At 48.7% G+C, this 115,343-nt stretch carries 82 protein-coding genes, 1 tRNA gene and 1 pseudogene (2 of these 84 only partly in view); 46 read left to right on the plus strand and 38 right to left on the minus strand.

What is annotated here, in order from left to right; translation table 11 throughout:
* The 3 genes from ligA to NG795_RS03630 form a co-directional block, all read right to left on the minus strand.
* Window positions 1-1,508, minus strand: partial view of an NAD-dependent DNA ligase LigA gene (gene ligA / locus NG795_RS03620; RefSeq protein WP_367287307.1) — the 5' portion only. 535 nt of this gene lie to the left of the window's left edge; 1,508 of the gene's 2,043 nt are visible here — the first part of the coding sequence; it begins with the start codon at window positions 1,506-1,508; its stop codon lies beyond the left edge, outside the window.
* A 242-nt stretch (window positions 1,509-1,750) separates the two neighbouring features.
* Window positions 1,751-2,449, minus strand: coding sequence for an ABC transporter ATP-binding protein (locus tag NG795_RS03625; protein ID WP_367287308.1), 699 nt, complete (start codon window positions 2,447-2,449; stop codon window positions 1,751-1,753).
* A 2-nt stretch (window positions 2,450-2,451) separates the two neighbouring features.
* Window positions 2,452-3,552: an ABC transporter permease gene (locus NG795_RS03630; RefSeq protein WP_367287309.1), complete on the minus strand. Its 1,101-nt coding sequence runs from the start codon at window positions 3,550-3,552 to the stop codon at window positions 2,452-2,454.
* 338 nt (window positions 3,553-3,890) lie between these two features.
* On the opposite strand from NG795_RS03630, the gene ribBA reads away from it, so the two are divergent.
* The 4 genes from ribBA to NG795_RS03650 all read left to right on the plus strand — a co-directional run bounded on the left by ribBA (window position 3,891) and on the right by NG795_RS03650 (window position 13,040).
* Window positions 3,891-5,582, plus strand: coding sequence for a bifunctional 3,4-dihydroxy-2-butanone-4-phosphate synthase/GTP cyclohydrolase II (gene ribBA / locus NG795_RS03635; protein WP_436836031.1), 1,692 nt, complete (start codon window positions 3,891-3,893; stop codon window positions 5,580-5,582).
* A gap of 335 nt (window positions 5,583-5,917) precedes the next feature.
* A complete protein-coding gene (locus NG795_RS03640) occupies window positions 5,918-9,358 on the plus strand; it encodes a PAS domain S-box protein (RefSeq protein WP_367287311.1) in 3,441 nt (1,146 codons plus the stop codon).
* Between the two features lie 501 nt (window positions 9,359-9,859).
* On the plus strand, window positions 9,860-10,318 hold the full coding sequence (locus tag NG795_RS03645) for a response regulator (protein ID WP_367287312.1): 459 nt from the start codon (window positions 9,860-9,862) through the stop codon (window positions 10,316-10,318).
* Window positions 10,319-10,352: 34 nt separating this feature from the next.
* On the plus strand, window positions 10,353-13,040 hold the full coding sequence (locus NG795_RS03650; protein WP_367287313.1) for a response regulator: 2,688 nt from the start codon (window positions 10,353-10,355) through the stop codon (window positions 13,038-13,040).
* On the opposite strand, the gene NG795_RS03655 is transcribed toward NG795_RS03650, so the two are convergent.
* The 4 genes from NG795_RS03655 to NG795_RS03670 form a co-directional block, all read right to left on the minus strand.
* A complete protein-coding gene (locus tag NG795_RS03655; RefSeq protein ID WP_367287314.1) occupies window positions 13,037-13,240 on the minus strand; it encodes a hypothetical protein in 204 nt (67 codons plus the stop codon). The genes NG795_RS03650 and NG795_RS03655 overlap by 4 nt on opposite strands.
* Window positions 13,241-13,263: 23 nt before the next feature.
* Window positions 13,264-14,994, minus strand: coding sequence for a class I SAM-dependent methyltransferase (locus NG795_RS03660; RefSeq protein WP_367287315.1), 1,731 nt, complete (start codon window positions 14,992-14,994; stop codon window positions 13,264-13,266).
* Between the two features lie 213 nt (window positions 14,995-15,207).
* A complete protein-coding gene (locus tag NG795_RS03665) occupies window positions 15,208-16,374 on the minus strand; it encodes a pyridoxal phosphate-dependent aminotransferase (protein ID WP_367287316.1) in 1,167 nt (388 codons plus the stop codon).
* An 83-nt stretch (window positions 16,375-16,457) separates the two neighbouring features.
* Window positions 16,458-17,543: a class I fructose-bisphosphate aldolase gene (locus NG795_RS03670; RefSeq protein WP_367287317.1), complete on the minus strand. Its 1,086-nt coding sequence runs from the start codon at window positions 17,541-17,543 to the stop codon at window positions 16,458-16,460.
* A 308-nt stretch (window positions 17,544-17,851) separates the two neighbouring features.
* On the opposite strand from NG795_RS03670, the gene NG795_RS03675 reads away from it, so the two are divergent.
* From NG795_RS03675 to NG795_RS03705, 7 genes are all read left to right on the plus strand, one after another.
* Window positions 17,852-18,472, plus strand: a complete 621-nt coding sequence (locus NG795_RS03675; protein WP_367287318.1) for an HPF/RaiA family ribosome-associated protein — start codon at window positions 17,852-17,854, stop codon at window positions 18,470-18,472.
* A gap of 165 nt (window positions 18,473-18,637) precedes the next feature.
* The gene (locus NG795_RS03680; RefSeq protein ID WP_367287319.1) at window positions 18,638-19,186 is read left to right on the plus strand and encodes a general stress protein; all 549 of its coding nucleotides are present in this window, start codon (window positions 18,638-18,640) and stop codon (window positions 19,184-19,186) included.
* A 230-nt stretch (window positions 19,187-19,416) separates the two neighbouring features.
* Window positions 19,417-20,040, plus strand: a complete 624-nt coding sequence (locus NG795_RS03685) for an SH3 domain-containing protein (RefSeq protein WP_367287320.1) — start codon at window positions 19,417-19,419, stop codon at window positions 20,038-20,040.
* A gap of 54 nt (window positions 20,041-20,094) precedes the next feature.
* Window positions 20,095-20,466 (plus strand): hypothetical protein, encoded by a 372-nt coding sequence (locus NG795_RS03690; RefSeq protein WP_367287321.1) that lies wholly within the window; start codon window positions 20,095-20,097, stop codon window positions 20,464-20,466.
* A 316-nt stretch (window positions 20,467-20,782) separates the two neighbouring features.
* Window positions 20,783-21,709, plus strand: coding sequence for a thylakoid membrane protein ThyD (gene thyD / locus NG795_RS03695; RefSeq protein ID WP_367287322.1), 927 nt, complete (start codon window positions 20,783-20,785; stop codon window positions 21,707-21,709).
* Between the two features lie 505 nt (window positions 21,710-22,214).
* Window positions 22,215-23,162, plus strand: coding sequence for a glycosyltransferase (locus tag NG795_RS03700; RefSeq protein WP_367287323.1), 948 nt, complete (start codon window positions 22,215-22,217; stop codon window positions 23,160-23,162).
* A gap of 175 nt (window positions 23,163-23,337) precedes the next feature.
* Complete coding sequence (locus tag NG795_RS03705; protein WP_367287324.1) at window positions 23,338-23,949, plus strand: acyltransferase; 612 nt, start codon at window positions 23,338-23,340, stop codon at window positions 23,947-23,949.
* A 204-nt stretch (window positions 23,950-24,153) separates the two neighbouring features.
* Here NG795_RS03705 and NG795_RS03710 read toward each other — a convergent pair whose 3' ends face one another.
* A complete protein-coding gene (locus NG795_RS03710) occupies window positions 24,154-24,345 on the minus strand; it encodes a hypothetical protein (RefSeq protein ID WP_015147765.1) in 192 nt (63 codons plus the stop codon).
* A gap of 541 nt (window positions 24,346-24,886) precedes the next feature.
* On the opposite strand from NG795_RS03710, the gene NG795_RS03715 reads away from it, so the two are divergent.
* From NG795_RS03715 to NG795_RS03740, 6 genes are all read left to right on the plus strand, one after another.
* The gene (locus NG795_RS03715) at window positions 24,887-25,537 is read left to right on the plus strand and encodes a COP23 domain-containing protein (RefSeq protein ID WP_367287325.1); all 651 of its coding nucleotides are present in this window, start codon (window positions 24,887-24,889) and stop codon (window positions 25,535-25,537) included.
* Window positions 25,538-25,554: 17 nt separating this feature from the next.
* Window positions 25,555-27,216, plus strand: coding sequence for a WD40 domain-containing protein (locus tag NG795_RS03720; RefSeq protein ID WP_367287326.1), 1,662 nt, complete (start codon window positions 25,555-25,557; stop codon window positions 27,214-27,216).
* Between the two features lie 312 nt (window positions 27,217-27,528).
* A complete protein-coding gene (locus NG795_RS03725; protein ID WP_367287327.1) occupies window positions 27,529-30,009 on the plus strand; it encodes a trypsin-like peptidase domain-containing protein in 2,481 nt (826 codons plus the stop codon).
* A gap of 145 nt (window positions 30,010-30,154) precedes the next feature.
* Window positions 30,155-30,925 carry a pentapeptide repeat-containing protein gene (locus NG795_RS03730; RefSeq protein ID WP_367287328.1) on the plus strand — a complete coding sequence of 257 codons (771 nt, stop codon included), beginning with the start codon at window positions 30,155-30,157 and terminating at the stop codon, window positions 30,923-30,925.
* A gap of 145 nt (window positions 30,926-31,070) precedes the next feature.
* On the plus strand, window positions 31,071-34,280 hold the full coding sequence (locus tag NG795_RS03735) for a CHAT domain-containing protein (RefSeq protein ID WP_367287329.1): 3,210 nt from the start codon (window positions 31,071-31,073) through the stop codon (window positions 34,278-34,280).
* Between the two features lie 464 nt (window positions 34,281-34,744).
* The gene (locus NG795_RS03740; RefSeq protein ID WP_367287330.1) at window positions 34,745-35,623 is read left to right on the plus strand and encodes an alpha/beta fold hydrolase; all 879 of its coding nucleotides are present in this window, start codon (window positions 34,745-34,747) and stop codon (window positions 35,621-35,623) included.
* A gap of 108 nt (window positions 35,624-35,731) precedes the next feature.
* Here the strand turns inward: NG795_RS03740 and NG795_RS03745 are convergent, their stop codons facing one another.
* A complete protein-coding gene (locus tag NG795_RS03745; protein WP_367287331.1) occupies window positions 35,732-37,372 on the minus strand; it encodes a DUF6930 domain-containing protein in 1,641 nt (546 codons plus the stop codon).
* Window positions 37,373-38,120: 748 nt separating this feature from the next.
* On the opposite strand from NG795_RS03745, the gene NG795_RS03750 reads away from it, so the two are divergent.
* Window positions 38,121-38,483: a HesB/IscA family protein gene (locus NG795_RS03750; protein WP_367287332.1), complete on the plus strand. Its 363-nt coding sequence runs from the start codon at window positions 38,121-38,123 to the stop codon at window positions 38,481-38,483.
* A 97-nt stretch (window positions 38,484-38,580) separates the two neighbouring features.
* Here the strand turns inward: NG795_RS03750 and NG795_RS03755 are convergent, their stop codons facing one another.
* Window positions 38,581-38,769: a hypothetical protein gene (locus NG795_RS03755; RefSeq protein ID WP_367287333.1), complete on the minus strand. Its 189-nt coding sequence runs from the start codon at window positions 38,767-38,769 to the stop codon at window positions 38,581-38,583.
* A 28-nt stretch (window positions 38,770-38,797) separates the two neighbouring features.
* Here NG795_RS03755 and NG795_RS03760 point away from each other — a divergent pair, with 28 nt between their 5' ends.
* Window positions 38,798-39,217: a tetratricopeptide repeat protein gene (locus NG795_RS03760; protein WP_261198352.1), complete on the plus strand. Its 420-nt coding sequence runs from the start codon at window positions 38,798-38,800 to the stop codon at window positions 39,215-39,217.
* Between the two features lie 624 nt (window positions 39,218-39,841).
* On the plus strand, window positions 39,842-41,878 hold the full coding sequence (locus NG795_RS03765) for an alpha/beta hydrolase (RefSeq protein ID WP_367287334.1): 2,037 nt from the start codon (window positions 39,842-39,844) through the stop codon (window positions 41,876-41,878).
* Between the two features lie 66 nt (window positions 41,879-41,944).
* Here NG795_RS03765 and ispD read toward each other — a convergent pair whose 3' ends face one another.
* The gene (gene ispD, locus NG795_RS03770; protein ID WP_367287335.1) at window positions 41,945-42,640 is read right to left on the minus strand and encodes a 2-C-methyl-D-erythritol 4-phosphate cytidylyltransferase; all 696 of its coding nucleotides are present in this window, start codon (window positions 42,638-42,640) and stop codon (window positions 41,945-41,947) included.
* A 192-nt stretch (window positions 42,641-42,832) separates the two neighbouring features.
* Here ispD and NG795_RS03775 point away from each other — a divergent pair, with 192 nt between their 5' ends.
* Window positions 42,833-43,804 (plus strand): glycosyltransferase family 9 protein, encoded by a 972-nt coding sequence (locus tag NG795_RS03775; protein WP_367287336.1) that lies wholly within the window; start codon window positions 42,833-42,835, stop codon window positions 43,802-43,804.
* A 190-nt stretch (window positions 43,805-43,994) separates the two neighbouring features.
* Window positions 43,995-44,591 carry a D-glycero-alpha-D-manno-heptose-1,7-bisphosphate 7-phosphatase gene (locus NG795_RS03780; RefSeq protein ID WP_367287337.1) on the plus strand — a complete coding sequence of 199 codons (597 nt, stop codon included), beginning with the start codon at window positions 43,995-43,997 and terminating at the stop codon, window positions 44,589-44,591.
* 28 nt (window positions 44,592-44,619) lie between these two features.
* Here NG795_RS03780 and NG795_RS03785 read toward each other — a convergent pair whose 3' ends face one another.
* The 4 genes from NG795_RS03785 to NG795_RS03800 all read right to left on the minus strand — a co-directional run bounded on the left by NG795_RS03785 (window position 44,620) and on the right by NG795_RS03800 (window position 49,135).
* Complete coding sequence (locus tag NG795_RS03785; RefSeq protein WP_367287338.1) at window positions 44,620-46,047, minus strand: sugar transferase; 1,428 nt, start codon at window positions 46,045-46,047, stop codon at window positions 44,620-44,622.
* An 832-nt stretch (window positions 46,048-46,879) separates the two neighbouring features.
* Window positions 46,880-47,515 carry a thylakoid membrane photosystem I accumulation factor gene (locus tag NG795_RS03790; RefSeq protein ID WP_367287339.1) on the minus strand — a complete coding sequence of 212 codons (636 nt, stop codon included), beginning with the start codon at window positions 47,513-47,515 and terminating at the stop codon, window positions 46,880-46,882.
* A gap of 152 nt (window positions 47,516-47,667) precedes the next feature.
* Window positions 47,668-48,747, minus strand: coding sequence for a glycerate kinase (locus NG795_RS03795; protein ID WP_367287340.1), 1,080 nt, complete (start codon window positions 48,745-48,747; stop codon window positions 47,668-47,670).
* A 55-nt stretch (window positions 48,748-48,802) separates the two neighbouring features.
* Window positions 48,803-49,135, minus strand: coding sequence for a DUF565 domain-containing protein (locus tag NG795_RS03800; protein ID WP_367287341.1), 333 nt, complete (start codon window positions 49,133-49,135; stop codon window positions 48,803-48,805).
* Window positions 49,136-49,457: 322 nt separating this feature from the next.
* Here NG795_RS03800 and NG795_RS03805 point away from each other — a divergent pair, with 322 nt between their 5' ends.
* Complete coding sequence (locus NG795_RS03805) at window positions 49,458-51,368, plus strand: ArnT family glycosyltransferase (protein WP_367287342.1); 1,911 nt, start codon at window positions 49,458-49,460, stop codon at window positions 51,366-51,368.
* A gap of 144 nt (window positions 51,369-51,512) precedes the next feature.
* On the opposite strand, the gene NG795_RS03810 is transcribed toward NG795_RS03805, so the two are convergent.
* Window positions 51,513-54,722 carry a hybrid sensor histidine kinase/response regulator gene (locus NG795_RS03810; protein ID WP_367287343.1) on the minus strand — a complete coding sequence of 1,070 codons (3,210 nt, stop codon included), beginning with the start codon at window positions 54,720-54,722 and terminating at the stop codon, window positions 51,513-51,515.
* 633 nt (window positions 54,723-55,355) lie between these two features.
* Here NG795_RS03810 and NG795_RS03815 point away from each other — a divergent pair.
* The 3 genes from NG795_RS03815 to kaiC all read left to right on the plus strand — a co-directional run bounded on the left by NG795_RS03815 (window position 55,356) and on the right by kaiC (window position 58,332).
* Window positions 55,356-56,294 carry a circadian clock protein KaiA gene (locus NG795_RS03815; RefSeq protein WP_367287344.1) on the plus strand — a complete coding sequence of 313 codons (939 nt, stop codon included), beginning with the start codon at window positions 55,356-55,358 and terminating at the stop codon, window positions 56,292-56,294.
* A gap of 59 nt (window positions 56,295-56,353) precedes the next feature.
* A complete protein-coding gene (gene kaiB / locus NG795_RS03820) occupies window positions 56,354-56,668 on the plus strand; it encodes a circadian clock protein KaiB (protein ID WP_015147792.1) in 315 nt (104 codons plus the stop codon).
* A 101-nt stretch (window positions 56,669-56,769) separates the two neighbouring features.
* A complete protein-coding gene (kaiC, locus tag NG795_RS03825) occupies window positions 56,770-58,332 on the plus strand; it encodes a circadian clock protein KaiC (RefSeq protein ID WP_367287345.1) in 1,563 nt (520 codons plus the stop codon).
* A 67-nt stretch (window positions 58,333-58,399) separates the two neighbouring features.
* Here the strand turns inward: kaiC and NG795_RS03830 are convergent.
* Window positions 58,400-58,472: transfer RNA gene (locus NG795_RS03830), tRNA-Arg, on the minus strand.
* Window positions 58,473-58,893: 421 nt separating this feature from the next.
* Between NG795_RS03830 and NG795_RS03835 the strand changes: the two genes are divergently transcribed.
* The gene (locus NG795_RS03835; protein ID WP_367287346.1) at window positions 58,894-60,015 is read left to right on the plus strand and encodes a hypothetical protein; all 1,122 of its coding nucleotides are present in this window, start codon (window positions 58,894-58,896) and stop codon (window positions 60,013-60,015) included.
* 184 nt (window positions 60,016-60,199) lie between these two features.
* The gene (locus NG795_RS03840) at window positions 60,200-60,712 is read left to right on the plus strand and encodes a peptidoglycan-binding domain-containing protein (protein ID WP_367287347.1); all 513 of its coding nucleotides are present in this window, start codon (window positions 60,200-60,202) and stop codon (window positions 60,710-60,712) included.
* Between the two features lie 241 nt (window positions 60,713-60,953).
* On the opposite strand, the gene NG795_RS03845 is transcribed toward NG795_RS03840, so the two are convergent.
* Complete coding sequence (locus NG795_RS03845; RefSeq protein WP_367287348.1) at window positions 60,954-61,601, minus strand: DUF938 domain-containing protein; 648 nt, start codon at window positions 61,599-61,601, stop codon at window positions 60,954-60,956.
* A gap of 95 nt (window positions 61,602-61,696) precedes the next feature.
* On the opposite strand from NG795_RS03845, the gene NG795_RS03850 reads away from it, so the two are divergent.
* Together NG795_RS03850 and NG795_RS03855 are read left to right on the plus strand one after the other, a co-directional pair.
* Window positions 61,697-63,109 carry an aromatic ring-hydroxylating dioxygenase subunit alpha gene (locus NG795_RS03850; RefSeq protein WP_367287349.1) on the plus strand — a complete coding sequence of 471 codons (1,413 nt, stop codon included), beginning with the start codon at window positions 61,697-61,699 and terminating at the stop codon, window positions 63,107-63,109.
* Between the two features lie 480 nt (window positions 63,110-63,589).
* Window positions 63,590-67,891, plus strand: a complete 4,302-nt coding sequence (locus NG795_RS03855; protein ID WP_367287350.1) for an NB-ARC domain-containing protein — start codon at window positions 63,590-63,592, stop codon at window positions 67,889-67,891.
* A 278-nt stretch (window positions 67,892-68,169) separates the two neighbouring features.
* On the opposite strand, the gene NG795_RS03860 is transcribed toward NG795_RS03855, so the two are convergent.
* From NG795_RS03860 to NG795_RS03875, 4 genes and pseudogenes are all read right to left on the minus strand, one after another.
* Window positions 68,170-68,391: a DUF2283 domain-containing protein gene (locus NG795_RS03860; protein WP_367287351.1), complete on the minus strand. Its 222-nt coding sequence runs from the start codon at window positions 68,389-68,391 to the stop codon at window positions 68,170-68,172.
* Window positions 68,382-68,690, minus strand: a complete 309-nt coding sequence (locus NG795_RS03865) for a hypothetical protein (protein ID WP_367287352.1) — start codon at window positions 68,688-68,690, stop codon at window positions 68,382-68,384. The genes NG795_RS03860 and NG795_RS03865 overlap by 10 nt, the downstream gene beginning before the upstream one ends.
* A gap of 162 nt (window positions 68,691-68,852) precedes the next feature.
* Window positions 68,853-69,011: pseudogene (locus NG795_RS03870) on the minus strand (UPF0175 family protein); the annotation flags it as partial.
* Between the two features lie 440 nt (window positions 69,012-69,451).
* Window positions 69,452-74,104, minus strand: coding sequence for a PAS domain S-box protein (locus tag NG795_RS03875; protein WP_367287353.1), 4,653 nt, complete (start codon window positions 74,102-74,104; stop codon window positions 69,452-69,454).
* 381 nt (window positions 74,105-74,485) lie between these two features.
* Here NG795_RS03875 and NG795_RS03880 point away from each other — a divergent pair, with 381 nt between their 5' ends.
* The gene (locus NG795_RS03880; protein WP_367287354.1) at window positions 74,486-76,408 is read left to right on the plus strand and encodes a hypothetical protein; all 1,923 of its coding nucleotides are present in this window, start codon (window positions 74,486-74,488) and stop codon (window positions 76,406-76,408) included.
* Window positions 76,409-76,482: 74 nt separating this feature from the next.
* Here NG795_RS03880 and NG795_RS03885 read toward each other — a convergent pair whose 3' ends face one another.
* From NG795_RS03885 to NG795_RS03910, 6 genes are all read right to left on the minus strand, one after another.
* On the minus strand, window positions 76,483-76,869 hold the full coding sequence (locus NG795_RS03885; protein WP_367287355.1) for a hypothetical protein: 387 nt from the start codon (window positions 76,867-76,869) through the stop codon (window positions 76,483-76,485).
* 37 nt (window positions 76,870-76,906) lie between these two features.
* Window positions 76,907-78,037, minus strand: a complete 1,131-nt coding sequence (locus NG795_RS03890; RefSeq protein ID WP_367287356.1) for a glycosyltransferase — start codon at window positions 78,035-78,037, stop codon at window positions 76,907-76,909.
* Window positions 78,038-78,085: 48 nt separating this feature from the next.
* Complete coding sequence (locus NG795_RS03895; RefSeq protein ID WP_367287357.1) at window positions 78,086-79,348, minus strand: BaiN/RdsA family NAD(P)/FAD-dependent oxidoreductase; 1,263 nt, start codon at window positions 79,346-79,348, stop codon at window positions 78,086-78,088.
* Between the two features lie 140 nt (window positions 79,349-79,488).
* The gene (locus NG795_RS03900; RefSeq protein WP_367287358.1) at window positions 79,489-80,364 is read right to left on the minus strand and encodes an SDR family oxidoreductase; all 876 of its coding nucleotides are present in this window, start codon (window positions 80,362-80,364) and stop codon (window positions 79,489-79,491) included.
* 30 nt (window positions 80,365-80,394) lie between these two features.
* Window positions 80,395-80,553, minus strand: a complete 159-nt coding sequence (rd, locus tag NG795_RS03905) for a rubredoxin (RefSeq protein ID WP_367287359.1) — start codon at window positions 80,551-80,553, stop codon at window positions 80,395-80,397.
* 208 nt (window positions 80,554-80,761) lie between these two features.
* Window positions 80,762-81,529: a ChaB family protein gene (locus tag NG795_RS03910; protein WP_367287360.1), complete on the minus strand. Its 768-nt coding sequence runs from the start codon at window positions 81,527-81,529 to the stop codon at window positions 80,762-80,764.
* A 95-nt stretch (window positions 81,530-81,624) separates the two neighbouring features.
* Between NG795_RS03910 and NG795_RS03915 the strand changes: the two genes are divergently transcribed.
* The 8 genes from NG795_RS03915 (at window position 81,625) to psbM (ending at window position 89,935) form a co-directional block, all read left to right on the plus strand.
* Window positions 81,625-82,311, plus strand: a complete 687-nt coding sequence (locus NG795_RS03915) for a DUF4112 domain-containing protein (RefSeq protein ID WP_367287361.1) — start codon at window positions 81,625-81,627, stop codon at window positions 82,309-82,311.
* Between the two features lie 289 nt (window positions 82,312-82,600).
* Window positions 82,601-83,665 carry a vWA domain-containing protein gene (locus NG795_RS03920; protein ID WP_367287362.1) on the plus strand — a complete coding sequence of 355 codons (1,065 nt, stop codon included), beginning with the start codon at window positions 82,601-82,603 and terminating at the stop codon, window positions 83,663-83,665.
* A 330-nt stretch (window positions 83,666-83,995) separates the two neighbouring features.
* Window positions 83,996-86,254: a heavy metal translocating P-type ATPase gene (locus NG795_RS03925; RefSeq protein WP_367287591.1), complete on the plus strand. Its 2,259-nt coding sequence runs from the start codon at window positions 83,996-83,998 to the stop codon at window positions 86,252-86,254.
* Between the two features lie 53 nt (window positions 86,255-86,307).
* Entirely contained in the window at window positions 86,308-86,574 is a 267-nt protein-coding gene (locus NG795_RS03930; protein WP_367287363.1) for a hypothetical protein, read from the plus strand.
* A gap of 335 nt (window positions 86,575-86,909) precedes the next feature.
* Window positions 86,910-87,197: a PepSY domain-containing protein gene (locus tag NG795_RS03935; protein ID WP_367287364.1), complete on the plus strand. Its 288-nt coding sequence runs from the start codon at window positions 86,910-86,912 to the stop codon at window positions 87,195-87,197.
* A gap of 422 nt (window positions 87,198-87,619) precedes the next feature.
* Window positions 87,620-89,179 carry a TolC family protein gene (locus NG795_RS03940; RefSeq protein ID WP_367287365.1) on the plus strand — a complete coding sequence of 520 codons (1,560 nt, stop codon included), beginning with the start codon at window positions 87,620-87,622 and terminating at the stop codon, window positions 89,177-89,179.
* Between the two features lie 212 nt (window positions 89,180-89,391).
* Window positions 89,392-89,688 (plus strand): 2Fe-2S iron-sulfur cluster-binding protein, encoded by a 297-nt coding sequence (locus NG795_RS03945; protein ID WP_367287366.1) that lies wholly within the window; start codon window positions 89,392-89,394, stop codon window positions 89,686-89,688.
* Between the two features lie 136 nt (window positions 89,689-89,824).
* Window positions 89,825-89,935: a photosystem II reaction center protein PsbM gene (psbM, locus tag NG795_RS03950; RefSeq protein ID WP_015147816.1), complete on the plus strand. Its 111-nt coding sequence runs from the start codon at window positions 89,825-89,827 to the stop codon at window positions 89,933-89,935.
* Window positions 89,936-90,113: 178 nt separating this feature from the next.
* Here the strand turns inward: psbM and NG795_RS03955 are convergent, their stop codons facing one another.
* Window positions 90,114-90,941 (minus strand): universal stress protein, encoded by an 828-nt coding sequence (locus NG795_RS03955; RefSeq protein ID WP_367287367.1) that lies wholly within the window; start codon window positions 90,939-90,941, stop codon window positions 90,114-90,116.
* 194 nt (window positions 90,942-91,135) lie between these two features.
* On the opposite strand from NG795_RS03955, the gene NG795_RS03960 reads away from it, so the two are divergent.
* The 3 genes from NG795_RS03960 (at window position 91,136) to NG795_RS03970 (ending at window position 97,400) form a co-directional block, all read left to right on the plus strand.
* Window positions 91,136-91,624 carry an acyl-CoA thioesterase gene (locus tag NG795_RS03960; protein ID WP_367287368.1) on the plus strand — a complete coding sequence of 163 codons (489 nt, stop codon included), beginning with the start codon at window positions 91,136-91,138 and terminating at the stop codon, window positions 91,622-91,624.
* A 248-nt stretch (window positions 91,625-91,872) separates the two neighbouring features.
* A complete protein-coding gene (locus tag NG795_RS03965) occupies window positions 91,873-92,445 on the plus strand; it encodes a hypothetical protein (protein ID WP_367287369.1) in 573 nt (190 codons plus the stop codon).
* A gap of 674 nt (window positions 92,446-93,119) precedes the next feature.
* Window positions 93,120-97,400: a choice-of-anchor D domain-containing protein gene (locus NG795_RS03970; RefSeq protein WP_367287370.1), complete on the plus strand. Its 4,281-nt coding sequence runs from the start codon at window positions 93,120-93,122 to the stop codon at window positions 97,398-97,400.
* Between the two features lie 87 nt (window positions 97,401-97,487).
* Here NG795_RS03970 and truB read toward each other — a convergent pair whose 3' ends face one another.
* The 3 genes from truB to NG795_RS03985 form a co-directional block, all read right to left on the minus strand.
* On the minus strand, window positions 97,488-98,384 hold the full coding sequence (gene truB, locus NG795_RS03975; RefSeq protein WP_367287371.1) for a tRNA pseudouridine(55) synthase TruB: 897 nt from the start codon (window positions 98,382-98,384) through the stop codon (window positions 97,488-97,490).
* 65 nt (window positions 98,385-98,449) lie between these two features.
* Window positions 98,450-101,671 carry an efflux RND transporter permease subunit gene (locus tag NG795_RS03980; RefSeq protein ID WP_367287372.1) on the minus strand — a complete coding sequence of 1,074 codons (3,222 nt, stop codon included), beginning with the start codon at window positions 101,669-101,671 and terminating at the stop codon, window positions 98,450-98,452.
* A gap of 112 nt (window positions 101,672-101,783) precedes the next feature.
* A complete protein-coding gene (locus NG795_RS03985; protein WP_367287373.1) occupies window positions 101,784-103,742 on the minus strand; it encodes an HlyD family efflux transporter periplasmic adaptor subunit in 1,959 nt (652 codons plus the stop codon).
* A 478-nt stretch (window positions 103,743-104,220) separates the two neighbouring features.
* On the opposite strand from NG795_RS03985, the gene NG795_RS03990 reads away from it, so the two are divergent.
* On the plus strand, window positions 104,221-104,907 hold the full coding sequence (locus tag NG795_RS03990) for a TetR/AcrR family transcriptional regulator (RefSeq protein ID WP_367287374.1): 687 nt from the start codon (window positions 104,221-104,223) through the stop codon (window positions 104,905-104,907).
* 327 nt (window positions 104,908-105,234) lie between these two features.
* On the plus strand, window positions 105,235-105,843 hold the full coding sequence (locus NG795_RS03995; protein WP_367287375.1) for a peptidoglycan-binding domain-containing protein: 609 nt from the start codon (window positions 105,235-105,237) through the stop codon (window positions 105,841-105,843).
* Window positions 105,844-106,059: 216 nt separating this feature from the next.
* Here NG795_RS03995 and NG795_RS04000 read toward each other — a convergent pair whose 3' ends face one another.
* Window positions 106,060-107,568, minus strand: coding sequence for a HEAT repeat domain-containing protein (locus tag NG795_RS04000; RefSeq protein ID WP_367287376.1), 1,509 nt, complete (start codon window positions 107,566-107,568; stop codon window positions 106,060-106,062).
* Between the two features lie 408 nt (window positions 107,569-107,976).
* Here NG795_RS04000 and surE point away from each other — a divergent pair, with 408 nt between their 5' ends.
* Together surE and NG795_RS04010 are read left to right on the plus strand one after the other, a co-directional pair.
* Window positions 107,977-108,657: a 5'/3'-nucleotidase SurE gene (surE, locus tag NG795_RS04005; protein WP_367287592.1), complete on the plus strand. Its 681-nt coding sequence runs from the start codon at window positions 107,977-107,979 to the stop codon at window positions 108,655-108,657.
* A 74-nt stretch (window positions 108,658-108,731) separates the two neighbouring features.
* Window positions 108,732-109,664 (plus strand): NAD-dependent epimerase/dehydratase family protein, encoded by a 933-nt coding sequence (locus NG795_RS04010; RefSeq protein ID WP_367287377.1) that lies wholly within the window; start codon window positions 108,732-108,734, stop codon window positions 109,662-109,664.
* A 337-nt stretch (window positions 109,665-110,001) separates the two neighbouring features.
* On the opposite strand, the gene NG795_RS04015 is transcribed toward NG795_RS04010, so the two are convergent.
* The 5 genes from NG795_RS04015 to NG795_RS04035 all read right to left on the minus strand — a co-directional run.
* Window positions 110,002-110,523, minus strand: coding sequence for a DUF4168 domain-containing protein (locus NG795_RS04015; RefSeq protein WP_367287378.1), 522 nt, complete (start codon window positions 110,521-110,523; stop codon window positions 110,002-110,004).
* Between the two features lie 770 nt (window positions 110,524-111,293).
* Entirely contained in the window at window positions 111,294-111,821 is a 528-nt protein-coding gene (gene pgsA / locus NG795_RS04020) for a CDP-diacylglycerol--glycerol-3-phosphate 3-phosphatidyltransferase (protein ID WP_367287379.1), read from the minus strand.
* Window positions 111,822-111,930: 109 nt separating this feature from the next.
* On the minus strand, window positions 111,931-112,644 hold the full coding sequence (locus tag NG795_RS04025; protein ID WP_367287380.1) for a sugar transferase: 714 nt from the start codon (window positions 112,642-112,644) through the stop codon (window positions 111,931-111,933).
* Window positions 112,645-112,998: 354 nt separating this feature from the next.
* The gene (locus tag NG795_RS04030; protein ID WP_367287381.1) at window positions 112,999-114,984 is read right to left on the minus strand and encodes a hypothetical protein; all 1,986 of its coding nucleotides are present in this window, start codon (window positions 114,982-114,984) and stop codon (window positions 112,999-113,001) included.
* 99 nt (window positions 114,985-115,083) lie between these two features.
* Window positions 115,084-115,343 carry the 3' portion of a hypothetical protein gene (locus NG795_RS04035; RefSeq protein ID WP_367287382.1) on the minus strand. It continues 2,587 nt past the right edge of the window, so only the last 260 of its 2,847 coding nucleotides appear in the window; the start codon falls outside the window, past its right edge; it ends in the stop codon at window positions 115,084-115,086.

A 115,343-nucleotide genomic window follows, 5' to 3' on the forward strand; every position in this document is an offset into this window, starting at 1 on the left:
GCCTCGACTAATTTCTGGGCGGATTTTTTGCCAAATCGTTCTAATTGAGCTAAGGTTTCTACATCCAGTTTGTAGAGTTCTGCCACAGAATTAACCAATTGGCGATCGACGAACTGCTGGACTAGCTTTTCTCCCAATCCGTTAATATCTAAAGCATCCCGACTCCCCCAATGAATTAGAGCACCGCGCAAAATTGCGGGACAAGACAAATTGATACAGCGGGTAACCGCTTCCGAGGCGGGTTTAACCACAGGTTGTCCGCATTCGGGACAGTGGGTGGGCATTTGGAAGCGTTGAGCACCTTGTAGGCGTAATTCTGGCAGAATCCGGACCACTTCCGGGATGATTTCTCCGGCTTTTCTAACGATCGCCGTATCGCCGATATGCAAATCTAATTCAGCGAGGCGATCGCTATTATGTAAAGAAGCGCGAGAGACGGTAGTTCCTGCTAATTGCACTGGGGTTAATTCCGCAACAGGAGTTAAAGCCCCTGTCCGTCCGACTTGCACAGTAACGGCTTCAATTTGCGTCGGGGCTTCTTCTGCGGGATACTTGAGTGCGATCGCCCATCGGGGGAATTTTTGAGTAAATCCCAGTTGTTTTTGCAGGGGGATAGGATTAATTTTCACTACCACCCCATCGGTCATATAAGGCAATTCTTTCCGTTTGATATCCCATTCATTATAATAGGATTCAACTGCCTCCAAAGATTGACATAAGGTGCGGTTGGGATTGACTTTAAACCCCATTTCTTGTAAGAGTTCCAAGGATTGCCATTGGGTATGGGCAACATCATCATCATCGATTCCTGGAATCTGCAAGGTATAAGCAAAAAAGTCTAATCGCCGTTGGGCAACAATCCGGGAATCCAACTGTCGCAAAGTCCCGGCTGCCGCATTTCGGGGATTAGCAAATTCGGCTTCCCCCAATTGCACTCTTTCTTGATTGATTTTAGCAAAGACATCTAATCCTAAAAAGGCTTCGCCGCGTACTTCGACTAAGGGGGGCGGGTTTTCTAGGTTTAATCGCAAGGGAATCGCCCGAATAGTTTTAACATTTTGGGTAATTTCTTCCCCTTCTATGCCGTCGCCTCGGGTTGCACCTCGGACTAATAAGCCATCTTTGTAGGTTAAGGCTAAGGCTGAACCATCAATTTTTAATTCGGCCACATATTCAAAATTAGGGGTGGGAACGCTGCGTTGCCAGCGATCCTGCCAGTGGGAAAATTCCTGGAGATTAAAGGCGTTTTCTAAGCTGTACAGGGGGATGTTATGGCGGACGGTTTGAAATTGGGTGGCGGGTTTTTCGCCTACGCGCTGGGTGGGACTATCTGGGGTGATGAATTGGGGATTTTCTTGTTCGAGTTGTTGCAATTCTCGATAGAGGCGATCGTAAACGCTATCCTCCATGATGGGATTATCTAGGACATAGTAGGCATAGCTGGCTTTTTGGATTTGTTGGCGGAGTTGTTCGATTCTCTGTTGCAGTTCTAGGGTGGGTTCTGGCATGGGTTTTGTAGGAGTTATTTGTTTTGAGCAACAATCGGCGGGGGTTCAAACCCCCGCCGGTGTTGATAATGGTGCAAGATGTCGGTTTCAACGGACTGAAAGTCGTATGCGGTCATGTTTTCAGTCGGTTTTAACCGACTTTAGCTATTAGGCGGGGGTTTGAACCCCCGCCGGTTGTTGCTAAGAAAGAGAACGACTGAAGTCGTTACTACGAACATGGATAATAACGACTGAAGTCGTTACTACGAACCATTGGTTTTTGGGGTTAGATGTCCATCTTCCATTTTAAGGATGCGATCGGCATAGTGTTCGATGCGGGGGTCGTGGGTGACGACTGCCACCGCTTTTTGATGGGTTTTGGCAACGTTGCTTAATAGCTGGATCACCGATTGTCCCGTTTGATAGTCTAGGCTGCCGGTGGGTTCGTCGGCTAAGAGTAGCGGGGGGTCATTGGCGAGGGCACGGGCGATCGCAACCCGTTGTTTTTCCCCGCCACTTAAGGCGGGGGGAAAGAAATTGGCGCGATGGTCGATGTTTAACTCCTCTAATAAAAATTTAGCCCGTTGATGGGCGGATATTCCCGATTTCCCGGCTAAATTTAAAATCAGTTTGACATTTTCTAGGACGGTTAGAAAATTGAGGAGGCGGAAGGTTTGAAAGATAAATCCAATGTTTTTTAATCTAAAGTCTGTAAGTTCGGTTTGCTTCAAACAAGTGACTTCGCAATCCAGAATTTTTATCGTGCCTTCTGTGGGTTTTCCCATACAGCCTAACAAGGAGAGGAGAGTGGTTTTGCCACTGCCATTGGGTCCGCTAATCATGACAAGTTCCCCGGCTTTTAAGTCTAGGCTAACATTGTCAACCGCTTGCACTAGATTCAGATTTTTTTGTCCATACATTTTGTACAGATGTTCGGCTTTTAAGATAGAATAATTAGGCATAATTAAGCTCTAAATACTTCAGCAGGATAGATATTTTTCAAGGTTCTAATCGGGGCTAAGGTGCCAATTGCTCCCAGGATTAAGCAGGCGATTAATACTCCAGCCGCATCCTGCCAGGTAAAAACCACTAATAAGGAAGGAATAACTTCAGCGAGTAAGGGAGCAAAGGTAATATCTACAATTAATCCCAGGGAAAAGCCCAATAATGCGGCTAACATAGATTGTTTTAAAACAAGAATTCCTAGAAATTTTTGGGATGCACCGACGGCTTTTAACATGGCATAGTCTTCCCGTTTTTCCAGAACCGAAGTGTACATCATTAGGACAATCACGGTTCCGCCGGTAATGGCTCCAAATAAGACAATAGTCCAGAGAATAGGCAGAACGCCAATTTCCATTTCTTCAACATTATTGGCTGCAAATTCCGCTTGAGGAATAAAGACTAAATCCGGGAATTGTTCTTCTAATCGGGAGATGATTTCTGGTGAATCAGAGTCCAGATTGAGCAGGAAAAAGCTGCGGACATTTCGCAATCCGAGTAAGCGAGGAACATCATCCAGGCGAGTAAAGGCAAATTGACCGACAATTAAGTTCGTGCCTCGGCTAATTCCAACTATTTTAAAGGGATAGCCTTGCAGCGAAAGAGAATCACCCAGTTTTAGATTATGGGTAGCAGTAAAAGCGCGGTCTAAAATAATTTCTTGGGGTTGAAGATTGGAGGTTCCGGAACTGATTTCCGGTGCGCCGATTTGACTTTCTGTGTCAAATCCAAAAATATATAAGGTAACCGTTTTATCGGGGAATTCGGCGGGGGCAATGGTGCGGAGGAGACTATCGACGCTTTTGACTCCCTCTACTTGAAGCAGGGAATTACCGAGGGTTTCGGGTAAAAATGAAGAGGTTTTAATTAAGTTTCGGGTATTGCGTTGACTGACCCAAACTGATGCTTGGGTATGTAAAACATAACTTTTTGACCCAAATTTTACCCCTTGGTAAACCCCGAGTAAAAAGAGCATGAGCATGACGCTAAAGGCAATCCCCAGAACGGCGATCGCAAAGCGTCCTTTCGCTTCCCAAATCATTCGCAGGGCAACGGGAACCATAAGCTAGTATCCTATCCAATCGATGAAGTATTCATAACTCACCCGTGAAGGCTATCATAACGCGATCGCCCCGAAAAACCGACTCCCTCCCCCTTCAACCTCCCCTGCCCTCATTTCAACCCAGGAGAGTCAGTCTGATCCGACCCTAACTCTGTGCGATCGCCTCGAAATTGAGGGATTGACAGAACTCCAAAATCATGCTCTGACCAGAAATCGGCCCAAACCATTCCGGTCTAATCCAAATCCGTGCAAAATTTCCGGTCGGGAAACGGGCTACAATAAACTTAGCTTGCCTAAATCAAAACATTACATTTACGCGAAAGATTTTATCTGTGGAATTGCCAGAAAACGCCGCAAAACAATCGTTTGAGTTTGACTCGATAGAGGAGGCCCTCGCTGAAATTGCAGCAGGCCGGTCCATTGTTGTGGTCGATGATGAAAACCGGGAAAATGAAGGGGATCTGATCTGTGCGGCTCAGTTTGTAACACCGGAAATCGTCAATTTCATGGCGGTGCATGGTCGTGGGTTGATTTGTCTGGCGATGACCGGCGATCGCCTCGATCAGCTCGACCTCCCCTTAATGGTAACCACCAACACCGACACCAACCAAACCGCCTTCACCGTCAGTATCGATGCCTCTCCGCAGCAAGGAGTCACTACAGGCATTTCTGCCGAGGACCGCGCCCGCACCATTCAAATTGCCATTAATCCCAACACCAAACCCAAGGATTTGCGCCGTCCCGGTCATATTTTTCCCCTGCGGGCCACAGCTGGGGGGGTCCTGAAACGGGCGGGCCATACGGAAGCGGCAGTGGACTTGAGTCAACTCGCTGGACTCTATCCTGCCGGGGTGATCTGCGAAATTCAGAATCCCGATGGCTCAATGGCGCGATTGCCGGAATTGATTGAATATGCGACCAAATATAACCTAAAAATGATCAGCATCGCTGATTTAATCGCCTATCGCCTCCAACATGAGCGATTTGTGATTCGGGAAACCGTGGCGGCATTACCCACGGAATTCGGCCAGTTCCAAATCTACGGCTATCGCAATACCCTGGACAACAAAGACCATGTGGCGATCGTCAAGGGAGACCCGGCCAATTTTACCGATAAAGCGGTGATGGTGCGGGTCCATTCCGAATGCTTGACCGGGGATGCCCTCGGGTCCCTGCGCTGTGACTGCCGAATGCAACTCCAAGCCGCCCTGAAAATGATTGAAAATGCTGGGGAGGGTGTGGTGGTGTATCTGCGCCAAGAAGGGCGGGGAATTGGCCTAATTAATAAACTCAAAGCCTATTCTCTGCAAGATATGGGACTGGACACCGTAGAAGCCAATGAGCGCTTAGGCTTTCCTGCGGACTTGCGAAACTATGGTGTAGGGGCGCAAATTCTCAATGATTTGGGGGTGAGCAAAATCCGCCTAATTACCAATAATCCGCGTAAAATCGCGGGATTAAAGGGATATGGCTTAGAAATGGTCGATCGCGTTCCCCTGCTGATTGAGTCCAATCCGTTTAACTGCATCTATTTGGCAACCAAGGCGGAAAAATTAGGGCATATGCTCTTACAAACCTATTTGGTCACCGTGGCAATCCACTGGCAAGAACCGGACCTGGAGGAGGGACCTCCGGCCCAGGTCCAAGCCTGGTATGAGCATTTAGAAAAAATCCGCGAACTCGCCGATGAACATCATCTGGTGCTCCAAGAGGAAAAACGCCCCGTCACCGTGGCCTTATTTGGTAAACCCCAGTTAACCTTTCACCTGGGATTTGACCAAGCGCATTTAGCGACAACAGATTGGTTTACCCATGCGGAACATCCATACATCCAGGCGACCTTTCGGATTCTCGATCGCCTGATTCTGTGGGCCGATATTGAGCAACTCCAGTTCCTGGTTTCCACCGGCGTCGATCCTCTGACCAATCTCGGGGTGCAACTTCAACGCCAGTCTTTCCCCTTGAGCAAAATGCCTTCGCAACTGTGCGATAGCTTACATTCCCAAGTGATCTATTGCTTTAAGGGATAAGCGCAAAAGGATTCGGAATTACCGCCGAGAAATGGAGTCGGAAATGATCAGGGTTTCATCTCTCAAATTGAGCCGGGAAATCAAAGGGAGCGGATCTCGGGTAGCCGTCGCTACAATTAGGGGAATAATTCTTCCCGAATTTTTGGGGTTGATTAAACTCGGTTCAAAATTCTCATCCTCTCCCATCATCGGGAGAGTCGGAGAATGTCTGGAGATTTCAGCCAGCAGCCGATTAAGGATTGGGAAAGATTTGGGTAAAAATGCAGGCTTTTCTTGTTACTTTAAAACTATAAGTTTGTGAGCAAGCTTCCTTTATCCAAATGTAAAGAGTCTCAATGGTGCGACCTATACCCCGATCGCCGGTTTTCTCCTATAGCGCGGCTGTCTTAACGGTTGTCATTGCCTTACTCCTGACCCTCGCCTTCAAACCCCTCCTGGCTTCAACCCTGTTTCTGTTCTTTTTTGTAGCGGTAACGGGGATGACTTGGTATGGGGGAGTTGGTCCAGGACTGGTGACAACGGTCCTGTCTGTTTTAGCCCTCGACTATTTTTTACTCGTTCCCACCCAGAGCTTAACGGTGTTCAGTGGCAGCAACCTGTTACGAACGGGGTTGTTTATCTTAGTTACCCTGGCGATCGCCAAGCTGAACGCTAAACTCCATCAGACAAAACGGCAGTTAGAAATCAGCTTGACTCAGCTACAAGAGAGTGAGGAACGCTATCGGCGGATTGTCGAAACTGCTTCAGAAGGCATCTGGATTTTGGATGAGGCAGGGCGAACCCGCTATGTGAATCAGCGGATGGCTCAAATGTTGGGCTGTTCTCCTGAGTCAATGCTCGATCGCTCCTTTTTTGAGTGGTTTGACCAAGGAGACCGCCCGGAGGGATACCAGACCCTGACCCAACCCTATCCTGGATATCCCGAACAATGGGATGGGCGATTTCGCCGTGGCGATCAGTCCCTGCTTTGGGCGATCGTCTCCATGAATTCCATTTTTGATGACCAAGGTCAGTTTCAGGGGACCCATCTGATGCTCACCGATGCCAGCGATCGCCAACAAACCCAGGAACGCCTGCAACTCTCTTTAGAAGCAGGACGCATGGGATTTTGGGATTGGAATCTGAGCACCAACGAGGTTATTCGATCGGACAATCTTGCGGAAATTTACGGGGTGAGTCCGGGTCAATTAGAGGGGACATTTGAGAGTTCTTTAAGCCTGATTCATCCCGAGGACCGAGAACGAATCAAGGAGGCGATCGCCCAGGCGGTGTCCGAAAATACCCCCTACAGCTTAGAATTTCGCATTCAGCCCTCACCGGAGGAGATTCGCTGGATATTAGGCAAAGGACGAGTCTTTAAAGATGCTCAAGGCAAAGCAGTCCGGATGATTGGAATTGCGATGGACATCAGCGATCGCAAACAAACTGAAGAGTCCCTAATGCAGACTCAGCAGCGATTCGAGACCTTTATGAACTATAGTCCCGTTGCCGCTTATTTTAAAGACGAAGCCGGACGCTATCTATACGTTAATCCCATGATAGAACGGCTATGGCAACGCTCCCAGGAGGAATGGTTGGGTCGAACCGACGCGGACCTCTTTCCCGAGGCGATCGCCCAGGAACTACAAGCTCATGACCGGGCCGTATTAGAAACTGACCAGGCCCTAGAATTTTTAGAAACTGCTGAACACCCTGACGGGAAGCATTATTGGATTTCCTGGAAATTCCCCATGGGCGAACCCTCCGGAAGACGGTTGATAGCGGGAATCTCCCTAGATATCACCGATCGCAAGCGCAGTCAAGAAGAACGGGATCTGCTGCTGGCGGACCTCGAATCCCAACAACAACTCCTGAGTGCCGTGTTGCAACAAATGCCTGCCGGGGCGATCGTCGCTGAGGCCCCCTCCGGACAGCTAGTCTTGATGAATCAGCAAGTCCGAGAAATTTTAGGCATTGCCGTCACTCCCCTAATCACCATCCCGGATTATCTCCATACCTCCTATCAAATTTTTCACCCCGACGGTCAACCCTACAACCCCGAAGCATTACCCTTAACCCGATCCATCTCCCTCGGAGAGGTGATAGTCGAAGAAGAACTGGAAATCCGACGCGCCGATGGAACCCGGGTCACCGTCCTCGCTAATTCTGGACCCATTCGCAATGCCGAAGGGGAAATTGTCGCCGCAGTGGTGACCTTTTATGACATCACCGCACAAAAACTTGCTCAATCTGAAATCAAACGCTATGCCGATGTTGTCAAAAATATTCAAGTAGGCTTAACAGTCTGGCAACTCACCGAAGCAGAAGAACCCCCTTCATTTGAGCTGATTAGTGCCAATCCGGCGGCAAGTCAACTCGCCGCCAGAGATTTAGATCGGGCTGTGGGGATGAGAATTGAGACCTTATTTCCCCATCTGGTGAAAACCTCACGAATTGCCGAGTTGGTCGAGGTTTTGCAGAGCTCATCGGCGCGGGATTTTTCTGAAATCATCTATAGCGATTCCGGAGAGGAACGCTATTGTTCCCTAAAAGCCTTTCCCCTGCCTAATCGCTGTCTCGGGTTAGCCTATGAAGATATCACCGATCGCAAACAGGCTCAATTTGCCTTACTCGAAAGCGAACAACGGTTTCGGACAATGGCCGATGCGGCCCCGGTTTATATTTGGTTATCGGGAATCGATCAGCAGTGTTATTACTTTAATCAACCTTGGTTGGACTTTACCGGCAGGACTTTAGCCGAAGAAATCGGCAATGGTTGGGTGGAGGGAGTACATCCCGATGACCGGCAATTTTGCCTTGATACTTATTATCAATCTTTTGACCTGCGCCAACCCTTTGAGATGGAATATCGCCTACGCCGGTATGATGGGGAATACCGTTGGGTGTTAGATCGCGCTGTGCCTCGGTTTTCCCCCGATGGCCGATTTGAGGGGTATGTCGGGTCTTGTATTGATATTAGCGATCGCAAACTTTACGAGAGTGAAATTAAGCATCTCAATGCCACTCTAGAACGACGGGTGACCGAACGAACCGCCCAACTTGAATCCGCCAATCAGGAACTCGAATCCTTTGCTTATTCAGTGTCCCACGATTTGCGGGCCCCTCTGCGACATATTAGTGGATTTGTCAATTTGCTCCGCAAACGGATTGAACCCTCTCTGGATGAGAATAGTCAGCGCTATCTCGATATTATTGTCGCCAGTACCCAACAAGCGGAAGAGTTAATTGATAATTTGTTAGCCTTTTCGCGCATGGCCCGTTCTCAGATGCGATTCATCAAAATTGATATGAATCAACTGGTGAACGAGGTGCGGCAGAGTTTGGAGATTCATAGAAGCGAGCAAAAAATCATCTGGGAGATTGCCTCATTACCCACAGTGAAAGGGGAACCCACCATGTTACGATTGGTGTTCCAAAATCTTCTGGATAATGCAATTAAGTACAGCCAACGACGGGAAAAGGCTGAAATAACCGTGGGGTTTAATGAAAACAACCTCGAATTTATCTTTTTTGTGCGAGATAATGGCATTGGATTTGATATGCGCTATGCTCACAAACTCTTTGGGGTTTTTCAACGCTTACATAGCAATCCCGATTTTGTGGGCACCGGCATCGGACTCGCCAATGTTCGCCGAATTATCCATCGTCATGGAGGCCGCACTTGGGCAGAAGGTGAGGTAGATGTGGGGGCGACTTTCTATTTCTCTCTCCCTAAACAACAGGAAGGGGATCAACGGGAAGCGAATCCTCATGCTCTCGGGTCAACCTCATTTTAGTCCGGTTATATCATGTTCATTGAAACCGTTCCTCTAGCCAGAGAAACCGGGGTTTTTTCATTACACCTCTGGCATAAATCTCTTAAGCCCCCCAGTAATTCAACATTTATTCTTCTGGATTCCCCCTTAAGAAGGGGGACGGGAGGGGGATCCAAGGGGGGGAAAGGGGGATCAATCCGGAATTTTGCAAGAGGTCTAATCATTGGGGTGAGGGGTCAAAAGTTATTGTAGAAACCCGCTTTCTGGTCCCAACAGCCCGAGACCCTGGGTTTCAAAGGAGAAAAATCTGGAACTCAAAGCCGAGTAAAGTTGAGGGAAGAGTGCTTACCGATCGCATAAAACCCTTGGCAATAGCCCGATCGGACTCAGTGAAGGGATGGAGGTACAGTCTTCCATTTTATATAATAAAACAGAATCATTGATTATTGTCATCCGGGCAAAATGAGATAAAATTCGAGCGTAATGTACCGCTTAACCCCCATGAACCAGGGAGAAAAAAGGATGGATATCAAACGCATTCTACTGGTAGAAGATAATGCCAATGATATAGAGCTAATTTTAACGGGGCTGGCGGAAAATAATCTAGCCAATGAAGTTATCGTTGTGCGGGACGGGGAAGAAGCGTTAGATTATCTCTTTCGGCGGGGTATCTTTAGATTGAGGCGAGAAGGACATCCCATCCTGGTCATGCTTGACCTCAAACTGCCCAAAATCGATGGACTGGAAGTGCTGGCACAAATGAAGTCTAAAACCGATTTGCGGCAGATTCCCGTCGTGATTTTGACCGCTTCTCGGGAAGAATCGGACCTCATTAGCAGCTACAATCTAGGGGTGAATGGCTATGTCATCAAGCCCTTAGACTTCCACGAGTTTGTGGATGCCATCAAAAGCCTAGGACTATTCTGGGCCGTAGTCAATCAACCGCCTCCAGGCTCTTTGCCTGCGGTAGTGCGAGAATGAGTCACCCACCTAAACATAAAGATGGACGGTTAAAGTGCTGCATATCCTACTGCTAGAAGACAGTCTGCTGGATGCAGAGCTAATTGAGGCCCACTTGCTAGAGAGTGGTCTCAACGTGGCCTTGAAGCGGGTAGACACCTGCGAAGCCTTCCAAGATGCCCTGGAAAGCGGGTCATTTGACGTGATTTTGGCGGACTATTCCCTCCCCTCCTTTGATGGATTTTCCGCCCTGAAAATGGCAAAACTGAGATGTCCGGACCTACCTTTTATCTTTGTGTCGGCGACGTTGGGGGAGGAAGTGGCCCTGGAGACCCTGAAAAGTGGGGCGACGGATTATGTCCTCAAGCAGCGGTTAGAACGACTGGTTCCCTCGATGCAGCGAGCGATTCGAGAGGCGAAAGAACATCGCGATCGCCTGAAGGCTGAAGCGGCCCTCCAAGAGAGCGATCGCCGGTTTAGAATGGCTCTGAAACATTCATTTATCTGCATTTTTCAACAAGACCGGGACCTGAAATACCAATGGATTCACAATCCCCAGGGACCCCAAACCGCAGAGGAAATTGTCGGGGAAACGGACTACTTTTTATTTACCGCAGCAGATGCGGACTACCTCAGCGCCCTCAAGCGAGAGGTGATTGCCACGGGAACTCCGACTCGGGTCGAAATCTCGGTGACTTTGTTGGGAGAGCTCCGGGACTACGACATGATTTTAGAACCTGTATTCGACGACCCGCAGCATCAGGACAATCCCCCGGTGGTGGCGCTGATGGGTACCGCTTTAAATATTACCGAACGCAAGCGATCGGAACGAGAACTGTACCGTCGGGAACAACAATTTCGAGCCTTAGCAGAAAATGCACCGGATATTATCGCCCGCTTTGATCGACAACTACGCCACATTTACATCAACCCGGCGATTGAAAAAGCCACCGGCATCCCTCCGGAGGAGTTTATCGGCAAAACTAATGCAGATTTAGGATTTCCCGAAGAAATTTACTTACAGTGGTCCCGACATTTACAAGAGATTTTTGTCAGCGGAGAACCGGGTTTTCTGGAATTTAATTTTCCGTCCTCAACAGGAAATCGGACTTATCAATCCCAGGCGGTTCCCGAATTTGACTTGGAGGGCAATGTTGAATCTTTACTGTGCATTAGTCGGGATATCACGGAAAGCAAAAAAGCTGAACAGGTGCTGCGAGAGAGTGAGGCCCGGTTCCGACGCTTGATGGATTCCAATACTATTGGCATGGGATTCTGGCATGGGAATTGCATTACGGTTGCCAATGATGCCTTTTTGGAAATGATGGGATATTCCCAGGAGGACTTGCAACGGGAACCGTTGAATTGGCGCAAGATTACCCCGGAGGAATATTTTCATCTGGATGAGAGCGCCAATGAGCAAGCGCGTCAAACCGGCTATACCGAGCCCTTTGAAAAGGAACTTTTTCACAAAAATGGCACCCGGATTCCGGTGATTTTGGGAGGGGCGATTTTTGACAATAATGCGGATGCGGGGGTCTTTTTTACCCTGGATTTGACCGATCGCAAACGGATGGAAGAGGCGCTACAGCAACAGGCGGAGGCGTTAGAACGGGCGAATCAGGTCAAGGATCAGTTTTTAGCGGTGCTCTCCCATGAGTTGCGATCGCCCCTGAATGCGATTCTCGGATGGTCCCAGTTACTGCTGACTCGCAAATTTGACGAAGCTACGACTCGCCGTGCGTTGGAGACAATCGAGCGCAATGCGCGATTTCAAACCCAACTGATTGAGGATTTGCTGGATGTCTCCCGCATCCTGCGCGGCAAGCTGACTCTGAAAGTGACGCGAGTGAATTTAGCCACCCCGATCAGCGCGGCGATCGAAAGTTTGCGTCTGGCGATCGAAGCCAAATCCCTGCAACTGGACTATTCCCCATCGGTTGGAGTCTCCCCGGTAATGGGAGACTCCAACCGCTTGCAGCAAGTGGTGTGGAATCTCCTGTCTAATGCGGTGAAATTTACTGAACCTGGGGGTCAAGTCACCTTGAACCTGATACAACAGGATCAATGGGTGATTCTGCAAGTCCAGGATACGGGAGTCGGCATTCTCCCTGAATTTGTCCCCCATTTATTTGAATATTTCCGCCAAGCGGATGCCTCTAGTACCCGCAATCATGGGGGACTGGGGATTGGATTAGGACTGGTGCGCCATCTGGTGGAACTGCATGGGGGAACTGTGAGTGCAGAAAGTCCGGGAGTAGGACAGGGGGCGACTTTCACGGTGAAACTCCCGGCGATCGCCCTCAAAACCGACACCGCAACCCCCTTGCCGCAGTCCTCTCCCCAGGGGGAACTTGCTGGAGTGCGGGTCCTCGTTGTGGATGACGATGACGACTCCTTGGAGTTTATGCAGTTTGTCCTAGAACAGTCGGGGTGCCAAGTCCGCGCGATCGCCTCTACTATTGAAGCCCTCGCGGTATTTTCTGACTGGCAACCGGATCTGCTAATTAGCGATATTGCCATGCCAGAGGAGGATGGGTATAGTTTTATCCGCAAAATTCGCGCAATGGAGAGAAACGCCGGAGGACAAATTCCTGCGGTTGCTCTAACAGCTTATGCCCGAGAAGAAGACCGCCATGCAGCATTTTTAGCCGGATTTCAAGAGCATTTAAGTAAACCCATCGACCCCAAAGCACTAATGGCGGCGATCGAATTATTAACCCGACCTGTTAAGGGATTTTAGAACAGTATCGGCAGATGAGCAAAACGTTTGTAGTAACGACTTGCTGTCGTTACCGCGTTACTGGGCGATCGCCCAGTAACGCCCCAATGGAGGCGATCGCACCAGTCCCCAAACAGGCGGATGCTTAATCCGCCAATTGTGCCTGTGATGGCGGATGCCATAACAGGAGAGCAACGACAGCAAGTCGTTACTACGAACATGAACCTCATCTGCCGAGACTCTCCTAATGAGAGAGTTTCTCTAGGAAAATCTGGCGATCGTCGCGGTAAATAACTTTGAGTTTTTCCTGGAAAACACTCATGAAGGCATCAATCCCTCGCCCGGTATTACAATGGGGGCGATCGGGAAATTCAAAGTGGTAGTCATCAAAAATAATCATGCCACCTTCTTTGATGAGTCCCCAACTTAATACCGCATCTTGGAGGACATCAATGGCAAAATGAGAGCCATCAATATAGACGATATGATAAGAATTTAAGGGGAGCGATCGCAACACTTCTTGCGACAATCCCACCCGTTTATCAACTTTATGTTTGGATCCACTTTTTTCGATGTTTCCGTCAAATCTCTCTTCTACGGATTTCTGCACAGTCGGGTCATTCTTTTTACTCTCCACCACCCCTTCAAAATTATCAATACAGGTAATCCGGGCGGTTTCATGGGTCAGAATATTATCCAGCAACCAACAACTCGCCATGCCTTCAAAACAGCCCACTTCGAGCACTCTCAAATTCGGCATATTCGCATAGTTGCGGAAATTCTGTTGCCAGATTGGCATGACTCCAGTAAAACAGTCTGCGCTGACGTTATAGCCTTTTTTAGCAAATTGGAGGGTATAGGGAATTGTGGAGAGTTTTTTATGGAGAATTTCGTTATTGGGCTTAAATTCTAGGGCTTTCTTTAAGGCAATTTCGGCTTGATAAACTTTTTCTACGTTACTGGTAAATAAGCCTTGATAGTACAGGGACATCCCGAGGTTATAATGAGCCTGACTAGACCCGGGATCAAGTTCTACCATTTTCTGGGCGGCATTGGCGGCTTGAGGGTATTTGCAATTCGCCCAACTTTTTTCAATGACGCGCTGGTAAATGGTTCGCAATACTTCTTGAGATTGGGGGGTATAAATGGCTGATAAAATATAACGAGCAGAACCATATTCTGGATTGTTGGGGGGAATTTGGCTTAAGAGTTCGGCGGCTTCACTCAATTTACCTTGGGCCAAAAATGCCATTCCTAGGGGGTAGGTGATGGAAATTTCAGGAACGAGGTCTTGGGCTTTCCAGAAGCAGAGAACTGCTTCTTGGAATTCTCCATAATCGCAATGTTTTATGGCTTTATTGCGATAATAATTACCATAAGTTTGTTTGAGGCTGATGTTCTGGTTCCAGTGGGGATGGTTTAACAAGTTTTGGGTTAAAGCGGCCTCTAATAGGTCGAGAGATTTAACATGAAATATTTGGCTTTCGGCGAGTTGGCGTAAGACTTCAATCAGCAGGGGTTGGTTGAGGTTAGAAGAGTTAGAGGAGGCGAGTAATTCGGCAGTGGTGATTAACCGTTCGGTGAGGGTTGAGTCCAGGATGCCGAGGTGCAGGTAAAGTTGCAGACGGGCGAGATGGTTATTGATATCATTGGGGGCGATCGCACTGATGCGATCGCGCAAGACTAAGGCGCTTTGCCAGTCCCTCGCGGATTCCCTCTGGGTGGCGATCGCCCCTAAAAGCTCATAAAGCTGCTGTCCCCACTGTTGAACTTGAGGCGGTGTTCCCTGGGACAAAACTGCATTCCAACACTGTTGCGCTTCGGTTTGCTTTCCTTGCAGCAACAAGGCGACTCCTAAATACCAGTAATTGACAATTACCTGGGGCTGCGCTTGAATGTTTTGTCGGGATAGGGCAACTGCACCCTCATAGTCCTGCTTTGCTAAATATTCCGTAACCATCGGTTGGACTTGCATGATTTTTATTCCTATCTGTTCTTAATTAACCCAGGGATTTTTTTGAGGTCCTTTTAAGTTGAACGGTGTTCTAGCCTATTCAGCAAACACCCTCCTCAGAAAAATGGCCTCGGTGAATTCTGGGCAATTCTCTAGGATACAAAAAAATCTCAAAGAATACAAAAAAACCGGGTTTGGCAAAAAACCCGGCGGATTGAAACCCTGGATCAGCCCTTACAAATATTGCTGCAAAAATTTTTCCAATCTATCCAACCCCTTCTCAATGGTGGGTAAATCGGTGGCATAAGATAAGCGGATGCAGTCATCATCCCCAAAGGCAATTCCTGGAATGGCAGCAACCTGGTGAGATTCCAGTAAGGCATTACAGAATTTCAGAGATTTCATCCCGGTTTTAGTGATATTCAGAAACACATAAAAAGCACCTTCGGGTTCGGGGCAACTGATGCAGGACATCCCCCGAATTCGTTCCAAAACCGCTACCCGGCGTAGGGCAAAGGCTGCGAGCATTTCTTGGACACAATCTTGGTCGGATTCCAAGGCGGCGATCGCCCCATATTGGGCAAAGGTACAGACATTGGAGGTACTGTGACTTTGAATGGTACTCGCGGCCTGGATCAGTTCCTCATTCCCCGCCAGATATCCAATCCGCCACCCGGTCATTGAGTATGCCTTGGCAAACCCATTACTGATAATCGTGCGTTTGAAGACTTCTTCGGAAACCGCGCCGATACTCAAATGTTGAGCGTTGTTGTAGAGGATTTTCTCATAAATTTCATCGGAAACCACTAAAATATCCTGCTCAACCACCACAGCAGCTAAGGCGCGAATCTCGTCGGGGGAATACACCATTCCCGTGGGATTAGAAGGGGAATTAAGAATAAACAGCTTGGTTTTCGGCGTACAAGCGCTTCGCAGTTGGTCGGGGGTAATTTTATACCCACTTTCGGCAGTGGTGGAGATAATCACCGGGATCCCCCCGGCTAAGGTGACCATTTCTGGATAACTCAACCAGAAGGGGGCTGGGATAATTACCTCGTCACCGGGGTCGAGGAGGGCCAGCATGAGGTTAAAAAGAGAATGCTTACCGCCATTGGTGACGATGACATTTTTCGCGGAATAGTCGAGATGATTATCGGTTTTGAGCTTCTGGGCGATCGCTTCTCGTAACTGGGGTTCACCGGCGGCGGGTCCATATTTGGTTTTCCCCGCCTTTAAGGCGTTTTCTGCCGCTATTTTGATATGGTTGGGCGTATCAAAATCCGGTTCCCCTGCACTAAAACTACAAACATCTATCCCATCGGCTTTCATCGCCTTAGCTTTGGCGGCGATGGCCAAGGTCAGGGATGGTGTTACCTGTCCAACTCTTGCTGCCAGCTTCATTTGCCTACTTCAACTGAGAATAAATTTAAGGATATGCTTCAAAGCACAGAATATCCTACTCTACCCTCTCTGAGGCAGGGATGTCAGGCGATCGTGACATCGGAGGACCGATAAACCTCTTGGATGGCATGAAACAATTTGACTCCTTCCTCGAAGGGTCGTTGGAAGGCTTTGCGTCCGGAAATTAACCCACAGCCCCCAGCCCGCTTGTTAATCACTGCGGTTCGCACCGCTTGGGCGAAGTCGTTATCCCCAGCAGAACTGCCTCCGGAATTAATCAATCCGGCCCGTCCAGCATAGCAGTTCAGCAGTTGGTACCGGGTCATGTCAATGGGATGGTTTGAGCTTAACTCAGTCTCAACTCGTTTATCGGTGCGTCCGTATTTTTCGCCCAAGGCTTGGGAAACTGCCCCATATCCCCCATTGCATTCCGGTTGTTTCTGTTTGATGATATCCGCTTGGATGGTGACGCCGAGGTGATTGGCTTGCCCGGTAAGGTCAGCGGCGAGATGATAGTCTTGGTCTTGTTTAAAGGCGCTATTTCGCAGGTAACACCAGAGGATGGTTGCCATGCCATATTCATGCGCTTGAGCAAAGGCGGCGCTGACTTCCTGGATCTGCCGGGTGGATTCTGGGGACCCAAAGTAAATGGTTGCGCCGACGGCAACGGCCCCTAAGTTCCACGCTTGTTCGACGCTGGCAAACATGATTTGGTCATATTGGTTGGGAACGGTGAGCAGTTCGTTGTGGTTGAGTTTGAGGATAAAGGGGATTTTGTGGGCGTATTTGCGGGAGACGCTGCCGAGGACGCCTAGGGTGGTGGCTACGGCGTTACAACCTCCGGCGATCGCGAGTTTAATAATGTTTTCGGGATCAAAGTAGATCGGGTTGGGGGCAAAGGAGGCGGCGGCCGAATGTTCGATGCCCTGATCGACCGGCAGAATGGATAAATAGCCGGTGTTGGCGAGATTTCCGTGGGAATAGAGTTGCTGGAGCGATCGCAATACGGGCACTGAGCGATCGCTATTGGCTGCCACTCGGTCAATCCAATCCGGTCCCGGCAACTGAAACATTTCTTTGGGAAGTTTGGCCTGATATGTGAGCAAATCTTCGGCTTCATTTCCCAGGATCGAGGCGATCGATGAAGGGGTTGATCGGGTTGTTGTCATGGTGTTTTACCTCACAATTTTCTAAACTCCACGGTTTCATCATATCGTTTTCTTCGGGAGGCTGTTGTCCCCTATCCTGATTTAATGCAATTTTTAGTCGATGAAAAGTTCCTATTTTTTTGCTGCAACTGTAGCAACTCATCCCCGGTTTTTCTCAGAAAATTCAAGGGGTCTGATTTATGTCATTAGATAGAACACAATCCCTCACTCAATCCGCTAACATTAACCCTATTCCCCAGGGCAAACCAGCACAATTTTAAAAGATTTGGCTCTGGGTGCAAGTCAAGAAAGGAAGGTTAAGAGGACTTATGCAAGTACCTGTAGAAATCACTTATCGAAATCTTGAAAAAACTGAGGCTATAGATAATTTAGTTCGGGAAAAAGTGGCTAAACTTGAACAATTTTGTGACCATATCACAAGCTGCCGAGTAGCGGTCGAAAAAAACAACGATCGCCCCAGTAGTGGCTCTCCCTATCGGGTTCGCTTTGATATTACCATTCCCCCATCCCATGAAATCGCCGCCGTTTGTAATCCCGGTGAGGGGGATCAGTATAACGAACTCCCCACGGTGATTCGCAATGCGTATGAGGCGGCCCGTCGTCAAGTGGTGGAACTGACCGAACGACAAAATAATAAGGTTAAAGATCATCCGGCTCAAGCAATGGGAGCAGTCGTCTCTAAGCTATTCCCAGAAGATGGTTATGGCTTTATCAAAACCTTGGACAGTGGACGGGAAATCTATTTTCACCGTAACCGTGTTTTAGGCGATCGCTTTGATGAATTGAAAGAAGGGGCGGGGGTACATTTTTCCGAAACCCAAGGAGAACTGGGACCCCAAGCAACCACCGTTCATGGGATTAATAAATTGGGTCCAAATGAGGCGACGGAGCAACAGTCTAACATCGAACCACCCCTGGGTTGGAAATAATTATAGAGTTCCAGCACTCCTGGGTTACAGATGCTATTAGTGCGAGCATCTTGCTCGTTAATGTAAAAGCGATTTGCGAATCGTCTCTACATTTAGGGCTTAATGTTACAGATTGCGTAAGTCCCATCCGATAAAAAAAAGTAAGCAATAAATTAGGAGAAGACAATGGCTTTAGTAGTACAAAAACGGGCGATTGGTGTATTTGAAGATAGCCAAACCACAGAAAATGCTTTGAATGCCCTCCGAGAGGCAGGATTCTCAATGGACAACATTTTAGTTGCTACCCAAGATAATATCCCCGATGAAATGGAGAGTCCCGATAGTGAATTTTTGGAGAATCGCACCGTTGAAGGCTTGTCCAAGGGGGTCCTGAATGGAACGGTTTTCGGGGCGATCGCCGGTTTATTTAGTGGCCTGACTACCTTATTTCTCCCGGGACTCGGCCCGATCGCTGTCGTCGGTCCCGTCGCCACTATCGCCGGTTTGACCGCCGCAGGCAGCTTTTATGGGGCCCTAGGGGGTGCGATCATCGGGACAGTTGCTGGAGACAAATTTACTGAAGGTCAGGCCAATATTTATCATCAACATTTGACCCAAGGACATTATTTAGTTCGCCTAGAAGGGACCGAAGAACAAATCGCCCAAGCCGAATCTATTTTAAGCTCTCACGGCATTCAAGAATGGCAACTGTATCAAAATACAGAGAATTACTAAGCCATCCCTACCTTCACCAGGCAATGAAATAGGCGCTTTTAATCGCCTTTTTCATTGCCACGGCAAAAAATAGGCAACTTAAAACTTATTTATAAATCATCCGAAGCCTAACATTCCTGTCAAAAGGAAGAGAACCTATTTTTACAATATACCTCACATGATAGAGGCTAAAAACCCAAAAATATCCCACAATAAAGATAATTGAAGATAGCTCAAGAGGAGGATATCCAATGAGCGGAATGATAAATAACTTAAAAAAACTTTTGGGAGTAAGCGCCGCAGTATCTTTGGGCGCAATCATGATTCCCGCCACTTCTATGGCCACCCCAAAAGATGCATCTTTTGAGATGGCACAAGCCCAAATTGCCCAAGCGCCGACCTGCCGCGAAGTCGAGGCAGAACCAGGTTTAAACATTCGCAGCCAGCCCTGGGGAGAGGTGATCGGAAGTGTGCGAACTAACGAATATGTCTATCTGGAAAACCCTTCCCCTCAAGGTCAGGATTGGGTACAAATTCAATCCCCAATGAATGGCTATGTGGCGGCTAGTTATCTGAGCTACTGTACAGAAGCAGCTGCTCAACAGCAACCTGTGGCTAGGTATGACCAGCCCCTAATGACGACGGAACCCGGACTGATGAACCAACCAGTCGCCGAATCTACAAGCTGTCGGGAAATTAGCTCCCCTACAGGGTTGAGCGTGCGATCGCTACCTCAGACAGATAGTGAGATCATGGTAGTCTTGCCGGATAATACCCAGGTCGAAATTGAAAGCGTCGGCGAGGATGGATGGGTATCCATTTCTGACCCCGTTCAGGGTTATGTTGATGCAGAAGAACTAGCGATGTGCAGTTAATCTGTTAATCTGAAGTGATTGAAGAGAGCTTAAAATTCATCAGGAGAATCTCTAATGAGCAGCACCACACTAAATAAGATGAAGACAATCTTCGGATTGGGTGCTGCCGTATCTTTAAGCGCAGCGCTACTTCCGGCGACTTCGATCGCCGCTGCCGCACAGGGTATGTCAGCAGCAGCTCAACAGCAAGCCCTAACTGGAGTTGACCCACAAGGACCGATTAGTCACCAATCGGGACAAACTCAACCGGGTCAGATGATGCAACCGGGTCAGATGATGCAACCGGGTCAGATGATGCACCACTGTCCCATGATGCAACCGGGTCAGATGATGCAACCGCGTCAAATGCAGCCGGGTCAGATGATGCAACCGGGTCAAATGCAGCCGGGTCAGATGAGGCAACCGGGTCAGAGGGAAGGTGAATAAATATAACTCACCTCGGGGGAAGAACGGGTATAAATCCCAAATGTTATTTCATCCTTTCCCCTCTATACCTCTATAAGGGTATGGCGATGCCGTACCCTTCTGGTTGATCGGTCCTCTTGCGATCACCTCCAAGCAAAAAGCCCCTTTCTGTTTCCAGAAAGGGGCTTTTTGCCGTCATTGCAGAGGGCTTTCAAGAAAGGGTCCAAAACCCCGTTTCTTGCCCCTAAACCCTAAAACAATCCTCGCATCCTAGTCCAGAAGGAGCAAACCGCCTACTATAGTTAAGAACCATTCAGCAAATCTGAACCTAAACCTTATGAAAATTGCGATCGCCGGTGCAACAGGATTCGTTGGCAGTCGATTAGTGGAGAGACTCCAACAAGCGGGTGATCAAGTCTTGATATTAACCCGCAATCCTGCCAAAGCCAAGCGCGTCTTTCCCGATGCCGCCTTCCCCAATGTAGAAATCGTTGCCTATACCCCCACCGAATCCGGTCCCTGGCAACAAGCACTCAGCGGATGTGATGGGGTGGTGAATCTCGCCGGTGCTCCCATCGCCGACGAACGCTGGACTCCGGAACGCAAACAGGAGATTCTCAACAGTCGCAAACTGGGAACTCGCAAAATTGTCGAGGCGATCGCCACCGCGAATCCCAAACCCTCCGTCCTCGTCAATTCTTCCGCCATTGGATACTACGGTAGCAGCGAAACCGCCACCTTTGACGAAACCAGCGCATCCGGTAAGGATTTTCTCGCCCAAGTCTGTCAGGAGTGGGAAAACGAGGCACAACAGGTGAAGCAATCCGGGACAAGGTTGGTGATTATTCGGACCGGCATCGTCGTCGGCAACGGAGGGGCGATCGCCAAAATGCTCACACCCTTCCGACTCCTCGCCGGAGGCCCTCTAGGCAGCGGCCATCAATGGTTTTCCTGGATTCATCGCGAAGACCTTGTGAACCTGATTGTCTTAACCTTACAACGGTCCGACATTCAAGGCATCCTCAACGGTACCGCCCCCAACCCCGTCCGGATGAACGAATTATGTCACATTCTCGGACAAGTCCTCCATCGTCCCTCCTGGTTACCCGTCCCCGATTTTGCCCTCCACCTTCTCCTCGGTGAAGCGGCACAAGTCGTCCTAGAAGGACAGCAAGTGCTACCCAAACGCCCCCTAGAATACGGCTTCGAGTACCGCTATCCCACAGTAAAACCCGCCCTAGAAGAAGTGGTATCTCACGGTTAACCGCAAGGACAAGAATAAAAGCTAAAATTCCTCCCCTGTTCAACGTCCCGACTTCAGTCGTTATACCCTGTTCGTTGGATAGATCAGGACTGACGCATCTTCTCTAAACCCACCCTAAATGTAGGAACATTCAACCCAATTCACTCTAAAGATATAGAGGGAATGCGTAAGTCCTGTTTATTGGCGGCGATCAACTCTAAAACCTTTCATGGCCCGGATTAACAGCCCGTTCATAAAACTTGACAATTTGGAACTCGTATCACCCCAATTCCCCTGGTAAAGTAGTACAATAACTCCGAGCATTGGGGTAAAAATCATCAGATTGCCGATGTCAGGACACCACGGAATCGCTCGGATTCAATGGGGTAATCCTCGGGTATTTAAGAACCCGGGACCTCTCAACTAGAGCCTCCGAGTTCTAGGATAACTGTCAGGTTCAGATGGCATTCGGTCTCGTTGAGTCTATTTCTCAGTTGTCGCGTATTCAATGAGGGTTAATGCAATCATGTCTAAAGAAAAACCGATTCTCTCCATTGTTACCCCGACCCGGGGCAATTTTTCGGACTACTGGTTAGAACAGTTACTCAACGTCAAAGGCGATCGCATTCAATTTATCCTGAGTTATTATCCAGGAGTTCCCATTCGTCCGATTGACGATCCCCGCGTGCAAACTATCGTCAGTCCCTATAAAGGTGAAATGATGCAACGCTTTGTGGGCTTATTGAATGCGACAGGAGAATACATTGTAGCCTTAGATGATGATGATTTTATCCATCCCGAAATTTTACAACTTACGGTGCAATATTTTCAGAAATTTCCCGATAGCTGGGTTATGCGACCTTATATTTCCAAAATTGATTACCAAAATCAAGCCGAACTCAGAAAATCCTGGGGAGAAATTCCCGACATTGAGGCACTCACATCACCGCCAATCGACCCCTCGAACCCTCCAGAGCAACTCCTCAAAGAGGTCCCCATTATTCCCCTAAATATTCCCATTAACTGGGGTACGATATTCTTCCCATATTTATTCTCCCGAACCGATGATAAAGGCCCGCATATTGAAAATTTTAACAATAAAGTGTGGCAAAATAGTCGGGTGCAAGCCATCCTCCCACAAATCGCCCAGTCCACCCAATTCGGCATTCTGACTTGGATTCCTAGGTCAGCCTTCGATCGCTTAGTAGGGGTTTTTTTACAAGCCTATTATTATCAACCGGATATCCAGATTGGGCACCGCCTTCCTGAAGGGACTGAACAGATTCGCTTTGCAGATAAAGACCCCACCTTAAAACCGCCACGTTTTCATGCCGCCTCGGATTTTCTATTGTTCAAAACCTTTCCCCAATACGGATATATCTGGAATTTGTTTTTTGCCAAACTGTATGGGGTTCCTAGGGCCTTTGCAAAATTGGCCAAAAACAAGATACAACGAACAAAAATCCGGTATTGAGTCTGCACCCCCCTCCCGATTTAACCGCCTTTCTCAACCTACCGTAGAATCGAAAACCCATCTCTTGTCCTATTGATTGAAGAGGTTAACGATGCCCCAGATTGTCCATCCCCTTTTCTAAGATTGTGTCAGGAAACCCAGTTATCTTCGTTGTCATATAAAGATTTCCCAGAATATGCAACAAATCATTAAACAAACAATCTGGCAATGTATTTCTGCGGTCCAACGTCTTTTTTTAGGCTCCCTAGGCCAAAACTCTAAGGTGAATATTCAGGCCAAAATTCATGGATTTACTCATAATATTTATATAGGCGATTCGGTCAATGTTGGTCAATATGCCACTATCTTTTGCGACCAAGCAAAAAAATCTATTCGCATCGGCAATGAGACCAATATTGGGATGTTTACCATTATTAAATGTTATGGCGGGAACATAGAAATAGGAGATTATTGTAGCATTAATCCTTTTTGTGTGATTTATGGACAAGGGGGATTAAAAATTGGAGATTATGTCCGCATTGCACCCCATGTTGTGATCGTTCCTTCTAACCATCGGTTTGAGGACCCAAATATTCCAATTGTGAAACAGGGATTAACGACAAAAGGGATTGTGATTGAAGATGATGTTTGGATTGGAGCCGGTGCAACTATTTTAGATGGTTGTACCATTGGCCGGGGCTCGGTGATTGGTGCAGGAACCGTTTTGACAAAAAGTGTAGAGCCCTATTCAATTGTGGTCGGTGTACCCGGAAAAGTTATGGGGAAAAGGGGCGAAAAAACACAGTGAATCGCATCGGCGAGGAGAAGGCTTTTCAATCATGTGGACTGAGACTGCTCAGGCTCTGCACTGGGGAACAGTCTTCAGAACAGGGGTCCGCCTGATTGATATGAGGACCGAGTTGTGAACCCCAAAAAAATGTGGCTGTACCTGAATTCAGGACAGCCGCCCAAGCTTATTCTGGGTAGAATGTGAAGTTTTCTTAACTTCAAACTAATCGAGGGCGTCCCCTAATTCGGGGTCCGCTTCCAAATTGTCCGGATCGACATAGTGACAGGAATTTTCGACGCAAATCAGCGCCCAGCCAGAATCTTCAATCCCCATCAGTTTATAAGAGGCTTCTTGAACGAAAAATCCTTTATGATTACGGGTTTCGGGTTTGACAGTAACGTTATCCATAGTCATTTCTACTCAACTCCTTGTTTAAAATGCAGATTTGCGATTAACCTGTTTCTAAAGGTTTATCGCTAAGTTCATCAAATCTTATCATTAAAATAACCCGTTTTTTATTAAGTTTTTCAAAAAAATATGAACAAATATAAATACTTAGTCTGTTCTGGGTGGTAAGACTTGAGGTAGTTTACCCCAACCCCAGGATATAGAACAAAAATGGGCGATTGAAGTGACATTTCCGTTCCAATCTGGGCCGATCGCCAGGGCTTCTGGGAAATCTTAAAACTTTGTTAAAAATTGACTGAGAATTGTCCAGGGGCTGCACCCACCAGGGGTTGTCACCCTTTCTTGGGATCACGGGTTCCCGGGGAGTGCTCCTCAATTTGTCCTGAGAAAATGGCGGTGGGAATGAGTCCGGAGGCGGTGGAGTCGGGAACGCTCCAAAGTGGGAACTATTGGAGTGACATCCGTGATCACGGACTTGAGTCACAAGACTATCATTTCATGTTAAACCTAAAATTAATATCGTGCAGGAGAGGGGATGCCGTAACTGATGAAGAGCCCATTATTAACAGCAGTAATCCGAGGGAATAAAGTCGGGGCGATCGCACCCGGGCAAACCCTGACCACTCAAGTCTTAATACCTGTCATCCGAGGGAGTAAGGTTGGGGCGATCGCCCTCTTGCAGACCCTGACTGCGACCCTGACCCTCGCACAACCTCAACCCCCGATAGAAACTACCAGCTTTTTCTGTGGGACCGTTGAGGGAATTCCCGCCACAATGGCGCGTACCCCTAACGGGGAAATGCCGATGGTGATTTGGGATAAAAATGCCATCAAAGACCCGGAGATTAACGCTCAACAACAGTGTGAGGAAGTCTCCAGGCGCTTTCAAACCTACTATGACAACGGGACCCTCAACTATATTACCAGTGGGATTATGAACGGCCAACTGGTCGCCTGTGTTGCCCCAGGAGAAAATGAACCCTGTAGCGGGATATTGTTTCCCCTCAGTGGTGGCAGCAATCCCCGAGGAATGTTGCAACGGATGTTCCGAATTCGGGTGGCATCCGCAGGACCGATCGCCGAAACGACCGATCGCCTGTACATTAGCTTTGACAAGTATTTAAACGGGGAATATCCCCAACTCCCAGCCTTGGGAAGTCGGACTCCCCCAGTCCCTCGTCGAGACGTTCCCCAATAACCGGGAGGCAAAACAGTATGAAATGGTCTAAGGCGGGTTTATCAGCGGCGATCCTGGGGGTAGGGGCCGTAATTTTAGTAGCACAGGCCCCCATTTCCCTACCCCAAACTCAGGGAATTGAAGAACAGGCGATCGCGGCAATGGGTCGCGATGTTTCCGTCGTGATTAATGGCCAAAATCCCGGTTCTGGGGTGATTATTGCCCGCAATGGCAATACTTACACCGTACTGACGGCCAAACACGCGATCGCCACCCCAGATGAGTATGCCATTCTCACCAGCGATGCTCAAACCCATCCGGTCGATTATCGCACAGTCACAAAACTGCCCGGAGTCGATTTAGCCGTGGTGGAATTTACCAGTTCCAACCCCTACCGAGTCGCTCATTTCGGCAATTCTGATGACGCAATGGAAGGGGCGACAATTTATGTATCCGGTTGGCCCCATCCAGGACGAGTGATTACGGAACGGATTTATCAAGTTGCCAAAGGAACCATTTCCGGTCGTCCTCTCACAGCCTTAGAGGATGGGTATGGGTTGATTTATACTAATATCACCCGTTCGGGAATGAGTGGGGGTCCGGTATTTGATAATCAGGGCCGGTTAATTGGCATTCACGGACGTGCCGAAGGGGAACCGATTTACAATCCGGATACCGGAGATACGGTGGATGTCAAATCCGGGTTTAATGTAGGGATGCCGATTAATACCTTTGTGAGTCTGGCCGGGGAAGCGGGGATAAATTCACCTCGCTTAGGGGATAATTTTGCTGCTGCCAGTCTGACTCTCCCGGCACATTCGGCCTTGGTGTTAGCGGTGGCAGTCGCCCCGGACAATCAGACGATCGCCAGTGGGAGTCGAGATGGCATTATCAAACTGGCCAATGGGAATACCGGCCAAGAAATCCGCACCCTCACCGGCCATACCAATGCAGTAACAGCTCTCACGTTTAGTCCCGATGGGCAAATTTTAGTCAGTGGGAGTGAGGATGGGACGGTCAAACTATGGAACCGGCAGTCTGGGGAACTGGTGAGAAGTTTCCAAGGCGATCGCTCCTTTGTGAGGGCAGTGGCCTTTAGTCCCGATGGCACTCTCTTGGCCTCCGGCAGTGCGGAAGATACAGATATTAAACTCTGGAATCCCCAAACCGGAGACTTAACTCGCACCCTCACCGGACATTGGGACTATGTGAATACCGTGGCCTTTACTAGGGATGGCCAACTCCTGGTGAGTGGCAGTACGGATAAAACCATCAAACTCTGGAATCCCGATTCTGGAGAAACTATCCAGACCCTCACCGGAAATGCTAACCGGATTACATCCGTTGCCACTGCGCCTTATGGCAACCTCGTCGCTGCCGCCAGTGCAGAAGATGGACTGGTGAAAGTCTGGAATCTTCGCACCGGGGAATTGCTGCATACCTTAACGGGTCATAGGGGAACCGTTTATAGTATTGCCATTGACCCCTACGGCCATATTCTCGCCAGTAGTGGAATGGATGGGACGATCCAAATTTGGAACCTTTATACCGGGAATCGGGTGCGAACTCTGGAGGTGAAAAATTTAGGGAATAGCTATCAAAGTCCAGTGTTTTCCCTCGCCTTTTCCAGGGATGGTCAAACCCTGGTCAGCGGAGCCGATAATGGCCTGGTTCAATTGTGGCAAATTCCCCAACGTTAACTGTATTTTAGAGTTAATTTAATCTCATGTTTCAGAAGTTGTATTTTGGCCTTTCTACGGTTTTATTAAGCGCTCCAATTGGAGCGTTTTATACGGAATTCGGTTGTGATAGATCTTTAAAAACGAGTTAAAAAGGAGTAGGCCCTTCGACAAGCTCAGGAGGCATTGCCCACCTGCACAGAAAGGTGGGCAGTGCCCACCCTACTACTTTTGTGACCGGGAGTTATGAGAAAGGGGGTTCAGGTGCGGGGAGTCAATTTTTGAAGGGTTGGCGATCGCATCCTTAAATTTAACTAACTTACAAAGGAAAACATGAGTCGCACTTTTAGTTTCAATTTTTATCAAACCACAGCAGCAATTGTCATTCCTGCTATCATGAGCGGTGTCATGCCGATCGCCCAGATTCAAATTACTCAAGCTGATATTGCCACCCTGACGCAGCAAGTTACGGTGGTAATCAACGGCCAAAATCCCGGTTCAGGAGTGATTATCGGCAAGCAAGGTAACACTTATACGGTGTTAAGCGCCCATCATGTGGTTGCCAGTCCTGATGAGTATCAAATTGTCACAGCAGATGGCGTACAACATCCGCTCAATTATACCACAGTTCGGAGATTGCCGAATTTAGATTTAGCTTTGGTTCAGTTTACCAGTAACCAAACTTATGCGATCGCCCAGATAGGAGATTCCGATATCGCCCAACCGGGAACCTTGGTATATATCGCGGGATGGCCCCATCCGGGACTTGCGATTACGGAACGGATCTTTCAAATGACACAGGGTCAAATTTCCGGGCGAGCGCAGTCAGGAACCGAGTCCGGATATGAGCTAGTTTATACTAATATCACGCGATCGGGAATGAGTGGCGGTCCCGTTTTAGATAGCTTGGGTCGTCTAATCGGCATTCATGGACGCGCTGAGGGACAAGCAATTTATAATCCCGATACCGGAGATACGGTGGATATCAAATCCGGGTTTAATTTAGGCATTCCCCTGGATAGGTTTATAGAATCCATTGAAGCGCTGGACCCAACGATTTTATCCAGCAATCCTTCTTTTGCTTATTCCCTTTCCAAACAAGGCGATCGCCAGTTAATTGATAACCAAATTCAACCCGCCATCGCCCAATATCAACGAGCTTTAGCCCTGGACCCGAATTATCTCCCGGCAGTATTTGGGCTGGGACAAGCGCAGTATGAAGCGGGAGAAACCACAGGAGCAATTGCCCAATTTCGCAAGGCGCTTGATTTATCTACCCAAGGAATCATCCAAATTCAAACTGTTTCCTCCACCCCCCAACAGCAACTCATCTTAGCCGAACTCAACGAACTCCACGGAAATGTCCAAGTTGCCCTCGCCAGTGCTTTATATGCCAAGGGTGAAACCAAAACAGCCCTTTCCCTCATCTTTGAACTCTTTAATAAACCCGAAAATTGGCAGGGGAAATTAATCTTGTTAGAACCCAAATTTTCTTCTCCTCGGCTCCAATCTGCTGCCCAAACTATTGTGTCTGTAGGGCAAGAGATTGTCACCCAAGGGGTAGAGTATTTGCCCCTGGAATTAAACCTGGCTCAAGCGCTTTATGAGCGGGGTTTAGTGCAAGAGGCAATTCCTTATTTAGAAACTTTATTTGATAAAAATCCGCAGGATGCGCCTCTAAAAATTGCTTTAGCAGCAGCCTTGAATGCCACCGGAAATCGGGAAGGGGCAAGCCGTTTAGTTTCCGAGTTGCAGTCGGAATATGTGGGTCAATTTCGAGATGAAGACTTCGAGTTTTTGTTGAGGGGACTGTGGAGTAGTCGCTTACGGGAAGATGTCACGGAAATTTTAGCTTACTATCGCCCCAGTGGCATCCGCACAACGTCGCCGGAATTTTCTAACAGTACCCTATTACATTCTGCCGAAGATAGCGATCGCGCTGATATCGAGTTCTTATCCCTCTCTGGCGATGGTAAAATCCTCGTCAGTACCAATGGCGAAGGGACAATTAAAGTCTGGGACATTGAAAAAGGAACCGTTCGTCATACCTTCTCTTGGACAGGTAACTTCCGGGATGCGATCGCCCTCAGTCCCGATGGACAGTTGCTCGCTGTAGGCATCTGGGACGATACCGATAATACCGCCAAAGTCCAACTGTGGGATACTCACACCGGCGAAGCCGTGCGAACTCTCACTCACATCAGTGATGGAATTACCGCAGTTGCCTTCAGTCCCAACAGTCAAACCCTTGCTAGTAGTGCCAAAAATATTATACTCTGGAATGTGAATACCGGCCAAGTGCTAAACACCTTGCCGGGAAACTCACCTTACTCTAGTTATTCCCTCGCCTTCAGTCCCGATGGCAACCGTCTCGCCAGCAGCAGTGTGGAACTGATCCAACTCTGGAATTCCAGCAGTGGCGAACAGCTGAACCGCATCGAACTCTCCGGGGAACATATCGTCAATGGACTGATATTTAGTCCCCAGGGTAATCTCCTCCTTAGTCGAACCGATCAGGGTATTCAGTTTTGGAATCCCAGCAACGGGACTGCCGTCAGTCGCCTTCTTGAGGGTCAAAAATACGCCTTGAGTCCCGATGGACAAACATTGGCCCTTTGTGCGGGAAGCCAAATTTCCCTCATCAATGTTGCCTCAACCCAAGTGGTTCGGACTCTGCCGGTTCCCTCAAGTTGTTACCAACTGGTGTTTTTACCCGACGGCAAAACCCTCGTCAGTGGGGGAGATGGCGGTAAAATTGAACTATGGGATATCAATACCCCTACAAGCTGGAACCCCTCCTTGGGCCTTTCCTAAGAGGAGAGGGAGGTATAAGGAACACATATTTTTGCTCAGAGGGAGAATGAGGAACTTTTTTAAGGGCGGGAGTGGACCGAAAACATATATGTTCATTAACATCTTAAATGGATCTGAGGTATAGGAATTAGTGATGAGAGGAGAAGTGAAACCACAATTATTTGCGTTGACAATTCTGTTTTTATCACTGGGGTGGATGGAACTGACTCGCGCCGAAAATGCGACTCACCTCCAGCAATTGCGGCAAACCAATCAATGTCCGAATTGTGATTTGCGCGGAGTCAATTTGTCTCGGGTTCAACTGAGGGGGGTGAATCTCACGGGAAGCAATCTCACCGGGGCGGATTTTAGCTATGCTGACTTGGAAAATAGTGACTTGCGCGGGGCGAATCTCACCGGGGTGAATTTTAAGGGGACTATTCTCTCCGGTGCTCGCCTCGATAGCACAACCCAAATTGATCGCAAATGGCGAATGGTTTGGGAACTGGTGTCCCAAGGGGCGCGGGGACGAGATATTTCCGGGGCTGACTTATCTCATGCCTATCTACATAATGTGAATTTCAGTGGCGCAAATCTGGCGGGGTCCAACTTAACTCAGGCTGAATTAAATGGTTGTAACTTAAATAGTGCGGATTTAACCGAGGTTAACCTCACAAATTCTAATTTAAGCCGTGCTAATCTCACGAATGCCAACTTAAAAGGGGCAAATTTACGGGAGGCTAATTTGCAGGGGGCGGATCTAAGTGCGACAGACTTGAGCGATGCCGACTTGCGGGGGGCGGATTTAACTCGCGCCGACTTGCGAATGGATTCGGTTTGGGGATATACTCGGTTACGCGGGGCCAATCTGGATGGGGTGAATGTCTGTGATGCGGTGATGGATGAGGGGTTAAAAGTGGAGTTGAATTGTCGGTGAGGTCATTGAGGGGCGATCGACGCTATAACAGAATAACAGAAATAGAATCCCCAAGCACCCGAGAAAGGGCCAAAAAGCCGCTTTCTTGTCCCTGGGCCCTCATACTATCCCGATGCTCTAGTCATGTTAACCCCAAGGTAGTCTCATGCAGTTCCCTTTCAGTCGTCTTACGTTCATTCCGGCGATCGCCTTGCTGTCGGTCCCTGCATTTGGATTCTCTGCGCCTCTGTTGCCGCAAATCCCCCCGGTGAATAAGTCCGAACCCTCCAGTGAACTCTTCCATGATACCCCTCCCCTCCTGGAACAGGGAATCGAGCAATTTCGCCAAGGAGACTTTCAAACCGCCTTGCAAACCTATCAGCAAGTCTTACAGCGACATTCCCTCGAAGGCGATCGCCTCCAGATGGCGGCTGCCATGACTCAGATTGGGGAAGTTTATACTGCCCTGAGTGATTATACCAAAGCTCTCGAACAATTAGAATCGGCCCTAGCCATTCGTGAGGAATTGAACGATCGCCCAGGAGTGGGAGAAACCCTCAATCATATCGGGTTTGTCTACAGTCGCTTAGGAGACTATCCCCAAGCGCTACAAATCCATGAACAAGCGTTAGAAATTGCCCGAACCTTGAACCATCGCCCCATTGAAGGGGAAGCCTTACATCACATTGCCGCCGTCTATGCGGCGACGGGAGAGTATCAAAAAGCGGTGCAATTGTATCAAGAAGCCCTCGTTATTCGTCGGTTCGTTGGAGATAAACGCGATGAAGGACGGACCTTGAATAATCTTGGGGGCCTGTATTACAATCTGGGAGAAGCCCAACGCGCTTTAGATTTGTATGAACAAGCGCTGAAATTGCGAGAAGAAATTGGCGATCGCGCCGGAGTGGCGCGGTTATTAAGTAATATCGGGTTGTTATATCGCCAATTCGGCCAAGGCGATCGGGCATTGTCATACTATGAACAAGCCTTACCTATTTTAACAGAAATTGGAGACAAATCCAGCTTAGGCAATACTTTAAATGGATTAGGGGTACTCTATGAAGAACGAGGCGAGTATCAACAAGCCTTGTCCGTTTACAATCAATCCTTAGCCATTGCCGAAGAAATCGGCGATCGCCCCGGCATGAGTAAAACCCTGGACAATGTAGGGGGAATTTATTATAGCCTGGGTCAATATCCCCAAGCCCTGACCTTTTATGAACGGTCTTTAAGCCTCCGCCAAAGCCTTGGCGATCGTCCCGGCATGGGAACCATTTTGAATAATTTAGGCGGGCTTTATTACCGTTTGGGCGAGTATCCCGAAGCCCTAGAATTGTTACAACAAGCCTTAACCATTCGCCAAGAAATTGGGGATAAATCCGGAGAAAGTCGTAACCTAGATGCCATTGCGATCGTCTATGAAAAGCTCGGTCAATATACCGAAGCCTTAGACCATTATCAACAAGCCTTAGAAATTGCCAACGCCATTGGCGACCCCACCGCCCAAGGCAATGCTCTCGAACATATTGGCGGCGTTTATCTCAGTTTAGGACAAACCGCCCAATCCTTAGAATTTTTGCAACAAGCCCTACAAACCTTTCAACGCATTGGCGATCGCGTTGGCATCGGACGGACCCTCAATAGTATTGCTTCCGTCTATTATCGCCTGAAACAATATCCCCAATCCTTGGAATTTCTCCAACAAAGTCTCCAAATTTTAAGAGAAACCGGAGACAAAGCCGGAGAAGCGATCGCCCTGGCTAATTTAGGCAGAATTTTCCAAGAACAAGAAGATATTGTCTTAGCCACTGCCTTTTATAAAAAAGCGGTCAACCTTCATGAATCCATCCGTAAAGACATCAGAGTGCTGTCAATGGAACGGCAACAATCCTTTACCGACACCGTAGCCGATACCTATCGTCATTTATCCGATTTATTGCTCCGGCAAGACCGCATTTTAGAAGCCCAACAAGTCCTAGACTTATTAAAAATCCAAGAACTGGATGAATACCTGCAAAATGTTCGCGGCAACGAACAAACCGCATCCGGAGTGCAATTTTTACCGGAAGAAGAAAAACTCGCCGAGGAATATTTGACCCTTCAAGGACAGGCGATCGAACTGGGGCAAGAATTAAGCCAATTACAAAGCATTTCAGAACCCGAACGAACCCCAGAACAGCAAGCACGGATTGCCGAACTGGACCGCACGTTGCAAACCCTGCGCCAAAAATTTGACCGTTTTCTCGAAAGTCCCGAAATCATCGAAATTGCCGCTGAAATTTCCCGCAAAACCAGTGGAGAAAACCTGGATTTAACCAATCTAGCGCAATTGCAAGCCTCATTGCAACAGTTAAATCAAAATGCCGTTTTGCTCTATCCCCTCATTTTAGAAGACCGCATCGAATTGATTTTAATTACGCCTGATAGTCCTCCCCTTCATCGGTCAGTTGCGGTAAATAAAGCCAATTTAAGCCGAGGCATTACAGAGTTTAGAACTGCCCTCACCGTCCCCTCCAAACGAGCCAATACTGATATTCCTAAAGTGGCAGCCAAGCAGTTATATAATTGGCTAATTGAACCTTTTCAAAGTGAACTGGACCGTTTAGAGGTAGAAACCATTATTTATGCTCCTGATGGGCTGTTACGTTATATTCCCTTAGCCGCCTTGTATGATGGAGAAAAATGGTTGGCCCAGCGATATCAAATTAATAATATTACGGCTGCTTCATTAACTAACTTTAAGGTTACTCCCCCAAAAGACCTGAAAATATTAGCGGGTGCATTTACTCAAGGAACTTATAGTGTTGAAGTGGGAACGCGACAATTAGCGTTTTCTGGGTTACCTTTTGCCGGAAAAGAAGTAGAAAATTTGGCGGCAACTATCCCTGGAACCATGAAACTCATTGATTTGGACTTTAATCGAAGTGCCACCACTTCGGGAATGAGCGATCGCAATGTGATTCATTTAGCCACTCACGCCGCTTTTGTCAACGGTCAACCGGAAGATTCATTTATCATGTTAGGCGATGGCGATCGCATCACCTTACGCGACTTAGAAGACTGGTCCTTACCCAACGTCGATTTAATCGTCCTCAGCGCCTGTCAAACCGCAATGGGGGGACAAATGGGGGACGGAACAGAAATCCTGGGATTTGGCTATCAAATGCAAAAAGTCGGTGCAAAAGCCGCAGTCGCCTCTTTATGGTCCGTAGATGATGGCGGAACCCAAGCCCTGATGACCGCTTTTTATAATAGTTTAAAAACTGGCCAAAACAAAAGTGCCGCACTTCAAACCGCTCAACTGGCCTTACTAGAAAGCGATTATAATCATCCCTATTATTGGGCTTCTTTTATCCTAATTGGCAATGGCTTTTAATGACAGTCCCTCATCACCCTCATGGGTCTCAATGATTCAACCGATAAAATGCTAAAATAAACGAGTGGGAGCATCTTGATTCCGGTTGGTAAAAGTAGTTAAAAGTAGGGTGGGCAATGCCCACCTTTCTGTGCAGGTGGGCATTGCCCACCCTACTCGTTTTTAAAGACCTATCACAACCGAATTCCGTATGATACCTAATACTTTTAGGGAGCCAAATGCTCCCACTCTTTTAAAAAATTATCCAATCTTCTCTCCATCCTGGCGCGGGAACTTTCTCCCTGTAGCCGTACCCTTAAAGGTGTCGGCTTTTACAGAAAGTATGAATAGAGTATTGGGTATAATGAGCTGGAAATCAGCATTAAAACCCGGTTTTTTTGTGCTAAAAATTGATAACGGGTCCAATGCTTTGGACCCAATGTAGATTATAGGGACTGAATCAGACTTTAAACCGAGATAAATATATGACAACTGCCCTAGAAACTTGGACTCACAACACGATCGCCGTGAATGGAATCACCCTGCATTATGTCACCCAAGGGGAAGGACCCTTGATGCTAATGCTCCACGGCTTTCCCGAATTTTGGTATTCCTGGCGACATCAAATACCCGAATTTGCTCAAGATTATAAAGTCGTTGCCGTGGATATGCGCGGGTACAACGACAGCGATAAACCTCAAGATTTATCAGCCTATCATATCCAAGAATTAATCAAAGATATTGAGGGAATCATTACCGGATTGGGGTATGAAAGCTGTGTCTTAGTCGGTCATGATTGGGGAGGGGCGATCGCCTGGTATTTTACCTACAGTTATCCCCAGTTAGTCGAAAAACTCATCGTCCTCAATATTCCCCATCCCGCCAAATTTGCCGAAGGACTCCGCAGCAACCCCCAGCAAATCCTTAAAAGTTCTTATGCCTTTTTCTTTCAGATTCCCCTTGTCCCCGAGTTCCTCTTTCAATTCAATGATTATCAGGCCATTGAAACGGCATTTCAAACCCAGGCTGTGGATAAAGACGCCTTTTCCCCGGCTGATATTAACGCCTATAAAAATGCGGCCGCCAAACGGGGTGCCCTGACTGCCATGCTCAACTATTACCGGAAAACCTTATGGGAATTAGTTTTTGACAAAGAGTGGAACCTCTTAGAAGTCCCCACCCTGATGATTTGGGGAGAAAATGATACCGCCCTGGGGAAAGAATTAACCTACGGAACTGAATCCTACGTTCGGAATTTACAGATTCGTTATATTCCCAATTGTAGCCATTGGGTACAACAAGAACAACCGGAACGGGTGAATCAGTATATGCGGGAATTTTTATCAGAAAGCGGGGAAAAATAATAGGTTTCACAACTCAATTATTTTGGGGGCTAAAGCCGACCAACAACAGATATCACCCAGGGGGGAGGGGAAGTACAGGGACTGCCCCTCCCCCGTTGTAAGACGGACTTAAAAAGGCATTGGCATCAATTGGAGGGTGCCGAGATTGATATCTTTGGGGGAGAGCGATCGCACCTCAAACAAAGCCAACATATCCTTCTTTTGAGGATTCCCACGGCTTGCTCCCGTCAACCCCATTGCAATCACCAAACCACAATATCCCTTGGTTTTCTTACAGCGGCCATCCCACTTTTTACGCGCCGCAACGTGAACCGGGTCATCTTCCATAAACTCCCCAAACAGAAAGAGTTCACCATTTTCTGCTTTTAAAATGCCCAAATCAAAGCGATTACCGCCCAGGGGGTCTTCACCGGGATTAAAACCAATTCCGGTTACTCCCCCAACTTCTTTTAAGGTTTCAATCATCGCTTTCGCCTTGGGTCGAGAGGTTTGAATTAAGATAATGGGCAACCCATCGCCGCTGGCATGAACTTGAGCGGATTGAAAATGAGAAGCTGAACCCTCTAGTTCTTTCAAAATTTCCCAAGGAACGACCCCGAGACTGAGGAACGAGTTCGGTGGCACCAAATCATCGCGTAACAAGGGTTCATCATCATCCTCGTCCTCATCATCCTCATCTTCCGTGGCACTCATACTCATTTCAAACAGTTTGGCAGCCAGTTCCGGCATCGTGCTTACCGTCACCGCCACATTCTCGGGACCCTGGCGATCGCCCCCTGGGGGAACCGGAATTTGATAGCGTTGGCTCAACTTCGGGAACTTGCCGCCAGTCAGCTTGCGGCGCACAGTGCGGAAAAAGCGCGCAAACCCATCCAGGGCCAAAATTGTCAGCAGGGCCTCCTCATCATAGAGAATAGCCCGCATTCCTTCTAAGGGGTGGAGATTGCCAAAAGTGGGATGGATCTCGCTAGGAGGAAGATCCGAGAGGTCGATATCGTCATCTTCCTCAGCCCCTTCAAACGTAATAAACAGGCAATCTTGGGATAAAAAGGCTTCTTCTAACCGTTCCGGCGATTCATTGGCAATCACCCGCTTTCTAAACTGAGTTAGGGATTCCAGGGACCGATATAACAGAATCCCATAATCCAATCCCAGCATCCCCATGACACAGGCATACAGGGTTCCCATATCCAACCCTTCCAGCTCAATCGAGATAATTTGATGATCCGCCAGACATTGCCAGGGACCTGCCTGCCAGACTTCATAAGCTTTGGCTTCTAAACTCTCCACATACTGCGGGGGTAACAGAGGCGTTTTGCGATCGACCACATCCTGAAACCCGCGAAACAGTTCATCAATCAGGGGGAGGTCCGGCACATACTCGATGGAAATGCCCAGGTCCTGAAGGACGCCTCGGAGAAAAAACTGGATTTCCCGGTCCTTGACCACGATTTTCTGGGGTCGCCCAGGAAGAGCTGGACTGTGAGGGTGTTCCATAGCCCTGAGCAAGGTGCGAACCACCGCTTCGGGACCCGTATCTGGGGAGACCACATCCATCGACCGGACGATTCCTTGGGACCCATCCACCCACATAATGCAGTCCCCGCCGTTTTCTGAATCATAATCCGCTAAAGCCGAGGAGCCTATAGGCAGCGGTTCGGACATCGGACGGCGATCGCCTTCCCAAACCGAGGGAATTTGTTGCAGTTGTTGTAAGCGACGAAACGTAGAGCGGTTTAAACCTGCCATAAACAATTCATTATAAGGTGTACGCACAGATGATTAAAATAGCCAGTTAACAGGTCAATCAGTGAACCTAAATCAATTTAAAACTAGCTCGAATTCCCCCATTTTCTCCCCCAGGGCTGCGGTGGAATCTTCAATAAATCGGACAAGAAACCCTCTGACTCTATCTAATTTTTTGCTCAATGGTACAGAGGAGAAACCCCAAACCCGGTTTGTCTTCCCTCTCCTGTATCGATATCATCAAGTAGGGTAAGCCTGAACCCTTCCTCCCTCCTAGTCAAGATATTTATTCCTTATTTCCATCCTTTGTAAGGGATAGGTAGGGGAGAGGAGGGGCATGGGGTTAGGGGTCCGAGGTCCATTTATGGTTAATTTTATTCACCGACTGACTCTGATTCAAAACCATTGAAAACAACAATAAAATCTCCCAGAATGTCTCAATACTCTACAGAAATTGGGTCGGAGTTGTGGAGGAAGTCAGGACTAGGCATCCATTATGAATTCACACCACCTTGATAACAGTTCCACCCTTGTGAGGAACCGGCTGATTTGGTCTTCTTTATCCTTGCTGATTTCTCAGGTGTGTCATCGGATGGTTACCCTCTCCCTAGGTTTCCCTACTGCCGTGCTGCATTCCTCGCTACAATGAACGTAGAAGAGACTAAAGCCCTCTCAGTATAGAACAGCAACACAGACAACAGCATAGCTAGAACAGCTCAGTTAGAACCGGAATAAGGAGACCAGTAAACGAATGACACAAGCAACAGAGCCTCAACAACGCGGAATTATCGTCACCGATTCTGCCATGAACCATATTAAGTCCCTGCGGAGCCAACAAGGGGGGGAAGACCTTTGTCTAAGAGTTGGTGTGCGCGGGGGTGGCTGCTCCGGGATGTCCTACACGATGGATTTTGAACAGATCCAGAATATTCAACCCAACGATGAAGTCTTCGAGTATGAAGAAGGCTTCAAAGTGGTTTGCGATCCTAAGAGCTTGCTTTATATCTATGGCATGGCCCTTGACTACAGCAATGCCCTGATCGGCGGTGGTTTCCAATTCACCAACCCCAACGCCACTCAAACCTGTGGCTGTGGCAAGTCATTTTCTGCCTAACTGGCACCTCCCATTTTAACCTCTTTTGCAATCGCCACCGTCCCTCCTGATTCTCATAGACTCTAAGCACCCAGGTCAGCTTTCTGACCTGGGTTTACTATTTTGGGGCTTCTGTCGTCTCCTTGTCAAAGGCAGAATCAACCCAGAACCCAGAAACGACTAAAGTCGTGACTACAAACATCTCCCCATTTCCCAATTCTTCCCCATCCCCCCCATCTCCCAATTCTCGATGGCGGTCCCCCCAATCTCCCCGGAAGTGAAAAACCGGGCGGCCTTTTGGATACAATCGAACAACTGCATGAAAAGAACCGCTTATGACTGAAACCGTTGAATCTCAATTTACCAGTGGCGTGGAACGCTATAAAGCTGGTGAAGGCCCAGACACCCTGATTCCGGTGTTCCGGGATATCTGCGATCGCGCCCCAAAAAATAGTCCCGCTTGGACTTGTTTGGCGTGGCTGTATTTATTGGCCGATAAACCCACTCCCGCCTATAAAGCAGCTCAAAAAGCGGTCAAACTCAATCCCCAAGATGCTCAAGCTCAGGTTAACCTGGCGGTAGCAATGCTTGATAGCGGTCAAAAAGGCGTCCGCACTCACATCGAAATCGTCCAACAACTGATGATGGTTGCGGCAGAATTGCGGGATGAGGTGAAGGACAATATCGAGGAGGGATTGAACCGAAAACCGGATTGGAAGAGTTTACAACGGGTCAAAAACTGGCTGTTTGAATAAGCTTCCCCTTTGGACTGAAGTGCCAGAGGCGATCGCACTTTCCTAGACCTTTCATTTAATTTTTAACCTTCAATGCCTGCATGAGAGCCCTCTCCAATCTTCATGCAGGCTTATTTATTTTTACCTCTCTCATCCCCTAGGAGACGACGGAGTGCGTCACTACGAACGAAAGAAGTCGTTTCTTCCCCTCTTATGTTTGTAGTAACGAAAGAAGTCGTTTCTTCCCCTCTTACGTTTGTAGTCACGACTTTAGTCGTTTGTTAACCGTTGTTTGTAGAACTCACGCCAGGGTGATGATGCCTCACTCCGGTGCAAAATCTACCCTCCCCAACATCCTCCTCAAGGGACCTAGGCTATTTTCCCTTTTTAGCACCTAAAAAACTGTCCACTATCAAGGATCTTACCCGGATAATTTTTTTTTCCAGAGTAGATCATTATTAACCCTCAACAAACTCTGACTTTTTGGGTAAATCATCCCATGAACTGATTTGTTAAATCAGTTTTTACCCTCATGGATTAACCTCATGGAGTTTGTAAACTTTTCTTGAATTTTAAACCCGTTCAAGAAAAGTTTACCCGGCCTCATTTCTTTACCACTTCATCAGCATTTACCCCTTTTATTTTATGAGTATTTCTCGCCCCTATAAAGATTTGCCTTGGAGTTGGGATACCAAATCCCCAGAAACCTTACAAAATGACTGCCAATGGCTTGAATCCCTAGTTAAAAATTCGGCTCCCTTTTCCGATGGATGGGTGAAAGCCCGAATCGTGCAGCTTGCCTATAAGTGCCCCAACTCTCCGGATTTTCCCCAATCGAAAAACCGGGGAAAATCTGCCAACCGAAAGCCCATGAGCACAGCCCAGCTTTTGGCCTACGGCGGCAAGCTTTCGGAAAAAGAAATTGTTGAGGCGTTACAGTGGGAATGTGGGCAATACTGCCAAACTCACCCCGTCGCCGACTTTTCTTATTTTCACAAAATGGTGGATGAAAAGTATGTGATGGCGACGCTGAATAGTTGGTGCGATCGCCATTTTTCGGAAAAGTCTGCGCGTAATTTTGAGATCTACCAAGACCTAGTTTATCCTAATGTATTTTTAGTCATTAGCACCGCCCCCATTTCCCTCTATGTAGACCGTCAATTGCCTCCCCAGGACCGATTCCGGGCTTTATTTAATGTGGATGAATTCGCCGAAATTGTCGGGGAGGGATTTTGCGATCGCATGACCCTCCGCACCCACGGCTATGCAACCTCTGCCGCCACGTTTTATGATTTATTCAGGAACGAGGCTAAAGCCTTAAATCGCCAAGAGTCTTCCCCGGATAGCGGGTTAAAAGACAATCATTTTTATATTGGATATCATTGGCCGAGTGAACAACCCTTTACCAGTCCGGGATTATGGAAGGATTTCTCCAATAATTGGGGCGTTATTTTCAAATTCTCCTTTGTGCTTTCCGGATTTGCGGGCATTATTGGCACCGGATTGTATGGGATGGTCAAATTGCTCGGACTTCCCCTGTTCAAAGGGTTAGAATTCCTGCCTCTCATCGGTCCCATTTGGAAGGGGATCCAGTTGAGTGCGGTGGGTCTGCAATGGTATTGGGTGGTCCCACCCTTGTTTATCCTGTGGGTCCTGTTGATGCAGTGTTTGCGGGTGTTGGTTTATCAGCGCGATCGCTACCGGGCGATTCACTATGGTGCACCGGATTTAGCCGAATTCTTTTGGCGCTTAGACCGCGCTCTGAATCCCCAGGCAGTTAAAACAAACCAAGATAAAAAAACAGCACCTTTAACGCCGGTCTTAGGCTCGATTGAAGCGGAAAATCAGGGTTCTGTGTCCCTGGCAAATCATGCCGTTTCTGGGTCTAAGGCTGAGATTGGGGTGAACTTGGTCGGTCATAGTATGGGAGGACTGCTGCTGGTCAATACTCTGCGAATTTTGTCCGATCGCTTTGGCAAGGATGAGGAGGACATTGAGGATCCAGATGGGGGAGAGTTCAGCAAGATTGGCGATCGCCTGCGACTGGATAAATTAATTTTGGCCTCCCCGGATATCCCCCTGGAGTTCCTCCGGGAGGGTCGCAACAATTACGTTCGGTCCGCCATGCGTCGTTGCCGTCAAATTTACCTGATGTCAAGCGATCGCGATATTATCCTGCGCTATATGCCAACCCTCGGCAACTGGTTTAGTGAACCCAGCATCGAAATGTCCGCCTATCGTCTAGGAAATGTCTACCTCCAACCCTTAGACGATCGCTACCCCGATACCAATTACCGCCCTTACATTCGCAATGTCTTGGTCTCCCAAGCAGCGGCCAATCCCACGTCCGCTTATGACCTGTTTGAGCGCTTTAACTATATCGACTGTTCCGAGACGATTGGCGTGAATGGCATCTTTTGGCCCCTGAAGTCTCATCGAGGATTGGCGATCGACTTGATCAATACCCTGATGTTTCTCCTGAGTCTGACCTATAGTCGAGTCTTCGGCCAACTGGATTTACATGGGGGCTACTTTTTAACCCACACTGCCACCTTCAAGATTTTGAAACTGCTGATCAGTCTCAATCAGTCCGAATCTGAAATCAACGAAGGGATTCAAAAGTTGATTCCAGGCACAAAGATCCGGTTTTTACCCCGTCAACCCTTTTTGACGAAGGATTAATACGGAATCAATCCGGTTGTGATCGGTCTATAAAAACCCGCACCCTTGAGGGTGCGGGTTTCTGTGTTATTTGAGTTCAGGGCGTTGTTGACAGAGGATAAACTCAGCGATCGCCAAATCCATTGGGGTGGTCACTTTCAAATTAGTCTCTTCCCCGGGGACAATTTGCACCGGCAAGTCACATTTTTCAAATAATGCCGCATCATCAGTAACCTCCCATCCCTGGGATTTTCCGCGATCGTGGCACTGTTTCAATAAGGCAACTTCAAATCCCTGGGGGGTTTGGGCGGCCCAGAGTTGCTGGCGATCAGGGGTTTGTTCAATGGTTTGGGAGTCCCGGGCGACAATTTTAATGGTGTCTTTGACCGGAATCGCGGCAATTAATCCGGGACAATGGCGGAGGGCCTCGGCACAGCGATCGAACAGGTCCGGGGTTGCCAGACACCGGGCCCCATCATGAATGAGCACATGGGTCGCTTCTGGCGGAAGTCCCTGTAATCCGTTGTAAACCGATTCTTGGCGGGTGCTGCCGCCTTGGATGAATTGGACAGGTTTGTTGGGAGGATTGGCGGCTAAAATCGCTTCAAAGTCGGGCCAGTCTTCCGGTTGACCGATTAACCCAATCCAACGAATTTCGCGGGAGGCATCCGCCGCCTCTAGGGTCCAGGCAATCAAGGGGCGATCGAGCAATGACAGGAGGAGTTTATTGCGGTTGCTGCCCATTCGTCGCCCCATGCCAGCGGCGGGTATCAATAAATGCACGGTAGTTCCTCTAAAGCGTTTGGTTACAACAATGACGAGTGAATAATAATAACTAGAGTAGAGGCCCAGGGGCGATCGCAACGGTTTTTAGCGAATTTCTGGCCGGTGGTGGGGTTGAGTCAGAAGATTGCGGATCCGATTAGGTCTCTCATCGCTTAGAATGAGTCTGTTTAGTAAGCTCCATCAATTGAGATGCGAATACTGGCCCTTGTCCCAGGCGGAATCGGCGACCAAATTTTATTTTTCCCGACGTTGGATAGCCTAAAACGGTTATATCCCAACGCTTACATAGATGTTGTTGTGGAGCCTCGGTCGAAAGGTGCTTACCGGGTATCCAAGTTTTTTCATGACAAGTCCCTCCAGGTGCTGCCGTTTGATTTTAAGGATCGCAACGGGTTGGCGGATTGGGGGAATTTGCTGGGGATCATGCGCGATCGCGAATATGATGCGGTGATTTCCCTTGGACAGCGTTGGGTGGTGGGATTATTGCTCTGGTTAACAGGCATCCCCATCCGAATTAGCTACTCGGATTTGGGCAACTCCTGGTTGCTCACCAACCCAGTCCCGCTGAAAACTGAGCAGTATGCCGCCGGTATGTACCACGACTTGTTGCAGGGTTTTGGGGTCTCCATGCCTTGTCCGGAGCTCTGTGTGACCCTGCTCAAGGAGGATTTACGCTGGTCCGATGACGAACAGCAAAGATTGGGCGTCAAAGACAGCGGTTATATTCTGATTCATGGGGGGGCCAGCCAACTCTCCCAAATCAAAGGATTGGATAAAATTTATCCCGTTGAAAAATGGCAGCAGATTATCCAGGACCTGCAAACCCGTCAGCCCCTGCCGGTGGTCTTGATCCAAGGGCCAGAGGATAAACCCTTATGCGACAAGTTGGTTAGGTCCTGTCCCGGTATTAAGGTGACTTCACCCCCGGATGTGGGTAAGTTGGCGGCAACGATCGCCGCTGCGAATTTGATGCTCTGTACGGACAGTGCGCCGATGCATCTGGCGGTGGCGGTCCAAACCTATACCATTGCCTTGTTTGGCCCGACAGACCCCGCTAAATTGCTCCCTGCGGGCGATCGTTATATCGGCATTCAATCTTCTACGGGCAGAATTGCCGATATTTCACCAGAGAAGGTCCTAGAAAAAGTTTGGGGAGGCTAAACCGAAGATATTGGGAATTAAGAATTAATCATCTTTCATAACCAGGTCTGACCCATAACCGCAGAGGGTAGGGGCAGTTCATGTACTGCCTCTACCCTCTGCGGTTACATCCTCCTGTTCAAGCCTCAGTCCTGATAAAATTCGGACTGATTAATTTTTAATGATTGTTGACTCTCCTTAAAAATCCCTGATGAAACCCGCAGTATTCCTGGATCGAGATGGCGTTTTAAATCAAGAAGTTGGATATATTCACCGCCTTGAAGACCTGAATTTGATTCCCGGTGTGGCCGCAGCGGTCCGCCACTTAAATGACCGAAATCTCTTCTGTTGTCTGGTTTCCAACCAATCGGGTCCGGCGCGAGGATATTACCCCGCTTCTCATGTTGAAGCGCTGCACGATCGCCTGTGTTACTTATTGGACCAGGAAGCGGGGGCCCGCTTGGATGCGCTTTATTATTGTCCCTATCTAAGTCCTCCAGAAGGGGGGACGGAACCCGAGTTTACCCGGTGGACCACTTGGCGTAAACCCAATACGGGAATGTTAGTCGCGGCAGCGTGGGAACATGATTTAGACCTGAGTCAGAGTTTTATGGTGGGAGATAAGGCAACCGACGTGGATATGGCCCATAATGCGGGTTGTACGGGGATTTTGGTGAAAACGGGCTATGGCGATCGCGTGTTGGGGGGTCAATACCAACACCACACCCATCCGGATTTCATCGCCTCAGATTTAGCAGAGGCGGTGCATTGGATTACTCAGCAGGGGTCCAAATCGGGGAGGATTTAGGGGCGATCGGCCCTGATTTATCCCGTTCCTAATAGGCCCCCTCTTTGGCAAACACCACCTTCACCGTCTGGAATAAAATCTGGAAATCCAGAGACACAGACCAATTTTGAATGTAGGTCATATCCAGGCGGAAGACTTCCTCAAAATCCACAATATCCGATCGCCCAGAAACCTGCCATAATCCCGTAATTCCTGGCAGGACTTCATGGCGCATAAAGTGATGTTCTGAAAAGCGTTCCACATCTCGCAAGGGGAACGGACGAGGACCAACTAAACTCATCTCCCCATTTAAAACATTGATAATTTGTGGCAGTTCGTCCAAACTATACCGTCGGATAAACTTGCCAACTCGTGTGATCCGGGGATCATCCTTCATTTTGAACATAATTCCCCCGGCCATTTCATTCTTCGCTTCCAAATCTTTTTGTAACTGTTCGGCATTCGTCACCATTGTCCGAAACTTCCAAACTTGGAAATGACGGCCTTTTAATCCCATTCGCACTTGTTTGTAAAAAATGGGACCGGGGGAATCCACCTTAATCAGTATTGCTAACAACAGCAACCCCGGACTAATTAAAAAGATAATGATGCCCGCAGCGACTAAATCAAATCCCCGTTTGATCCAGTAATCCCCCCCAATAATCGGCGGCGATCTAAATCTCATACTCGGGATGCCATTGACCATCTTAATCTCTGACCACTGAATCGGCAGTTCCAGTCCCAAGGGGAGAATTCTCAGGTGAATCCCGGCGCGTTTCAACTCCCAATACAGGTAAATTTGGTCTCGGACTGAGAGTTCCGAACAGACAAACACTTCGCTGACGGCTTTTTCCCTCAGTCGTTGAATCATCTCCGACCAATCGTGGCTTTTTTCTCGGATCGAGAGGTCTTCTACATCACAAATTTTGTATTGTTTACTTTTAACAATAAATCGTTTAGCAGTTTCAATATCTTTGGGTTTACAAACTAAGCCAATGCGCTGACGGATTGCACCTCTGTGCCGCAAATAAACAATGGTTAAATGCAGGATTAACCGCTCACTCAGCACAAAAGCGATCGCAAAGATCCAAGATAGCAAGAAGGTTGAACGAGAAATGACCGCTTCGGGTTCGTAGAGGTAGCCAATAAATAATAAAACACACTGGGCAAAGCTCAAGGATTTGATGAGATTAAAAAAATCTCGTCGCCGATCATCGGTGCCATAAAGTCCCGCTGACGCGACAATCCCCAAGGTAATCACCAGAATCGGAATTAAAAATCCGGGATTGTCATTCTGAGTGGCTATCAAGCTAAAGGCTCCAACGGGAGTGCCGAACTTGTCCGCGAGTAGCCACGCATAGCTCAACATCACACTATCGAGGACAATTAACAGGATAATCCGGAGTGAGCCAATGCCCGTCCCGCGACTGAGCTTGGCAATGAGTGGAGCGCGTATATCAAGTTTTCTTTTATCCATTGTCTTGTCGGATGCACCGAACCGAGGTTAATACTCTTGGTTGTAGGATGTCTATTCTTGACCCGATGTTCTTTAGAGTAGATGCCCCCCTCGACGACGCAAGTTTTGGATTTGCCATCGCTAAGACTAAAATAAATAGAGCGGTTAGTCTGTAGTATGCACCGACTTCATTCCTGGCTTAATTAACATAAATTGACACCCTTTATTTTTGAACGCGATGAGCAAAAGCCGGGGGAATATTCCAGGGAATTCATGGACTCTATTATAATGATCTCGGGAGTGGTCCATACTAAACTTGACAAAAGAGTTCAGATTGTCATTCTGTTGCTGGTTTGAACGATACCCTAAGTGGCAATTTAGGGAGAGGTTGAGAACTGAACCTTGGAGGGTGGAAGAGGGGGTTAGATGCTCCCATCCTTGTCTGATGAACGGTGTCCGGTGATTGGGGTATTGTTTGCTATTGAAACGTGATTTAGGCCGATCGCCACAGCGGCCTGCCGATGACTTGAGTGAAATATGAACCTATCCCCTTGATTATCTCAGAGGTTATTCACGCCGAACATGGGCAACTAGACTCAATTTATAAAAAGTATTTATAGTTCAGCTCGTCAATGTTAAAAAAAAGGTGCAAAAGCAGAGCCTACATATCCTAACTCGCTCCTGTTGTCAACCCTCAAATGGCAGAGGTGAATGATCCCTGGATTCCGGTCTGGGCGGTTTTGCGCCGGTTCAAACCTGGAGGGGCCAACCTAGGTGGCCCCAGGGTTACGGGGAGCAAAACCAGCAGATGGGGTGGTCACTCCCCGGGTCCCTATTGTTCACGGTTGCGGGATTACCGAGAGAGTTCGACACTCACCTCATTGGGAGCACGCCGTTTAAGATCAATCGATTCCGATCGCGGCAGCAAGTCATACACTTGACGCAACACATCATCAATGGACTCGTAAGAAACTTGTCCCTTGCCGTCATAAACGACTTTACCCTCTAAATCCAGGACAACGGTTTGAGGAACAACCCCAGAATAATAGTACCCAGGTTCCGTGGGTGCATATTCATCCTTGACGGGAATGGCATCCACATTCAGGGGTAAAATATCAGCGGCCCTTCCGTAGAATGCCTGAATCTGCGAAACAACGGCGGTGTATTCCTTGCAATCACTGCTGTCATCGAGGAAAAACACTAACACCGTGGCGCGATCGTCCCGGGAGAGAGACTGTTCTAGGGAGACTCTCGGTGGGACTAAGGAACCATTGCCACCATAGAGGGCGTAAATATTGCCATCAAAGTTATCATCGTTGAGACCGGCGATCGCCCCTGGGGTGAGCATCAACCACAGACAACTCACCATTGCGATCGCCACCACCAGTCGTTTCGCCATCACTCGACATAAGTCAACGGCTAAATTTAGAGATTTCTTGCCACGGATGCTACCAGTACGCAACCCAGAATAAAACATAGAATACAACATCAACTCTCGGGGAGACTCCTGCAATTGACTCTATCAAGTTTTGCCAGTTCTTGACGCACTTGCTTCAATCTCATCTTAGCCATTGGCAATACTCAACTCGGCAATCCTCTGGCGACTCATCCGGCGACAACGGGATGGGGGATGAAACAAAATCAAGGCATTCCTGAGTTTCCCCCAATCTGCCGGGGACTGTAAACCTTGATAATCCGGCGATCGCTTCCCATCTCGATCGCCAAGTCCACCTCGGAACCCGGACTCAATAGGGGCCTGACAAACAACTCCGGATGCAACGCCTTCCAAAAATATTCTACAAATTCCCCGATTTCCCCATCACTCATTCCCCCCTTACCCTGGGCCTTCATTTCCCATTCCGCCTGCATCCGCCATTGCAAACTGAGGCGATAATCCTGGGGATACAACACCATCAACCCATCTAATCGGTCCCACAACGGCAAATAATCCCGCAATCGCTGATTCATATCTCGGGCAAAACTGCGGTCTGCTTGCGTCATAATCGGCCAAGGGGGATTGTCAAACACTGCCGGATCCACGGGACGCACTCCCACAAACCACCCTTCCAATAACAGGATATCTACACCCTCAACCAGGGAGGGTTCTGTGCTGCGATCGCCTTGTCCCTCCCACAATGATTTATCAAATCGGGGAACGGCAATGGTTTGTCTATCGGGATTCCGCAAGCGATCCAAGAGGTTAATTCCTAATTCCACATCGTGAGTCCCCGGAGGTCCTCGCCAAATCAGACGCGGGTCCTCCTGCCGCAACTGCTGCCGTTCTGAATAGGTTTTATAAAGGTCATCGATAGAAAGGGCCAAGGTAGAATAGCCCAGATGACTCAAAATCCAGGTTAAAATTTTCCCCAGGGTGGTTTTCCCCGTTCCCTGTCCTCCTAAAATCCCTTGCATCCAGGGTCGTCCTAATTTCTGGTGAGAGGCGATCAGTTTCATCGCCAAGGGTAACCACAATTGCCATAAGGGTTCGAGTATTTTGTCTCCCGGGAAGGGAAATTGCTCCAGGTGGGGTAGAATCACCGCTAATGCCTGCGATCGGGCCTTGAGTTGGGACTCCACCGTTTCCGGGGAAATCCCATACCCCTGAGCAAGAAGGGGGTCGGCGAGTTCTTGTTGGATTAATGCTTCCCAAGTGGATCCGGTGGGTCGAACTCCCTGCTGCCACTCCTCCAGAATCGAGGCGATCGCCCACTTTTTTTCCATGAATCAATCTCCCTTGAATTCGGTGAAAATGGCGTTTAATCCGATTAACCATCCATTAAGAACCGAGGGTAAAGGCAAGGACGAATAGACTGTAAATCATGCCAATTTTAAAAGAATTGATTCCCTGGGCCAATAGCGATCGCTTCATTTGCTCGTGAATCCGATAGAAAAAATAACTATAGACTTCGGTTAATACAATTAAAACAGCCGCTACCATCACATCTAAGTTGGCATTTTGTCCGGCGATCGTACTAATTGCCGTTCCCAGAAAATTACCCATTAAAAAGCTAATCAGCAGTACGGAGATCCGTCGCCACGGATTGCGTAAGGATTGCCTCAGTTCAGAAACGGCACCATCAAACAGACTGTTCAGACGGGTATTCTGCATAGCTTATATCATTTTCAATCAAACATTGATCTCGAACCCTGACCCGTTCAGTCACAGACCCGATATCTGACCTAGGCGATCGCGCGGCACGATGGCGACCCTAAAGATGTCATCTCCCTCCCGCATTTCCATCCAGGAAGCAGTATCCCCCGGTTTGTTAGATACAATAGCATATTCCAGCCCTCTGGCTCATCTACCCCATATCCCCCACCTCCCCCATCCCGATAGCGGTCAACCAAGGACCAAGGACTAATGACCAAGGACCAAGGACCAATGACCAATGACTGTAAACCATAACGGACCCTAGAAACACAAACAACTGATGAAACTTCACATAAATCGCTTTTGGGATAATGAGAGTCAAATAAGCGTACCGACTAAGTTCGCTTTACTATTATCGATTTTGGGGCTATTAGGGATTGGATGGATTGCCTTTTTATGGAAATTAGGCAGTGTTGGGTTAGTGGATGAAACGGAACCTTTGTTTGCAGAAGCAGCCCGACAAATGGTAGTCACGGGGGATTGGATTACGCCTTATTTTAATCAAGAAACGCGATTTGATAAACCTCCGTTGATTTATTGGTTGATGGCGATCGCCTACCAAATTTTTGGGGTCAATGAATGGGCGGTCCGTCTACCTTCCGCATTAGCGGCCATTTTTTTGATGGGTTTCGTCTTCTTTACCCTGCTTTATTTTACCGTTCCCCACTCCTCCATTGCCTTAGAAGCTAAAGGACCGGAACAGACCCAGAATATCCCTCGAAAAGCCTGGTTTTGTGCCGGACTCGGGGGGGCGATCGCCGCTTTGAATTTTCAAACCATTGCTTGGGGAAGAATCGGCGTTTCTGATATGTTATTGAGTGCTTGCATGGGAAGCGCCCTCCTTGCATTTTTTTGGGGATATGCCAATTCCAATGTTTTCCAACATCCTGAAAATCAACTGGAACCCCCTCTGCACTCAACGGTCTTAACTCCCCATGCCTGGTATGTAATTTTTTACATTTTTATCGCCTTAGCCATTCTCGCTAAAGGACCTGTGGGAATTGTTTTACCCGGATTAATTATTGGATCTTTTGCAATTTATCTGGGAAAAGTCAAAGAATTATGGCGGGAAATTAAACCCACACGCGGTATTTTAATCATCACAATTATCGCTTTACCTTGGTATATTTTAGTCACCTTAGCCAATGGTGAAACCTATATCCAGACATTTTTTGGATATCATAATTTTGAACGCTTTACTCAGGTGGTTAACAATCATAGTGAAGCCTGGTATTTTTACTTTTTAGTCCTGTTAGCGGGATTTTCTCCTTGGTCGATTTATTTACCCATTGCCATCACCCGCTTACGCTTTTGGAAACGCAGTCGCTGGCAGAATCAACCCCGGGCTAATCATCTGGGTTTATTGGCTGTATTTTGGTTAGGTGGTATCTTTATCTTCTTTACCATTGCCGTTACTAAACTCCCTAGTTATATTCTTCCCGCCCTCCCTGCTGCTGCCATATTAGTGGCGTTGTTTTGGAGTGAAGAGAGTTTTAAAACAGAGGGCGATCGTCAACCCAATCGCTTCAGTCTATTTGCGGGAGTTTCCGTCATCGGTAACTTAATCTTATTCTTACTCATGGCAACTGCTATGCTCTATGTTCCCCGACTCTTAGACCCAGATCCAGCCATGCCAGAATTCCCCCGAATATTGACCAATTCTGGTTTAATTGAACGAAGCGCTTTAATTTTAATGGCAACTGCCTTAGTGGGGGTAATTTTGGTCTTAAAACGCCAGTGGCGATGGATGATGGCTGTTAATATGGCTGGATTTGTGGCGTTTTTCATGTTGGCAGTTATGCCGGTTTATTTTATCTTTGATAGCGAACGGCAATTGCCGGTCCGCCAATTAGCTGAAATTATTGAACAGATGAAACAACCGGAACAGCAGGTGGTGATGGTTGCCTTTGAAAAACCTAGTTTAGTCTTTTACAGTCATCAACCGATTAAATTTTTTAGAAGGTCCACTCAGGCGCGAGCATATTTGCAAGAATTAGCGGTAAAAAATTCCAATCTACTGCCGTTTTTAGTGGTGGGATATCCGGATAAGATTCAGGGGTTGGAAGTTGCTAATCCTGAAGAGTATCAACTGATTGCTGAACGGGGGAATTATTTGCTACTGGAAATGCCGCAACAGTTGTTTTTACCCGAGGGAATAGGAAACAAGGAGGAGGGGGAAGGGAACGACTGAAGTCGGGAGGTTGAACGGGGGGAAGAGAACGACTGAAGTCGGGACGTTGAACTTGGATAAGAGAACGACTGAAGTCGTTACTACGAACATCGGATAACGCCTGAATGCGTTACTACGAACTTCCCCATCTTCCCCATCTCTGATTCAAATTTTCAACGATTGGTTAATGGAATCGAGTAACTCCTCCATTGATAGAGAAGGGGGTAAGAGTTGGGTGGCGATCGCCTTTAAACTGGACCGGAATTCTCCGTTGGTGGCTGCTTCGGGGGTTTCTAAGGAGCGATCGACGATTAAAATGGCGGGGCGATCGGGAAGTTGTTCCAACACTTTCAGCGCCTCCATTGGGAACTGAGGGGGGAGAGAATCCGGAACATAAATTAACAGCAAATCCACACTTTGATGTTGCAATTGCTGCCAAACTTCTGACCAAGAACGACCCATCCAACATCTAAAACCAGCGGTTTGAATATATTGAATCGAAGCTTGTAACCACTCGTGTTTGGTCGAGGTAGAATCGACGGGGAAACGGCCCGATTCCGCAGTTCCCGACCGTTTCGATACTCCCGGGGTGACGGCTTCGTATCGGTCCGAAAACTGGCACAAAATCGAGAGATCAATGGCTAAAATTGCCGGTTTAGAACTCATTCCCACGGCGACTTCCACCGCCTGGAATAACGCTGTGACATTGGGCCATTGAGCCTCATCCGTCTTATCGCTGCCATGAACGGGGTTGAGATAGGGAAACACCGTCAACCCGGGTACTTGAGAGGCGGATAGAGCAATTTGGCGATCGAGGGTCACCAGGGGGACCGCAGCGAGGGCGGGATATTGGCTGAATTGTTGGATAAACAGACTGGGGTTGGGGAGGTGATGGGCGGGATCCAGCAAGATGGCGTCCAGATGCCAGACTCGGGCCAATAATTCAGCTTGTTCAAGATCATCGGCCTCTAAAACCCGATAATGATAGGACGCTGAGGGATTTAACCCCGAGGCGAGTAGTCCGTTGAGTTGATCGCTCAACCCATTGCTGTACTCCTCGGGCGATCGCTCGTCGAGGTCCCGATATTCCGGGTCAAATGGACTCAATCGCAACACCGTCAGGGTGGTTTGTGGGGTTGCCAAACTCTCCTCGAACGGGTCCTGCTGCATTAACCCCTCTAAAGTTTTTTCCAGGGAATTTCCCTTCACAGGCAGGGTTAAAAACCCATTACACTGCGCCCGAATCGCCCGTTCCTTGTCCACCTCCGTTGCCATGACGATCGCCGGGATATGTCGGGTTTGGGGGTCAGATTTGAGCAGGGTCAGCACGTCCCAACCGGAGAGCATCGGCAAGAATAAATTCAAAAAAATAGCCCGAGGTTGTAAGCGTCGAGCCTTTTCCACCGCCTCAGTCCCTGCACGGGCGATCGCGACGTGATAACCCAACTCATTGAACCGTTCGGTCAAATCATCAATATATCGAGGGACCGCTTCCACAATTAAAATTAAGCGGTTCTTTGTGGGGGCTGTGCGTTCCGTGAGGGTCGTGGTCTGTTGCGGGGGACAAGGGGGTAACAGCAGGGTAAATTCACTCCCCACCCCTTCTTTGGAAATAAAAGTCACATCCCCCCCATGAGCACGCGCAAGGCGCTGAGTTAACGCCAATCCCAAACCCGTTCCCTCAAACTGCCTGGTCATCGGGTTTTCCAATTGTTGGAATTTTTGAAAAATCAAGTGCTGTTTTTGGGCAGGAATGCCAATCCCCGTATCCCAGACGGTGAATGCCAGCCAGCCTTCCCAGCGATTCACTCTCAGGCCAATTTCTCCGCCATTGGCGGTGAATTTAATGGCGTTAGAGATGAGATTGTACAGCATTTGGCGCAGGCGCAATTCATCCGCCACCGGGCTCGGTAAACCGGGTTCCAGTTCCAGGGTAAAGGGGATTTCGAGTTCGGTAATGGCGGCATTGCTGCTGCTGCCATGAACTGGGGCATCGGAGGGATGATGGGCCTGTTTGGCTTGGTCAAAGGCGCGATCGCAGACATCCGGGATGCTCACGGGTTCGAGAATCAGTTCCATCTGTCCACTCTCGATCCGGGTGAGATCCAGGATATCGTTGACCACATTCATCAAATGTCGCCCACTGGTGTAGATCATTTGAGCATAGCGAGCTTGGCGATCGGTCAGGGGGCCGAGGGTCCGTTCTTTGAGCAAACTGGATAATCCCAGAACAGCGGTGAGGGGGGTTTTGAGTTCGTGACTGATACAGGCCAGAAATTCATCTTTGAGCCGGTTCATTTGCATCAAATCGGCATTTTTGGCCGCCAGCTCTTTGGCGACTTGCTGCTGAACCGTGACATCTTGAGCGAGAACCAACCAGAGGGATTCTGTCTGGGACCCATCCGAGGGGATGGAGGCCGAAACTGGGGGGTGATTCCCGGTGGAGTGGGGGTCCGCAAATTCTGGCCCTTGTGAAGGGTCCAAGGGGGAATCCTGCCCGGACATATTGGGCGATCGCTCTGAGAAAGCAAGACCGATCGGGATTTTCACAAACTGCCACACGCGGTCCGACCCTTTCGGTAAGGGACATAAACCCCTGCTCAGAGGGTCTGAGTCTGGGTGTTCTAAGTGGTCTGGTTCCCGATTCGAGGTCGGTTGGAATGGGGTGCGGACTTCACCGGAGGGGTCAGTCTCCGGTTCTGAGAAGGAGTCAAAGTAGGTCCGCCATGCTTGGTTGTAAATGGCCACTTTCCCCCCTGAAGTTTGCAATTTCATGGGCAAGGGAATTTCTTCTAGGAGTTCCCCCAGGGGACGAACCGCCCCAAACGGCCAAGCTTTGATCCCACTGAGGGCCTCGGGACCTCCGGACGGTTGCTCAGGGGTTCCTGGGTTCTGAGGAACGAATCTGGTATTTTGGGCGATCGCCGCGATCGCCCGGGGAAAATCCAACAACCCTAAGCATTTGCCCTCGGCATCCACCACCACCCACGCCGGTTGCCTAGGTCGGTCCGGGTCTTGGGTTTGGAGTCTCTCCCAGAACTGAGTTAAGCTCATCCTAGCCTCCACCCTCTCCACCGAGGCGACTGCTCGGGGACTCAATCCGGCCACTGCTTGCTGCCAAATGTCTAAATCATGGGCAGTCGGTGCATCGGGAACCCCTTCCCCATTCTGGCTGCCATTCCCCACGACCGAACAGAAGCGGGCTATCAAGGTGCCTAAATCCGTGTGAGGCAGGCTATTTCTCTCCTCGCTTAACCCCCAATCCGGATTCGTAGTTTCCCCTTGTAATAAATCCAGGAGCAAACAGCCCACATCGAGGACCCCTACCGGAGCTTCCGCTTCATCGAGGAGGATGAGGTGCCCAAATGCAGACATCCGCCCCGCGCTGATGCTCAAGCGATGCCACAACTCTGCTATACTTACCGTTTGCGGGCATACAGGGGTAGGGAGTGTAAATTCTTCTAAGAGTAGGGGGGTCTTTAACATAGGGAACTGGGGATGAAGATCTTGCAAAATTCAGAATGGAGTGTTCAGCTAACGGTAACACCCAGCAGTGGGGGGTTGGCCTCACAGGATGCCTTTCCATCGGGCTTTTACTCTAACGCCTACAGCATCCGGGTAGCGCTCAGATCAATCGGACAAGAAAGCGGGTTTCCTAACCACCTTGGTCCTAGTTACTAGAGATTTTGTGAAAAAATCCGGTTTGTCTTCCCTCTACTGCACCAACTTCCTAGTATGTCCTGCTTTGTTGTCTAAGTCATTTGGGATAACCGATACAGAATCACCCGGGAATCAGATGGTTGGCGTTTGGAGACAACCGCTCATGACTCCAGGTACAGATCAATTATGGATCTCAATGGGGTGTGACCCCGGGCAACCCATTACAATTTAGGTAGAGTGTTTGTTGAATGTTTAACACAACCTTGAGCCACCAGTCATGGAGGCGGGGCAATTGAACGTTGCGGCTGCACGATTCGTCAATTGGAACATCGATTTTCTAATAACGTTTTGCAAAACAAACTGTCTATTTGTACTTTCGGGCCGTCGGATATCCTGGCGCAATCGCTCACCCAGTTTTTGGAGAGCGATCGCTATGCGCTCACTTATTTTCAGGGGGCTGATGAGTTTCTCGCCTTTGTCGAACGAGAAAAGCAACAGCTTGACTGTTTAATTTTACAAGCTCATCCCAACTTAAAGGGCCTCACCCGTCAACTCCATCGACAATCCACGCTCTTGCCTGCAGTGATTGTACATCTGGGTTCCCATCAAGCCAGTGAATCAGCCGAAGCTCCAGCTTCTGACCTTAACGACATCCTACTCACTGCCGTCAAATCCCCGGAAAATGGGGAGTTTGTCTCCTCCAAAGTGGTCTATCATACCGCTGAAAGCCACATTTCGGTACCTCAACTCCCCGAGATCGGTCGTGCTGTCGAAAAAGCGATCACCCAGTTTATTAACTTCTCCCCAGTCTCCTGGGAAAGCGATCGCACTCAACCCACCCCCAATTCATCTCCAGACACCTCCACTCAAAACTTTCTCGGCCCTCAGCAACGAATGCTCGCCGAAAAATTGAGGGAGCGATTAGGATACCTTGGTGTGTACTACAAACGCAATCCCAAACGCTTTCTGCGGAACCTCCCTCCCGCAGAACGACAACATTTTTTAGATGAACTCCAAGCCGAATATCGTGATATTGTTTTGAATTATTTCTCAAGCGATGGCTCCCTCAATCAAAAAATTGATGAGATGGTCAGCACCGCTTTTTTGGCTGATATTTCCGTCACCCAGATTGTGGAAATACACATGGATTTAATGGATGATTTTTCCAAACAACTTAAACTAGAAGGGCGCAGTGAAGAAATTCTCTTAGACTACCGATTAACTCTCATTGATATTATCGCCCATTTATGTGAAATGTATCGCCGCTCAATTCCTAGAGATGCTTAATCGAATCTCAGTCCAAACCCCTGTTTCTCTTCTCTGCCCAATTTTTCCGAAGTGAATCCATGATTAACCCCAAGAAAACCTACGTTCTCAAGCTTTACGTCGCGGGGAACACCCCCAACTCGGTGCGAGCTTTAAAAACACTCAAAGATATTTTAGAGCAAGAATTTGAAGGAGTTTATGCCCTCAAAGTGATTGATGTCTTGAAAAATCCTCAACTCGCCGAAGAGGATAAAATCTTGGCAACCCCCACCCTCTCCAAAATCCTGCCCCCTCCCGTCCGCAAAATCATTGGAGACCTCTCGGACCGCGAAAAAGTCTTGATCGGTTTAGACCTCCTCTATGAAGAATTACGAGAAGAACGAGAATTTGAGTGAAATCACTCGGTTCCCAACTATCCAAACTTCTCTCGATTAAATTATAATCCAAGGTCCATCATCCCTCACCCCTAGCCTTCTTGTCATTTTAAACTCGCCCTATGAATCTTACTAAGCCATCTGGAGAAAGCGAAGAACGTATGCCCCTTGGTGTCCATAAAATCCGCACCATGATTGAGGGATTTGATGACATCAGTCATGGTGGAATGCCAGTGGGTAGAACGACCTTAGTCAGCGGCACCTCCGGGACCGGAAAAACATTGTTCGCGGTCCAGTTCCTCTATAACGGTATTACCTTTTTCGAGGAACCCGGGGTCTTCGTAACCTTTGAAGAATCTCCCAGCGATATTATCAAAAACGCCTATAGTTTTGGCTGGGACCTGCAAAGCTTAATTGACCAAGGTAAACTGTTTATTCTCGATGCTTCGCCGGACCCAGAAGGACAAGATGTGGTCGGAAATTTTGACCTTTCTGCCTTGATTGAGCGGATTCAGTATGCCATTCGCAAATACAAAGCTAAACGAGTCTCTATTGACTCTGTAACTGCCGTCTTTCAACAATATGATGCCGCATCGGTGGTTCGTCGGGAAATCTTCCGCTTAGTGGCCCGTCTCAAACAAGTGGGCGCAACGACCATTATGACCACGGAACGAGTCGAAGAATATGGACCCGTGGCCCGGTTTGGAGTGGAAGAATTTGTCTCTGATAATGTGGTCATTGTTCGCAATGTCTTAGAAGGCGAACGGCGTCGCCGGACCCTGGAAATTTTGAAATTGCGCGGCACTACCCACATGAAAGGGGAATATCCTTTCACTATCACCAATGAAGGGATTAATATCTTCCCCCTCGGGGCTATGCGCCTCACCCAACGATCTTCAAATGTCCGGGTTTCTTCCGGGGTCAAAACCCTCGATACCATGTGTGGCGGTGGATTTTTCAAGGATTCGATTATTCTGGCAACTGGCGCAACGGGCACCGGAAAAACCCTCCTGGTCAGCAAATTCTTGGAGGATGCCTGTAAGAGTGGGCAACGGGCGATGATGTTTGCCTACGAAGAATCCCGCGCTCAACTGCTCCGAAATGCTTATTCCTGGGGCATTGATTTTGAAGAACTGGAAGAGAAGGGATTGCTGAGAATTCTCTGTGCTTATCCTGAGTCGGCTGGGTTGGAAGACCACTTACAAATCATTAAAACTGATATCTCGGAATTTAAACCGGCTCGGATTGCTATTGATTCTCTATCGGCCTTAGCTCGCGGGGTCAGTAACAATGCGTTTCGTCAATTTGTGATTGGGGTAACCGGCTATGCTAAACAAGAGGAAATAACGGGATTTTTCACGAATACCACCGACCAATTCATGGGGGCGCATTCGATTACGGAATCCCATATTTCTACCATTACCGATACCATTTTGATGTTGCAGTATGTGGAAATTCGCGGGGAAATGTCCCGGGCGATTAACGTCTTCAAAATGCGCGGTTCTTGGCATGATAAAGGGATTCGGGAATACTCGATTAGTCAGAAGGGACCGGATATTAAAGATTCGTTCCGCAATTATGAACGGATTATCAGTGGTTCTCCGTCCCGGATTTCGGTAGATGAAAAAACGGAACTCTCCCGCATTGTCAAAGGGGTGCAGGGAAAAACTGGGGACGAACTTTAAGGACAGGCATAAAAAAAGGGGCCAGGTTTAAACTGGCCCCCTTTTTTATGAAGTGTTAATCACCCAACGAGCACGGAGGGATTTGAACCCCCGACACCCAGAACCGGAATCTGGTGCTCTATCCCCTGAGCTACGTGCCCTAACGATCTCTAACTATATCACCTGTTTGTTAGAATAGCTATAAGTAAAAATACTTTTTTTCCGGGGACTCGGTTGATCCACAAATGGGCATGGGTCAATAAGGATCGACAAATTCAGACAAATTCTAGGGTGGGACTATAGGCTGGGAGATTCTCCTGCGCGGTCTATAGACAAAACAGACGGGGCAAAACCGGATTGGATATGAAGCTCATTCCGGTCCCTTTCCTTTGATACCTTCTCGTCGAGAGGCCTAAATATCTGGCCCTTTCCAGGGAGGGTAGAGAGAAAACTTAAAAAAAGTTAAAATTTAGAGGGAATGTTTAAGATTTGACCTCCCCTATCTCCGAGATCACCGGGCGATAGACCGATAACTTTTAACTTTAGCCTGACCCCCACTCCATTCCCAAGACAGTCAAACTGATGAATAAACCGATCGCTGGACGTTATGCTCGCTATATTCGATGGCCTTCTGAGACCGAAGTTGCTCCGGTAACGTCGTTCGCACAAGAATGGGCGAAGCGGTATGTGCAGAAGCTACATTTGGAGTCCCAAGTAGAAGAGAACGGGGCCGATCGCACTGGCGTGGATGAGTCTGAATTAATGACGCGGGAACGGGTAGGGGATTCCCTGCGGCAGTCATTACGCTTATGTATCGCTCAAGGGTGGTCAAAAACTGAAATGCTTTTAGCACCCACTTTAAAACAGCATTCCATTGACTCCCAACATCTCAATTCCTGGGAGATTGCGGCGAAAACTCATCAAATTTATGACCAAGCGCTGGAACTATATATCCAAGGGAAATCTGCTCAACAACTGGCCGGGGCGATGTCTCCAATTTTGGGTAGATTGCGACAAGTGCAAGCGACTTCGGAACCTTTAACTCTGGCTTTTGTCAATCTCCAATTTTACTATACCGGGCAGTTGCTGTTGCAGCAGGTTTCCCAAACTGAGCGATCGCAACTGGAAAGTTATTTTAGGGTGATTCAGGAATACTTAAATTTACCCCTGCAACGGGTCTATGAAGCGGCAGCAAAGTTAGAGTGGGATGATTCTCCCTTACAGGCGGTGAGAAAATTGCTGCCGGTGAGTTCAGAGATTGCTACAGAAATTTGCGATCGCATTCGGCAACTATATCCCCGATACCGCAGTAACAGCGGTTCCCTGACTGATGAACGCATCCGCAAATCCAGCCTGCGCGATGTGGAGATGTTCCAAGTCTATCTCTGGGCTTGTGTCCTAGAACAAAGTATTGCATCGGTACAACAGGAGTTGTTTCCCCTCTGTGTGATGCTGTATCCCTCCTTGGGGGTGCAGTGGGAATTAGTGCGGCAAATGCTCAATCTGTTAGGACGACAATTGCGCGATCGGCTCACATCAGAAGAGTATGAGTTATTTGTCCCTTACTTACGAACCTTATGGGAGATGTTTTCTCCGGCAGTCTTCTCCCCCACCCCCAAATCGGACAAATCCGAGGCGATCGCTGTTGAATCTGAGGACTTTTTTGATTCTAGTGAATCTCTGGGAAATTGGGTTGTGGGGTAGGGGATTGGTCGTCTGGAATTGCGGGAACGACTGAAGTCGTTACTACGAACATTGGAGAAATTTCCCTTTCCTGCCTCGTCTTATCCTGACTCCGAATTGGGAGAGAATCGCTAAAATGGGAAAAGATGGGGATATTTTTGGAAATTCCCAGTCATTTTGAATCAACACTAGAGGTTATAAACAAATGGCATTACAACAAGGTGATACAGGGTCGCAAGTCGAACAATTACAGATGCAATTAGAAAAGTTAGGATATAACGTTGGGCGGTTTAACCCGAACTTTGGCCCTCTTCTTGAGGAGATTGTGAAAGCCTTTCAAGCGGAATCCGGACTCACCGTCGATGGAGTGGTGGGAGAGAAAACCGAAAGTGCGATCACTCGCGCCGTCGCCGGAATTACCCTACCCACGCGAGTTTCCCCGCCTCCAGTCAGTCCCTCCGGGGATTTTAGTACCGGCAATTGGCCGGAATGGAGGATTGTCACCCAAGGCGGATTAAATACCCGTAGCGGCCCGGGATTTGAATTTCCCGTGGAAAGTACCCTCACGGGCGGCAGTATCGTCACCCGTCATCCCGATTATACGAATCCGGTACAAGGCGATCGCACCGGCAAACCCTGGTTAGTGATTACCAATCAAGGCACAGCCCAATTTATCCGCGCCAATAATAAATTTATTGAGCCGGATATTCAGTCTTAATGGATTAGGATTAAATAAAAACCCCGCAGGCTGAAGCCTGGGGCTATACGGACGAAGCCCGCCTTCGCGGGCTAAGAAGGAAAATAGACTTGAGATAACCGGATTTGGTAATAAAAAGGGCGTAAGATGCTCCCACTCCTAACCCCAATTTAGTTATCAAAATTCGTTTTTTCTATTAGCCCGCGCAGGCGGGCTTTGTTCGTATAGCCCCAGGCTTTAGCCTGCGGGTTTCAGGTCTATTTTACCTATCAATTTTCTGAAAAACCACGGATAAATTATTAGCAGGCATTTCCACAATTTCCAGTAAGTTCAAGCCATTTTCAAGAGCAACTGCCTCCACCTCTTCTAAATTTCTAACCCCCCATTCTGAGTTTTGCTGTTGCAGCATCTCATCAAAACTTGCATTTGATGGGGCAGTATGTTTTCCTCCCCGTTTAAAAGGACCATACAGGTACAAAATCCCCCCCACAGGTAGAATTCGACTCGCCCCTGCCATCAATCCTAAAGTGGCCGTAAACGGAGAAATATGAATTAAATTAATGGCAACGATTGCCGTAATCTCCGATACATTTACCTGGGAATTTTCAGGAGATTCAATTGACCAAACCGACTCCGCAACATTGAGATGAATCGGAGGGAAAAGATTGTCTGATGGAACCTCCTTCATCCAGGCGAGAATACTGTCCCGTAATATCGGTTCCGCTTCACTCGGTTGCCATAGGCGCGGTTTGAGACGAGGTGCAAAAAAGATGGCGTGTTCACCGCTTCCGCTTGCCACTTCTAACACCGTTCCCGTTGGCGGGAGAACCCGACGCAATACCTTTAAAATCGGTTCACGGTTGCGTTGAGTCGCTGGGGCGAATCGTCTAGCATCATTGGGATGGTTCATTTCTTTTCTAAAATTTGCCCATTCAGGGGATTAACATTCTAAAATTAGAATAGCAAACTGTCGGACAATCATCGAGCAAACTTAACTGAAATAGTATGATAGCAAACGAGGCGATCGCCTTAGAAACCGCACCCTCTTTCAACACTGAACCCGGAGGCAACGACCCCCATCGCTTTGATGTTCGCGAAGCTTGGTATCCCGTCTATTATCTCCAAGATTTGGACCCGTCCAAAATCATGAGATTTACTCTATTGGGAGTAGACTTAGCCATTTGGTGGGATAAAACCGGGCAGTCTTGGCGGGCATTTGAAGATAAATGTCCCCACCGTCTCGCACCTCTATCCGAGGGCAGAATTAATGAAAAAGGTTGGATAGAATGTCCCTATCATGGATGGGCTTTTTCCGCAACCGGCAAGTGCGAAACGATTCCCCAACAGAATGAAGGCGGCAAAGCAGAACAGTCAGAACGAGCCTGCGTGAGAAACTTTCCCACCGCAGAACATCAGGGATTGTTATTCGTATATGCGGGGAATCCGGAGAATGCAACACAGACAAAAGTTCCCTTGATTGACCCCTTGGAAGAATCCCCGGAAAAGTGGGTTTGTTTAAACACCTTTCGCGACTTACCCTATGATGCACTCACTCTATTAGAAAATGTTCTCGATGCCAGTCATATCCCCTATACCCATCATCGTACCGTTGGCAACCGTTCCACTGCTAGCAAGGTTGACTTGGAAGTGATTGCTTCTGGAAAACAAGGATTTGAAGGATTCTGGGAAGAAGGACCGCGCAAAGGCACTTTAGGCAGTCAGCAGACCCATTTCATCGCCCCGGGACTGATGTGGCATGACCTCACCTCCAAGCAATTTGGCAGAACGATGACAGTTGTTTATGCAACGCCAATTCGCAAAGGAGAATGTCGATTATTTGCCCGATTTCCCTTCCAGTTTGCCTCAAAAGTTCCAGCAACTTTTATTAAATTAACCCCGGAGTGGTATTCTCATATTGGACAGAATGCTATCTTGGAAGATGACCAGATTTTTCTATACCATCAAGAGCGATATTTAGAGGCAGCCGGAGGGAGTGAGAGAATTGCTAAAGCCTTTTATCTGCCCACAAAAGCGGATTTGTTTGTGCTGGCATTTCGGAAGTGGGTGAATGAGTATGACGCCGATCCCTTTCCTGGGGAATCCTTTCCACCGTTGCGATCGCGCCAAGAATTACTCGATCGCTATCATTCCCACACCATCCATTGCCGCAGTTGTTCCACCGCCTTGCGCCGCATCCAGAAACTGCGAGAACTGGCGGGGATTTTGGCGGCGATCGCCTGGATAACCGCCCCCTTATTAACCGTAATCGCCACCGAAAACACCGTTCCCACCGTTGCCATTTCCACCAGCATTACCCTGGCCCTAAGTGCGCTCTGGTGGGGATTAGGTAAGTTAGAACGCCGGTTCTACGAAGGGCGAGATATCCCGCCTAGGAATCTGCCGGAGAAGAAGAAGTAGTTGCAACAACCGGCGGGGTGGCCACAACCGGCGGGGGATTTATCCCCCGCCTAACAGCTAAAGTCGTCTAAAGACGACTGCAAGTCTTGTCCCGTGGTATTTTCAGTTGGTTTCAACCGACATCTTGCACCCGTTGCCACAACCGGCGGGGTGGCCACAACCGGCGGGGGATAAATCCCCCGCCTAACAGCTAAAGTCGTCTAAAGACGACTGCAAGTCTTGTCCCGTGGTATTTTCAGTTGGTTTCAACCGACATCTTGCACCCGTTGCCACAACCGGCGGGGGATAAATCGATTGGCGGCCTCATAGAATCAAGTCTAAAGACGACTGCAAGTCTTATACCGTGGGGCTTTCAGTCGGTTTCGACCGACTTTAGCTATTAGGCGGGGGATTTATCCCCCGCCGGTTGTTGCTACCCATCAGGGTCATTTTATGCTATACCCAAACTAGGTGAAAATCCCCTCTGCCGACCCTATTGCTATGACAAACCCCCGCGATTTCCTGAAGACCCACAAACTGCTCATCGGTGGCACCGCTATATTATCATTAGCCGCCTTGGGTTGCGGTCATGTTCCTGGAATTTTAGCCGCAAAATATGCCGTGGATGCCGTTGCCGTTTCCAACTTCCTCGGCAATGTGCTATCGGGCATGACTGCCAATAACTTTGGCGCATTAATCGATAGATTACGCAGCAATCCCGATATCTTAAAGAATCAAGACTTAGGGAGGGCAACAGGAGAGGCGATCGCCCTGGGGATTCGCGCCGTTGCCGATGAGAAAGAGTTTACCAAATCGCAGCAGAAGATATTACGCGCTTTGGCAGATAAAACCGTTGACTATTGGCTGAAAACTGACTCCAGCAAACTTCCCGACGAAAAGTTATCCCCCCTGGACGAGAGTCAGATTCGCTATGCCTTTTCTGCCAATGCCGGAGACTATGACAATCTACGGGTATTAGACGAACCGCAGTGGGAAATTGTTGTCCGAGGGTTGATGCAGCAGCATTTGGGGGCAGATGTAGATCTGGAAAAGTATGAACCGGCAATTGAGGCGCTCGCCCATCACCTGAACCAGAGATTTGCCACAAACCTGCGGGAAGTGTTGGCAGATGATGCCGTGGGGAAACAGGCATTTAAGAAGATGCTGTTAGACTTACAGCGAGAAACCGTGGGGATATTGCGGCACATCTGCGATCGCATCGACGAACTCCCCAATAAAACCGAACTCACCGCCCTATTTGGCGAACTTGAAACCGCATTACGCCAAGATAACCAGCAACAAATCCGCCTCTCAAAACAAATCTTAGCCCACCTACAACAATCCTCCCCATCCTACCCATCCTACCCATCTCCCCCATCTCCCCTCTACAACGTCCCCAATCTCCCCCCAAAATTCCTCCCTCGCCCGGAAGAACTGGCCCAAATCAAGCAGAAACTCCTCGGAAACGAGAGTCAGAAACTGGTAATGACCGGGGTTTCCCAGCGCGTGGGGGTGCAGGGGATGGGTGGCATCGGCAAAACCCTGTTAGCTGCCGCAGTCGCGCAAGAGGAGGAAGTGCAGCGACAGTTTCCCGATGGAGTGATGTGGGTGACCCTGGGTCAAACCCCGGATATAGTGACGCGACAAACCGACATTGCCGGTTACCTCCTGGGAAATCGTCCCTATTTTGAAGATATCCCCCAAGGGAAAGCGGAACTCCGAAAATTGCTGGCGGATAAAGCCTGTTTGTTGATTTTAGATGATGTCTGGCAGATGCCCCATGCCGCCGCATTTGACGTTTTAGGGACCCATTGTCAGCTATTGCTGACCACTCGGGATGCCGCATTGATTACCGGATTCGGGGCACAGGGGCATGAAGTCGGGTTACTCACCGAAGCTCAAGCATTAGGGTTGCTGGCGCAGTGGGCGGGGGAACATTGGGAAACTTTGCCCCCGGAAGCGGCAGAAGTAGCGCGGGAGTGCGGGTATTTGCCCTTAGCGGTGGCGATTTGTGGGGCGATGGTAGCTGGGGAACCCGCCAATCGCTGGCAAAACGTCTTACATAAATTGCAAACAGCGGATTTAGAGAAACTGCACCAGGATTTCCCAGATTATCCTTATCCCAACTTATTCAAAGCACTCCAAGTCAGCGTCGATGCACTTCCTCCAGCGATGGCACAGCGATATCTGGATTTTGGCATTTTTCCCGAAGATACCCCCATCCCGGAAGCAGTGTTAGTCGGATTTTGGGCCAGGGAGGGGTTAACGGAATATGATGTCCAGGATGTAGTGGATACCCTAGTGAAACGGTCCCTCGCCTTCCGCGATTCCCAGGGGCGGATCACCCTCCATGACTTGCAGTTGGACTATGTGCGAAAACAGGTGGGGGACATTTCCCGGGTACAGGAACGGTTTTTAAATAGCTATCGCCAGCGCTATCCCCAGGGATATCACACCGTGGAGGATGATGGCTATTTTTTCCACCATTTAATCACCCATCACCTGCAACACCGCCCCGAGGAAATCCGCCACCTGCTGTTACACTTTCCCTGGTTACAAGCGAAACTGGATGCAACGGATGTCAAGGCATTGCTGATGGATTTTGAGTCAGTTCACAGGGGAGAGGCCGGAACCAGAGACCCCCTGAGATTGCTGGAAAGTGCCATTCGCAACTCGGCACATATATTAGGGGAAGATAAGACGCAACTAGCAGGACAACTGCTAGGGCGGTTGCTGTCATTTGTCTCGCCTTCTCCTGTGCCTGTGTCAGAGTCTCGCTTTTTCTGGGAAAAAATGCCGCTTCTGCGGCCGTATTTACCGAAACATTCCCAGACCCCAGCAGAAAAACGGAGCCAACTCCTCTTTTCCCCCTTTTTTAAGGGGAACCAGGCGGAATCTGAGCTTTCTAGGGAAGGTACAGGAGAATCAGCAGCCACAACAGCCCCGGAAATTGAGCAACTCCTCACTCAGGCAAAAAATTACCAGGGAAAACCCTGGTTTCGCCCTCTCAGCCCCAGTCTTAACCCAGCAGGCGGGGCGCTGCTGCGTACCCTCATTGGACATCATAGCTTGGTATATGCAGTGACCATCACCCCGGATGGGAAACAAGCGGTTTCGGCATCAGAGGATAAGACCCTGAAACTGTGGGATTTGGCAACGGGGTCGGAACTGGCCACCCTCACTGGGCATAGTAACTCAGTATATGCAGTGGCCATCACCCCGGACGGCAAACAAGCGCTTTCCGCATCATCGGATAACACCCTAAAACTATGGGATTTGGCAAGGGGAGAGGAACTGGCCACCCTTTCGGGCCATAGTAACTCGGTATATGCAGTGGCCATCACCCCGGACGGGAAACAAGCGGTTTCCGCATCATCGGATAACACCCTAAAACTGTGGGATTTGGCAACGGGAGAAGAACTCGCCACTCTCTGGCATACTACTAGCCCAGTAAATGCAGTAGCCATCAGCCCGGACGGGAAACAAGCGGTTTCCGCATCATCGGATAACACCCTAAAACTGTGGGATTTGGCAACGGGAGAAGAACTCGCCACCCTCACCGGGCATGATGACTGGGTAAATGCAGTGGCCATCAGCCCGGACGGGAAACAAGCGGTTTCGGCATCTTTGGATAACACCCTAAAACTGTGGGATTTGGTAACGGGGTCGGAACTCGCCACTCTCTGGCATACTAGCCCAGTAAATGCAGTAGCCATCAGCCCGGACGGGAAACAAGCGGTTTCGGCATCTTTGGATAACACCCTAAAACTGTGGGATTTGGTAACGGGAGAAGAACTTGCCACCCTCGCCGGACATAGTTACTCGGTAAATGCAGTGGCGATCGCCCCGGACGGGAAACACGCGGTTTCCGCATCCTGGGATAACACTCTGAAACTGTGGGATTTGGACAGGGGAGAGGAACTCGCCACCCTCACCGGGCATAGTGCCGACGTAATCGCAGTGGCAATCACCCCGGACGGGAAACAAGCGGTTTCCGCATCATCCACATCATCGGATAAGATGAAACTGTGGGATTTAGCGACAGGATCGGAACTGACCACTCTGACCGGGCATAGTAGCCCAGTAAAAGCAGTGGCCATCACCCCGGACGGGAAACAAGCGGTTTCGGCATCCTGGGGTAAGACCCTGAAATTGTGGGATTGGGGAACGGGAGAGGAACTGGCTACCCTCACTGGGCATAGTAGCTGGGTAAATGCAGTGGCCATCACCCCAGACGGCAAACAAGCGCTTTCCGCATCCGAGGATAACACACTAAAACTGTGGGATTTGGCGACGGGGTCGGAACTGGCCACCCTCACCGGGCATAGTAGCCCAGTAAAAGCAGTGGCAATCACCCCGGACGGGAAACAAGCGGTTTCGGCATCGGGGGATAAGACCCTGAAACTGTGGGATTTGGCAACGGGGTCGGAACTGGCCACCCTCATCGGGCATAGTGCCGACGTAATCGCAGTGGCAATCACCCCGGACGGGAAACAAGCGGTTTCGGCATCAGAGGATACCACCCTGAAACTGTGGGATTTGGGAAGGGGAGAGGAACTGGCCACCCTCACCGGGCATAGAAGCTTTGTACAAGCAGTGGCCATCACCCCAGACGGAAAACAAGCGGTTTCGGCATCTATGGATAACACCCTGAAACTCTGGAATTTGGCGACGGGAGATGTCGTTGCCAGTTTTGGGGGTGACGGTGTGTTATTCTGTTGTGCGATTGCACCGAATGGGGTGACGGTGGTGGCGGGTGAGGCGTCGGGGCGGGTGCATTTTTTGCGGTTGGAGGGGGTGTGAGAACCTGGGTTTCTGCATTCCATCGGGGTGAGGATGCCCGCTTGATGGGAGGAGAGCAAAGACAATTCTCACCGTCATCTGTCGTACCCTTTCTGCTAGGGAAGGGTTAAATTTTTCATCCCTCACCCACTCCATCATCCCACTTTCTGCTGAACTCTGATAGTACAGAAAACCCTTTTCTCTCAACCTGAAGGATAACCCAATCAGCAGCAGAGAAAACCTCATACTACCCCCCTATTTAGATGCCTATTCGCCTCGGTTTTCACCGGCGATAGAGGCTATCCACCCTGGACCTTTCCCACCAACTCAGCAATCAGTGGTTTTTCCGTTGAGAGATGACTCACCTGCATCACAGAAAATCCTAAAATATTCCCCTCTTCATCTATCCGTTCCATAATGCCATCATGGTCAGTTTCTCGCATATAACCGGCTTTATCGGAAAAAATGACCTCTAAAAAATCCGCTTCTTTATCATACCAAATCTTTAAGGTTAGGGCCATATTTGTTCTCCTTTCTTTTGTTTATCGGTTAAATAAGCTGTAATAACAAAAGCGTCTGTTTCTATATATTTTACCACTACACACAGCCACTTGTCCCCGACTTGGGTTCCTAGATAGTAGCGGTAGTTTAAACAAACATTTTCATCGTTCCGGGATTTCCGAACGGCTTGGGGATTTCGCAAGGTTATGGCAATCTCTTTTTCCATGTTGGCCATTTCCGGATGTAGTAAAATATGGGCCAATCGTTCATCAGTTAGCCGTACCCCACGCCCCTGATAGTCGGTTAATATCTGGCTCACAATTCCAACCTTTTCCTCATGGTTGATTTTTTTAATTATTCTAATACAGGGCGAAGTAACAATCCAAGCTGGAGTAGATTGAGCTAAGGCAATGGCTTTTGCTGTAGTTGCTGAATAATTGCTAGGGATATCAAGGGACTGCTGTCGGCAATAACAATTTGATTAATCATCCCGTAATTCATCAGCAATTTGGTCATCATCCAGGTTGATTACTGGGATTTTCAATCGTCCAAGTTCATACATGAATTGCAGTTTATTCATTTGACAAAAATGGGCGGCTTTGCCCAGAGAAATTCGTCGTAATTCAAACAATTTTACCGCTAGTAAAAAGAGTAATTAAGATTCTAATTCTTGAGGAGATTTGCCGGAAGTCAGTAGCAAATCATCCGGATAGGGGAGGGAGAGATTCGGCATAGTTTTTGGGGGATATGAGGACTGCTAATCATCAATTCTTCAAAACTGCGGTTGTCCGCGTTATTATTTTACCATAAGTTGGGCTTTTAGGAACCCGGAAACGACTGAAGTCGTTACTACGAATCCGGAAACGACTGAAGTCGTTACTACGAACCCGGAAACGACTGAAGTCGTTACTACGAGCCCGGAAACGACTGAAGTCGTTACTACGAACGGGGGAGAATTATTGATAGGTTGAACAGTGTTTTATGGGTGAGCCCGCGCAGGCGGGCCCTTCGACGGAGCTCAGGACAGGCTTTGTTCGTGTAGCCCCAGGCTTCAGCCTGCGGGGCGGTGGCACAAAGGGGTTAGTTTCTCCTTTGGGCGATGGGGATTTGGATGATGAATTCGCTGCCTTTGCCCGGTTCGGTGATGCAGTCTAAAATACCGTTATGTTTTTCTACTACGATTTGATAGCTGATGGCTAATCCGAGTCCGGTTCCTTTGCCTACGGGTTTGGTGGTGAAGAAGGGGTCGAAGAGGCGGGCTTTGGTTTGTTCGGTCATGCCGGGTCCGTTGTCGGCGATGTGGATGATGGCTGAATTTCCGCTGACTTCGGTGCGAATTTCTAGGGTGGGTGGGGTTTCGGTGGAGTGGGATGGGTTGCTTTCTAGGGCGTCGATCGCATTGTTGATGATGTTCATAAAAACTTGATTCATCTGGGACGCATAGCACTCAATTAAGGGCAATTTCCCATAGTTTCTCATCACTTCTATGCCATGCCGATCGCCTTTCGATTTGAACCGATTTTGCAAAATTAACAGGGTATTCTCTATCCCTTCATGGAGGTCTACTTCTTTCATGTCCGCTTCGTCTAGGCGGGAGAAGTTGCGTAAACTTAAGACAATTTTGCGGATGCGATCGGTTCCCATTTTCATGGAGGCGAGAATTTTGGGCAAATCTTCGGTAATATAGTCCAGTTCTAGGTCGGCAATTGCCTCTTCCAGTTCTGCATCAGGATTAGGATAGGTTTCCTGATACAGGTTAATGATACTCAGCAAGTCTTCTGTATAGTTGCTCAAATGGGTGAGGTTGCCGTGAATAAAATTGACCGGATTATTGATTTCATGGGCGACTCCGGCAACTAATTGCCCTAAGCTGGACATTTTTTCGGTTTGAATCAGTTGGGATTGGGTTTGTTGTAACTCCTGTAAGGTATTCTGTACTTGTTCGGCTTGTTCTTGGGCTTGGCGGGCGCTCTCTTGGGATTGGCGGTATAAATGCGCTTGGTAGAGGGCGATCGCCAACCGTTCGGCTACGGCTTGCAACAGTTCTACTTCCCACTCGTTCCAGTTGCGGGGTTGGTTGTGGGTTCCGCAAACCAGGCAACCGATATCTCCCAAGGCGGTTTGAATGCTCACAATGACCACGGCGCGATACCCCCACACCGTATAAAGAGATTGGAACTCTCGATCGCAGTCGCTGCTCAAATTATCGCACTGAATCAATTCAGTATTAGCAATTTTAACTTCGGTGGGAGTCCCCTCAACGGGATAGCGCCCGATGCGACTGTCGAGTTCAGGGTTTTTCACTTCGGTGACGATTTCCCAGAAGGGTGGGGTACTACAGCAGCGATACCATATAAAACTACAGCGATCCAGTTCCAATAACGAGTATAACTGTTGAACAACGGTTTCCAGGATAGTATCCACCTCTAGGGAGTTGCGAATATCACTAGAAATCTGGTTGATCAGGGATTCTCGATTGGCGAGTTGTCGCGATTCGGCTTCGGATTGGCGCAGGGCTTTTTCGGCTTGTTTGCGATCGCTCACATCAACGCCAATCCCCCAGCCGGACCAACCGGGAATCGGAAATTGTTTAGAAATATTCGACCAAGCAATGGTTCTAATTGTCCCATCTTTGGCGGTGAGATCCAGTTCCCAATTCCGGTAATGATTGTCTAATTCAACCATTTCACTCAGCATCGCTGCTTTTTCTTCGGGAATGGGATACAACATTTCCACCGCCTGGGGATTGCCGACGATTTCATCGACACTATAGCCGGTGACTCGTTCACATTCGCGGTTCCAGGCGGCAAATTGTCCCTCGGCATCGAAGGCATTCATCATCACGGGCATATTTTCTAGGATGCCGCGCAGGTATTCTTCTCGCTGTTTGAGGGCGGTTTCTGCTTCTTTGAGGGCGGTGATATTTTGAACGACGACCATGCCTGCAAAGATTTCCCCATTGGTATGAGTCACGGGTAGAACGTGAACGAGATAGGTTCTCTGCTGATAGGGAAGTTCAAAGACTGACCTCTCACCCGTGAGTGCCAATTGATACATGGGTCCTACTATTTCGCAGGTTTCTGGAGGCCAAACTTCCCACAGGGTTCTTCCTTCAACGAAGGCTTTTGATAATCCAATTTCCGCTAGTTCCTGTCCGTCGATGAGGGTATAGCGTAAATCCCGATCAAATAAGGCGATCGCCCCGTTGGGGAAATTCCGGGCGATCGCCCGATAGAGTTCTTCACTGCGGCGCAAGGCTTCTTCAGATTCGTGGCGTTCGGTGATGTCGTGTCCTGTTCCGATCAGTTTAACCATCTCTCCTTCTGGACTGAAAATCGGCTGCCCTTTGGAGGAGATAAATTTGATAGAACCATCTGCAAGCAGCATTCGGTGATTGCGTTCAAACGGTTGACCTTCACTGAGGGACTGATTGATAGCGGCTTGGAGCATTTCACGGTCCTCGGGATGAACAAGCTGCAAGAACTGTTCATAACTGGGTGCGGATGTCGCCTCCTCCATTTTATAAATGCGTAACAGTTCATTTGACCACTCCACCTGATAAGTGGTCAGGTCGAATTCCCAGGAACCAACATGGGCAATTTGTTGGGCTTGAGCCAGTTGCAAGGCGTTACGCCGCAGGGTGTCTTCTGCACGTTTGCGTTCGGTGATGTCCCGGACGATGGTGGAAAAATATTCCAGAGTGCCGCTTTCGGACCGATGGCTCATTAGGACCTGTAAGGCGGGTATTTCCGAACCGTCTTGGTGTAGCAATGCGGTTTCTCCACTCCAGACTCCGGTTTCGGCGGCGGTGAGGAAGGCTTGAGTAAGGATGATTTCTTGCTGTGATGGAGGGACAAACTCTGAAACGTGCCTGGTGGTGATATCCTCGTGGTCGGGGAGGCCGACGAGCCGTCGCGCGGCGGGGTTCATGTAGAGAACGTTACCTGTGGTGTTGGCAAAGCCCACAAAGTCTGGGGTGGCTTCGATGACGGCGATCAGTCGTTCCCGCTCTTTTTCAGCTTCTTGGCGATCGGTGATGTCGGTGACAATTCCATCCATGCGGATCGCTTGACCGTTCGTGTCATAAATCAGCCGACCCCGCGCTTGGATGGTGCGAATATTGCCATCGGCACGGATGACGCGATATTCAACTTCGCTGCTGCCGGTTGCCATCAGTTCTGCATTGTAGCGATCAGCCCGATCGCGATCTTCGGGGTGAACCATCTCTTGCCACAGCAGGGGATTTTCGTGGAAATCTTGGAGAGGACGTCCGTAGAGGGTTTCCGTGGCGGGGTTTAAAAACAGCACCTCGAAGGTATTGGGATTAATGGACCAGACCATATCATCCAGGGAGTTGAGGATGCTGTTGAGCCTAGATTGGCTTTCCTGGAGTGCTGCTTCGGCTTCTTTGCGATCGGTGATGTCTCGCATGGCAATGACGGCCCCTAGCTTGTTCCCGGAGGCATCAATGATTGGTTGACCACTCACGAGGAGGGTGCGCTGCTTCTGATGTTTCGGCGCGATGATCAGTTCTATATTTTGAATGGTTTCGCCGCTATAGGCGCGAAACAAGGGAACTTCTGTCATGGGCATTGCGGTCCCGTCGGGGCGGTATAAATTGTAATACTCACCCCACTGTTCGGCGGGGATGGGGCTTTCCGGGAGTCCACAATATTCTCGGGTGGCGCGATTAAACAGGGTGATGATGCCGTTGGCGTCACAACTGGCAATGCCATCGGCTAAGTTATTGAGCATGGCATTGAGGAATTCCCGTTCTTTCTGTAAGGTGGCCTCTGCTTGGTTTCGAGAGGTGATTTCCCCTTGTAACTGCGCGATCGCCCCTTGGAGTTCAGCAGTGCGATCGGCGACTCGGCTTTCCAGGTCTTCATTGGCCTGTTTGAGGGCCTCTTCCATCTGTTTGCGATCGCTGATATCGACAATGGCCCCGACAAACCCGGTGACTTCTCCCCTCTCTCCCGTTTGAGGGACGGCTTGGCCCAATATCCAGATAATTGTCCCATCCTGATGCACCATCCGGCATTCCATGCGAAATTCGATGGGATTTTGGATAAATTGAGACCATTGAGCAAAGACATAAGAGCTATCTTCGGGATGAATCGCCCGGGCCCATCCATAGCCCATTGCTTCTTGGGGGGAGATTCCGGCAATTTCACACCATTTTTTGTTGACATAGAGAATTTTTCCCTCGGTATCGGTTTGGAAGATGCCGATGGGGGAGAGTCCGGCGATCGCTTGATACCGGCGCAGACGGTCTTGTAGGGATTTGATGCTGTGGCGGTTGTGCGCGGTTGGTGGCGGTTCTTCTAAATGGGGGCGATCGCTAGGGCCCGTGATTTTTCGACCAAATCCATACCTCACCCCCTCTTCCCTGGACTGGCTGATTTCCCACTCCATCCACTGATAAGTGCCATCTTTCTGAAGATAGCGATTTTGAAAACTAACCCGCTCAATTTCCTCAGATAGCTTGCCCATTTCTTCGGCTGTTTGCTCTCGGTCTTCCGGATGCACCCCAGGGATAAAGGGGCGATTCACTAGGTCTTCTGGAGTCAAGCCCAAGGTGCGTTCCCAGGCGGGATTAACCTCTTGAAAATTCCCATCTAATCCGAGTAAACAGAGTAAATCCTCGGAACGGCTAAAAAATCCCACATAAGGGGCTGGATTGGCTAAATTCGACCGTTTTTTTGCTGATTTTTGGGGAGGTTTGATAGGCATAGATTACCTTCGGTCACTAGGTTTGAATTGAGGGGTTTTTCAGGGGATTACAGAGGGACCTTCTCCCTGGGTTTTTTAGGTCTGTGGTCAAAAATCAGTCTATCCTTTTTTCCCGTTCTGTGCCGCCATCCCTGATGGGTCAGGGTCTCCCTACAAGGGGTCTGAGGAGCTTAGGGATCTCACCCCGGCTGGAGTTAGGGATCAGGGTCTGTCTCCAAGGGCTCTCCATCAACGGGACCTGTGATCCGGGGTGAAATCCCCAAGATTTGGTTCACTGGGGATCGGGGGGAAAAATCGCTCGACTTACGGCAACTCCACCCTTTCCCCTTTAAAATAGGCACAGACTTGTCCCTCATTGCTCTTTTATTTTTATTAATCCAAATGCGTTATTGGGTCGTTAATCTATTTCTGGCGATCGCACTGAATGGTTGCGCCAGCCTTTCCTTGAAAAACCAGACTCTTGAATCCGGCGCACATTTTACCCAATGGACCAACGCACAAAAAGAAGAACTGCGAGAAAGAAGCACCCAGCTCCAACGCCTTCCTCCTTATTCGAGTTTAGATCCAACGGAGGTGGAATTTCAACGCAGGAGTTTACTAATTCGACAAAGAATCGCCCGTCCAAATTTGGAAGAACGCGATCGCTGGTGGCGCAGAAATGACATTGGCGACCCTCATAAATATTTGCTGCCTATTATTTTAGCCCGCCTCAGTTTGCCGGAGGATTATGACTCCCAACCCAATTGGGATATGTTGTTAAAATTGGAACGGGAACGCCCGGACCTGTATCATTTTCGCAGTATGCTAGATGTGCGAATTTTCTTCCTCCATCGCCACCGTCTCCCGGACCCGGTAAAGGCCTCTTACCAAAGTATGTTAACCCGTTCTCGGATCGAGGAGTGGCAGGAAGGGGGTACGGAAAATCATGGGTTTATGCAGCGCGTTTCCGGTTTGGCCCTGATGGATGGCAGCGGGTTTCCGGTGGAACTCCCCCATGTGGCGGAAACCAATGAGGCTTGGTTGCGATCGCAACTGGATAAGTTTCTCACAATAGGTCAAGGAGAATTTCATTCCTCGACCTATTACGGCTACAGCATTGCCGGATTACTCAATCTGTATGATTTTGCCGAAACTCCAGAACTGCAGGAATTAGCGACGGCTTTATTAGACTGGTATGCCACGAATATGGCTTTGCGCCTGAGTTGGGGAACCTCTGGTGGGGCGGAAAGTCGCGGGTTTGATCGCCAGACTTGGAATAATGGATTGAGTGCGGTGGCCTGGATCTGGTGGGGAACTCCAAATGGTACTAATGATCAGGCGATCGCCGATGCCATGCAGTTAAACCATGCCAGACTCGCCTTGGCCCCGAGTCTGAGTTCCTATCGTCCTCCGGAACATTTACGAGCAATCGCTCACAAGCAAGTTCCCCTCCCCTTCTCGGTCCAAGCCAGTCATCCCGTCTATTACAGCTACCATGCCGATAATCACCTCTGGGAAACCTTCTACGTCACCCCCGATTATACCGTTGGTACTCTGTTAGAAGGCTCTCGCGACTATCGAGTTGAAGGCACAATCCGCGCGCAATATGCCACCTATAAACTCGTAATTCGCGACCCCAATGGAGTGAATAATCCCGTAGTCAGTCTGGGCGGAACCTATCATTCCCCAATGGCGACGGGAAAAACCCCCGGAGACCAATATCTCCAGGAACGAAGTGCGGTAATTTATCAGCAAATTCTCACTAAATCTGATGTGGAGGCAGGAGTTCCGGCCCAGTCGCACCTCGTCTTACCAATGGGATATGGAGAACCTCGTCGCCATGAAGATTGGTATATTTGGCGCATTCAAGAAACTTGGGTGGTGGCCCGGGCCTGGGGAGATGACATGGCCTTACAAATCCCGGTTGATGAGAAACACGCCGCTTATCAAGCTTTAGCGGCGATCGGCAGTCAAACGGCTTGGATCGTGGATGTGGCGAGGGTCACAGAGTATCCTACTTTTGATAGTTTAATCCGCGCCTTGGATCGAACTGAGGTGAGAGATGAGGCTTGGGAAACCGAGGGCAGGTTAGAGTATAAAAGTCTTGCGGGGGACGAACTGACCATGACATACAAACCCCAGGGTGCGATCGCGATCGCCACCATTAACGGTAAACCCCGGCAACTGGAAAATTGGCCAGTCTTAGAAAGTCCTTATGTTCGGCAACCCCTAAATAGTGGCTTCTTAGAAGTTACAGAACCCCAACTGGGCACCTGGCGGTTGCGGACCACCCCAACCGGACCCGAATGGGAGGCCAAACCCTAAATGCCATCCCAACACAATGCGATCGCCCTTGAGGGGAATCGTCCATTCCCCTCTCTCAACCCCGATCGCCTCCTTCACTTCGATTCCTCAATCACCTTTGCCGATACCTCGATCGCATCAATGTCGATGGTCCCCGGGGGGGTCAACCGCACGAAATGATCCTTTTCTCCCATCAGCGGTTCCCCACAACTGGGACATTGAAGTTGGGTCTGATTCAGTCCCGTCAGTTCATAACTGCACACCGGACACTGATCCACAATCAGGTTCCGACTCAACCACCACCGCAAGCCAAAAAAGCCAATCACCGGCAGCAGGGTAACAGCCACGATTAAGATTAAAATCGACTTCACGACCCATCCCAACCCGATCGAAATCAACACCCATACGATAAATACCGGCATCAACCACCGACTCAGGTCGGATAGGTTCAACAACAAGGATTTATAACTGTTTTGATTCACAAATTGACTCCCACAGAAAATCGCCAATACCTCTATCCTACTCAGTAAACTCTATCAGTTGTTTGACCCCCCGAGTAAAGGCATCCGTACCAAACCCCCCTACCGTTTCCTGGCGCAACCAGTCCCCATCACAGCGGCGGTCCTCTCCCCGCAAGATTTCAATGCAGGCAGCCGCCACCGCCTGGGGGTCCCGATGGGGCACTTGCCAACCCAATTTGCCATCCTGCAATGGGTCCGCTGATCCATCGGCATCCCCAGACAGCACAGGTTTTCCACAAGCCATTGCCTCCAGGTACACGATGCCAAATCCCTCCTGAGAGGGCATAATATAGGCATCTGCCACCCGATAATGGAGGGCTAACTCCTCCGTGGGCACAAACCCGGCAAACACCACGCGATCGCTCACTCCCAACTCCTGCGCCAATCCCTGTAATCTCGGCTGATCATCCCCCCGCCCAATGACTAGATACTTGACATCAGGCTGGGCTTGTGCTATCTCGGGTAACGCCCGAATTGTCACATCTACCCCTTTATAGATATCCCCAGACCACAGACGCGCCACGGTCATCAAGACCTTACAGCCCCGTAACCCATAGCGTTCTAGCAACTTTGGTGGTTTCGGACCCGGCGTAAACTGCCTCTCATCCACCGCACAAGGCAGTAACTCAAAGCGACTGGGCTGTAATCCATTCGCCGCACAAGCGCGATCGCGACTGTATCGGCTAATCGTCCATAACCGACTCGCCTGCCGCAACCCCGATTGTGCCATCTTCGGCAATGGTTCCCATACCTCCTTCCCATAAGTCAACACCGTATAAGGAATCCCCAACGGTTGACACAACCCTTGTACCAAGGACACTAAATTAATATGACCACAAAACACCCGCCTCGGACGGTGCAAAACCAGCCGATTTGCCAACACTCCAGCCAACTTCACCCGTCCCCACATCGGCGGCAAGGTTTTTAAATACTGAAATTGCAACCCCGGATGACCCTCCAACGGATTCTCACAATCCGGACCATCCCGCAACAACAACACCTGTGCCACCCTCCCCTGACGGGACGCCCAATCCCCATACACCGTCAAAATATCCTTCACATAAGATTGAATCCCCCCCTCCCGGGAAAAAATTTCCAAAAACACAAAAACATCCGTCTCTTCCCTCATCACCAAAACCTCCGTAAAAATCCGTAAAAACCCGTGAAAATCCGTGGTTCAACTCCCCAACAACTGCGCCGCCAACCAGCTAGTCGTCCAAGCACTTTGAAAATTAAACCCTCCCGTCACCCCATCAATATCCAACACTTCCCCAGCAAAATATAACCCCGGACAACAGCGACTCTCCATCGTCTTAAAATTCACCTCTTTCAGAGAAACCCCGCCACAGGTGACAAATTCATCCTTAAACACCCCTTTGCCCTGGATTTGATACTCCCCTCGGGTCAATTCTTCCACCACCTGATTAATCGCTTTTTTAGAAATTTCCGCCCAGCGTGTTTCCATATCAATTCCCCTGGATGCTAACAACCGTTCCCACAACCGGCGAGGAATCGGAAAAGGACAACTCGTGGCAACTGCCTTGCGCGGTAACTGGGATTTCACCGCCTGTAACTGTTCTCGCAACAGTTCCGGATTATACTGCGGTAACCAATCAATGGTTAGAGTCGCCTGATATTTGTGGTTATATAAATACCTCGCCCCCCATGCGGAAAGTTTCAAAATCGCCGGACCACTCAGACCCCAATGGGTAATCAGAACGGGTCCGGTTTGGGTCAATTTAGCCTCCCGTAATTGGACTCGCGCCATTTTCACCGCTACTCCCGCTAAATCCTGGAAGCGAGGGTCCGTAATATTAAAAGTAAACAGGGAAGGAACTGGCGGTTCTATCTGATGTCCCAGGGATTGGGCAATTTTGTATCCGAGAGGATTGCTACCCGTTGCCAACAGGAGGCGATCGCCAGCAATGATTTCCCCAGACTTCAAGACAATTTCAAATCCCCCCCCGTTCTCACCTTCCTCGGGAGAGAGGCGACGCACATCCACCACGGAAACCCCCGTCCGCAGTCTCACTCCCGATTCTCGCACCTGCTGCATCAAACAATGGATAATGGTTTCAGAATCATCCGTCGTCGGGAACATCCGCCCATCTTCCTCAGTTTTCAGCTTCACCCCGCGACTTTCAAACCAGTTCACCGTATCCTGCACTTGAAACCGGGAAAATGCCCCCCGCAACGCCTTACCCCCTCGGGGATAATGGGTGACTAACATCCCCGGATCAAAGCAAGCGTGAGTCACATTGCATCGTCCTCCCCCGGAAATTTTCACCTTCAATAGGGGTTGTCTTCCTGCTTCTAAAATTGTTACCTCACTCTGAGCATGGTTTTGAGCGCAATTAACCGCTCCAAAAAAACCCGCTGCACCCCCACCAATTACTACCACCTTCACCGGGCGATCGTTCACTACCTTAAATCCTTGCATTTCCCTTCAAAACTGCTATTGTCCCACAGTTTGTCCTCTTTTTCCACCAACTCAGAAAAAACTCATAAACCGGGTTTCTTCCCAAATCTCTGATAATTAGCAACAACTGTCGCCCGAAACCCGGTTTCTTGTCCTATCCCTCAAACCCGTCCCACTAACTCAGCTAACTGAGATCGCAACGGTAACGGATTATATCCCAAACTAAAGGCTTTAGAACTATCCAAAGACACATCCGGGGGTCTGGGGGCTGACATTTTTACATCTTGTTGCCGACAGGGTTTAATCCGCCCCTCCCCCACCTCCAAAATCTCAATCACTTGCTCAAAAAACCCATATCGCGAAACCCGCTCTTTTCCTCCTAAATGCAGCAATTTTTCATTCTGTTTCAAGGCAACCAATAACCCTTGGGCCGCAGTTTTTCCACTCACTGGCGTCCGAAATTCATCGGTGAATAAGGCTAATTCTTGTCCCGATCGCAAAGTTTGTAACATCGGCTGGAGGAAACTCTGGGCAGCGGGTCCCCCCTCCCCAAACATCAGGGGCATTCGACAAACAATTGTTTGCGGATTGCGATCGCCCATTTCCACCTCCGCCTGCACCTTTTGCTCACCATACCGACTCACCGGACAAACTGCATCGGTTTCAGCATAAGGCGCATTTAACCCATCAAAAACTAAATCCGTCGAGGTAAAAACACAGGGAATTTCAGCATCTGCACATAATCCCGCCAAATCACTCGCCGCAGTGACATTAATTTTGTAGGATTCCTCGGGATAGGTTTGACAAACATTCGGCTGAGATTGAGCTGCCGCATGAATCACAGCATCGGGACGAATTTCTAAAAAGAGGGATTTCAGGGCTTGAAAATCCGTTAAGTCAACCGGCATCAACTGACAACCGGGAATAGGGATTTCATGAGAATTATAGGTTCCAAACACCTGCCACTTTTCTTGAGCCAATTGACAGATATGCCAGCCCAAAAATCCACTCGATCCAGTAATTAAAAGTTTTTTCATGAACCGGAAATAAATTTCATCAAGGGACAGTTAAACGGGTTCAAAATCTTCTTTAGACACCCCGCAAACCGGACAAACCCAATTATCAGGGATGTCTTCAAATGCAGTTCCCGGATCGATTCCCGAGTCCGGGTCTCCCTCCTCGGGATTATAAACATAGCCGCAGGTAGTACAGAGATATTGTTGCATGGGGTTCCCCCTTTATGAAAGTCGGTTAATCTGATTAAATCATATAAACCCAAATTTCTCTCAATTCCTTACAAAAATTTAACAATGCTTAGGCCATCATTAACATAAAACCATAAATGTAGAGGCGATTTGCGAATTGCCTCTACATTTACGGTTGATGCTCTAACTTTTTTGGAGTGCGTTCGCACTCCTTATCTGTGATAAAATCCTAGACAGTCACCTTAGATTTAGACCACACCCCATTTTCATCTTCTTCATACTCCCGATGAATGGTTTCCCATGCAGCGTGTTCAGCTTTCAGCGAGTCGTTAGTTTCGGCGAAAACCGCATTATACCGTTGAATAAAAGTGGTTTGAGCATCAGGAGATAGATGGGTGCGGATTTCCGGGGATAAATCTTCTGGACTGTTGCAAGATCCCGGGCAAGGACGAGGCAAAGTCATAGAATTAATGGCAAGTTCTTGTCCTCCAGCACTTTCCAGCAGCAGGTGAATTTCGCCGGATTTTCCTTCAGGAACTTCCGCCATGACGAGAAATTCCCCAGCTTCTAAACGAGTTTGATAAACGGCTGCTTTTTCTTCCGGCATTCCCAAGGCAACGAAGAGGGAAACTAATCCGGCCCCCGCACTTCCGGCGATCGCCCCAGAAGCCGCCCCTAATAACACCGCAGAGAGGGGTCCAGCCGCCACCACAGGACCGAGAAAGGGAATAAATAATACTCCCACTCCGGTGAGTAAACTCAAAAATGAACCAAACAGAGACCCGAAGATCGCCCCGCTTCTGAGTCCTCCTAAAATCACATCTTTTTTAGTAATAAATCCGGTGATGCGAGTATTGGATTGAAAATTTTTCCCCATGACAGAAATATGGTCTTGGGGAATCCCGCGATCGATGAGACGGCGGATTGCATTATCAATTTGCTGTTGTTCTTGAAAAATAGCAGAAACCGTGCGTTGTGCTTTATAGTCTTCAGGCATTTTAATGTCCTAATTTAAGGTTTATATCGGCTGATTCACCACCTGGAGGATAGCAAAATCACCCCTACTGCTGTAATCTACCGAGAGGGTGATCCTTGGGATTTGAGCGATCGCCTCCCCGATTCTCATCTGCCGCATTCCTCAGTAAAACCGCTGTATTTCTATACAAAATCGAGAGGGTCACCCCAACCAAATCCTCTGGGGATTTCTTCCTAGGCGGCGATCGCGCAACTCAGTCGCCCCTTTCTTCCGTCATAATTGGAAATCAGTTATCGACCCCTTATTTACCCTCGCCCATGATTACTCCAACGGACCCAAAACTCAAAACCCTCAAACGCCTCCGCAGCCTCAGTCATCTCCTGGATAGCGCCATTCGCATCCCCGGAACCCGCTTTCGCTTTGGACTCGACCCCCTCCTCGGACTCCTCCCCGCAGGGGGCGATATTGCCGGTGCGTTACTCTCCGCTTACATTGTATTCAGCGCTGCCCAGATAGGAGTCCCCCGGAAAAGTTTAGTGCAAATGGTTTCCAACATCCTCCTAGAAACTCTGATTGGAACAGTCCCCATCGTCGGAGATTTATTTGATGCTGCATGGAAAGCCAATGTCCGCAATATGGAACTGTTAGAAACTCACTTAGATGCCCCCATCTCGGACAAAAAAGAAAAAGCCGACACCCTATTTATTGTGCTGCTATTGGGTGGGTTAATGCTTGCCGTCTTTGCGATCGTCGGGGTCGGCATCTGGATCCTCAGTTCCATTATCAGCGCCATCCTCCAGTAGAGGGATTTTTCTATTGGAAATGACGGGGAAAGTGTCTGCTTAACCCTACAAATCCTCCAGGTTTATCTCTCCTAAATCCTGCATTGATTGTGCCAAGTAACTTTTAGCCAACTCAGGGGTTTAAAAGTGTTGACAAAAACATCAACATTAGATAGAATGAGACTATAAAGGCGTAGAAACCGGGTAAAGACATAGCCCTATTTGCTCCTTACCCGGAACCAAAACACCAGGGAAACCGGCTATCAACTCGCCTATAACTCCAACTCTCATGACTAGAGGAGAAACCCGAATGAGCGTTAAAACCATTGATGTTGTTTTCAGTTTTGACACCACAGGGAGTATGTATCCTTGTCTCACCCAAGTTCGCCGAAACCTCAAACAAAGCATCACCCGATTATTGGATGAAATCCCCGGAATTCGGATCGGAATCATTGCTCACGGTGACTACTGCGACGCGGGCAAAACCTACGTTACTAAACACTTAGATTTATCGGGATATGTGGATAAAATTTGCGACTTTGTGCAAAATGTCGAAGCAACCGGAGGGGGAGATGCACCGGAATGTTATGAATTAGTCTTGCATGAATCTCAATCTTTATCCTGGAGTTCCGCCAGTACCAAATCCCTGGTATTAATAGGGGATGATATTCCCCATGCACCGGCTCAAAATCCTCAAAAATTGAACTGGCGCAAGGAATTGGAGAAATTATCCGAAATGGGAATTCCCGTTTACGGCGTCCAAGCCTTGAATCGGTCTCATGCCACACTTTTCTATAAAGAACTGGCAGAAAAGTCTGGGGGATTTCATATTAATTTAGACCAGTTTGCTTATATTACAGACCTATTTTTAGCGGTTTGTTATCAGCAATCTTCTGATGACCAACTGCAAGCTTATGAAGCAGAAGTCACGGAACAGGGTCGGATGAGTCGTGGGTTAAACAAAATGTTTAATACCATGCTCAATCGGGAGGGAGAATTCTATCATGAATCTGCCGATTTGCGTGCGGTGACTCCGGGGCGATTTCAAGTATTGGATATTGATAAAAATTGCGCGATTAAAGATTTTGTGGTTGAAAATGGTCTAACTTTTCAACGGGGGCGCGGGTTTTATGAGTTTACGAAAACTGAAACGATTCAAGGGAAGAAAGAAATTATTTTGATGGATCGGGGGACGGGGGATTTGTTTGAAGGAGAATCTGCCCGAGAAATGTTAGGATTACCTCCGGGGGAAACGGTGCGAATTAAACCGGCTAATTTGGAGAAGTATCTCGTTTTTGTGCAAAGTACCTCTTATAATCGCAAGTTGCTTGGGGGTACGAAGTTTCTGTATGAAGTTGCCGATTGGGATCGGTAGGGATTTCGGTTTTGCTGAGGGACTAGAAACCGGGTTTCTGCTTTAACTTGTGGAAATTATCCCAAATTTTTGTAAGAAACCCGGTTTCTAACCTTTGCTGGGGGACTTAAGACTATGAAGAGAACGACTGAAGTCGTTACTACGAACATTAAGAACGACTGAAGTCGTTACTACGAACATTAAGAACGACTGAAGTCGTTACTACGAACTTGCGGAGGGGACGGGGGAAATGTGAAGTTTTGTTAAGGGGGGTAGACTCTCCAGTGAAGGGGAAGGTTTACAATGAACTCAGGAAGTTTGAATAACCCTTATCACGAGAGAGTTTGAATGATGGAAACAGTTAATTTGAGATTAAAAGGAATGGGTTGTGCCTCTTGTGCAACCCAGATTGAACAAGCAATCCAAGGCGTTCCTGGGGTGGAAGAATGTAGCGTCAACTTTAGCGCGGAACAAGCGCGGGTGAAGTATAACCCCCGAAAAACGGAACTCGATCGCATCCAAATCGCTGTCTCTGATGCGGGATATACCGCTGAACCGATGCAAGAATTGGAGATGCGAGACATTGATGCGGAACAAAAATCCCGACAAGCGGAACAACAAGAATTACAACGCAAGGTAATTTTTGGGGGAATCATTAGCACAATTTTGGTGGTGGGTTCCCTGCCGATGATGACAGGAATTGATTTTCCCTTTATTCCCGCTTGGTTACATCATCCTTGGGTGCAATTTGCGCTAACGACTCCGGTTTTTATCTGGTGTGGCAAGTCCTTCTTTGTGGGTGCCTGGAAATCTTTTAAACATCATCATGCGGATATGAATACCCTGGTGGCGTTGGGAACGGGTTCTGCTTATCTCTATTCCTTGCTTGTGTCAATTTTCCCCGGATTTTTTACAATTCAAGGGGTGATGCCGGAAGTTTATTATGAAACTGCCGCCGTGATTATCACTTTAATTTTGCTGGGGTTATTGTTTGAAAATAGAGCCAAGGGACAAACTTCGGAAGCGATTAGAAAGTTAATGGGATTGCAGGCGAAAACAGCGCGGGTGATTCGCCAGGGTCAAGAAATTGATATTCCGATCCAAGAGGTTGGGGTCGGGGATGTGATTTTAGTCCGTCCCGGGGAAAAAATTCCGGTGGATGGGACGGTTTTGGAGGGTTCTTCCTTAATTGATGAGTCAATGGTGACGGGAGAATCGGTTCCGGTGAAGAAAGAAACCGGGGATGAAGTGATTGGCGCAACGATGAATAAAACCGGGAGTTTTAAGTTAAAAGCGTTGCGCGTCGGGAAGGATACGGTGTTGGCGCAAATTGTTAAGTTGGTGCAAGATGCTCAGGGGAGTAAAGCGCCGATTCAACGGTTAGCCGATCGCGTGACTGGATTTTTTGTTCCGGTAGTAATTGCGATTGCGATCGCCACCTTTGTCATCTGGTTTGCCATCATGGGAAATCTCACCCTCGCCATTATTACCACCGTCGGTGTCTTAATTATTGCCTGTCCTTGTGCATTAGGATTAGCAACACCCACTTCAATCATGGTGGGAACCGGAAAAGGTGCGGAAAATGGCATTTTAATCAAAAGTGCCGACAGTTTAGAACTTGCTCATAAAATTCAAACCATTGTCTTAGATAAAACCGGCACTTTAACCCAAGGTAAACCCACGGTAACCGATTATGTCACCGTTGGCGGTACTGCTCATAGTAATGAGATTAAATTGTTACGATTAGCAGCAGCAGTAGAAAGTAATTCTGAGCATCCTTTAGCCGAGGCAGTGGTAGACTATGCCAAAGCCCAAGGGGTAGAAATGCCACTTCCAGCCGTTACGAATTTTGAAGCCGTTGCCGGGATGGGAGTTCAGGCAATCGTCAGCGATCGCCTCGTCCAAATCGGCACTCCACGCTGGATGCAGGAATTAGGGATTGATACCAAATCCTTACAAACCTATCAAGAAAATTGGGAATCTGAAGCCAAAACTAGCCCTTGGATTGCCGTCGATGGACAAATTGAAGGAGTCTTTGGAATAGCAGATGCCTTAAAACCTTCTTCTGCCACAGCCATTCGAGGATTGCGCCGCCTGGGATTAGAGGTGGTAATGTTAACGGGAGATAACCAACAAACTGCCCAAGCGATTGCTAAAGAAGTGGGAATTCATCGAGTTTTTGCGGAAGTTCGTCCCGGGCAGAAATCGGATAAAATCAAAGAATTACAAGCGGAAGGTAAAATTGTGGCAATGGTGGGCGATGGGATTAATGATGCCCCTGCCTTGGCTCAAGCGGATGTCGGAATTGCCATCGGGACTGGAACGGATGTCGCCATTGCTGCCAGTGATATTACCCTAATTTCCGGTGATTTACAAAGTATCGTTACCGCGATTCAACTCAGTAAAGCCACCATTCAAAATATCCGCCAAAATCTGTTCTTTGCCTTTATTTACAATACCGCCAGCATCCCGATTGCGGCTGGCATTCTTTATCCCTTTACCGGATGGTTACTCAATCCCATCCTCGCCGGTGCGGCAATGGCAATGAGTTCGGTGTCCGTCGTCACCAATGCCTTGCGCTTACGCAAGTTTAAAGCCCATCATTCCTAGGTGAAACCCTCGGGAATTAAATCTGTAAATTCTCTTGACAACAGGCTGAAATTATGTTAAAAAAATCCCAAATTTGGCTACCTTTACTGGCAGTTGCCACAGTTTTGGCAACGGGGACAACGGCAAGAGTCCAAGCCATGTCAGAAATGCCCGGACACCCAAGAAATCCATCCCAGGGATTGCAAAAAATTGAACAACCCTTACCCGTAAAAGCTGGGGTGATGGGAGGAGGCGTTACTTTAATTGGATTAGAACTCTGGTGGTTTTTATTCAGTAAAAAGAAAACCGAATCGCCAATCGACGAGCAAGAAAGTTCCTAATCCCTAATCAATTCAGCGATCGCATCTTCCCTCTGGACACGGCACCCCCGTGTCCTTTCCTATTTCAACCCCAAACCCCACCTCAATCCTTTACAATAATAGACCTCTTGCAAAATACCGGATTGATCCCCCCAACCCCCCTTAAGAAGGGGGGCTTTAAAGAATTTTGCAAGAAGTCTAATATCTTCTAAGTCGTTCCCTCTGATGTTCGTAGTAACGACTTCAGTCGTTCCCTCTGATGTTCGTAGTAACGACTTCAGTCGTTCCCTCTGATGTTCGTAGTAACGACTTGCTGTCGTTCCCCACCCCATCTCTCTATCAATCCATGAACAATCATGCCTATCAATAAAGCCCGATTACGGAAACTGCACCGCATCCTGGCCCCGATCGCCATTTTACCCCTCCTCCTGACCGCCAGTACCGGAATCTTGTATCAAATCGCTGTAGTGAGGGGAAAGCGCACCCAATTTATGGGGTTACTCGACCTCCATCAGGGTATATTTGGGCCCCTAAACTTAGCCCCCGTTTATCCCCTTTTAAACGGATTAGGATTAATCACCCTTGCCGTTACCGGAATTATGATGTGGTTTCAAACTCGTCCAAAACGACAAAACCGAGCCTAAAAAACTCACTATTATCCCTTAAAATGCCAAAGAAAATATTAGGATAGAAACACAGATAGACATAAACCCAACTTAATCAACCCTAAAAAACCCTGAACAAATGAGAAAAAACTAAAGATTAAAACAACTCCACTCGAATCCTCCAAAAAACTCCGCTAAAATGAAACGTGCAACTCAAAAGAGCGATTGTGCGTCAATCACCGGAATATCAGGAGCGCAAGGGAAAACAAAGCCATTTATCTTTGCCCGCGCAGCCTTGAACCCCAGGTTGCGATCGCCCTGGCCAATTCCAATCCGGTGCATCTTCAGCCGTTTAGTCAGGTAGATGAAATTTCATCGCAAAGATCGCGATCTGCTATACCTTAAAAAGTGTTGACCTGAACCTGGAAGTATTGTTAAATTGCACGCCGAATCAAAAACTTATGGGAACTTTTCGATATCTGATGACTGTGGGTATGGGAACGCTAATCGCCTTAAGCGATATCGGCGCAAGTCTTGGACAGACTGAGGCATCAGGCGATCGCCTCCCCAGTCCAGCCCCAGAAACCGCCTCTCCCTCCGGGGAAACCCAGGACAAAACTGCCCCCAGAGAGGGTTTACAAGCCCAAGGGGTAACCCCCCCCGTAGAAAATGTGCCGGAGTACCTGACTCCTAACCCTAACCCCCTCCAGTTTCCGACGGAATCCGATGAAGTTGAGATTGTCGGCACCCAACCCTTGACCTTAGAACAGGCCCTGCAAATTGCGGAACAGAACAGCCAGCAACTGCAAGAAGCCCTCTTAACCGTGGACCGAAATCGCGCCGCCTTACGAGAAAGTCGCGCCGCCTTGTATCCCAACTTGAGCGTGCAATCGAGCCTATCGCGATCCAATTCCACCGGGGCCGATTTAGCCAATCAGCGACAAAGACAACAGTTAGGAGACAATGCCCCACCCCCAGAAGGCGGGAGCACCAGCTTAGATGGTGGCGTGGAATTAAGCTATAACCTGTACAATTCCGGGCGGCGATCGGGTCAGATTGGCTTGGCCGAAACCCAGTTACTCGTCAGTGAATTAGATCTAGAACGGGTGCTTGCTGACTTGCGCTTAGAGGTTCGCGAGGCTTATTACAACCTCCAAGAAGCCGATGACCAAATAGAAATTAGCCTCTCTGCGGTGCAAAGTTCCGAACAGAGCTTACGAGACGCTGAAGCCTTGGAACGAGCAGGATTAGGGACAAGATTTGATGTGCTCAGAGCCAGGGTCCAGTTAGCCGATGCCGCCCAAGCCCTCACCCAAGCGCGGGCCCAGCAGCGGATCCGTCGCCGGGAAATTGCGCGGATTTTAAACATTTCGCAAGTGGTGGATATTTCTGCTGCTGAACCTGTGGAAATTTCGGGGCTGTGGAATTTGTCTCTCGAAGATAGCATCGTCCTGGCGTTGAGAAATCGAGCGGAGTTAGAGCAGTTGTTGTTACAGCGGGAACTCACGGATTATCAGCGTCAGATTGCCTTGTCTGCCCTGGGTCCTCAAGTCAATTTATTTGCCAGCTATAACGCGGTTGAAGTCTTTGGGGATGATTTGAATTTGGCCGATGGCTACAACTTAGGGGGTAGGGTGCAGTGGAATTTATATGATGGGGGGGCTGCTAGAGCGCGAGCGGTTCAAGAGGAGCGGAATATTGAGATTGCAGAAACGCGATTTGGGCAGTTTCGCAACCAAGTTCGCTTACAGGTGGAGCAAGCCTTTTTCAACTTGCGATCGAACTTCGAGAATATCCAAACCTCTAATATTGCCGTGGATCAGGCGCGGGAAAGTTTGCGTCTGGCGCGGTTGCGGTTTCAAGCCGGTGTAGGGACTCAGACGGACGTGCTGACGGCAGAAACGGAACTGACTCGGGCGCAGAATAACCGCTTGCGGGCGATCGTCACCTATAATCGGGCATTAGCAGCGATGGAACGGGCGATCGGGAATGTGAATGAAAGCTTGATTTCTACGCCCTAAGTTCGCGCAATGGCCAACCTGGATCGGAAATCTCGGGGCAATTGGTGAATTGCCCCCACAGGATGCGGCCAGTCTTTACAGAAATTAACATGACGGTCTAAAATTTGAGAGGACCTAACATCGGCCCTGAGTCAGTGCCAAGGCTTGGCCTAATCCTGCACGACTCATCGGCCCCAATCGGTATCGCTCGATCGCAACTATGGAGAAGAGAAGTGCCTAATATCAAATTTGTGGATGAAAACAAGGAAGTAGTCGCGGCAGATGGAGCCAACTTGCGGCTTAAAGCCTTAGAAAATGGAATCGAACTCTACAAGTTTGTCGGAAAATTGATGAACTGTGGCGGTTACGGTCAATGTGGCACCTGCATTGTCGAAGTCGTCGAAGGCATGGAAAATCTCTCCGATCGCACTCCAGCAGAAAACCAAAAACTCAAGAAAAAGCCGAACAGCTATCGTTTGGCTTGTCAAACCCTGGTGAATGGCCCGGTGAGCGTCAAAACCAAGCCCTAACCCCCAAGTTGAATATAGGGTCCCCACACCGAGGATCTGGGTTGAAAGAATTTAGGTCGATCACCCTCACCGTAGTCAAGCAATAATGATATTCTGATCTTATTGAATTTTAAGATTGAAAAAATAGTGGGGTTCTATGCAAGTTAACGACCTAGGATTTGTGGCAAGCCTTCTTTTTGTGCTCGTCCCAGCCGTGTTCCTGTTGATCCTCTACATTCAAACCGCCAGCAAAAGCAAAGAGAGCTAAATTAACGGGCGGCTTTGTCTGGCACTCGGAACCGTTCCGGGTGCTTTCTTCAAGTTCTAACTCTGACAGTCGCCGGGAAGGGACGCGATCGCGTCCACGGACCGGCGAGGGTCTCCTGAATAAAAGGTGCCAAAACGCAACGTTCGGCACCTTTTTTATGGGAATTTCCGGGGGTTAATTAGGTAGAAGTCCGACCTAATAACACCGGACAGTTGGCATAAACCCGCACATAGTCAGACAGAGACCCTCCTAAGAGGCGATCGAGGTCCACAAAGCTTTTGGCAATGTTCGGACGGCGATCGGGAGAACCCAGCATCACCAAATCCGCGTTCAAATCATCCGCTAATCGACAAATTTCTTCTCCCGCTTTTCCTTTCGGGGTGTGGCAGCGATAGGAAATGCCATATTTCCGCGCCTCCGCCACCGCTGCGGCTAATACCGGGTCCTGTTCTGGGTTGTCCACAGGTTTTGACGAAACATGGACCAACTCCACCTGTCCCCCATCAATATCTTTGACCATCATTAGGGCCAAATCCAGACATTGTTTCGCTGAGTCGGATTTGTCCACGGCGACGAGAATGCGCTTAATTTTTTTAACGTAAACATCATCTTTGACCAGCAACATCGGACGGGACGCAAGCTGGAAGACGTACTGACTCACGGATCCTTCTAAAATTGCTTGCAACCGTCCCAAGGCGCGGGATCCAATCACGATCAGGTCAGCATTTTCTTCCTCTGCTACTTCACAGACGACGGTTTTCGGGTCTCCCTGCTTCAGACGGGGGTTAACTTTGCTCGGGTCGATATTCAAAAATTTGACCGCATCGGCGAGGATTTTGCCACCCTCTGCCAACTTATCCGCCATAGCATCAGCGGTTACTTCCGGGGCCACAACGTGCAGTACGGTCACGGAGGCGGTTTGAAACGAGGGGATGTCCATCAACATCTTGACCATCTCTTCACAGAGTCCTCGTCCTGCCACTGCCACTAATATTTTTTGGATCATAAGTTTAGCTCCTGGCTACAACAGCATACTATGTAGGGATGAATCCCTGAATTGATTCCGTTTCGGACACGCTCTATGGGTCGAGGTCAACGACCCCAGAGATTGCTCGATTTAGGTATTTCATCTTTAATAATGTAAGACTTATTACCTACTGAAAATTTGTAGAAATGTAGAGTTTTGGATCAATTTGTAACATGACTGAGGAAAAAGAGACACAACCCCAACTCCCCCCAACCCAGGCGATCGCCCGCCTGGGCGAAAAATCCCCAGAAGGATGGTTCGAGTACCCTGTCAGGGCCTATCCCCATCATACCGACTATGCGGGCATCGTTTGGCATGGCACCTACTTAACCTGGATGGAAGAAGCACGAGTCGAATCCTTGCGGGCGATCGGGGTCAATTTTGCCGATTTAGTCGCCCTGGGGTGCGATTTACCCGTGGTTGAGTTAGCCTTGCGCTACCACAAACCCATGAAACTCGGCACCCAGGCAGTCGTCAGAACCCGGATGCTAGAAATGGATGGGGTCCGCCTCAATTGGGAATATCAGATTCAGTCCCTCGATGCACAAGAGTTGTACCTCACTGGCGTGGTTACTCTCGTTACCGTGGATATCGAAAAAGGCCGCATCATGCGCCGCTTACCTGAATCAGTCAAAGATGCCTTAGTTAAATTATCCCGCTAGGGGAAAATGGGGGAGATAGTTTGTAGTAACGACTTTAGTCGTTTCCTCGTGACCGAAGCGGTAGCTTCTGTCACGCCCCTTTGGCAGATGGGCAAGATAGGGGAGAGGGAAGAGATAGTTTGTAGTAACGACTTTAGTCGTTTCCTCGTGACGGAAGCGGTAGCTTACGTCACGCCCCTTTAGATGCTTTGCCTCCCGTCCCCAAGCAGGCACTCCAGCCGCCAATTGTGCGTGTCACGGCTTCAGCCGTGACACGAGAGCAACGACTGAAGTCGTTACTACAAACTATCTCCCCAATCCTCCCCATCTCCCCCATCCTCCCCAAGATGATAAAATTTGGGTTACCCAACCCGACTGACCCCAACATCATGACTCGTTTACTTTACGAATATTCGATCGCCGATCGCGGTCACTTGATTATCCCTTATCTGTTTGGTAGCGTCCATAGCGACCCCATCTATTCCTATCACTTGCTCTCAGAATTAGGACATCGGGGTAATTTGCATAAGGCTCATAATCCGGCAGGCATTCATTCCAGTAGCCTCGAAGGGATTATTGCGATCGCCAAAGAACACTTAGACATTCATTCTGATGTCGAAGAAAGTCTGGACATCTTTAAACATCGCTATACCTATCGCGAAAATTTAATCATTATTTATCAAATGGCCGATAAGTTTTTTTACGACCACTATAAGCCGGATAATTTACAAAATGTCGCAGCACCTAAAATCTTCAAATCAGAACAAGCCTGTATTCAATGGGTAAAATCAGGACTCGATCGCCCCAATCAAGGCTCTAATGTTTTAGATTTTAGACGATAAGCCACTCTTTCTCTCTCAAAATAAAATAGCGGATGTTCACCCCGAAACGGGTATTCATCAGGTTTTTATGTAAATTGCAGATTGTTAACAATTTACCCCTCCACATACCATAAAGGATTCCCCCTGTCAATCTAAAAAAGGGGGATATTTTTTCATAAATTTAATCTTTTAAAGGTAAAATGCACATCAAGGGTAAAAAGTCAAGTTTAAAAAGATATGATAAAGATGTGAGCGGGCTCATGGTTTTTCCTTGCAAATACAGTACAATTCAAAAAACAGGGTTAAACAGTAAGAAAGCTCCAATCCTCACCCAGTCCACTTAGGACCCCTGCCGAGTTGTCAACCGAAACTTTTCCACGGGGATTGAGGAATTGGGTCCTTTATTCAGAAGCATCTCATCGGAATTAGTTGGATATTTAGGATTCAAAATAGAGGGAGAGGGACTAGCAGCGAACCCGAAAATGTAAGGATTCAATAATTACAAAACTGCATCCTGACTGTCATGGCATTGTCAACATTGCCCCTAATTTTGGCAGCATTATTCTAGGACACTCTACGCCATCACTGAGTGCCAATTTCCAATGGCTTGGGCCATCAATTCGACCTTGCCAGTTCAAATCCAATGAACTGAATTATTTCTTGTCAATGTTACCCATAGAAGAAGAAGCATTCCTATGATTACTCCGATTACTCAATTGACGATCGCCGGTGGAACAAACACCAATCATCAAGGACAGAGTTTTACCGCTACGGAAAATGGAACCCTCAATGAAATCGCTGTTTTTGGGAGCGGTATTTTTAACGGAAATTTATTAATTTACAACAGCGCTAATGGGAGTGGTGTTGGTTCCACCAAAGGCACGCCAGCTTACCAGCAAACGGGTTTAGTCCTCCCGGATGGCTTCGGTTGGAAAACCGTTAAATTGGATACGCCCTATACGGTAACCAGTGGACAAACCTATTCCGTTATTTTCGAGGGACTCGGGTCATTCTCTTATGCCGATAACAACCCTTATACGGGCGGTAGTCATATCTTTAACTACGGCAATGTGTGGGCCGAGCAAGATTTAGCGTTCTTCATCAATCCGCCAGAAATCGATATCAAGGGGAACAATATTTCGATCGCCAACAACGCTTGGTCCCCCTCGACGATGGACGGCACTGATTTTGGCTATACGACGGATATAGCCAGTCCAATCGTTAAAACTTTTACAATTGAGAACTTAGGTTCCAGTAATTTGAGCTTATCTGGTGGACCTGTGGTAACACATACCGGGCCAAATTCCCTCAATTTCACTGTGAAAACTTTAGAAGTGGATACCATTGGTGCCGGTCAATCTACCACATTTGAAATTACTTTTACCCCTTGGGTGAGCGGACCTAGCACGGCACAAATTAGTATAGGCAGTAACGACCTAGACGAAGCGAATTACACCTTTTATGTTCAGGGGAATGGACCGATAGGTCCAAATCCTTTGGATCCTGGGATGATGTTCCCACCGCCACCGCCACCGCCAGATCCGATCTTGACGCCGGATCCGATCTACCCAACCGAACCTGTGGAACCCGTGCCGACTTCCCCAACCCCCACAGATCCGATCTTGACGCCGGTGCCGATCGCCCCAACGGAACCTGTGGAACCCGTGCCGACTTCCCCAACCCCCACAGATCCAATCATCGGGACCGATCCGATCGCCCCAACCGCCCCAACCGCCCCCGTGGTGACGGACCCAACCCCAACGGCACCGATCGCCCCAACCGCCCCCGTGGTGACGGACCCAACCCCAACGGCACCGATCATTGGGACCGATCCACTTGTCCCCGCCATACCCGTGGTGACTTCCCCAACGGCACCGATCATTGGGACCGATCCACTTGTCCCCGCCATACCTGTGGTGACTTCCCCAACGGCACCGATCATTGGGACCGATCCACTTGTCCCCGCCATACCTGTGGTGACTTCCCCAACGGCACCGATCATTGGGACCGATCCACTTGTCCCCGCCATACCTGGGGTGACTTCCCCAACGTCACCGATCCTCGGACCCACTCCCACCGTCCCGGTCCCGGCACCCTCCGAACCCGCCGCACAAAATCCCCCCGGAGTCTTTGTCGTCGGCAACGAGGGTCAGATTAACGTAGAGTTCCTGTTTGACGGCAGTAGCAATATTGCAGAAATGGCTGTGTTCTCTGTAGAAGGGATGGAGAACCTGGCGATCGGATCTACGGAATATATGCAAGAAGCCGCAAGGCGGGCCTTAAGCCGCTCGTCCGAAGGTCATGTTGTCATCTCGGACCGTTGGCAAGGTGCTCGTTTCAGTGACACCTTCAACGAATTTCGGGACTTTAACTGGAATGGAGGCGCTTATCAAGGGCGTCAGAATTTCGACATGACACCGGGGACCAAATTCGCGATGATGCTTCTCCCCCACGGCACTGTGCAGGATGTGTTGAGCGACGCTAATCGCCTCCGAGGAGTCCGCGTTCCGCTGTTTTCCACTCAATCGACTCAGGGACAGATGGTGGATCTCACTGGAGAGGGTAACACCTTTGGTTGGGAAGATCAGCCCATTAATGGCAATAGCGCCCAGGCTCGCGACTACAAGGATATCATTGTCAAAATTGAGGGAGCTACCGGGGAAGCGTTGCCTGTGGATGACTTGATCGCTCCTTCCGGAGATTGGCGCAATCGTGCTCTAGGACAGAACATCGTCAATTATGCCCAAACGGGGGTATCTACGACTCCGGACCCGGGGTTTTTCTTTCCCCCGTTTATGCCGATGTTTTGGGGGTTCCAAGGGTGGGCAATGGATGGCTACATTGCCAATGCTGAGATCTTCTTTGATGCCAATAAAAATGGCCTGCGCGATGAGAACGAAGCCGTTGGTACAACGGACGAAAATGGACTGTTTAAATTTGAGGCATCCCTGGAAGCCTTTGATAGCAATGGCAATGGTAAACTCGACGCGAGCGAAGGTCACATTGTCGTGGTGGGGGGGATTGATACCGCCAATGGCTTACCCTTAGAAACACCGCTCAAAGCGACGCCCGATTCTCTGATGGTCAGTCTGTTAACCAGTATCACGGCGGATTTAATTGATGAGGGATTGTCTCCGTTTGAAGCGAATGACAAAGTAAAACAAGCGTTATCCTTGCCGGATAATGTGGATTTGAGTACCTTTGACCCGATCGCGGCGACGGAGCAAAACATCGCGGGGGGTGCAGCGATTAACCTGTCAATGGTGCAGGTGCAAAATTTAGTGACTCAGACGGCGGCTTTAATCGATGGCGCTTCTAGCTTGTCCCGAGCAGATATTGCGGGGATGGTTGTCAAAAGCCTCGCCAATAGTTTGCAGTCTGTTACCCGCTTTGATGTCACATCTAGCGCCCAACTCCAAACCGTGATAGAAGGTGCGGCGCAGAAGGTTCAAGAGAGTGACCCCTCTGTAAATTTGGATGAGTTACGAACAATGGCGTCATCCGCAGCGCAAGTGATGGCGGCGGCGAATCAGCAGATCGCCCAAGCGGTAGCGAATGGAGGGACGGATATTAATGGTGCGATCGCCCTGGTTCAAAAAGTCTCCCTTGATGGCACGACAAAAGACTTCTTGGCAGCCGGTTCCGGGGAATTATCCCTAGAGGAACTGGTAGCGAAGAATACCGGAGACGGTTTAACATCGCGGATTACCGCGATCGCCGAGACTGAAGCCTTGACCCAGAAGAATCAGACCCCTGAATTTAAAATCAAGCCAAGCGATCAAATTAACCCCCTCTCCAATCCGATTTTCCCAGGTTCATTAGTGGGGAGTTCTGAAGATGCAGAAACTCGTGGAACTCCCGAAAACACCACAAGTAGCGATCGCAATACTTCTCCCTCGCCAACCTCGGTCGATGTCGCTAAGACGCTGTTTGATGCCGACTACTATCTGGCACAGAATACCGATGTTGCCCTCGCCATTCAAAACGGGACTATCCCAAGTGCGAGCGCTCACTTTGCGGCCTTTGGTTTTGCCGAAGGACGGGCTCCGAGTCAGGTATTCGCTGAAACCTATCTGACACAAAACCGCGATGTAGCCCAAGCGGTTGCTGCCGGATCATTCGCCAGTGGGTTCGCTCACTTTGTCAAATTTGGCTTTGCCGAAGGTCGGTTCCCCAGTCCGTTATTAAAAGACTTAGAGACCTTGTATCTCTCCCAAAACCCTGATGCTGCCGAATCCGTCAGTCAAGGGACGGCTACCAACGGACTGGAACATTTGGTCATGGTGGGTCTTGCCGAGGGTCGCAATCCCTTCCCGGCATTTGAGGTTCTTGCTGCTACCTTTGACTCAGCATTCTACGCCGAACAGAATGCCGATGTCGTCGCAGCGGTAGAAACGGGGAGTTTCAAGAGTGTCTTAGAACACTTTGTGTTATTTGGCATGAATGAGGGTCGCAATCCCAGTCGCGGTTTTAGTAATAGCAACTACCTAGCGAATAACCTTGATGTTGCTCAAGCGGTTAACCAGGGGACTGTCCGGAGTGGGTATGCTCACTTGATGAGTCATGGATTTGCAGAGGGTCGCCTCAGTGGCACTCTCTCCACTAGCGGATTGCGGGGGTTGAGCCATTCAGGGAATCAGCCTAATCCGGTGGCAGATATTTTAACTGGAGAAGCGATCACCAGTGAGTTGATTGGCGGTAGCCGATTGGATACTTTTGTGCTAGGAAATGCCAATGAGGTATTTTATGGCAATTTCAGCGAGCAGGGTGCAACGCGGATTGTCAACTTTAACCCGACAGAAGATTTCATCCAGTTGCCGGGTTCCGCGAATGACTATCAGTTAGTTCCGACACCTGCGGGGATGCCAACTGGAATGGCAATTGTCCAACCCCAGGGCGATCGCACCGAATTGATTGCTTTGGTTCAAGATGTGGAATCTCTGAGCTTACAGGAGAGTTACTTTAGTTTCGTGTAAGGCAATTCTGTCAGTTGATACCCGGATTTGTTATTAGGTAGAGTCTTCAGCGGGAATTCATCTGAATTCCCGCTTCTTTTTTTGTGATTAACTCACGGGTTCAAACACCATTTTCGGCACTAAAACCCAGTCGCCATCGGATGATTCAATCTCGCTAATCCCCAAAAATGTCCCATCTTCTCCATAAATCCGCAGAGGTGACACAATTTCCCCTAACTCCGCGAGGGGAATCCGCTGACCTTGGCACCAGCGACGACCATCGCTAGAATTTAAAGGAATCTGACTTAAATGGGCTAATACCGTATGCGGTGGGATGAGTTGAAATGTCCCCTGACTGGTTTGAGTTTCGATGTCCTCAAAGGTTAAACTCTCTTTCAATGATAACCCACAGCTTTCGGTTCGGGTGAGATGTGCGAGGGTTCCGCCGGTTTCCAAGATTGCACCCAGGTCCCGGGCGATCGCCCGGATATAGGTTCCGGGTCCACAGGCGATCGCCAGGTCGATTTCTGGAAAATCCCCCTCTCGCCAGTCCAACACCTGGATATTATGGACCTCTACCACACGACTCGGGACTTCGACGGTTTCCCCTGCTCTTGCTAAGTCATACAACCGCTTCCCTTGCACCTGAATCGCACTGTAGGCAGGAGGAATTTGGGTAATTTTCCCCAAAAATTGCGGTAATTGCGCCTCAACCTGTTCCCGGGTGAGTTGGGGAACTGCTGCCGAGGTTACGGTTTCCCCTTCTAAATCATCGGTGGTGGTGGTGATACCCAGACGCACGGTTGCGTGATAGGCTTTCTCTTGGCGCAGGTATTGCAGTAGGCGCGTTGCCTTACCCACGGCGATCGGTAGCACTCCCGTTGCCGCTGGATCTAAGGTGCCACCATGTCCCACGCGCTTGGTTCGCAACAGTCGGCGAATCCGGGATACGCAGTCATGAGAGGTCATGCCAGGGGGTTTGTTGAGATTCAGAAATCCTTCCACAGTACCTTTAAAACATTCGGGGGTTCTGTTGCATTTTATCCAGATCAGGACTCATTTTTACACCTTTATTCCAATTGTTCTGCTGCCACCGAGGGTTTTGGAGTGAGGAGTAAATATAACGCCGGAACCACCAATAAGGCGATCGCCGTAGAAGCGGTTAATCCAAACCCGATCGCCGCACAAAGGGGAAACCACACCGGGTCACTAAATGCCAAGGGAACAACGCCGCCAATGGTGGTTAAACTGGTGGATAATACGGGACGGAGGCGATCGGCAGCACCTTGAACGGCTGCCATTTGAATCGTCATACCGCGATCGCGATAGGTATTCATGGTTTCCACCATGACGATCGCATTATTCACCACAATTCCCACTAAAGAAATAATCCCAATCACCGCCGGAAACGAAATCGGAATCCAAGCTAGGAAAAACCCGCCAAAAGTGCCAATTAACCCAAAGGGAATCGTCAGCATAATAATAAACGGTTGGGTAAATGATCCAAACTGAATCACCAACACCGCAAACACTAGGAAAATCGCGACTCCGGCCATTTGTTGCGCGGAACCAAAGGTCTCACTCTGAGTCTGTGCTTCTCCTGCGAACTCATAGTCATATCCTTGAGGCCATTGACGGCGCATTTCATCAATTTTAGGCTGAAAATCCCCTAAAATTTCTCCCACAGTCCGGTTGTCTGTCTTCGCCAAAACCGTGACTGTGCGCTGAGTATCTTGGTGGACAATGGATAACGGCGCTTCCCCGAATTCCGATTCTAGCACTTGAGCGGCAGACAAGGTGCGATCGCCTGCAAATAAACGAATGGTCTGAAGTTCGTCCTGGCGCGTCGGACCACCGACTGCACCGCCTCGCGACGGCCAAGCCGTACTCAGCCTGATTTCTAGGTCTTCCTCACCCCCACCAATGGGAAAACTACCAATTTCGTTATCGGTCATGGTATAGCGGCCTTGCTGCGCCAAATCATCGGGATTTAAGCCATAAAAATTCATAGCTTCCCGTCGGGGTCGAAACTTGATATCTGGACGCAAGGCCCCCAGGTCGTCTCGCACATCAGTAGTCCCGCCAATCTGGCGCAGTGCCAGTTGCACTTCCCCAGAAATCCGGCGTAATTCGGTCATATCCCGTCCTTGAATTTGAATGGCGATCGGGTCTCCTCCTTCCCCGGTACTTTCGGTATTAACAACGAGGGAGGCCCCGGGATATTTGCGGATGAGTTGGTCTAATTCCTGGCGCAGTTGGCGATCGTATTCAAAGGAATAAAGTTCGCGATCGGTTTTGGGGGTGAACATGGCTGAAAACCCGACTAAATAGTTACCTTGGTTGGGTTTCATGCCACTTTCCGTCACCAAATTACTCCGCTGTCCCACAAATTTAATCATGTTGGTAAGGTAGTCTTTCTCCCGCAACACTTCTCCGATTTCATCTGCCACCTGTTGCGAGGTATCCAAGGTTGTAGTCGGAGGTAATTCCACATTGATACTCATTTTGAGCTTGTCCGAGTCGGGAAAGAGCGTTCCGGGAACCGTTCCAACTAAAATGAGAGTACAGACAAATAAACTGACTGCGCCTAACACCCATAAACTGGCGGTTCTCTTGTTCCGAACCGTGGTTTTTAAGCTCCATTTCGCATAGCGTTGGGCGGTGGCTTCATTCAGTTTATCAATAAAGGTTTTTTTGCCTTTACCTTTGATATTTCCCAGTAAGAATCTTGAGAGGGGAACATCAATGAGTAAGGCGATAATATAGCTGAGAACCAGGCAAGTAATGGCACTAATGGGAATGAATCGAATAAATTTACCCATTGTGCCGCTAATTGCCATTAAGGGTGCCATTGCTAAAATGGTCGTCAACTGGCCGGAAAATGCGGCTAAAGCGTAGGTTTTGACGGTAGAAAGGGCGGCTTGATTAAAGGTGAGTCCGCGCACAAAAATCCCTTCATGCAATCCTTCCATCATCAGAATGTAAACATCAACGAGCAATCCCAAGGCCAAAATCATGCCGATTGTGACCATTGTATTCAGGGTTTGTCCGCCGATCCAAAGAATGGCGACTGCACCCATAAAGGTCAGGGGAATTGACAATCCTGCAATTAACGCTTCCCGCCAACTTAGGGCAAAAAACAAGATAACAAACACCACAAGAATCCCTTGCCAGCAATTATTAAAGAGCCGCAGTAAGTCTTCTTTAATGGTTTCCGCGTCGGAGTTGATGACCCGGTATTCTAAGCCATAAGGCCAGAGATTGGGGTTTTGTTGCGCTAAATCTAAGGCAGCAATGGAGTCTTCCACAACCTTAATGGTATCGGACCCAGGAACTTTGACCACATCAACGTTAATCACGGGTTCAAATTCGCTGCCATTCCAACTGAGAAAGGCGCGATTTTTTTCCCGTTCTAAATCTCGCCGCACTTCGGCAATTTCTTTGAGACGAACCACCCGACCATCGGACCCGCCTAAGCGCGCGACGGGCAAATCCTGGAGGTCTTCCACGGAGCGAAATCGGCCATATAAACGCACTTGAGTACCTATGCGATCGCTCTCTACCTGTTCCCAAGGCATATCAATGTTACCTTGTTGGATCGCACTGCTGACTTGGGTAGGAGAAATCCCCAGAGTGGTCAGGCGTGAGGGGATTAACTGCACATGAATGACTTCTTTGCGTTCTCCTCCGAGTTCCACCTTTCGCACGTTGGGGACTTTTTCTAAAATATCTTTGATATCTTCCCCTGCATGACTCAGGACCGCCATATCGAGATTCCCAAATAAGCCAATAGTGAGAACGGGAGTATCTTGGACGGAGATTTGTTCGACTTTCGGCTGTTCCGCATCTCGGGGAAGTTCCGGTTTTGCTTCATCGACTTGAGCGCGCAGCAAGGCGATCGACTCATTGACGGGGGCTTCTGCGCGAAATTCCACCACAATTCGCGATCGCCCGTCATAAGAAGCACTACTAATTTCTTTTAACCCCTTCAGGGATTTAAGCTTTGTTTCAATTTTGTCCGTAATCTGATTTTCAATGGTTTCAGGGTCTGCACCGGGCCATATTGTTTCAATACTGGCGATCGCTACATTAATATCCGGATCCCCTTCTTTCACCATCGAAGCAGCACCAATCACCCCCCCAATCAACAGCAGGAAACACAGCAAAATCCCAAAAACCGGCTTTAAAAAGAAGAATTTAGTCACCGGAGATGCCTTCTGAACATCAGGAATCTCAAATCGTTGTGAGTCATCATCTTGAGGCAGTTGCGGTGGTAAAATAGTTTCTGTCATGACATTTATTATACTTAAAGAGCTAGTCTGTCATTTCAATCCTTCCAGTCCCCTCCCCTTGGTAAGGGGAGGGTTAGGGTGGGGTTCCGAAACCCAAACGTGAGAATCTCCATCAATCCAAAACCTCCACAATCTCCACCGGAGCACCATCCACCAACCGATTACTCCCCTCAGTTACCAGTAACTCTCCCGGACTCACCCCTTCAACAATTTCCCGGTGAGAAATTCCTTCAATGCCGAGGGTAATTTTGCGTTGTTCCACTCGTCCCGTTTCCGGGTTGGCGACAAAAACATGAGGTTGGCGATCGCGAAATACAAACGCCTCAAACGGTGCAGTAGTAGCATTGGGATTTTCCTCCACCGCAATCCAGGCCGACACTCGCGACCCATGCCGGAGATTCTCACTTCCTTGCTTAATTCGCATCGTGACAGACATCGCTCGCCCTCCCGGTGTCACTGAAGGACTAACCGAAAACACCTGTCCGGCTGCTCTCGCCAGTTTCGTCAGTTCATCGCTGGTCATTTGTCCGGCAGATGCCGCGCTCATATCTTCATCTAAAACAATATAAACCCGTTGTCCCGGTCTCACTCGGTCCCCTTCAAAAGCCGGGAGTTCTACATTGACCTCAAATTCTCCCGGATCAATGACAATCATCGGCACCCGTTCCACAATGTTCTGATATTCCCCACTCGGTTGGACCCGCTGAGGTGACCAATAATCTCCTTCGGTGATATTCAAATAGGCCAAAACGCCGTCAAAGGGGGCATAAATCGCACTATCTTCTAAGTTGACATCGGCCCGAGTGACCTGAGTCTGCGCCGAGGCAATCCCCGCATCTGCTGCATAAATTTGGGCTTGTGCGGACTGAACTTGTCCGGCTACTGCCTTAACTTGGCTTTCGGCGGCGCTGATTTGACTGTGAGCCACGGTGACTTGACTTTGTGCGACAGCAATTTCTTGTTCCCCGGCAGTGACTTGGCTTTTCGCCACTTCTACATCCTGGAGTGCAGCGCTCACTTGGCTTTTGGCGGCTTCAACTTCTTTTTGAGCGGCGATAATTTGACTGTTGGCGGCTTGGATTTCTTGCTCGGCGGCTTTCACTTCATTTTGGACCGCATTTAACCCCGATTCGGCATTTTGGCGTCGATTGGTATAAACATCCAAATCACTTTGAGAAATGACCCCTTCTTGATATAATGTTAGACGCCGCTCTTGTTCTTTAATGGCGAGGTCGCGATCGGCTTGGGCTTTTTGAAGATTGGCCTGGGAACGGGCTAAATTAGCGAGGGTTTGTCCCTGTCGCGCTTGAGCTTGGGAGACGTTGGCTTGGGCTTGTTCCACTTTGGCTTCGGCTTGTTGTACCCCCACTTGGGCTTGTTGGACTCGCGATTGGATTTGAGCCAGATTCGCCCGCGCTTGTTCTACTTTAGAGCGGGACTGTTCTAACAAGGCTTGGTTTTGTTCCACTCCGGCTTTTGCCTGTTGGAGATTGGCTCTAGCTTGGTCCAGGTTAGCCAGGGCAACACTGCGCTGGGTTTGGGCTTCGGCGGTTCCCGCTTGAGCTTGGGTGATATCGGCAGTGAGTTTGCGATCGTCTACTTTGGCGAGTAATTCCCCTTCCCGCACGCGATCGCCTTCTCGCAAATCTCGCCCTTCTATTTTTTTAATATAAGTAATCGTTCCCGGCACTTCAAAAGTGAGGTGCTTACTTCGCACCGCAGAGGCAAACCCATCACTAAAAACCCAGGCTTGAATGGGGGCCGACTGCGCCGGAACCACCCGCACCGGCAATCCCGCTGGTTGTACCTCCGTCGGGGTGGCTTCCTCGGCTTCGGCTTGAGTATTCAACCGCATGGCTCCCACGGTCCCAAGCCCTGCGATCGCCGCGAACAACATCATGAATCCTAAACTTTTTTTAAGCCAAGATAAAGGTAATTTTCGTCTGGATTGGTCCGATTTTTGGCGAGTTTTCCCTCCGGCATCGGGTCCGTTCGGTTGGGCAATTGCTCCGGACTGGGCAACGGGGAGCGACAAGTTTAGCCCCTCCATATTTTCTAAGCGATCAATCATCCTTGGCTCTCCATTAAATGGGTGGATTTGCGTTCAGCCTATTCTTGAAAAATAGGCAATTTGTGGGGGTGTTAATTTCAATTTTTGACGCTGACTTTAACTCAATTAGGATTAATATTTGGCCTCTAGCGGAGCTAATGCCTTGAGAAATTTCTGGATAATAGTCGGGATTCCCTGGGTTGAGGATGACTCGCCGCTTTCGGAAATTTTATAAGACTGGGTAAAGTGGAGTCCGATTTATCGAGATATGAGGTAAACTCAATCCGGTTAATTTTTATATGCGTGGGCAATTCAGGCGTTTGTTCTTTAAATGGCAATCGCAAAAATTACTCAGGTTTGGGAAAGCCTGTACCTAGACAGATGCCGACTCTCATTCCTGGGTCACTTACTGCGCGATCGCAAGCGGGTCAACTTCCACTCTGGGGTAGGGTTTCCTGCCACAGGTGGGCGATGCCGATGAAGACGCGAGTTCATGCTCATGTTTATAATAATACGAGTAACTGCTCATGTTTGTCAACGCTCTGGGGGAAAAATGGAAGAAGAATTCTCAAAAGTAGAAGGGATGAGGCGTCAACCGCAGCAGATGCGGGCGATTAAGCGCGTGAATCAGATCCTAGATGCGGCAGAAGACTTGTTTGCCGAAGTCGGATATGAAGGGGCCACCACCAATGCGATCGCCGCCCGCGCTGGGACCTCCATTGGCTCCCTTTATCGTTTTTTTCCCGATAAAGAATCTATTCTCAAAGCACTCGCCACCCGCTATTTAGATCAAATGCATGAAATGTTTTTCCAGTTACATTCCCCCGAAATGGCAACCTTACCCCTAGAGGTTTATATTGAACGAGTAATGAACGCATTTGATGAATTAATCAGTGCACATCCTGGCTATCGAGCCGTTTTTTTCAAATCCCGCGCCGCTTGCCCAGAAGTCCAAGAAATGGATTCGGATTTGTGCGCTCAATTTGCCGGTAAATTAGCAGAGTTTTATCGATTAAAAGCGCCCCATCTTGATGCCTCCACTGGCGAACTCATCGCCTTGGTTGTTGTAGAAGCAGTCCGCAATTTGCGGAGACTCTCTCTGACCCGAGATGACCCATTTCAGCACCGAGTCACTCAGGAAATTAAAAAACTATTATTGGCCTATTTGCAGCCTTATTTAAGTTAAGAAATGGGGGAGATAGGGAGGATGAGGGAGATGTTTGTAGTAACGACTTCAGTCGTTGCTCTTGTGTCATGGCAGACGCCATGACACTTACCATTCTGGGATTAAGCACCTGTTTTGGGACTGGAGCGATCGCCTCCAAAGGAGCGCGTGACTTGGCGTGACGCCAAGTCACGCGGTAACGACTGAAGTCGTTACTACGAACATGGACCCCATCCGCCCCATTCACGCAATCCCCGTTTCCTTAAGAAAAATTTTCAACTCAGGGGATCCCAAAAGGGGGCGATCGCGATTAAAATCTTGTGTAGATCTACCCGAGGAGTTAACGCAATGGAGTCTCTTGCATACATCCATCTTGCTGAAGCCTATAATGAACCCTTAGAAATCCCCTCAATCCAGGTAAACTGGCCTAAGAAAGGCTGGGGAAACCGGATCGGAGCACTTGCCCTGGGTGCCGTCACCTCCTTCCTGGCAATGGGTTCTCCCGCAGTGGCGCTGATTCGTCCTGGAGATGCCGGTTCAGAAATTACCCAACTGCAATATCGTTTGCAGGAACTGGGCTATTTTACCCCTGAAAAATCCGGTTACTATGGCGACTTTACCAAACACGCCGTCATGGAGTTTCAAGCCAAAAACGGATTAACTCCCGATGGAATTGTTGGTCCCCAAACGAAAGCTGCCCTGGAAAAAGACTATCCCCAAACTCCAGAACCAACCACTCAGCCAACAGTCCGAATCGGCACTACTGGCGGAACGGTTTTAAGAGTACAACGGCAGTTAAGCTCATTAAAATACTTCGATTACCAGAAAATGGATGGTGTTTTTAATGAAGAAACTGAAGCAGCTATTAAACAGTTTCAAAAAGACTACGGTTTAGAAGCCGATGGTGTTGTGGGGTTAAAAACTCACACAGCCCTCCGCAACTATACTGGCTTATAAGGGGATTGCAAAAAATATAATCATCCAGATGTTCGTAGTGACTCTTTGAGGAGTCATGTTTAAAGAAACCCCTAAAGGGGGGACGTTGAACGTTTTGGCGGTTTTATTTTTGGGAGTTCCCTAAATCCGTTCCCAATTCCTGACAGGAGTTACGCCTTCGGGTATGGCGCACGCCTCTGTGCGCCAAATTTCTCACGGATAAAAGTCAGCCTGATTTTAAGTGGAAGGGTCTTGAAAACTGGAGGGACTGTAATACCCACAGCGTTCTTGAATAGAGGCGATCGCATCCAATAAATATAAATCTCCCGTGGTGAATAAATCCTCCCACAACAGCGGTACAATTTCTCCTTCTCCTACCTGGGCTAACACTTCCGCGACCTGTTGACGCACTAAACTATTTCCTTCCTTCAAGGTATAGAGTAAGGCTTCGACTGCTACAGAATTCCCTAGATTTCCTAATGCTTCTATTGCCGTTTTTCGCACGGAATAAGTATTATCAGTTAAAGCGACATTTAGCAAAGATTCTACGGCCCGATCCGACCCTATTTGGCCTAATATTTGAGCGGCTTTTTGCCGAACAAAGCTCGAACTATCTGACAGATTTTCGAGGATTTCATCTAGGGGTTTAAATAGCTCGATCGCTGAGTTTTGGTCATTCCCACCCAGGGGCGCGATCATCGCGGCATGGATGCGATCTAACCCTTGCTGAGCGCGGAGTTTCACCCATTCATTCGGGTCTGTTAAGGCGGCAGTGAGGGCATTTTCCGCCGCAGTCGTGCCAATTTCCCCTAGGGCGATCGCCGCACTTTCTCGGACTAAATACTGGGGATGATTTAACGCCGAAATCAGTTGATCAACCACTGAATTCTGAGCAATTTTAGCTAATCCATAGGCGGCGCGAGTGCGAACAAATTCGTGAGAATCGCCTAAGGTATTCAGCAATGCTACAATGGTTTCTGCATTGCCAATTTCTCCTAAGGCATCCGCTGCCGCAATCCGGATATTGGTGGCCGAATGATTTAATGCAGCCAAAATGGTATCAAGGGCTGGCCGATCGCCCAGTTTCCCCAAGGCGATCGCCACACTCCACCAAGTGGGCGAATAATCTTGATTAGAAAACACTCTTTTAAGCGCAGTAATCGCTACCGGCGTGGCAATTTTTCCCAGGGCTTCTGCTGCACTTAAAGGTACGGTGCGATCCGAGTCTTCTAAGGCTAAAATCAGCGCATCAATTCCTGTACTATACCCCAAATTACCCAAAATTTCTGCGGATTTTTGGCGAATGCTGGGCATTTTATCATTCAGTCCTTGAATCAGCGGAAATACCACGGCTAATGAGGCGATCGCCCCTAACGCTTCTACTGCATTTTCCCTAAGCCGATAATCCGGCTCATTTAAAGCTTGTTCTAAATAGGGAATTGCAGAATTAGAACCACTGATTCCAAACAGTCGAATCTTCAACTTAGGTGGCAATACCTGGCGATCAAGCAATTCTAATCCTTCTTCCTGAAACGGTGTTTTAACCGAACCCGCTAGTTTTGTCCCCAGTTGTAAATCCAGTTCAAAGCCTAATTTCACCATCCGAATGGCTTCCGTGCGATCGGCCACCTTTGCCAGCATCTTCGCAATGGAATCAGTCCATTGTAAGCGGTTGAGATAGTCGCGTTTTAGAGTTTCATCACTCAAATACGGAAGCTGGCTTAGGAGAGTTTGAGCAGATGGCATATTGGTCAACACTGATGGTGGGGCCTGGAGTGAATGGAAAAGAGTAATAGAAGACTTCAAAAAAAGTGATTAAAGTTAGCTTATTAAGTCTATCCCTTTTTCGCATCTAACCGCCGCTAAATAGAACACAAAATTGGCTAATTGAACCCAAAGTTTTCAGCCGAGGGCATTTGGGTATCTATTAAATAATCGGGCAAGCTACAGGATTTGGGTACGAGAATGGTTGCTAATTGGGGATTCGTTTGTGAAAAAACCAGACTTCTAACCTAAACGCGACGGACTTTTCGGGATAAACAGAAAAAGACTGTAACCCTAAACTTGAGCGTGAAAGCCGTTGGTGGCAATTGCAGGTATCCTGGAAAGTTGATGGCGATCGCCCCAGATGAAACGAACCCGAGGACAAAATTAATGACCCTGATTTTAACCAACGATGATGGAATAGAAGCCCCTGGTATTCAAGCCCTTCTGAATGCCGTGGGCGATCGCAAAACCGTGATGGTGGCACCCCGAGAGGGATTATCGGGATGTGGTCATCAGGTGATTACCGATCGCCCCATTCACGTTGATCGCCGGTCCGCCAGGGAATATGCGATCGGTGGAACCCCTGCCGATTGTACTCGCATCGCCCTCTCTTGTCTCTGTCCCGATGCCGCTTGGGTCCTCTCGGGGATCAACAATGGCGGGAATCTCGGCATCGATGTTTACCTCTCCGGAACCGTTGCCGCAGTCCGAGAAGCTGCCATCCACGGCATTCCCGCCGTCGCCATTTCTCAATATCGCAAAGGCGGACGCCTGGTGGAGTGGGAACGAACCACCCAATTGGCGATCGCCGTCTTGCAGGAATTATTTGATCGCCCTCTTGAACCCGGCACCTTTTGGAACGTGAATCTCCCCTTTCTTGAACCCGACGAACCGGAACCGCAGATTGTATTTTGTCAACCCTCGACTCAACCTCTGCCGGTTAAATATCGCATCGAAGACGAGTATTACTATTATGAAGGGGTTTACGGCTTGCGCGATCGCACCCCCGGTACCGATGTCGATGTCTGCTTTTCCGGGAATATCGCCGTTACCCTTTTGGGATTGTAGGACGACTGCAAACAAAAAAGGGCAGTCTCTTTCTACGGTACAATAAGCCTTGACAACAAAAAAGAGTAACAATCATGCGGATATTAATGATGGGTGGTACCCGGTTTATCGGGGTTTATCTCACTAAAATTTTAGTTGAACAAGGACATTCCGTTGTTCTTTTCAATCGCGGGAATAAACCCGCCCCAGTGGAGGGAGTCGAGCAAATTCACGGCGATCGCACCGATGAATCTCAACTCAAAGAGAAACTCGCCTCCGAACAATTTGATGCCATTTTCGACAATAACGGACGGGAACTCAGCGATACCAAACCCCTGGCTGATTTGTTTAACGGCAAAGTTAAACATTTTGTATATATGAGTTCGGCAGGGGTCTATCTCAAGTCCGACCAAATGCCCCATCGAGAAGGGGATGCCGTTGACCCGAAGAGTCGGCATAAAGGCAAAAACGATACGGAAACCTATCTTTCCCAGCAGGGATTACCGTTTACGTCTATTCGTCCGACCTATATTTATGGGCCTCAGAATTATAATCCCTTAGAAGGGTGGTTTTTTGACCGGATCGTCCGCGATCGCCCCATCGCCATTCCCGGAAATGGGTTTCACATTACCCAACTCGGTCACTGTTACGATTTAGCCAATGCAATGGCAGCAGTCCTGGGTAATGAAACGGCGATCGGGCAGATTTATAATATTTCCGGCGATCGATATGTCACCTTTGACGGATTAGCCCGCGCCTGTGCAGAAGCAGCCGGAAAATCCGAGGTAAAGCTGATTCATTACGACCCCAAACAATTTGATTTTGGCAAACGCAAAGCCTTTCCGATGCGGGTACAACACTTCTTTGCAGATGTCAGTAAAGCCATGCAAGACCTGAATTGGCAACCCCAATTTGACCTAGTTTCCGGGTTAAAAGATTCTTTTCAAAATGATTACTTAGCCAACGGTGCAGACAAAGCAGAAATAGACTTTTCGGTAGATGATGAAATTATCAATACCCTAAGTTAATGCCGAGTTTATGATGTTCGTAGTAACGACTTGCTGTCGTTTCTTTCTTAAGTTCCTAGTAACGACTTGCTGTCGTTTCTTTCTTAAGTTCGTAGTAACGACTTGCTGTCGTTTCCGGGTTCGGAGTATCAAGATAAACCGACGGGAATTTAAAGGATCTTTTAGCAATGCCGGTTGTGACTACTGGAGATAACGACTGAAGTCGTTACTACGAACACCGCAGCGAACGACTGAAGTCGTTACTACGAACGGGGAATAAATAAAAAAATAGAGGTGTATTTATTACACCTCTATTACCGAATTATTAATCGTAACTCAGTAATATATGCGGAGCATTTTATTGTTCCATGAGTTGTTCTAAGCGGGTTCTGACTTCTTGTTGAAGTTCGGGATTTTTTTGAATGGCACTCCCGATTTCATTCAGGCGTTCCATATTGAGTCCAAGACTGGCGATCGCTTGCTCTTGTCTCGCCTGAGACTCCTCTTGAATTTGCTTACCTTCTTCCATGATTTGAGCAAATTTTTGCTGTTCTTCTGGAGAAATATTGAGTTCTGATTGAGCGGCAGGATTACCTTGTCCTTGAACGGTAGCTTGATAAATTTCTGCAAACCGTTCTTGGCTAAACCCTTGACCTTCGATGGTTTGTACTATTCTTTCTTGAAACTGTTGCTCAATGGTCAACAGTTGGAAGATAGCCCGGGAAAACTTATCAAGTTCTTCATCATTAATTTGAGAGGAATCTAAAGTTTCCATCGGAGTCTGTGGCGAGTTTTCCGGGGTTTGTGCGTAAGCGGGTGGGAGCATTCCAATCAGCAGTAATACCACTATGGAACTCGCAGTTAAAACTCGTTTTAACATTTCAAATTTCTCCATTATCACTCTTGATGGTACTGTGTCAGGGTTGTTCACGCTTGACAAAGCTAGACCTGTCACAGGTTGTGGTGTTGAGTGGGGTCTCAACTACTGGGTGTGGCAAACTTAGGACAGCCCTAAAAAACAGGATTACTCACAGATTGTAAATATCTGCTGCTGTAGTACAAGCGGAAATAGGGGCTTGCAGGGCATGAGGAGCTTAATGGGGTCAAGTTCCCAGACGTGGGGAATCACGCAAACGAGCTTACCCTCAAAGAAGCGAATGGAATACCCAAACAACACAAGATACCAGATTAAATAGGTTGCCTTTTTAACTCGCTCAACCAGTATAGGTTAAACTTTATTTTGGGAAACTGTCAAGTCTATCCTCACGGGTTTAGAAATGGATGACAGAGCATACCTCCAAAAGCACAGTCCCCTGCCTATCCTAGATAGCATCCCCTGGGGGGGAGCAACTTTGAAGGTTTGTTTTAAGGTGGCATTGCCCGAGATTTGGGTGATTCGATGAGAATAAAATATCGAACTACCGCTGGCGGGTCTGAATTTATTCCCTAGTTTAGCGATGATCAAAATAAAGCTAATCCCTCTATCGATAGATCGTTTCCCTATCCGATGGAGCAGGTCTCGATCGCCCTGGACTTAGTTGAACAGAGTTGAACAGATTGATGGAATTATGGCAGACCTTGTTCCATTTTGACTCGCGGGATCTATATCTATAGGAATAAAATTCACCTGAATTAAACCTTGATTAAGGATTAAGACTCACTCGATTGAGGCCAGAGGTAAATCACACCAGAAATCCAGGTTAGGGCCACGGAAATCCAGAAGGCAACTAAGGCGATCGCAGTCCATTCCCCAGGCAGAGGCGCGATTAACAGAGCGATCGCCAGGATTTGACTGACGGTTTTTAACTTCCCCCACAAATTGGCACCGGCGATCGCCGCATTCCCCGTTAAAGCGGGATTGATGCGCCATCCGGCGATCGCCAATTCCCTAAATAAAATCAAAAATACCCCCCAAGCAGGCAACTGTCCCAGTTGCACCAGGGACATCAAGGGTGCCATAACCAATAACTTATCGACTAACGGATCGAGAAACTTCCCCAACTCCGTCACTTGATCCAGTTTTCTAGCTAAATAGCCATCTAACCAATCCGTTCCTGCTGCCACCAAAAAAATCACCACGGAGATCCATCGCAACCTCGGCGTGGGGTCTGACAGGAAATACAGTAGAAAAGGCACCCCCAATAAACGGGAGAAGGTAATCCAAGTTGAGAGCGTCATAAATAGCTCACCAGAACAGAATAAAAAAAACCTAGGGCCGACCGAAGGATTGGCCCTAGGTTAACATAATTTTGCTCTGAATGTTTTGCTCTATCCCCAGAATCTGCTCTTAGCAGGCTCCTCTTTGGTTAAAAATAACCTGGAACGTTTTCACAATTAGGAGGAGGTCATAAAGAATCGACCACTTGCGCTGATACTCCAAATCCAGGTGAATCACTTGTTCAAAATCTTTAATACTAGAGCGTCCATGAGTCTGCCATTCTCCCGTTAGACCCGGTTTAACATTCAATCGGTCTAAATGGTGGGGTTGGTAGTCTTTCACTTCCCCGGGAGTGGGTGGACGAGTGCCCACTAAGCTCATTTCGCCGCGCAGAACGTTCCAAAATTGAGGCAGTTCATCCAGACTGGTGCGACGTAGAAACCGGCCTACTCGGGTGATGCGAGGATCATTTTCGTTTTTAAATAGATGTCCTTTGACTTCGTTTTTGACCAGATGCTGAAGATGTTCCGCATTAACGACCATCGAGCGGAATTTCCACATCCGGAAGTATCGACCCTTGTAGCCACAGCGAATTTGGCTATAGAGTAAAGGTCCTGGGTTGTCCAACTGCATGGCGATTACGAGGGGAATAGCAATGACGGAGGTGATTGCTAACCCGACTAATGCTCCAACAATATCAATAAGCCGCTTTGTTTTACTGTCAAGGGAAGGATGACATTCTTGCCGAATTGTTGGATCAGAATAAGTCGCTTCAATAGTGGCGCTAGTGGCTGGATTAAATTTAAAGGGAATAGATATATCAATTTTATGAGCAGTTAACACGATCTTCTCCCGTTGGGTTTGCGGTGGGTATCCTGATTCTTGAACTGACTCTACTCAATTTTGGGGAAATTCGGTAGAACTACCCCCTGATATTTACTTAAACTTTGAAATGTTAGTCAGTTTTGTAAAGTTTTCGTGTGGTTTAAAATCAAGCCCCAGTCTTCTGCAACGCCTATACCCTGCGCTTTGATGGTCCCAAGTGTGTCCTAGACATTAAGTCCAACGGGCGCGACCCCACTCTGTGGCGATCGCTCCCTTGAAATGGGGCAAAGATGCCCTATCTGGAGCCGGGGTTTCCGGCCATATCCGATATTTTCCCGCTTTTCTGTATTTTTCACTACATTTTTCTAGTAATTATCGAGAAAAATTTTCGGAATGATGGCGTTGAGGGGTTAAAAATTCACTTAAATAAAGGAGGAGGGGTTCTTCAAAATGTTGATGAGTCGTTGTGGCGATCGCCTCCAAATATTGTAACAACCGCCCAGACTGTTCCAAATTAACGCGATAAGTGCCATCAACCTGGTCAAACAGAGGGATATCCGGCGTGAGAGGATATTCCGTTGTCGCCGCCAGTTCGGGCATTGGGACTACAGAGTTCACAGAGGAACTCAACCCCGGAGGCAAATTCCCCTCCAGGAACCCTTGAATCCGACTCCCCAGCGATCGCCCGTGAATCCCGCGACGTTCCACTAATGCTACAATTTCCCGCAAGGACCGGGCACTGTCGTCCTGGATTGCGCGTAACAACTCCGCCAGTAAAAAATAATCCCCATACTGCTGCCGGTTCAAGTCCAGAACCCGAGGATACAAAGGCAACGCCGCCAACCCAAAGGCAATCCGACTCGAACCCGACCCCCGATTTCCCCGGGGTGGATCAGCGATTAACGTCGCATTCGGGAGTTTTTGCCGCATCCAACCCCTTAACGAGGGTGATTGTGCCGTCCCCCCGGTACAGACGGCGCGCTCAATGGCGATCGCCGATAAACCTGTTTCAATCAACAACCCATTCAACGCTTGATTCAAAAAGTTGAGAAATGGCTCAACCACTAAAGTTTGTAACTCCCGGTGGGCGATCGTCCAGCGAAACTCCCCCACCGTCACCGGATATACATCTCGCTCTTGCAGCGCCAACTTCACCTCTTCCGCTGCCGCTAACAATTCTCTTCCAGCGGGATGTTCAAGTAATCGCTGCTGTAACTGCATTCGCCGCACCCCATCCGGTTCTCCCGGGCGGGGTAACTCCAAATCGCACCCCAGATACCAATATCCCCGATTTTCCCGACGGACTGCCTCCGTCCAAAATAACTGACAAATTATATCTTGATCTAACCCTTGACCTGCATAGGGAAAACTGCGAGTTTTGAAGTGAGACTCACTGAGTTCCTCCAGGTTTTCTGGCACCGCAACCAATGCCAACTCTGTCATTGTCGCACCGGAATCGATCGCCAACCCATAGCGCATCCCCACCGCCCGAGAGCGGTGCCAACTGGCTCCGGGTCCTTCCTGGGGGTGAAATTGTCGAGATAAGACCGAAGGAATCGTCACCCGTTCTCCACCGACACCCGGAAGGACTGAGAGCCATGCAGCGACTGCATTTTCCACAAATAGCACTTGGGACGCTTCTTGGACAAGCTTCGCACTTAAAATAGATTCGCGAATATTAAAACAATAACTATCGGGCCAACTGCCGGGAAAACTCACAATTGCCCCACGCAACTGAGCGATCGCCTCGGGAAACCGATCGGGTTCTAACCCGGCAGCACCCCCAATCGCAGCAGAAGGGGTCGCCATCGTCAGGGCCGATGACAGGGTAGCAACAGCATGACTGCGAGGAGAGGAAACAGAAGGCAACCTGAGCGATCGCCCAGAACCCGATGCCACTTCCACCACCGGCAACCCCAACCCTTGGGCCAATGGAGCCACCCCAGCAGCGGCGATCGTTGCCAACAGCGCACTTAACGCATCAAGCAAATCGCTTAATCCGAGGGACCTTCCATGCGATCGTAACACCACCTCCCGTTTTGCCCGTTTGCGATTCAGCAACTCCAGGGGGACAACCGTCGGGTGCATTCCCGAGTCCCAAAGCTTGTCCTTCCCTTTTGTTCCCGCAATCCCCGGCAATAACAGGGGTTTAAACTGATGCAACCACCATCCCTGGGACCGGAGATAAACTTGGGAAGGTAAGCGAAACGTGGGGTCAGAACCCTGAGAACCGAGGGGATGCCAATAAAGCGGATATAACTGACAGGTGAGGCGATCGAACAAAGCTGCCGACAGGTGAGTCGTCCCGAGATCAATTCCCAAATACCAGAACCCTGCCGATCCGTTTGGCACTGCCATTCTTCTGTTTCCCCCTTAGCTGGTTGCCGTCCCAAAATGAGTTTAACTGTTAACTATGCTAAACGCGCAGGTGTTCCCCGGAAAAACTCAGCGGTTGAATCAGATACTGGGAGCATCGGACCAACTGTCAAAGAAATTATCCAGGGTGGGATTGGCAAGGTCATCCTCTGGGGAAATGGGGAGCCCTGGCTCATCTGCCTCCGGTTCGCGATCGCCAGGTGTAGTGGCTTCCTCCTCATCATCCATGAAGTCAGCGAAAAAATCTTCCACTGTTTCATGGTTGACATCTTCCTCTGCTGTGACTTTGACCACTGGAGGCGGATTTGTTGCCATTAGTTCGGCAAAAATATCATCTAAGG

Source organism: Laspinema palackyanum D2c (genome assembly GCF_025370875.1).
GTDB classification, from domain to species: Bacteria; Cyanobacteriota; Cyanobacteriia; order Cyanobacteriales; family Laspinemataceae; genus Laspinema; species Laspinema palackyanum.

Bases quoted from the DNA above. Each gene is read 5' to 3' on its own strand.
- NG795_RS03750 (WP_367287332.1), top strand. From the start codon at position 38,121: ATGACACAAGCAACAGAGCCTCAACAACGCGGAATTATCGTCACCGAT.
- NG795_RS03930 (WP_367287363.1), top strand. From the start codon at position 86,308: ATGTTAAAAAAATCCCAAATTTGGCTACCTTTACTGGCAGTTGCCACA.
- NG795_RS03990 (WP_367287374.1), top strand. From the start codon at position 104,221: ATGTTTATAATAATACGAGTAACTGCTCATGTTTGTCAACGCTCTGGG.
- NG795_RS03980 (WP_367287372.1), bottom strand. From the start codon at position 101,671: ATGACAGAAACTATTTTACCACCGCAACTGCCTCAAGATGATGACTCA.
- NG795_RS03795 (WP_367287340.1), bottom strand. From the start codon at position 48,747: ATGGAAAAAAAGTGGGCGATCGCCTCGATTCTGGAGGAGTGGCAGCAG.
- NG795_RS03880 (WP_367287354.1), top strand. From the start codon at position 74,486: ATGCGTTATTGGGTCGTTAATCTATTTCTGGCGATCGCACTGAATGGT.
- NG795_RS03800 (WP_367287341.1), bottom strand. From the start codon at position 49,135: ATGCAGAATACCCGTCTGAACAGTCTGTTTGATGGTGCCGTTTCTGAA.
- NG795_RS03760 (WP_261198352.1), top strand. From the start codon at position 38,798: ATGACTGAAACCGTTGAATCTCAATTTACCAGTGGCGTGGAACGCTAT.
- NG795_RS03960 (WP_367287368.1), top strand. From the start codon at position 91,136: ATGACTGAGGAAAAAGAGACACAACCCCAACTCCCCCCAACCCAGGCG.
- NG795_RS03745 (WP_367287331.1), bottom strand. From the start codon at position 37,372: ATGGCAGGTTTAAACCGCTCTACGTTTCGTCGCTTACAACAACTGCAA.
- NG795_RS03970 (WP_367287370.1), top strand. From the start codon at position 93,120: ATGATTACTCCGATTACTCAATTGACGATCGCCGGTGGAACAAACACC.
- NG795_RS03925 (WP_367287591.1), top strand. From the start codon at position 83,996: ATGGAAACAGTTAATTTGAGATTAAAAGGAATGGGTTGTGCCTCTTGT.
- NG795_RS03900 (WP_367287358.1), bottom strand. From the start codon at position 80,364: ATGAAAAAACTTTTAATTACTGGATCGAGTGGATTTTTGGGCTGGCAT.
- NG795_RS04010 (WP_367287377.1), top strand. From the start codon at position 108,732: ATGCGGATATTAATGATGGGTGGTACCCGGTTTATCGGGGTTTATCTC.
- NG795_RS03780 (WP_367287337.1), top strand. From the start codon at position 43,995: ATGAAACCCGCAGTATTCCTGGATCGAGATGGCGTTTTAAATCAAGAA.
- NG795_RS04000 (WP_367287376.1), bottom strand. From the start codon at position 107,568: ATGCCATCTGCTCAAACTCTCCTAAGCCAGCTTCCGTATTTGAGTGAT.
- NG795_RS03675 (WP_367287318.1), top strand. From the start codon at position 17,852: ATGCAAGTACCTGTAGAAATCACTTATCGAAATCTTGAAAAAACTGAG.
- NG795_RS03655 (WP_367287314.1), bottom strand. From the start codon at position 13,240: ATGTTCGTAGTAACGACTTGCTGTCGTTGCTCTCCTGTTATGGCATCC.
- NG795_RS03850 (WP_367287349.1), top strand. From the start codon at position 61,697: ATGATAGCAAACGAGGCGATCGCCTTAGAAACCGCACCCTCTTTCAAC.
- NG795_RS03715 (WP_367287325.1), top strand. From the start codon at position 24,887: ATGAAGAGCCCATTATTAACAGCAGTAATCCGAGGGAATAAAGTCGGG.
- NG795_RS03940 (WP_367287365.1), top strand. From the start codon at position 87,620: ATGGGAACTTTTCGATATCTGATGACTGTGGGTATGGGAACGCTAATC.
- thyD (WP_367287322.1), top strand. From the start codon at position 20,783: ATGAAAATTGCGATCGCCGGTGCAACAGGATTCGTTGGCAGTCGATTA.
- NG795_RS03705 (WP_367287324.1), top strand. From the start codon at position 23,338: ATGCAACAAATCATTAAACAAACAATCTGGCAATGTATTTCTGCGGTC.
- NG795_RS03995 (WP_367287375.1), top strand. From the start codon at position 105,235: ATGGAGTCTCTTGCATACATCCATCTTGCTGAAGCCTATAATGAACCC.
- NG795_RS03645 (WP_367287312.1), top strand. From the start codon at position 9,860: ATGGATATCAAACGCATTCTACTGGTAGAAGATAATGCCAATGATATA.
- NG795_RS03935 (WP_367287364.1), top strand. From the start codon at position 86,910: ATGCCTATCAATAAAGCCCGATTACGGAAACTGCACCGCATCCTGGCC.
- NG795_RS03855 (WP_367287350.1), top strand. From the start codon at position 63,590: ATGACAAACCCCCGCGATTTCCTGAAGACCCACAAACTGCTCATCGGT.
- NG795_RS03805 (WP_367287342.1), top strand. From the start codon at position 49,458: ATGAAACTTCACATAAATCGCTTTTGGGATAATGAGAGTCAAATAAGC.
- rd (WP_367287359.1), bottom strand. From the start codon at position 80,553: ATGCAACAATATCTCTGTACTACCTGCGGCTATGTTTATAATCCCGAG.
- NG795_RS03690 (WP_367287321.1), top strand. From the start codon at position 20,095: ATGAGCAGCACCACACTAAATAAGATGAAGACAATCTTCGGATTGGGT.
- NG795_RS03735 (WP_367287329.1), top strand. From the start codon at position 31,071: ATGCAGTTCCCTTTCAGTCGTCTTACGTTCATTCCGGCGATCGCCTTG.
- NG795_RS03875 (WP_367287353.1), bottom strand. From the start codon at position 74,104: ATGCCTATCAAACCTCCCCAAAAATCAGCAAAAAAACGGTCGAATTTA.
- NG795_RS03630 (WP_367287309.1), bottom strand. From the start codon at position 3,552: ATGGTTCCCGTTGCCCTGCGAATGATTTGGGAAGCGAAAGGACGCTTT.
- NG795_RS03685 (WP_367287320.1), top strand. From the start codon at position 19,417: ATGAGCGGAATGATAAATAACTTAAAAAAACTTTTGGGAGTAAGCGCC.
- NG795_RS03810 (WP_367287343.1), bottom strand. From the start codon at position 54,722: ATGTCTGCATTTGGGCACCTCATCCTCCTCGATGAAGCGGAAGCTCCG.
- NG795_RS03775 (WP_367287336.1), top strand. From the start codon at position 42,833: ATGCGAATACTGGCCCTTGTCCCAGGCGGAATCGGCGACCAAATTTTA.
- kaiB (WP_015147792.1), top strand. From the start codon at position 56,354: ATGATTAACCCCAAGAAAACCTACGTTCTCAAGCTTTACGTCGCGGGG.
- NG795_RS03920 (WP_367287362.1), top strand. From the start codon at position 82,601: ATGAGCGTTAAAACCATTGATGTTGTTTTCAGTTTTGACACCACAGGG.
- NG795_RS03765 (WP_367287334.1), top strand. From the start codon at position 39,842: ATGAGTATTTCTCGCCCCTATAAAGATTTGCCTTGGAGTTGGGATACC.
- NG795_RS03985 (WP_367287373.1), bottom strand. From the start codon at position 103,742: ATGATTGATCGCTTAGAAAATATGGAGGGGCTAAACTTGTCGCTCCCC.
- NG795_RS03790 (WP_367287339.1), bottom strand. From the start codon at position 47,515: ATGTTGTATTCTATGTTTTATTCTGGGTTGCGTACTGGTAGCATCCGT.
- psbM (WP_015147816.1), top strand. From the start codon at position 89,825: ATGCAAGTTAACGACCTAGGATTTGTGGCAAGCCTTCTTTTTGTGCTC.
- NG795_RS03670 (WP_367287317.1), bottom strand. From the start codon at position 17,543: ATGACAACAACCCGATCAACCCCTTCATCGATCGCCTCGATCCTGGGA.
- NG795_RS03895 (WP_367287357.1), bottom strand. From the start codon at position 79,348: ATGCAAGGATTTAAGGTAGTGAACGATCGCCCGGTGAAGGTGGTAGTA.
- NG795_RS03835 (WP_367287346.1), top strand. From the start codon at position 58,894: ATGAATAAACCGATCGCTGGACGTTATGCTCGCTATATTCGATGGCCT.
- NG795_RS03700 (WP_367287323.1), top strand. From the start codon at position 22,215: ATGTCTAAAGAAAAACCGATTCTCTCCATTGTTACCCCGACCCGGGGC.
- NG795_RS03955 (WP_367287367.1), bottom strand. From the start codon at position 90,941: ATGATCCAAAAAATATTAGTGGCAGTGGCAGGACGAGGACTCTGTGAA.
- NG795_RS03740 (WP_367287330.1), top strand. From the start codon at position 34,745: ATGACAACTGCCCTAGAAACTTGGACTCACAACACGATCGCCGTGAAT.
- kaiC (WP_367287345.1), top strand. From the start codon at position 56,770: ATGAATCTTACTAAGCCATCTGGAGAAAGCGAAGAACGTATGCCCCTT.
- NG795_RS04030 (WP_367287381.1), bottom strand. From the start codon at position 114,984: ATGGCAGTGCCAAACGGATCGGCAGGGTTCTGGTATTTGGGAATTGAT.
- NG795_RS03720 (WP_367287326.1), top strand. From the start codon at position 25,555: ATGAAATGGTCTAAGGCGGGTTTATCAGCGGCGATCCTGGGGGTAGGG.
- NG795_RS03725 (WP_367287327.1), top strand. From the start codon at position 27,529: ATGAGTCGCACTTTTAGTTTCAATTTTTATCAAACCACAGCAGCAATT.
- NG795_RS03840 (WP_367287347.1), top strand. From the start codon at position 60,200: ATGGCATTACAACAAGGTGATACAGGGTCGCAAGTCGAACAATTACAG.
- NG795_RS03860 (WP_367287351.1), bottom strand. From the start codon at position 68,391: ATGGCCCTAACCTTAAAGATTTGGTATGATAAAGAAGCGGATTTTTTA.
- NG795_RS03710 (WP_015147765.1), bottom strand. From the start codon at position 24,345: ATGACTATGGATAACGTTACTGTCAAACCCGAAACCCGTAATCATAAA.
- pgsA (WP_367287379.1), bottom strand. From the start codon at position 111,821: ATGACGCTCTCAACTTGGATTACCTTCTCCCGTTTATTGGGGGTGCCT.
- NG795_RS03665 (WP_367287316.1), bottom strand. From the start codon at position 16,374: ATGAAGCTGGCAGCAAGAGTTGGACAGGTAACACCATCCCTGACCTTG.
- NG795_RS03845 (WP_367287348.1), bottom strand. From the start codon at position 61,601: ATGAACCATCCCAATGATGCTAGACGATTCGCCCCAGCGACTCAACGC.
- NG795_RS03625 (WP_367287308.1), bottom strand. From the start codon at position 2,449: ATGCCTAATTATTCTATCTTAAAAGCCGAACATCTGTACAAAATGTAT.
- NG795_RS03785 (WP_367287338.1), bottom strand. From the start codon at position 46,047: ATGGATAAAAGAAAACTTGATATACGCGCTCCACTCATTGCCAAGCTC.
- NG795_RS04015 (WP_367287378.1), bottom strand. From the start codon at position 110,523: ATGTTAAAACGAGTTTTAACTGCGAGTTCCATAGTGGTATTACTGCTG.
- surE (WP_367287592.1), top strand. From the start codon at position 107,977: ATGACCCTGATTTTAACCAACGATGATGGAATAGAAGCCCCTGGTATT.
- NG795_RS03910 (WP_367287360.1), bottom strand. From the start codon at position 81,529: ATGCCTGAAGACTATAAAGCACAACGCACGGTTTCTGCTATTTTTCAA.
- NG795_RS03640 (WP_367287311.1), top strand. From the start codon at position 5,918: ATGGTGCGACCTATACCCCGATCGCCGGTTTTCTCCTATAGCGCGGCT.
- NG795_RS03660 (WP_367287315.1), bottom strand. From the start codon at position 14,994: ATGCAAGTCCAACCGATGGTTACGGAATATTTAGCAAAGCAGGACTAT.
- NG795_RS03890 (WP_367287356.1), bottom strand. From the start codon at position 78,037: ATGAGGGAAGAGACGGATGTTTTTGTGTTTTTGGAAATTTTTTCCCGG.
- NG795_RS03680 (WP_367287319.1), top strand. From the start codon at position 18,638: ATGGCTTTAGTAGTACAAAAACGGGCGATTGGTGTATTTGAAGATAGC.